This is a genomic window from Pseudoalteromonas sp. SIMBA_162 (assembly GCF_046535955.1).
GTDB lineage: Bacteria > Pseudomonadota > Gammaproteobacteria > Enterobacterales > Alteromonadaceae > Pseudoalteromonas > Pseudoalteromonas marina.
In genome coordinates, this window is the sequence record NZ_JAWJBQ010000001.1 from 115,344 (window position 1) to 230,686 (window position 115,343).

The 115,343-nt window shown below is 39.1% G+C and carries 111 protein-coding genes, 1 pseudogene and 1 riboswitch (2 of these 113 cut by a window edge); of the genes and pseudogenes, 48 read left to right on the forward strand and 64 right to left on the reverse strand.

The features are described 5' to 3' along the window. On the reverse strand, positions 1-471 hold the 5' portion of the coding sequence (locus tag R0J88_RS00480; protein ID WP_008132116.1) for a condensin complex protein MksE. 78 nt of this gene lie to the left of the window's left edge; only the first 471 of its 549 coding nucleotides appear in the window; it begins with the start codon at positions 469-471; its stop codon lies beyond the left edge, outside the window. A gap of 5 nt (positions 472-476) precedes the next feature. Next, positions 477-1,763 (reverse strand): hypothetical protein, encoded by a 1,287-nt coding sequence (locus R0J88_RS00485; RefSeq protein WP_410898727.1) that lies wholly within the window; start codon positions 1,761-1,763, stop codon positions 477-479. 219 nt (positions 1,764-1,982) lie between these two features. Here R0J88_RS00485 and nhaD point away from each other — a divergent pair, with 219 nt between their 5' ends. Both nhaD and lysC read left to right on the forward strand, forming a co-directional pair. Then, entirely contained in the window at positions 1,983-3,230 is a 1,248-nt protein-coding gene (nhaD, locus tag R0J88_RS00490) for a sodium:proton antiporter NhaD (RefSeq protein WP_138739811.1), read from the forward strand. Positions 3,231-3,340: 110 nt separating this feature from the next. Continuing rightward, positions 3,341-3,513, forward strand: a riboswitch (Lysine riboswitch). Between the two features lie 75 nt (positions 3,514-3,588). Next, on the forward strand, positions 3,589-4,968 hold the full coding sequence (gene lysC, locus R0J88_RS00495) for a lysine-sensitive aspartokinase 3 (protein WP_410898728.1): 1,380 nt from the start codon (positions 3,589-3,591) through the stop codon (positions 4,966-4,968). On the opposite strand, the gene R0J88_RS00500 is transcribed toward lysC, so the two are convergent. Next, positions 4,965-5,714 (reverse strand): 4'-phosphopantetheinyl transferase family protein, encoded by a 750-nt coding sequence (locus tag R0J88_RS00500; RefSeq protein WP_410898729.1) that lies wholly within the window; start codon positions 5,712-5,714, stop codon positions 4,965-4,967. The two genes, lysC and R0J88_RS00500, sit on opposite strands and share 4 nt — an antisense overlap. 140 nt (positions 5,715-5,854) lie before the next feature. On the opposite strand from R0J88_RS00500, the gene R0J88_RS00505 reads away from it, so the two are divergent. Beyond that, complete coding sequence (locus R0J88_RS00505; RefSeq protein WP_410898730.1) at positions 5,855-7,177, forward strand: sodium-dependent transporter; 1,323 nt, start codon at positions 5,855-5,857, stop codon at positions 7,175-7,177. A 4-nt stretch (positions 7,178-7,181) separates the two neighbouring features. Here R0J88_RS00505 and R0J88_RS00510 read toward each other — a convergent pair whose 3' ends face one another. From R0J88_RS00510 to R0J88_RS00520, 3 genes are all read right to left on the reverse strand, one after another. Further along, entirely contained in the window at positions 7,182-7,856 is a 675-nt protein-coding gene (locus tag R0J88_RS00510) for an NYN domain-containing protein (RefSeq protein WP_138739808.1), read from the reverse strand. Positions 7,857-7,942: 86 nt separating this feature from the next. After that, complete coding sequence (locus R0J88_RS00515; RefSeq protein WP_410898731.1) at positions 7,943-8,929, reverse strand: 2-hydroxyacid dehydrogenase; 987 nt, start codon at positions 8,927-8,929, stop codon at positions 7,943-7,945. A 95-nt stretch (positions 8,930-9,024) separates the two neighbouring features. Next, positions 9,025-9,576: a glutathione peroxidase gene (locus R0J88_RS00520; RefSeq protein WP_010556305.1), complete on the reverse strand. Its 552-nt coding sequence runs from the start codon at positions 9,574-9,576 to the stop codon at positions 9,025-9,027. 121 nt (positions 9,577-9,697) lie between these two features. On the opposite strand from R0J88_RS00520, the gene R0J88_RS00525 reads away from it, so the two are divergent. Further along, entirely contained in the window at positions 9,698-10,579 is an 882-nt protein-coding gene (locus tag R0J88_RS00525) for an NAD(P)-dependent oxidoreductase (protein WP_410898732.1), read from the forward strand. Between the two features lie 163 nt (positions 10,580-10,742). Here R0J88_RS00525 and sbcB read toward each other — a convergent pair whose 3' ends face one another. Next, a complete protein-coding gene (gene sbcB, locus R0J88_RS00530) occupies positions 10,743-12,188 on the reverse strand; it encodes an exodeoxyribonuclease I (protein WP_410898733.1) in 1,446 nt (481 codons plus the stop codon). Between the two features lie 212 nt (positions 12,189-12,400). Between sbcB and R0J88_RS00535 the strand changes: the two genes are divergently transcribed. The 4 genes from R0J88_RS00535 (at position 12,401) to R0J88_RS00550 (ending at position 17,323) form a co-directional block, all read left to right on the forward strand. Continuing rightward, complete coding sequence (locus R0J88_RS00535) at positions 12,401-15,352, forward strand: COR domain-containing protein (RefSeq protein ID WP_410898734.1); 2,952 nt, start codon at positions 12,401-12,403, stop codon at positions 15,350-15,352. A 178-nt stretch (positions 15,353-15,530) separates the two neighbouring features. After that, entirely contained in the window at positions 15,531-15,935 is a 405-nt protein-coding gene (locus tag R0J88_RS00540; RefSeq protein ID WP_410898735.1) for a hypothetical protein, read from the forward strand. Positions 15,936-16,241: 306 nt separating this feature from the next. Then, positions 16,242-16,649: a hypothetical protein gene (locus R0J88_RS00545; protein ID WP_410898736.1), complete on the forward strand. Its 408-nt coding sequence runs from the start codon at positions 16,242-16,244 to the stop codon at positions 16,647-16,649. A 146-nt stretch (positions 16,650-16,795) separates the two neighbouring features. After that, positions 16,796-17,323 (forward strand): M23 family metallopeptidase, encoded by a 528-nt coding sequence (locus R0J88_RS00550; protein ID WP_410898737.1) that lies wholly within the window; start codon positions 16,796-16,798, stop codon positions 17,321-17,323. A gap of 300 nt (positions 17,324-17,623) precedes the next feature. Here the strand turns inward: R0J88_RS00550 and R0J88_RS00555 are convergent, their stop codons facing one another. After that, on the reverse strand, positions 17,624-18,571 hold the full coding sequence (locus R0J88_RS00555) for a sodium-dependent bicarbonate transport family permease (RefSeq protein ID WP_410898738.1): 948 nt from the start codon (positions 18,569-18,571) through the stop codon (positions 17,624-17,626). Positions 18,572-18,684: 113 nt separating this feature from the next. Here R0J88_RS00555 and R0J88_RS00560 point away from each other — a divergent pair, with 113 nt between their 5' ends. After that, on the forward strand, positions 18,685-19,629 hold the full coding sequence (locus R0J88_RS00560; protein WP_039037822.1) for a LysR substrate-binding domain-containing protein: 945 nt from the start codon (positions 18,685-18,687) through the stop codon (positions 19,627-19,629). Here the strand turns inward: R0J88_RS00560 and R0J88_RS00565 are convergent. The 3 genes from R0J88_RS00565 to R0J88_RS00575 all read right to left on the reverse strand — a co-directional run bounded on the left by R0J88_RS00565 (position 19,626) and on the right by R0J88_RS00575 (position 23,585). Continuing rightward, positions 19,626-20,627, reverse strand: a complete 1,002-nt coding sequence (locus R0J88_RS00565) for a LacI family DNA-binding transcriptional regulator (RefSeq protein WP_058429062.1) — start codon at positions 20,625-20,627, stop codon at positions 19,626-19,628. The genes R0J88_RS00560 and R0J88_RS00565 overlap by 4 nt on opposite strands. Positions 20,628-20,697: 70 nt before the next feature. Continuing rightward, positions 20,698-22,224 carry an MFS transporter gene (locus R0J88_RS00570; RefSeq protein WP_410898739.1) on the reverse strand — a complete coding sequence of 509 codons (1,527 nt, stop codon included), beginning with the start codon at positions 22,222-22,224 and terminating at the stop codon, positions 20,698-20,700. 32 nt (positions 22,225-22,256) lie between these two features. After that, positions 22,257-23,585 carry a GH1 family beta-glucosidase gene (locus R0J88_RS00575; RefSeq protein ID WP_410898740.1) on the reverse strand — a complete coding sequence of 443 codons (1,329 nt, stop codon included), beginning with the start codon at positions 23,583-23,585 and terminating at the stop codon, positions 22,257-22,259. A 224-nt stretch (positions 23,586-23,809) separates the two neighbouring features. Between R0J88_RS00575 and R0J88_RS00580 the strand changes: the two genes are divergently transcribed. Continuing rightward, complete coding sequence (locus R0J88_RS00580) at positions 23,810-26,377, forward strand: glycoside hydrolase family 3 protein (RefSeq protein WP_410898741.1); 2,568 nt, start codon at positions 23,810-23,812, stop codon at positions 26,375-26,377. 52 nt (positions 26,378-26,429) lie between these two features. Here the strand turns inward: R0J88_RS00580 and R0J88_RS00585 are convergent, their stop codons facing one another. The 3 genes from R0J88_RS00585 to R0J88_RS00595 form a co-directional block, all read right to left on the reverse strand. Next, positions 26,430-27,917 carry a tryptophan halogenase family protein gene (locus tag R0J88_RS00585; RefSeq protein ID WP_410898742.1) on the reverse strand — a complete coding sequence of 496 codons (1,488 nt, stop codon included), beginning with the start codon at positions 27,915-27,917 and terminating at the stop codon, positions 26,430-26,432. Next, positions 27,910-29,460: a tryptophan halogenase family protein gene (locus R0J88_RS00590; protein ID WP_410898743.1), complete on the reverse strand. Its 1,551-nt coding sequence runs from the start codon at positions 29,458-29,460 to the stop codon at positions 27,910-27,912. The genes R0J88_RS00585 and R0J88_RS00590 overlap by 8 nt, the downstream gene beginning before the upstream one ends. A 95-nt stretch (positions 29,461-29,555) precedes the next feature. Beyond that, positions 29,556-32,525: a TonB-dependent receptor gene (locus tag R0J88_RS00595; RefSeq protein ID WP_138741171.1), complete on the reverse strand. Its 2,970-nt coding sequence runs from the start codon at positions 32,523-32,525 to the stop codon at positions 29,556-29,558. A gap of 495 nt (positions 32,526-33,020) precedes the next feature. Between R0J88_RS00595 and R0J88_RS00600 the strand changes: the two genes are divergently transcribed. From R0J88_RS00600 to R0J88_RS00625, 6 genes and pseudogenes are all read left to right on the forward strand, one after another. Continuing rightward, the gene (locus tag R0J88_RS00600; RefSeq protein WP_248519452.1) at positions 33,021-33,689 is read left to right on the forward strand and encodes a Crp/Fnr family transcriptional regulator; all 669 of its coding nucleotides are present in this window, start codon (positions 33,021-33,023) and stop codon (positions 33,687-33,689) included. Positions 33,690-33,863: 174 nt separating this feature from the next. After that, positions 33,864-34,264 (forward strand): annotated as a pseudogene (locus tag R0J88_RS00605) (hypothetical protein). A gap of 88 nt (positions 34,265-34,352) precedes the next feature. Further along, positions 34,353-34,856, forward strand: coding sequence for a DUF962 domain-containing protein (locus R0J88_RS00610; protein WP_286889873.1), 504 nt, complete (start codon positions 34,353-34,355; stop codon positions 34,854-34,856). A gap of 45 nt (positions 34,857-34,901) precedes the next feature. Continuing rightward, positions 34,902-35,693, forward strand: coding sequence for an SDR family oxidoreductase (locus R0J88_RS00615; RefSeq protein WP_410898744.1), 792 nt, complete (start codon positions 34,902-34,904; stop codon positions 35,691-35,693). A 101-nt stretch (positions 35,694-35,794) separates the two neighbouring features. Beyond that, complete coding sequence (locus tag R0J88_RS00620) at positions 35,795-36,385, forward strand: DUF2238 domain-containing protein (protein ID WP_410898745.1); 591 nt, start codon at positions 35,795-35,797, stop codon at positions 36,383-36,385. A gap of 22 nt (positions 36,386-36,407) precedes the next feature. After that, entirely contained in the window at positions 36,408-36,860 is a 453-nt protein-coding gene (locus tag R0J88_RS00625) for a GNAT family N-acetyltransferase (RefSeq protein ID WP_410898746.1), read from the forward strand. Between the two features lie 35 nt (positions 36,861-36,895). On the opposite strand, the gene R0J88_RS00630 is transcribed toward R0J88_RS00625, so the two are convergent. The 5 genes from R0J88_RS00630 to R0J88_RS00650 all read right to left on the reverse strand — a co-directional run bounded on the left by R0J88_RS00630 (position 36,896) and on the right by R0J88_RS00650 (position 40,401). Beyond that, positions 36,896-37,291 carry a hypothetical protein gene (locus R0J88_RS00630; protein WP_410898747.1) on the reverse strand — a complete coding sequence of 132 codons (396 nt, stop codon included), beginning with the start codon at positions 37,289-37,291 and terminating at the stop codon, positions 36,896-36,898. A gap of 282 nt (positions 37,292-37,573) precedes the next feature. Next, the gene (locus R0J88_RS00635) at positions 37,574-38,068 is read right to left on the reverse strand and encodes a hypothetical protein (protein ID WP_410898748.1); all 495 of its coding nucleotides are present in this window, start codon (positions 38,066-38,068) and stop codon (positions 37,574-37,576) included. Positions 38,069-38,093: 25 nt separating this feature from the next. Next, on the reverse strand, positions 38,094-38,453 hold the full coding sequence (locus tag R0J88_RS00640; protein WP_410898749.1) for a hypothetical protein: 360 nt from the start codon (positions 38,451-38,453) through the stop codon (positions 38,094-38,096). 461 nt (positions 38,454-38,914) lie between these two features. After that, positions 38,915-39,094, reverse strand: coding sequence for a DUF6435 family protein (locus tag R0J88_RS00645; RefSeq protein WP_010557371.1), 180 nt, complete (start codon positions 39,092-39,094; stop codon positions 38,915-38,917). Between the two features lie 143 nt (positions 39,095-39,237). Further along, on the reverse strand, positions 39,238-40,401 hold the full coding sequence (locus tag R0J88_RS00650; protein WP_410898750.1) for a PQQ-dependent sugar dehydrogenase: 1,164 nt from the start codon (positions 40,399-40,401) through the stop codon (positions 39,238-39,240). Positions 40,402-40,802: 401 nt separating this feature from the next. Here R0J88_RS00650 and R0J88_RS00655 point away from each other — a divergent pair, with 401 nt between their 5' ends. From R0J88_RS00655 to R0J88_RS00665, 3 genes are all read left to right on the forward strand, one after another. Then, a complete protein-coding gene (locus R0J88_RS00655; RefSeq protein ID WP_410898751.1) occupies positions 40,803-41,846 on the forward strand; it encodes a ferredoxin reductase in 1,044 nt (347 codons plus the stop codon). Continuing rightward, complete coding sequence (locus R0J88_RS00660) at positions 41,843-42,895, forward strand: fatty acid desaturase family protein (RefSeq protein WP_008127423.1); 1,053 nt, start codon at positions 41,843-41,845, stop codon at positions 42,893-42,895. The genes R0J88_RS00655 and R0J88_RS00660 overlap by 4 nt, the downstream gene beginning before the upstream one ends. A 202-nt stretch (positions 42,896-43,097) precedes the next feature. Continuing rightward, positions 43,098-44,102 (forward strand): branched-chain amino acid aminotransferase, encoded by a 1,005-nt coding sequence (locus tag R0J88_RS00665; protein ID WP_410898866.1) that lies wholly within the window; start codon positions 43,098-43,100, stop codon positions 44,100-44,102. 79 nt (positions 44,103-44,181) lie between these two features. On the opposite strand, the gene R0J88_RS00670 is transcribed toward R0J88_RS00665, so the two are convergent. Then, complete coding sequence (locus tag R0J88_RS00670; RefSeq protein ID WP_276755525.1) at positions 44,182-44,496, reverse strand: DUF962 domain-containing protein; 315 nt, start codon at positions 44,494-44,496, stop codon at positions 44,182-44,184. Positions 44,497-44,652: 156 nt separating this feature from the next. Between R0J88_RS00670 and R0J88_RS00675 the strand changes: the two genes are divergently transcribed. Continuing rightward, complete coding sequence (locus tag R0J88_RS00675; protein ID WP_410898752.1) at positions 44,653-46,812, forward strand: prolyl oligopeptidase family serine peptidase; 2,160 nt, start codon at positions 44,653-44,655, stop codon at positions 46,810-46,812. A gap of 98 nt (positions 46,813-46,910) precedes the next feature. On the opposite strand, the gene R0J88_RS00680 is transcribed toward R0J88_RS00675, so the two are convergent. Continuing rightward, positions 46,911-48,203, reverse strand: a complete 1,293-nt coding sequence (locus R0J88_RS00680; protein ID WP_410898753.1) for an anti-phage deoxyguanosine triphosphatase — start codon at positions 48,201-48,203, stop codon at positions 46,911-46,913. Positions 48,204-48,372: 169 nt separating this feature from the next. On the opposite strand from R0J88_RS00680, the gene R0J88_RS00685 reads away from it, so the two are divergent. Together R0J88_RS00685 and R0J88_RS00690 are read left to right on the forward strand one after the other, a co-directional pair. Continuing rightward, positions 48,373-49,182, forward strand: coding sequence for a glucosaminidase domain-containing protein (locus R0J88_RS00685; RefSeq protein WP_410898754.1), 810 nt, complete (start codon positions 48,373-48,375; stop codon positions 49,180-49,182). Then, positions 49,175-49,843, forward strand: coding sequence for a DUF2987 domain-containing protein (locus tag R0J88_RS00690; protein WP_410898755.1), 669 nt, complete (start codon positions 49,175-49,177; stop codon positions 49,841-49,843). The genes R0J88_RS00685 and R0J88_RS00690 overlap by 8 nt, the downstream gene beginning before the upstream one ends. 49 nt (positions 49,844-49,892) lie before the next feature. Here R0J88_RS00690 and R0J88_RS00695 read toward each other — a convergent pair whose 3' ends face one another. Genes R0J88_RS00695 through R0J88_RS00705 form a run of 3 tightly spaced genes read right to left on the reverse strand, consistent with a single transcriptional unit; the run spans position 49,893 to position 53,660 of the window. After that, positions 49,893-50,897 (reverse strand): LacI family DNA-binding transcriptional regulator, encoded by a 1,005-nt coding sequence (locus tag R0J88_RS00695; RefSeq protein ID WP_410898756.1) that lies wholly within the window; start codon positions 50,895-50,897, stop codon positions 49,893-49,895. Between the two features lie 43 nt (positions 50,898-50,940). Continuing rightward, positions 50,941-52,278 carry a glycoside-pentoside-hexuronide (GPH):cation symporter gene (locus tag R0J88_RS00700; RefSeq protein WP_410898757.1) on the reverse strand — a complete coding sequence of 446 codons (1,338 nt, stop codon included), beginning with the start codon at positions 52,276-52,278 and terminating at the stop codon, positions 50,941-50,943. Positions 52,279-52,331: 53 nt separating this feature from the next. Continuing rightward, positions 52,332-53,660 (reverse strand): GH1 family beta-glucosidase, encoded by a 1,329-nt coding sequence (locus R0J88_RS00705; protein WP_410898758.1) that lies wholly within the window; start codon positions 53,658-53,660, stop codon positions 52,332-52,334. 258 nt (positions 53,661-53,918) lie between these two features. On the opposite strand from R0J88_RS00705, the gene R0J88_RS00710 reads away from it, so the two are divergent. The 4 genes from R0J88_RS00710 (at position 53,919) to R0J88_RS00725 (ending at position 59,498) form a co-directional block, all read left to right on the forward strand. Next, positions 53,919-55,193 (forward strand): sugar MFS transporter, encoded by a 1,275-nt coding sequence (locus tag R0J88_RS00710; RefSeq protein WP_410898759.1) that lies wholly within the window; start codon positions 53,919-53,921, stop codon positions 55,191-55,193. Continuing rightward, positions 55,193-57,742, forward strand: coding sequence for a glycoside hydrolase family 3 protein (locus R0J88_RS00715; protein ID WP_410898760.1), 2,550 nt, complete (start codon positions 55,193-55,195; stop codon positions 57,740-57,742). The genes R0J88_RS00710 and R0J88_RS00715 overlap by 1 nt, the downstream gene beginning before the upstream one ends. Before the next feature lie 430 nt (positions 57,743-58,172). Then, complete coding sequence (locus R0J88_RS00720; RefSeq protein WP_410898762.1) at positions 58,173-58,928, forward strand: hypothetical protein; 756 nt, start codon at positions 58,173-58,175, stop codon at positions 58,926-58,928. A 90-nt stretch (positions 58,929-59,018) separates the two neighbouring features. Beyond that, the gene (locus tag R0J88_RS00725; RefSeq protein WP_335677016.1) at positions 59,019-59,498 is read left to right on the forward strand and encodes an Imm26 family immunity protein; all 480 of its coding nucleotides are present in this window, start codon (positions 59,019-59,021) and stop codon (positions 59,496-59,498) included. Positions 59,499-59,621: 123 nt separating this feature from the next. Here the strand turns inward: R0J88_RS00725 and R0J88_RS00730 are convergent, their stop codons facing one another. Then, on the reverse strand, positions 59,622-60,785 hold the full coding sequence (locus tag R0J88_RS00730; protein WP_039036831.1) for a GGDEF domain-containing protein: 1,164 nt from the start codon (positions 60,783-60,785) through the stop codon (positions 59,622-59,624). A gap of 140 nt (positions 60,786-60,925) precedes the next feature. Then, positions 60,926-61,816 carry a TIGR01777 family oxidoreductase gene (locus R0J88_RS00735; protein ID WP_138741007.1) on the reverse strand — a complete coding sequence of 297 codons (891 nt, stop codon included), beginning with the start codon at positions 61,814-61,816 and terminating at the stop codon, positions 60,926-60,928. Positions 61,817-61,986: 170 nt separating this feature from the next. On the opposite strand from R0J88_RS00735, the gene R0J88_RS00740 reads away from it, so the two are divergent. Next, the gene (locus R0J88_RS00740; protein ID WP_008127717.1) at positions 61,987-63,021 is read left to right on the forward strand and encodes an AI-2E family transporter; all 1,035 of its coding nucleotides are present in this window, start codon (positions 61,987-61,989) and stop codon (positions 63,019-63,021) included. A 38-nt stretch (positions 63,022-63,059) separates the two neighbouring features. Here the strand turns inward: R0J88_RS00740 and R0J88_RS00745 are convergent, their stop codons facing one another. The 6 genes from R0J88_RS00745 to R0J88_RS00770 form a co-directional block, all read right to left on the reverse strand. Continuing rightward, positions 63,060-64,130, reverse strand: a complete 1,071-nt coding sequence (locus R0J88_RS00745; protein ID WP_410898763.1) for a flavin monoamine oxidase family protein — start codon at positions 64,128-64,130, stop codon at positions 63,060-63,062. Between the two features lie 103 nt (positions 64,131-64,233). Further along, positions 64,234-64,644, reverse strand: coding sequence for a hypothetical protein (locus R0J88_RS00750; protein WP_410898764.1), 411 nt, complete (start codon positions 64,642-64,644; stop codon positions 64,234-64,236). After that, complete coding sequence (locus R0J88_RS00755; protein WP_410898765.1) at positions 64,631-65,968, reverse strand: ATP-binding protein; 1,338 nt, start codon at positions 65,966-65,968, stop codon at positions 64,631-64,633. Before R0J88_RS00755 ends, R0J88_RS00750 begins: the two co-directional genes overlap by 14 nt. Further along, complete coding sequence (locus R0J88_RS00760) at positions 65,962-66,636, reverse strand: response regulator transcription factor (protein WP_305471492.1); 675 nt, start codon at positions 66,634-66,636, stop codon at positions 65,962-65,964. The genes R0J88_RS00755 and R0J88_RS00760 overlap by 7 nt, the downstream gene beginning before the upstream one ends. A gap of 3 nt (positions 66,637-66,639) precedes the next feature. Continuing rightward, positions 66,640-66,900: a PepSY domain-containing protein gene (locus R0J88_RS00765; protein ID WP_010557520.1), complete on the reverse strand. Its 261-nt coding sequence runs from the start codon at positions 66,898-66,900 to the stop codon at positions 66,640-66,642. A 155-nt stretch (positions 66,901-67,055) separates the two neighbouring features. After that, entirely contained in the window at positions 67,056-67,358 is a 303-nt protein-coding gene (locus R0J88_RS00770; RefSeq protein ID WP_008127726.1) for a YciI family protein, read from the reverse strand. A gap of 189 nt (positions 67,359-67,547) precedes the next feature. Here R0J88_RS00770 and R0J88_RS00775 point away from each other — a divergent pair, with 189 nt between their 5' ends. Next, complete coding sequence (locus R0J88_RS00775; RefSeq protein ID WP_410898766.1) at positions 67,548-68,972, forward strand: sodium-dependent transporter; 1,425 nt, start codon at positions 67,548-67,550, stop codon at positions 68,970-68,972. 52 nt (positions 68,973-69,024) lie between these two features. Here the strand turns inward: R0J88_RS00775 and R0J88_RS00780 are convergent, their stop codons facing one another. Together R0J88_RS00780 and ispZ are read right to left on the reverse strand one after the other, a co-directional pair. After that, on the reverse strand, positions 69,025-69,666 hold the full coding sequence (locus tag R0J88_RS00780; protein ID WP_410898767.1) for a CPBP family intramembrane glutamic endopeptidase: 642 nt from the start codon (positions 69,664-69,666) through the stop codon (positions 69,025-69,027). A gap of 61 nt (positions 69,667-69,727) precedes the next feature. Next, complete coding sequence (gene ispZ, locus R0J88_RS00785) at positions 69,728-70,303, reverse strand: septation protein IspZ (RefSeq protein WP_008127733.1); 576 nt, start codon at positions 70,301-70,303, stop codon at positions 69,728-69,730. Positions 70,304-70,474: 171 nt separating this feature from the next. Here ispZ and R0J88_RS00790 point away from each other — a divergent pair, with 171 nt between their 5' ends. Further along, on the forward strand, positions 70,475-70,744 hold the full coding sequence (locus R0J88_RS00790; RefSeq protein WP_410898769.1) for an HU family DNA-binding protein: 270 nt from the start codon (positions 70,475-70,477) through the stop codon (positions 70,742-70,744). 207 nt (positions 70,745-70,951) lie between these two features. Further along, on the forward strand, positions 70,952-71,530 hold the full coding sequence (locus tag R0J88_RS00795) for a type 1 glutamine amidotransferase domain-containing protein (protein ID WP_006792216.1): 579 nt from the start codon (positions 70,952-70,954) through the stop codon (positions 71,528-71,530). 60 nt (positions 71,531-71,590) lie between these two features. Here the strand turns inward: R0J88_RS00795 and trpA are convergent, their stop codons facing one another. Genes trpA through R0J88_RS00825 form a run of 6 tightly spaced genes read right to left on the reverse strand, consistent with a single transcriptional unit; the run spans position 71,591 to position 78,177 of the window. Beyond that, positions 71,591-72,412: a tryptophan synthase subunit alpha gene (gene trpA, locus R0J88_RS00800; RefSeq protein WP_410898770.1), complete on the reverse strand. Its 822-nt coding sequence runs from the start codon at positions 72,410-72,412 to the stop codon at positions 71,591-71,593. Continuing rightward, positions 72,409-73,593, reverse strand: a complete 1,185-nt coding sequence (trpB, locus tag R0J88_RS00805; protein ID WP_006792214.1) for a tryptophan synthase subunit beta — start codon at positions 73,591-73,593, stop codon at positions 72,409-72,411. Before trpB ends, trpA begins: the two co-directional genes overlap by 4 nt. Before the next feature lie 7 nt (positions 73,594-73,600). Further along, a complete protein-coding gene (gene trpCF / locus R0J88_RS00810) occupies positions 73,601-74,965 on the reverse strand; it encodes a bifunctional indole-3-glycerol-phosphate synthase TrpC/phosphoribosylanthranilate isomerase TrpF (RefSeq protein WP_410898771.1) in 1,365 nt (454 codons plus the stop codon). Continuing rightward, positions 74,958-75,995, reverse strand: a complete 1,038-nt coding sequence (gene trpD / locus R0J88_RS00815) for an anthranilate phosphoribosyltransferase (protein ID WP_410898772.1) — start codon at positions 75,993-75,995, stop codon at positions 74,958-74,960. Before trpD ends, trpCF begins: the two co-directional genes overlap by 8 nt. A gap of 9 nt (positions 75,996-76,004) precedes the next feature. After that, positions 76,005-76,607 (reverse strand): aminodeoxychorismate/anthranilate synthase component II, encoded by a 603-nt coding sequence (locus R0J88_RS00820; protein ID WP_410898773.1) that lies wholly within the window; start codon positions 76,605-76,607, stop codon positions 76,005-76,007. Position 76,608: 1 nt separating this feature from the next. Next, positions 76,609-78,177, reverse strand: coding sequence for an anthranilate synthase component 1 (locus R0J88_RS00825; protein WP_410898774.1), 1,569 nt, complete (start codon positions 78,175-78,177; stop codon positions 76,609-76,611). Between the two features lie 446 nt (positions 78,178-78,623). On the opposite strand from R0J88_RS00825, the gene rnm reads away from it, so the two are divergent. From rnm to R0J88_RS00850, 5 genes are all read left to right on the forward strand, one after another. Then, positions 78,624-79,478: an RNase RNM gene (rnm, locus tag R0J88_RS00830; protein ID WP_410898775.1), complete on the forward strand. Its 855-nt coding sequence runs from the start codon at positions 78,624-78,626 to the stop codon at positions 79,476-79,478. After that, positions 79,475-80,095, forward strand: a complete 621-nt coding sequence (locus R0J88_RS00835; RefSeq protein WP_006792208.1) for an L-threonylcarbamoyladenylate synthase — start codon at positions 79,475-79,477, stop codon at positions 80,093-80,095. Before rnm ends, R0J88_RS00835 begins: the two co-directional genes overlap by 4 nt. Positions 80,096-80,101: 6 nt before the next feature. Beyond that, positions 80,102-80,926: a segregation and condensation protein A gene (locus tag R0J88_RS00840; protein ID WP_410898776.1), complete on the forward strand. Its 825-nt coding sequence runs from the start codon at positions 80,102-80,104 to the stop codon at positions 80,924-80,926. A 155-nt stretch (positions 80,927-81,081) separates the two neighbouring features. Continuing rightward, the gene (locus R0J88_RS00845) at positions 81,082-81,633 is read left to right on the forward strand and encodes a cytochrome b (protein WP_410898777.1); all 552 of its coding nucleotides are present in this window, start codon (positions 81,082-81,084) and stop codon (positions 81,631-81,633) included. A 1-nt stretch (position 81,634) separates the two neighbouring features. Then, positions 81,635-82,213 carry a YceI family protein gene (locus R0J88_RS00850; RefSeq protein WP_410898778.1) on the forward strand — a complete coding sequence of 193 codons (579 nt, stop codon included), beginning with the start codon at positions 81,635-81,637 and terminating at the stop codon, positions 82,211-82,213. A 58-nt stretch (positions 82,214-82,271) separates the two neighbouring features. Here R0J88_RS00850 and R0J88_RS00855 read toward each other — a convergent pair whose 3' ends face one another. Both R0J88_RS00855 and R0J88_RS00860 read right to left on the reverse strand, forming a co-directional pair. After that, the gene (locus R0J88_RS00855) at positions 82,272-83,105 is read right to left on the reverse strand and encodes a transporter substrate-binding domain-containing protein (RefSeq protein WP_039036843.1); all 834 of its coding nucleotides are present in this window, start codon (positions 83,103-83,105) and stop codon (positions 82,272-82,274) included. 126 nt (positions 83,106-83,231) lie between these two features. Further along, positions 83,232-83,399: a hypothetical protein gene (locus tag R0J88_RS00860; protein WP_008131463.1), complete on the reverse strand. Its 168-nt coding sequence runs from the start codon at positions 83,397-83,399 to the stop codon at positions 83,232-83,234. Positions 83,400-83,767: 368 nt separating this feature from the next. On the opposite strand from R0J88_RS00860, the gene R0J88_RS00865 reads away from it, so the two are divergent. Further along, the gene (locus R0J88_RS00865; protein ID WP_410898779.1) at positions 83,768-84,319 is read left to right on the forward strand and encodes a hypothetical protein; all 552 of its coding nucleotides are present in this window, start codon (positions 83,768-83,770) and stop codon (positions 84,317-84,319) included. Between the two features lie 40 nt (positions 84,320-84,359). Here the strand turns inward: R0J88_RS00865 and R0J88_RS00870 are convergent, their stop codons facing one another. Continuing rightward, on the reverse strand, positions 84,360-85,160 hold the full coding sequence (locus tag R0J88_RS00870; RefSeq protein ID WP_410898780.1) for a hypothetical protein: 801 nt from the start codon (positions 85,158-85,160) through the stop codon (positions 84,360-84,362). Between the two features lie 184 nt (positions 85,161-85,344). On the opposite strand from R0J88_RS00870, the gene icd reads away from it, so the two are divergent. Beyond that, a complete protein-coding gene (gene icd, locus R0J88_RS00875) occupies positions 85,345-86,613 on the forward strand; it encodes an NADP-dependent isocitrate dehydrogenase (protein WP_410898867.1) in 1,269 nt (422 codons plus the stop codon). Between the two features lie 12 nt (positions 86,614-86,625). Here the strand turns inward: icd and R0J88_RS00880 are convergent, their stop codons facing one another. Together R0J88_RS00880 and R0J88_RS00885 are read right to left on the reverse strand one after the other, a co-directional pair. Beyond that, positions 86,626-87,063 carry a hypothetical protein gene (locus R0J88_RS00880; protein WP_006792199.1) on the reverse strand — a complete coding sequence of 146 codons (438 nt, stop codon included), beginning with the start codon at positions 87,061-87,063 and terminating at the stop codon, positions 86,626-86,628. Positions 87,064-87,582: 519 nt separating this feature from the next. Continuing rightward, complete coding sequence (locus tag R0J88_RS00885; protein ID WP_008131472.1) at positions 87,583-88,530, reverse strand: LysR family transcriptional regulator; 948 nt, start codon at positions 88,528-88,530, stop codon at positions 87,583-87,585. Positions 88,531-88,647: 117 nt separating this feature from the next. Here R0J88_RS00885 and aceK point away from each other — a divergent pair, with 117 nt between their 5' ends. The 3 genes from aceK (at position 88,648) to R0J88_RS00900 (ending at position 91,761) form a co-directional block, all read left to right on the forward strand. Beyond that, on the forward strand, positions 88,648-90,423 hold the full coding sequence (aceK, locus tag R0J88_RS00890) for a bifunctional isocitrate dehydrogenase kinase/phosphatase (protein ID WP_410898781.1): 1,776 nt from the start codon (positions 88,648-88,650) through the stop codon (positions 90,421-90,423). A gap of 54 nt (positions 90,424-90,477) precedes the next feature. Further along, positions 90,478-91,440 (forward strand): zinc-binding dehydrogenase, encoded by a 963-nt coding sequence (locus tag R0J88_RS00895; RefSeq protein WP_410898782.1) that lies wholly within the window; start codon positions 90,478-90,480, stop codon positions 91,438-91,440. 69 nt (positions 91,441-91,509) lie between these two features. Beyond that, positions 91,510-91,761, forward strand: coding sequence for a DUF2999 family protein (locus R0J88_RS00900; protein WP_410898783.1), 252 nt, complete (start codon positions 91,510-91,512; stop codon positions 91,759-91,761). A 75-nt stretch (positions 91,762-91,836) separates the two neighbouring features. Here the strand turns inward: R0J88_RS00900 and R0J88_RS00905 are convergent, their stop codons facing one another. After that, positions 91,837-92,334, reverse strand: coding sequence for a fasciclin domain-containing protein (locus tag R0J88_RS00905; RefSeq protein ID WP_410898785.1), 498 nt, complete (start codon positions 92,332-92,334; stop codon positions 91,837-91,839). Between the two features lie 168 nt (positions 92,335-92,502). Here R0J88_RS00905 and lepB point away from each other — a divergent pair, with 168 nt between their 5' ends. Then, entirely contained in the window at positions 92,503-93,153 is a 651-nt protein-coding gene (gene lepB, locus R0J88_RS00910; RefSeq protein ID WP_410898786.1) for a signal peptidase I, read from the forward strand. A gap of 91 nt (positions 93,154-93,244) precedes the next feature. Here lepB and R0J88_RS00915 read toward each other — a convergent pair whose 3' ends face one another. Continuing rightward, entirely contained in the window at positions 93,245-93,895 is a 651-nt protein-coding gene (locus tag R0J88_RS00915) for a bifunctional 4-hydroxy-2-oxoglutarate aldolase/2-dehydro-3-deoxy-phosphogluconate aldolase (RefSeq protein ID WP_410898787.1), read from the reverse strand. 124 nt (positions 93,896-94,019) lie between these two features. Beyond that, positions 94,020-96,041, reverse strand: coding sequence for a methionine--tRNA ligase (metG, locus tag R0J88_RS00920; RefSeq protein ID WP_410898788.1), 2,022 nt, complete (start codon positions 96,039-96,041; stop codon positions 94,020-94,022). A gap of 187 nt (positions 96,042-96,228) precedes the next feature. Here metG and apbC point away from each other — a divergent pair, with 187 nt between their 5' ends. Next, positions 96,229-97,305, forward strand: coding sequence for an iron-sulfur cluster carrier protein ApbC (gene apbC / locus R0J88_RS00925; RefSeq protein WP_410898789.1), 1,077 nt, complete (start codon positions 96,229-96,231; stop codon positions 97,303-97,305). A gap of 4 nt (positions 97,306-97,309) precedes the next feature. Further along, positions 97,310-97,897: a dCTP deaminase gene (gene dcd / locus R0J88_RS00930; protein ID WP_006792188.1), complete on the forward strand. Its 588-nt coding sequence runs from the start codon at positions 97,310-97,312 to the stop codon at positions 97,895-97,897. Here the strand turns inward: dcd and R0J88_RS00935 are convergent. Together R0J88_RS00935 and R0J88_RS00940 are read right to left on the reverse strand one after the other, a co-directional pair. Next, entirely contained in the window at positions 97,894-98,685 is a 792-nt protein-coding gene (locus R0J88_RS00935) for a CLCA_X family protein (protein ID WP_410898790.1), read from the reverse strand. The two genes, dcd and R0J88_RS00935, sit on opposite strands and share 4 nt — an antisense overlap. Before the next feature lie 20 nt (positions 98,686-98,705). Further along, positions 98,706-99,299, reverse strand: a complete 594-nt coding sequence (locus R0J88_RS00940) for a tRNA-uridine aminocarboxypropyltransferase (protein ID WP_305399084.1) — start codon at positions 99,297-99,299, stop codon at positions 98,706-98,708. A gap of 135 nt (positions 99,300-99,434) precedes the next feature. Between R0J88_RS00940 and R0J88_RS00945 the strand changes: the two genes are divergently transcribed. Both R0J88_RS00945 and R0J88_RS00950 read left to right on the forward strand, forming a co-directional pair. After that, on the forward strand, positions 99,435-99,779 hold the full coding sequence (locus tag R0J88_RS00945) for an Hpt domain-containing protein (RefSeq protein WP_008131485.1): 345 nt from the start codon (positions 99,435-99,437) through the stop codon (positions 99,777-99,779). A gap of 163 nt (positions 99,780-99,942) precedes the next feature. Continuing rightward, positions 99,943-101,160, forward strand: coding sequence for a pyridoxal phosphate-dependent aminotransferase (locus R0J88_RS00950; RefSeq protein WP_010557496.1), 1,218 nt, complete (start codon positions 99,943-99,945; stop codon positions 101,158-101,160). A 55-nt stretch (positions 101,161-101,215) separates the two neighbouring features. Here R0J88_RS00950 and R0J88_RS00955 read toward each other — a convergent pair whose 3' ends face one another. Genes R0J88_RS00955 through R0J88_RS00970 form a run of 4 tightly spaced genes read right to left on the reverse strand, consistent with a single transcriptional unit; the run spans position 101,216 to position 104,125 of the window. Next, a complete protein-coding gene (locus tag R0J88_RS00955) occupies positions 101,216-101,683 on the reverse strand; it encodes a glycine zipper 2TM domain-containing protein (protein ID WP_410898791.1) in 468 nt (155 codons plus the stop codon). A 17-nt stretch (positions 101,684-101,700) separates the two neighbouring features. Then, positions 101,701-102,315, reverse strand: a complete 615-nt coding sequence (gene lpoB, locus R0J88_RS00960) for a penicillin-binding protein activator LpoB (protein ID WP_010557495.1) — start codon at positions 102,313-102,315, stop codon at positions 101,701-101,703. Between the two features lie 11 nt (positions 102,316-102,326). Next, positions 102,327-102,752 carry a YcfL family protein gene (locus R0J88_RS00965; RefSeq protein WP_010557494.1) on the reverse strand — a complete coding sequence of 142 codons (426 nt, stop codon included), beginning with the start codon at positions 102,750-102,752 and terminating at the stop codon, positions 102,327-102,329. Between the two features lie 8 nt (positions 102,753-102,760). After that, positions 102,761-104,125, reverse strand: a complete 1,365-nt coding sequence (locus R0J88_RS00970; protein WP_410898792.1) for a COG3014 family protein — start codon at positions 104,123-104,125, stop codon at positions 102,761-102,763. 309 nt (positions 104,126-104,434) lie between these two features. Here R0J88_RS00970 and R0J88_RS00975 point away from each other — a divergent pair, with 309 nt between their 5' ends. Continuing rightward, positions 104,435-105,304 carry a DMT family transporter gene (locus tag R0J88_RS00975; RefSeq protein ID WP_010557492.1) on the forward strand — a complete coding sequence of 290 codons (870 nt, stop codon included), beginning with the start codon at positions 104,435-104,437 and terminating at the stop codon, positions 105,302-105,304. 8 nt (positions 105,305-105,312) lie between these two features. On the opposite strand, the gene R0J88_RS00980 is transcribed toward R0J88_RS00975, so the two are convergent. From R0J88_RS00980 to R0J88_RS01010, 7 genes are all read right to left on the reverse strand, one after another. Next, a complete protein-coding gene (locus tag R0J88_RS00980) occupies positions 105,313-105,999 on the reverse strand; it encodes a M15 family metallopeptidase (RefSeq protein WP_410898793.1) in 687 nt (228 codons plus the stop codon). Beyond that, on the reverse strand, positions 105,999-107,126 hold the full coding sequence (gene dapE / locus R0J88_RS00985; protein ID WP_371816607.1) for a succinyl-diaminopimelate desuccinylase: 1,128 nt from the start codon (positions 107,124-107,126) through the stop codon (positions 105,999-106,001). The genes R0J88_RS00980 and dapE overlap by 1 nt, the downstream gene beginning before the upstream one ends. After that, on the reverse strand, positions 107,126-107,470 hold the full coding sequence (locus R0J88_RS00990) for an ArsC family reductase (protein ID WP_410898794.1): 345 nt from the start codon (positions 107,468-107,470) through the stop codon (positions 107,126-107,128). Before R0J88_RS00990 ends, dapE begins: the two co-directional genes overlap by 1 nt. A gap of 3 nt (positions 107,471-107,473) precedes the next feature. After that, positions 107,474-107,971: a PTS glucose transporter subunit IIA gene (locus R0J88_RS00995; RefSeq protein ID WP_410898795.1), complete on the reverse strand. Its 498-nt coding sequence runs from the start codon at positions 107,969-107,971 to the stop codon at positions 107,474-107,476. A gap of 3 nt (positions 107,972-107,974) precedes the next feature. After that, positions 107,975-108,361, reverse strand: coding sequence for an ACT domain-containing protein (locus tag R0J88_RS01000; protein ID WP_006792173.1), 387 nt, complete (start codon positions 108,359-108,361; stop codon positions 107,975-107,977). 223 nt (positions 108,362-108,584) lie between these two features. Beyond that, entirely contained in the window at positions 108,585-110,738 is a 2,154-nt protein-coding gene (gene pta, locus R0J88_RS01005; RefSeq protein ID WP_410898796.1) for a phosphate acetyltransferase, read from the reverse strand. A gap of 1 nt (position 110,739) precedes the next feature. Then, the gene (locus R0J88_RS01010; RefSeq protein WP_410898797.1) at positions 110,740-111,954 is read right to left on the reverse strand and encodes an acetate kinase; all 1,215 of its coding nucleotides are present in this window, start codon (positions 111,952-111,954) and stop codon (positions 110,740-110,742) included. A gap of 282 nt (positions 111,955-112,236) precedes the next feature. On the opposite strand from R0J88_RS01010, the gene yfbV reads away from it, so the two are divergent. Beyond that, positions 112,237-112,683, forward strand: a complete 447-nt coding sequence (yfbV, locus tag R0J88_RS01015; RefSeq protein ID WP_006792170.1) for a terminus macrodomain insulation protein YfbV — start codon at positions 112,237-112,239, stop codon at positions 112,681-112,683. A 16-nt stretch (positions 112,684-112,699) separates the two neighbouring features. Here yfbV and rlmA read toward each other — a convergent pair whose 3' ends face one another. From rlmA to xthA, 3 genes are read right to left on the reverse strand one after another with little or no spacing between them, the layout of a single operon-like run. Next, the gene (rlmA, locus tag R0J88_RS01020) at positions 112,700-113,497 is read right to left on the reverse strand and encodes a 23S rRNA (guanine(745)-N(1))-methyltransferase (RefSeq protein ID WP_008131519.1); all 798 of its coding nucleotides are present in this window, start codon (positions 113,495-113,497) and stop codon (positions 112,700-112,702) included. Beyond that, on the reverse strand, positions 113,494-114,141 hold the full coding sequence (locus tag R0J88_RS01025) for an energy-coupling factor ABC transporter permease (protein WP_410898798.1): 648 nt from the start codon (positions 114,139-114,141) through the stop codon (positions 113,494-113,496). Before R0J88_RS01025 ends, rlmA begins: the two co-directional genes overlap by 4 nt. Before the next feature lie 5 nt (positions 114,142-114,146). Next, positions 114,147-114,953, reverse strand: a complete 807-nt coding sequence (gene xthA, locus R0J88_RS01030) for an exodeoxyribonuclease III (RefSeq protein WP_410898799.1) — start codon at positions 114,951-114,953, stop codon at positions 114,147-114,149. A gap of 240 nt (positions 114,954-115,193) precedes the next feature. Between xthA and R0J88_RS01035 the strand changes: the two genes are divergently transcribed. Then, positions 115,194-115,343, forward strand: partial view of a hypothetical protein gene (locus R0J88_RS01035; protein ID WP_008131524.1) — the 5' end (the start) only. The gene runs 282 nt beyond the window's last position; 150 of the gene's 432 nt are visible here — the first part of the coding sequence; its start codon is at positions 115,194-115,196; its stop codon lies off the right edge, out of view.

Consider the following 115,343-nt stretch of genomic DNA (forward strand, 5'->3'; position numbering starts at 1 on the left):
TAGCATAAAGCCGCCTTCTACTTCACGGGCAAGACCTAAACGAACCATACGTAGGTAAACATCTTTTCGTAAATCTGAGCCCGAAAATATCTCAAGCTGATCAAACAAGTGCTTGTTTATTTGCACTAAGGTTTGCATCAGTTCTAAATCGTTTACTTCATCAAACAGGGCGCGCATTGGGTCTTTACCGGTATTGGCAAAGTGCTCAATTAAAATGTAAATAGTGAGTGCGATAGCGCGAGATATTTTACCCATATTTGGCGTACTTTCGTCGCTGGCAAAATAGTAAAAGCCACGGCTATCGTGTTTTATGTCGTGGCCTAATGCGGTAAATAGTGCGCTGTAAGATTCAATGTGTTGGTCGAGTTCTTGCCACATAACGTTGTCTTGTTCGCAAATGTGGTAACCCGCAGTTAATTTTTTATTGATTGCTTGCAGGTGAGTGAGTTCTTCTAGGTTTATATGTGTCATGGTAATTACTTATCTGCCTTAGTATTAGGCTGAGTTGCTGAATCTGATGCCTGAGAATTAAATGGGTAAAGTGAAAAGTGTTGGCCGGCAATTTTAACTCGGGCTTTTTCATCGCTTTGACTAATTTCAATGTCGCTATCACTGACTAATTTTTGATATAAAAAGAGCATTTCGTCGGCGTCTAAGTCGGGATAGCTTTCATCTAAAAATTGCAGCAGCGGCTGTGGTTTTTTACGTTTTTTGTTAAAGCGTTTAGCAAAGCTTGTTTTTACATCGTTGTAGTCAGGAATGTTAGGCGTTACAAATGCGGGTACATCTTGTTGTTCGGGAAGTTGATATTCTTCGTGTTCAAATTCTACCAAGCTTGCCATGTACGCGACAATATGGCGTTGTTGCCCAAGCGAATAACGCTGAGAGTCGGTTACAAAATTAGGTTGTACAGCGCTTAGCATGTTATCTACGCCATTTTTACGCACAAGGCCGAGCACTTTGGCAGCTTGGCGTGTAACTAAGTTATTTCGGCGTAGCTCTTCGCGCAGGGGCATGAGCATATCGGCACTTTTACGTAAACTCTCTCGGCCCATTAGGTTCATTTCGAGTATGCGAGTTCGTAGCTGTTCTAGCATGCGTTTGTCGGTGTATGCTTTACCAGAGCGTTCAATAAATTCGATTTGTTTACTGATTTGCTGCTCTATTATTGTAAAGCAGGCATGAAAATCGCCCCTAATATCGACCATTTCAAGCATGGGCTCTATGTATTCGTCAAAGGCTTCGATTACTGATTTGTAGCGTTTTTGTAGTGATTGCACCGCATTGTTTGATTTAGCTTGTTCAACAATATTTAAAATGGCGTTTTCGTTGTGCGCGTAAAGTTTCATTATTTTACGTACCCGATCATCCATAATACGGCTAAATCGGCGTAAATCGTCAAAGTCTTCCATGCTACCAGCGTTATCTAAACGATTACCTAAACGGGCAAGATCGTCTACTAACACGCTAATTTCTTGTGCTAAGCCCAAATGCTCTTCTTGCAGTAAAAAAGTAGCAAAGTCAGCAATTGCACGGTTAATTTCAAGCTGTGATGATTTAGCCAGTGGAATTAAAATATCTTGATTGAGCAAACGGTTTGTTTCTTTGTAAATGCGCTCGTTGTTCCACGTGGGTTGTTTTTGTTTTATCGCATTTTGCACGTCTTTTAGGCTAAAGTCGGCCATTTTAAAACGTTTAAATAATAGCTCTAAAACTGCCCAATGTTCGCTAAGGGTATTTAGTCGCTTTTTAGCTGGGATCATAAGGTGTTACAACATCCTAGTAATTTATTATTGAGAATTTAGAAGCGTCTCATTATTACGTATTCTAATTAATCTAGCCTGTATATGGTATTCGTTTTTAAGACTATTTAATAATAGTTTTTGTATAGCCGCAGTGCTAACATTCGCGCCGAAAATAGGCACGTCGAGAGGGACTTTGCGTGTGTTCTTTAAAACAATATCAAAGGTTATTTAATACCCATGGTTTCCACGATTATTCTAACCCTGATAGCGATCGGATTTTTATTGATTGTTATAGAAGATATCATCCATGTAAATAAAGCTAAAACCACGCTTTTTTTTGGCACGCTTTGCTGGATCCTCCTGTTTATTTTCCCTTTGCATGGGCAAAGCCCAGAGCAAGTACAAGAACTCCTTAACGAAAATATTTTAGAGATAGCATCGCTGTGGTTGTTTTTAATGGCCGCCATGACCTTTGTTGCTTATTTAAACTCAAAAGGGTTTATCGAAAATATTGTGCACAGAGTAATGCCAACAAGTATTAGCGAACGCAAGCTGATGTTTTTGGTTGGGGTATTTGCCTTTTTGTTTTCGTCGGTTTCAGACAACGTAACGGCTACGTTAATATCGCTTGCTGTAGTTATGTCGTTAAAACTACCGCCTAAAAAGCTTATAAAATATGCCACACTTATTGTGTTTGGTGTTAACTCCGGTGGTGTGTCGTTAATTACCGGTGACGTAACAACCTTAATGATATTTTTAGATGGCAAGGTAACCATTGCTAACTTATTACTGCTTATTGCGCCTGCATTTATGAGCGTTATGCTTTTAGCTGCAATGCTAAGTATTGGCATGAAAGGGGATGTAACCTTTTCAAAGTCTGGAAAAAAACGCATAGAAAAAACCGATATCACCATTGCAGTTATTTTTGTATCTACAGTTATAAGCATACTTGCGCTGAGTGTAATTTACAGTGTACCGCCTTTATTAACTTTTTTATGTGGTTTATCAATCATGTTTTTAGTGGCGCAATTTTTAATGCGCAAAAAAGACATAAACAAAAACATTATCGACTACGTACGCGACATAGAATACGACACCTTACTGTTTTTCGTCGGGGTTTTATTATTGGTAGGTGCATTAAAAGAGATTGGAATGCTAAGTAAGTTTACCGACCTTTACACCGTTATGGCGCCACAGTATGCTAACTACTTAATGGGTATTTTGTCGGCCGGGGTTGATAACGTACCGCTCACTGCTGCTTTACTAAAAGCTAATATAGTAATGAGCCAACAAGATTGGTTATCGTTTACTTATGCAACCGGTGTTGGCGGATCTATGCTAATTATTGGATCGGCTGCGGGTATTATTGCTATGAGTAAAGTAAAAGAGCTAACTTTTATGAGTTACTTACGTTTGTCGCTCTATTTGTTAGTAAGTTATACCGTGGGTTATGCGGGCGCGTATTACATGGGCGGGTTTGTTTAAGTTTTGCTTAACAAACCGCATTAAAACGCTTGACAGCTAGACGTCTAAACGTTAACTTTCAAACCCCACTTTATAGTGGGGTTTTGTTTTATTAACCATTGGTTAATACAACATTCAGAAGAGGTGCGATACTTAGGTATTTAATGGTAGGTGACGAACGCCCATAACCATTAAAGAGGGAAGTACTCGCCGAGAAAACCAACGTTACGTCGATGTTGTTTTTCGGTTTATGGGGCTGAATCCTCAAAACTGTCACCAATCTAGGTGGAGAGCTTCTGGCAGTGGATTTACCTTCAAGCATTCACTTGCCAAGTTCTTCTTGTTTTATCGCGGTTTGGATACCGCAAAAGGAGACTAAATGACTACCCAATCAGTGCCGCAAACAGTATCGGACGTTAAATCAGATTACATCGTTGCCAAATTTGGCGGAACCAGTGTGGCTAACTTTGATGCGATGAGTCGTTGTAGCGAAATTATTGTTGCCGATAAAAGCGTGCGTATTGTCGCTGTGAGCGCCAGTGCCGGCGTAACTAATCATTTGGTTGCACTGTGTAAATCAAGCATTACCCCTAAGCAGCGCCAAGAACACATTGACGGCGTGCTAGCCATTCAACAGGCTATTTTAGATGAGTTATCGCTTGATGCCGATTTAGCCGTAGGTTTTAACGAAACGTTAAAAGCATTCCAAACGCTAGCGCTTGAAACACTGACAACTGATCAGCAGCACGATGAGTTACTTAGCTTTGGTGAGCGTTTATCGTCGTATTTATTTGCGCAAGTGCTGCGTTTAAAAGGGTTAAATGCCGATCGCTTTGATGTACGTCAAGTACTTAAAACAGATAGTCAGTTTGGAAAAGCAACGCCAAATGTAAGCGCAACAGCACAAGCTGCTAAAGAATATTTGATCCCACTGTTAGATGATCAAGTTATTGTAACCCAAGGTTTTGTTGGCAGTGACGAATTTGGACAAACAACAACGCTTGGCCGTGGTGGGTCTGACTACAGTGCCGCTTTACTTGCTGAGGCAATAAACGCCAAAAGCGTACATATTTGGACTGATGTTGTGGGTATTTTTAGTACCGATCCGCGATTATGTGTAAAGGCATCGCCCATTGCTCGCTTAAGCTTTGATGAAGCCGCTGAAATGGCTACCTTTGGTGCAAAGGTATTGCATCCAGCTACTATTTTACCCGCTAGCCGTAGTCATATTAATGTGTTTGTTGGATCAAGCCGCGAGCCTGAACGTGGTGGTACGTGGATAGAGCGTGAAAAATCGCAGCAGCCAGGAATTCGCGCGGTAACCCAACGTAAAAATCAAATTTTGCTCACCCTTAAAAGCCCTGAAATGCTATTGGCTAGTGGCTTTTTAGCCCGTGTATTTACTATTTTAAGCGAGTTTAATATATCGGTTGATTTGGTAACTACGTCTGAAATTAGTGTAGCGATAACGCTTGATAATGCACCTAACGCGTCGCGCCCAGAGCTCGACCAAGCGTGTTTAGATAAGCTTGCTGAATTTTGCCATGTGTCGGTTGAAAACAACTTAACACTGGTGGCACTTATTGGCTCTGAGATTCAACTTCGCCAACACGAAATGAACTTAATGCAGGTATTAAGTGACTTTAATATTCGCTTAATTTGTCATGGAGCAAGTAAACACAACCTATGCTTTTTAGTCGAACAAAGTGAATCTGATAATGTGGTTCAGGCTATTCATAGCCGGTTATTAGAGGCTTAACTAGTAAGCGCCTTATCGGTTAATAAAAAGCACCGCCAGTCGGTGCTTTTTTTATGCACTAAGGTTAAATCAAACGTCTCTGTTTGCGTGTTTACTACTTGGCTACTTGCGGCCAAGCTTACTAAGGTTAATTCGTTAAATACGTTGGGGCTAAGTAATTTGGCAATAGGGCGACTAGTTGCTTTAGCTAATGACTCTTTTAATGTCCAAATTCTAAAAAAGGTATTGGCTTGGCTTTGCGTATTAGGTTGAGACGTAATTAATGTAACTTCGTCTGTGTGGTAAAAATGCTTGGCTAGTTTTTCAAACGGGCGCGTTAAGCTAATTTTTTCAAGGTCGAAGCCAAACGTCTCGCTTTCTAAATTTAAAGCAACCCCAACAAAACCATGAGAGTGCGATATACACGTATTAATAACGCACTCGTTAATATGCAGCTCTAATTTAGCTGTGGATTGGTTAAAGCTTGTGTTAATGGCATTTAATGGCACATTTGAAAATTCAGGGAGGGTAGATTTTACAAGCAATTTTAAAAGTAAACGGCTTGCTACATATTCTTTTTTAGCTATTTGGTTTTTACGGCGGTTAATAACGGTTAATTCAAATTCGCTGAGTAAGCTCGCCAAGTTGTAATTAGCCAAACTAAGTGTATTAGCGTCGAACAACAAAACGGTACTTTTGCCTTTAGGTAAATTGGCAAAATCTGTTGGCGTTATGGTTAAGGCGTTATTAAAAAAATGTGCGGTCATATCAGCTCAAAAAGTAAAAAGTCGTTGTTATTGTGAGCAGTTAACGCGACAAACAAAGGCTGAATACAATTTTATTACTCAGCTGGCATTAAATATGGTTTAATTCACAACAATCAAAATAATAACAGATTTGTAGATGTATGGCACAAATGCGTGATGGGTTTCAAAGCCGACTTGGTTTTGTTTTAGCCGCTGCTGGCGCGGCAGTGGGTTTGGGTAATATTTGGGGATTTCCTACACAAGCTGCTAATCATGGCGGTGGAGCATTTTTACTCGTCTATTTTCTGGTTATCTTTTTATTGGCTTTACCGGCGCTATATACCGAGCTTTATTTAGGCCATAACGCACAAGCAAACCCGGTAAAAGCGCTGGGTGACGCATGGCAAGATAGCAACCGTAAAATAGGCGCAGCTGCGGGCTATATTGGCCTTGCGGGCGCTGTAGTCATGTTGAGCTTTTATTCAATTGTGGCAGGCTGGATGCTGTCGTACGCAATTGAGCCTGTTACAACGTTTGTTGGTTTACACAGTGTGAGCGAGTTTTTACACAGTGACTCGCAAGCCCGTAATTTTGTATTTACACCATTAATGCTTATTTTAACGGCCTGTATTATTTTAAAGGGTGTTAAATCGGGTATCGAAACGTGGTCGCGCCGACTTATGCCTATGCTATTGGTGTTACTTGTTGCGCTAATTGCTTATATAGCCACTTTGGATGGCGCAAGCGAAGGTTTTGCAGCGTATTTAATGCCTAACTTTAGCCAAATACTCGATCCAAATTTAATTATTGCCGCTATGGGACAAGCGTTCTTTTCGTTGTCGTTAGGAGTGGGGTGTATGATGATTTACGGCTCGTATTTACAGCCTGATGCCAATTTGCCAAAACTAACGGCAAGTGTTGCATTACTTGATACGAGCGTTGCATTTTTAGCTGGTTTACTTATTATTCCGGCTATTTATGTTGCACAGCATAATGGCGTTGAGGTATTTAGTGGCGGTAAATTAATAGGTGAAGGACAGCTTATATTTGCTATTTTACCTGAGCTTTTTAATACCATGGGAGAAATAGGGTTACTGGTTGGTTTATTGTTTTTTGTTTTGATGTCGATAGCGTCTGTGACCTCGACTATTTCGTCTACTGAAATTCCGGTTGCGTTTTTAGTTGAAAACCACAATGTAAACCGCACTAAAGCCACGTGGTTGGTAAGCCTAGTGGTTTTAATATGTGCGAGTGCAATTATAGTAAACTTCGATTGGTTATTTGGTTTAGTTATTATGGTGTTTACTCAGTACCAACTCCCGTTAATGGGGTTATTTTATTTTATAACGGTTGGCTGGGTGTTCAAACGAGGTAATAAGTTACACCAAGCTAGCACCGGCGCACATTTTTGGTTTGCCCAGTATATTCGTTTTGTATGCCCAATATTAATGACCTTGGTGTTTGCAAACGTCGCGTTTGGTTAATGACTTAATGCAACGAGACTAAAAAGCCTCCGTCGGGGGCTTTTTGCATTTTAAAATGCTGATCGTGATATTTAAAATATTGATATAGCTTACTTACGCCTAGCTGCTTTTTTGTAATGTTGAATATTCGATGAAGATAGGTACCAACATCCACTGTTTCAGAGAGTCCAGTTTTTGCATGTTGTGTGTTCTCAACGGCTTCTTTCACCAGTGCTAAATGGTAGGTATCAACAGAGGCAATACTTTTATTTTTTACTTTAGGTATGGTGCTTTGTTTACCTAAAATATAAAAATCATCAAAATAGTGTTTAGCGCTCGCTGTATTATTACCAAACCCTATTACTTTTTTACCATTTCGTCTTAAAAAGTGCACTAGCGCAGCAAAGTCAGAATCAGATGACGCTATTGCAAAAGTGTCAATCGGCGAGACATACAATGACTCCATAACCCCGACAGTTAACGCAATATCGGCAGCATTACTTTTAGATTTTACAAGTTTTTCTTGGTACACCATTTCTATAGCAAAGCGCGAGCATATATTCACCCAAGGTTTCAGCTGCACAGCCCCAAAGTTGCCATATGCTTTTTTAACCTCAATATGTTCAAACTTAGCCATTATTTGCTCTATATATTTATGGCTTATATTTTCTGCATCTATGAATAACGCTGTTTTTTCCATTTAAACACCTGCTAAAAAAGCCATTAAATATAACTAATTGATACCACTGCAATGCATATTTTGGCAAGTGTAAATGGCTATAAATGTTAATTTTTAAAAACGGAGTTAGTAAGCGGTTTACTCTGTTCAACCTCAAGAGCATTTGTAATGGTGGTGTTTGCTATTTCGTTGAGCGCTTCTTGAGTAAAAAAGCCTTGATGCCCGGTGATCAGGACATTTTTAAAACCAACTAAACGAGAAAATATATCGTCTTGGTTTATTTCGTCGCTGTGGTTTTTAAAAAACAGTTCGGATTCTTGCTCGTATACATCTAGTCCTAAGTAACCTAGTTTTTGTGTTTTAAGTGCTTGTATGCAGGCTTTGCTGTCGAGTAATGCACCACGTGAGGTGTTGATAAGCATAACGCCGGGCTTCATTTTAGCGAAAGCATGTTCATCGATTAAATGATGGGTTTGATCGTTTAGTGGGCAATGCAGCGAAATAATATCGCTTTGGGTAAGTAACGTGTTTAGGTCGGTAATGGAGTAGTTACCCGGTATTGCATTTGGGTCGCACACTAAAACGTTTGCGCCAAATCCATTGAGTATATTACACAGTGCTAAGCCAATTTTTCCGCACCCAATAATGCCCACTGTTTTGTTGTGCAAGTTAAAGCCAAGTAACCCATTTAGATCAAAGTTGTCTTCGCGCACGCGGTTGTAAGCTTTATGTGTTTTTCGGCTCAGTGTAAGCATAAGCGCAATACAATGCTCAGCTACGGCTTCGGGACTGTATGCTGGTACACGCAAAACATGAATGTTATGTGCTTTTGCCGCATCTAAATCAACATTATTAAAACCGGCACAGCGCAGTAATATAGTATTTACACCTTGGGCTGCTAATAGCTTTATAACTTGAGCATTAACTGTATCGTTTACAAATACACACACTGAATTGTAATTGCTTGCTAACACCGCAGTTTGCTCGTTAAGCGACTGCTCAAAATAGGTTATTGCTAAGTTATTATGAGTTGCAATACTCTGTTCAAAAAAAGGTTTTTCGTACTTTTGTGCGCTAAAAAAAGCAATGTTCATGGTGTGGCTCCAACAATTTGGTGCGTTTAAAATAGTTAACCTGTTTAAATTAAACTACGTTACTGCCATGTGCTCAAGTAGCGATTACTTTTTATTTACAGCGCTGTGCGCCTATTTAAAGCAGACATAATGGGTGTTGCTTTTATGTCACTTGGTTCAACGGCTTTCTGTAGGTGTGTTTCGATAACCTGTTTAAGTGTTTCAGGTTTAGTACGCGGTGCATAGCGTGCGACTAATTGCCCCTGTGAGTTAATTAAAAACTTTGTGAAATTCCATTTCACTGCACGGTTTTGTGAAATACCGCGGGTATGGCATTTTAAATAGCTAAATAAAGGGTGAGCGTCTGGGCCATTTACCATAACTTTACCAAATACTTTAAACGAAACACCAAACTGCATTTGGTAAAAATCTCTGATAGCTAAATTATCAAGTGGCTCGTTTTGTCCAAATTGGTTACATGGGAATGCAAGTACCGTAAAGCCACGATCCTTGTACTCTTGGTATAGCTTTTCGAGAGCATTTAATTGCATTGAAAAACTACATTTACTGGCTGTATTGACAATGAGTACGGTTTTGCCTTTTAACTCGCTTAAAGAAAAATTCTCACTGTTATAAAGTGGTGCATTAAACTGATAAATACTATCCATTGGTTACCTACTTAATTTCCAATTGGTGGAAATTTTACAAAGACTTTCATTCGCTTTTTTGTTGGCCGGTTGACATAATCGGGACCTAGTTTCTAAGTTAGCAGTTAAATAGGTCATTTTTATGTCAATGAAAGTCGCATTTATAGGTTTAGGCGTAATGGGTTACCCAATGGCGGGGCATTTAGCCAATAAAGGGCATAGCGTATGTGTATTTAATCGTACGCAATCAAAGGCGCAAAGTTGGGCTGAACAGTACAAAGGAAGCGTTGCAGATACCCCACGCAAAGCTGCTCAAGGCGCTGATATTGTGTTTATGTGTGTGGGTAACGACGACGATTTACGTTCTGTAGTTTATGGCGACGACGGTGTTTTGGCGGGTATGTTACCGCATACCATATTAGTTGATCACACAACAACCTCTGCAGAAGTTGCCCGTGAAGTAGCTGCAAAAGCGGCGCTGCAAAATATTGACTTTATCGATGCGCCAGTGTCCGGCGGACAAGCCGGAGCAGAAAATGGCGTTTTAACGGTAATGGCTGGTGGCAATGAAGCTGTATTTGCAAAAGTACAGCCTGTAATGGCGGCGTTTAGCCGTTTTAGCCAATTGTTAGGTGGCGTAGGCTCGGGCCAGCTTTGTAAAATGGTTAATCAAATTTGTATTGCCGGTGTTGTACAGGGTTTAGCCGAGGGCTTACATTTTGCTAAGCAAGCAGGGCTTGATGGCGAAAAAGTAATTGAAACCATTTCTAAAGGTGCTGCAGGGTCGTGGCAAATGGAAAACCGTTACAAAACAATGTGGGCAGGTGAGTACGAGTTTGGCTTTGCGGTAGATTGGATGCGTAAAGATTTAGGTATCGCACTTGATGAAGCTAAAAACAATGGTGCGACGTTGCCAATGACTGCAACGGTCGACCAATACTACGCTGATGTACAAGCACTTGGTGGCGGCCGATACGATACTTCAAGCCTACTTGCACGAATAGAGGCGCTGCATAAAAAATAACTATGTATGTGTTTTAAATTAAATAGGTTTCGCGTTTAACGTGTAGACGCTAAGCTTGCTTGCGTGATGGGCGAAGCCCATAATAATTTAAACAAAAACGCGACGATTGAGTAATTAAAGCGTCGCGTTTTTATATGCGCTGACCAATACGCTTAAAGGAAAATTACATGCTTTGCGCGTAGTTATAAAGCGCTTTTAAAATGGTCAGGTTTTTTTCGCTGTCGTCGTGTTCATGGGCCAAGTTTTCAAGGGTGATCATAAAATCTTGTGCGCTAATTGAGGGTTGATCCTCCCCGTGCATTAACTTGTTTTGACAATACTGGCGCCATTGATCAAGTTCTTGCTGGTTGAGTGTTTCTGGCCAGTTTCGCGCGCGGTATCTAAACAGTAATGTATTGAACTTTTTATCTTCAAAATCTAAATTTAAACCCGCTAGCTCGTCTGGCTTAGCATCGCGAATAATCGCAAATTTAGCTTTATCGGCATGGCTGGTAAAACCATCGTAAAGTAAGTAATCAACGTTAGTGGTCGCGCTGTAATCGCCTTGCTCGTTAAACACTTCAGTGACTTTATCGCGAAGGTCGGTATTTGCTTTTAAAATAGCTAAATTAGCGAGGCACTGCTCGCGGTCAATGCCTAAACGGGCTGCGTTTTCAGGCAATAATGTTTTTGCAGGCGCTAAAATAGGGCACTTGTTTAAATGCACCAGTTTTAAGCCAACAGGTAAATCGCCCTCGGCTAAATCTACGCGTTTGGTGTATAAACGTTTACGTAATTCTTCTACATTTAAATCAAGTAACACTTGCGGACTTTGGGTTAAATCAAAGCAAATAACCGCGTTTTTATTTACCGGATGAAAGCTCATAGGCGCCACCCACGTTGTACACCCTTGCGTTGCAGGAATACGCGATGAAGTATGTACCAGCGGCGTCATGTTAAATACATCAACCAACTCGCCAAGCGCTTTTTTATTCCGCAGCCCAAAAAAGAAGTTATAGAGCTTAGGCTGTTTTTCTTTTATTAGCTTAGCCAGTGCAATAGTGGCAGTTACATCGCTTAGCGCATCGTGCGCAGCGGCGTGTTCAATACCATTAGCTACTGTTAAATGTTCTAACTTGAAACTTGGGCTACCGTCTTCTTTTAACGGCCATTCAATACCTTCAGGGCGAAGCGCATAACACGCACGGACCAAATCAATAATATCCCAGCGGCTATTATTGTTTTTATATTCACGCTCGTACGGGTCGTAAAAGTTACGATAAAAGCTATAACGGCTTACTTCGTCATCAAACCGAATACTGTTATAACCTGCCACACAGGTGTTTGGCGAACTAAATTCGGCATGAATTTTTGCTATAAACTCAGCCTCAACCAAGCCTTTTTTCATCGCCACTTGTGGCGTTATACCCGTAATTAAACATGCTTCAGGGTGGGGCAAGTAATCCGCTTGCGGCTTACAATATTCAATAAGCGGCTCGCCAATAATGTTTAAATCAAGATCGGTACGAATACCCGCAAACTGGCTCGGCTTATCCTTTTGAGGGCTCGCCCCCCAAGTTTCATAATCGTGCCAATAGATTGTTGCTTGATTTTGCTCTTGATATGCCATAGTAAACCCTGAGTAGTTAACTTAAAAGCGCCTAAATATGCGCCAAGTTACTAAAATAATGAATTATTTAGATTATGGCATATGGACGAGGGAGTTTATAGGTTTGGGTGATAAATCAGTATATGGATAAGTCCTAGGCAAGACGTGACCCAATAGTTTCTTTTTACTGGTTCTGATATATTCAAAATACAAGAACTAGGGACAGCAAAGATATGACCGCTAAATCAAGTACTAGAAAAAGTTTACCAAAAAGTAAAAAAGAGTTTTTACCTTTGGTACAAAATTTATTTCAGTTAAGCGATTCTGAAAAAGCCTATAATCATGAGTTCACAAATTTTCCAATTGACGATAAGGGCGGTGCTTTTTCGGTTAATAATAAAGGTGAACTTACAGGCTTGATATTAAAAACTACTGAAAAACCTAACTTAGACTGGGATTTAATATCAAAATGTAAATTTTTAGAGGTTTTACATTTAGAGGGTTTTAAACTTGAGCATGTTCCAGACGAAGTTTTTGCAATAACAGGACTAACCAATTTAAAGCTCATTAATCTCCAACTCAAAGAAATACCAGAAAATATTTGTAATTTAACGTTATTAGAATCTTTAGATGTTTCTAATAATGAAATATTCGAATTACCAAAAACTACACTAAATCTAATAAATTTAAAAAGAGTAACCTTAGATGATAATAAGTTTACTCTTTTTCCTGAAGTGATTTTCAACTTTTTTAACCTAAGGGGGTTAAGTTTATGTAACAATAGTATTGAATTAATCCCTTCCGGTATCGCATGTCTGAAAAAACTCACCTTACTGGATATAAGCTTTAATCGCTTATCAGCATTACCAACTGAAATTTTTGAACTAAAAAGGTTAGTTATTTTAGCGGCTAATAATAATAGTATAAATGCTATACCTGAGGCGATTGGATATTCTGATGAGTTAGAGTTTTTAAATTTTTCAAGTAATAGGATTAAAAAGGTACCTGATAGTTTACTAAAATTAGAACGTCTGTTTATGTTTGATATTGAAGATAACTTAGTGTCTATACCAGATCTTTCTTTTCATAAACTTGAACCTAGTGAAAAAATACAAACTTTATTAGCTATCCAAAGTAGTAAATCCTCCCAATTGAAACAGGCAAAGGTTTTAGTTGTTGGTGATGAGAGGGTTGGAAAAACATCTATTATCAATAGGATGCTTGGTAATCCACATAATGAGAACCAAACGTCTACACAGGGAATCGATATATCGAGTTTAGACTTTAACGAATACAAAGCTCATATCTGGGATTTTGCAGGTCAAGAACTTACTCATCAAACCCATCAGTTTTTTTTGACCGAACGAAGTCTATACCTTTATGTAATAGATGCCCAAAAAGAAGATAACCAAGCCAGAGATTTACACTGGTTTAATACAATAAAAAGCTATAGTGAAAATTCCCCGATAATTGTAGTCGTGAATCATTGCGACCAAAATTTAAACTATCAATTTGATCTTCAGAGGTATCAAAATACTTATCAAGTGGTAGATGTAATTTATACAAGTGCTTGTAATTTGAACTCTTTATCCGATGACGTTAAGCATAAAATAGGCGATTCAATAGATAAGTTAAATAAATCTATTTCAAGGCAGCTTCCAAAACTTCCAGGTATTGAAAGGCAGATACCTGAGAGTTGGCACATTGTAAAAAGTGCAATGGAAACTTTTAAAGAGACACAAAATGTTATTGAAAAAAATATTTATGAGGATGAGTGTGAAAAAGCCGGTGTATTGGGCTCTCCTTTGCAAACTGCATTACTTAAAATTTTAAACAGTATAGGAACTGTTATTGCTTACCCAGATGATTTTAGGTTAAAACTTACGCAGATATTGAAGCCTGAATGGGTGACAAACGCAGTTTATAAAATAGTCCGAAGCCCCGCCAAAAACCCGGGGCTATATACCGAGGAAGCTATAAGTGAAATTTTAAAAGATGGTTATTCACACCCTCAACAGCAATGGCTTATTGATTTATTAATTAAGTTCGAGTTAGGATTTCGTGTCTCAAATTTTGATTTGTTAATACCTATGAGGCTCCCTTCTGTAATGCCTGAATTTGACAAAAGTCGTTATCAGCAAGGATTAAATATAAGGTTTAATTATCATAGGGTTGGTTTATTAAAATCAAACGTACTACCTCAACTTATAGTTCGCATGCATCCATATGTTGACGAAAACACAACTAAGTATTGGAGGCATGGGCTATTTTTGGCCCACGGTGGCTGTCAAGGTGTAATTATTTCGGATGAGCCTAATCAATGTATCGATGTTTATTTATCAACAAGAGATGAAGATGCTAGAGCATTATTGCAATGGCTGCGATCAAATTTACAAAAGATAGAACATTCACAAATACAAGCAAATGAGAGTGAGGCACTTCCTTATAAAGAAGAAATTACGATTTATGATGAAAATTACATTTCTCCCATCGGTTATGTCAATTATGAAAAAGTTGAACGTGCTCAAAAAAAGGGCAAAAAGACAATTGAGGTTGAAGTTCAGTATCCTGAAACTGGGAAAGTCGATGATATTGATATTGAGGTAGCTCCACTTCTCGGATTATATAAGGCACCTGAGCTTTCATATAATATTAAGGGCTTAACAGATGTCATTGTAAACATTCTTCTAAGACTTACTGACTTTCGCTCTAAAATAATCAATGAAGAAGAAGATGATATAAATGACAGGCTAAGAGAATCTCTTATTTCTAGTGGTTACTCTGTAAAAGATCAGTCAAGGGGTGGTTTTAGTGGTAGTGCTATGGGGGTAGGTGAACGCGATTTAGTCATGATGAATCAATTTGGCCAACAAGCTACACTTATAGAAGCTATGTGCTTGAACAGTGTAGTAAAAAAGACAATTAACACTCACTATGACAAGCTTATTAATAACTATAATACACAAGGTAATTCATTTGACTTTTTAATCACCTATGCAAAGGTTAAGAATACTAATAGTTTTTGGGATAAATATCAGCAAAATTTCAATAACATCCGAGATTTCAGTAGTATGCACACAGATAAGTCAGTACTTAAAGTAGGGCACAGCTATATTGAGATGAATGGAAGTACGGAAGGTCGAAAAATAGTTCATATTGTAATTAACTTTGGTGTTAAACCATAGATATTTGAATTGTGTTGCGTAAAGCGAGCATCAGCTTTATGCAATGCATTAGACTAAAGTCTATAGGTTAGATTTCTTCACTTATTAGGTTTGTTTTTATCGTTTGTCGGTTTGATGGGAATTCTCTAAAGTTCAGTTGTCGGCAACAAGCACGACTTAACCAAACAGGATTATGACCATGAAAACTTTTATCAAAACTATCGCTCTTAGCTCTCTACTTACTTGTTCAGCTGCTGCAATGGCTGATCAAAGTGATTACAAATTAATGGTTATCGAAACTGCAACAGCGCCACAGCCACTTGAGCAATCTTTTAACAGCTGTGCACTTAATGTTAAGTCAAAAAACTATGCACAAGCTGAAGAAGTTTGTACTAAAGCAATTGCGCTTTTAAAGGATGCTGACGCACCACGTTTTAAAGTACGCCAGCTTACTTCATACGCACTAAGTAACCGTGGTGTTGCGCGTTTGAAATCGAATAACGAAACAGCAGCTTTAGCCGATTTGTACGAAGCTAACGAAATGTCTAACAGCACTATGGTATCGCACAACTTAAATCGCGCTAAAGAAGAGCTTTCTTTATAAGCTTTTAGCAAGCACATTTTAAAAAAAAGCCCCAGCTAGGTTTAACCTGCTGGGGCTTTTTTGTATCAGCATTATTGTAGTTTGTACGATTACGTGCTTATTGCTAAGAGTAATTGCATTACCCATAGTTTATTAAATGTAAGTACCTAAAAAGTTGGTATATTTATAATGATGTTAGACTAAAGTCTATAGGTTAATTTTATTCACTTATTGAGTTTGTTTTTATCGTTTGTGAGGTTTGAGCTTTTACTCTAAAGTTCAGTTGTCGGCAACAAGCACGACTCACTTAATTAGGAAAGGCAAACCATGAAACGTACACTTTTAAAAACCATCGCTCTTGGCTCATTATTAACTTGCTCTGCAGCTGTAATGGCTGATTCAAGTGACTACAAATTAATGGTTATTGAAGCGCAAACTGCGCCATTGGCACTTGAAGAGTCATTTAATAGCTGCGCACTTAACGTTAAATCTAAAAACTACGCACAGGCTGAAGCTATTTGTACTAAAGCAATTGCACTTTTAAAAGATGCAGACGCACCACGATTTAAAGTACGCCAGCTTACCTCATTCGCGTTAAGCAACCGCGGTGTAGCGCGTTTAAAAGCGAACAACGAAACGGCTGGTCTTGCTGATTTATACGAAGCTAAATCAATGTCTAACAGTACAATGGTGTCGCACAATTTAACACGTGCTAAAGAAGAGCTTTCTTTATAGTAAGTATTACCATAGTGAAAAAGCCGATGTGAGAGTGATCTTGCATCGGCTTTTTTGTGTTTACTGTTTTTTAAAGTGCTCATTATCTATTCATCATTGCGGGTCAATAATACATTTAATTGTTTAACTCAAAGCAGAATCCTATTTTGAAGCCCATAAAAATATTACTACTCAGCTTGGTCGCTATTATATTAACCATAGTGCTAGCCCTGTTCGTTTTACCTGAAAAAATCATTAATCCCGTATTAGGGGCAACACCTAAAGATTGGAATCATGCTACTTTTTGGTATGAGCCATGGGGGAAGTCCGGTGTTCATAAAGGCATTGATATATTTGGTAAAAAAAATACGCATGTTGTTGCACCGGTTAATGGGGTTGTTGTGTTTAGCGGTGAGCTTAAAAGAGGCGGTAAGGTAGTTGCTATACTCGGGCCTAAATGGCGGGTGCACTATGTAGCGCATTTAAATAGTTACAGTGTAAGTGAAGGTGACATTGTGAAGTTAAATGAAAATATTGGCTTACTGGGTAACACAGGAAATGCAGCGGGTAAGCCACCTCATGTTCATTATTCAATTGTGTCTTTATTTCCACTACCTTGGCTTGCAACAAGTGAAAGCCAAGGTTGGAAAAGAATGTTTTATATCAACCCACATACAAAACTGATTAGCCGGTAATGGTCAGTGACTAGGGTCTGTTGATCTTTGCGGATTGAAATTTATTCAAACTAGGCGCTATTTAATCGAGGCGCGAGGTTTGTAACCTAGTGGGCTAAGTAAAAACTGAGTTACAAAGAGTAAATAGCCCCTAGGAAGAACCTCTAGGGCAACGCCTGTTTGGCATTAATGCTACGTTATCGCCAATTTATGGGGAATAACCACACTACATAGGCTCTGCCTTGCCTAAATACCAAACAGACTGCTGCAAATTTAACCTTGAAAGGTCAACAGACCCTAATAAATAATACAAATTTTTAGTTATTGAATAGCTACAGCAAGCTGATGATAAAGGCCAATACCTACGATTACATTGAACGGAAAAGTAACACCCAGCGAGCTAAGCATGGCAAGGCCTATATCGGCTTTAGGAATAGCGGCTTTGATTGCTGCAGGTGCTGCAATGTAAGAGGCACTGGCTACTAAGCTACCTAGTATAACCACTGAACCAAGTTCTAATCCTAATAAAGTACCTACGCCCACACCTACTGTGCCCAAACATAGCGGGGTAATAATAGCAAAAGTGGCTAATTTCCAATGTTGCCAAGGGAAAGGGCGCAGTGTTTGTGCAGCTACTAATCCCATTTCTAGTAAAAATAAAGCGAGGACTACTTTAAAACTGCTTGTTAATAAGCTGGTAACCTGGCTGCCTTGCGATGTGCCGTACATCATGCCAATAATTACACCACCCACTAATAAAATAACACTTTTGTTTGTGAGGGTTTCGTGCCAAAGCGCTTTTAATGAGAGTGCATTTGTTTGGCCTGGGTCTTTATCGAGCTTGCGATAAAGTAATAAGCCAACAATAATAGCGGGAAGCTCTAGCATAACTAAATAGAGCGTTACCTCAGCGCCAACGGCTAAATTTGCAGATTCGGCATACGCTAACGCAACTGCGAACGTACCTGCACTCACCGAACCATAATGCGCTGCAATACTTGCGCTGTTAGCCACCGATAATTTAATAACGTATTTTAAAATGGGGTATAGCATTAGCGGAATAAGTGCACCTAAGAGCATCACTGTGCCCATTTCTGGTAGCAGTTGCCAGCTTAAATTGCCGTGAAGTACCATGCCGCCTTTTAAACCAATAGTTAGCATGAGTAATAAGCTTAGTGTTTCGTAGGTTGCTTTAGGAATGGTTAAATCAGAGCGTAATATTCCCGCTACTAATCCTAAAATAAAAAACATAACAACTATATCAGGCACAACATTTCCTTTTAAATATGAAATTAAGTGGCGCTATTGTATTTAAAACTTTGTATAGTAAATAATAAAATAAATACTAGTTAGGTATAAATAATTATCTATAGGTGGTGGTTGTGGATTTACGACATATTTCATTTAGGTTGCTCGAAGTGTTTATGAGCGTAGTAAAAACAGGCTCAATTAGTGAAACCGCGAGGCGATTGCACTTAACTCAGCCTACTGTATCGCTGCAAATTAAACGCTTACAAGAAGCCGTAGCTGAGCCGTTAATGGTTATGCAGCATCAAAAAATGCATGTGACCGAAGCTGGACTTGAGCTTTATAAAACCTGTCAGCAAGTATTTGGACACTTTGAAGATTACCAAGACTTTTTAACAGAACTAAATGGTGGTGAGCGAGGTAGGTGTAAAATAGCCATGGTCAATACCGCACAATATATTTTGCCCAAATTATTAGGACCCTATAGTAATTTACACCCGCATGTAGAGCTTCCACTAGAAATTGGTAACCGTGCAGAAGTGCTAAACCGATTTGAGCGTGGTGAAGACGATATTTACGTATTCAGCCATCCTCCATCGCTTGAACATGCGCAAGCTGCACGTTTTTTACATAATCCGCTTGAGTTTATTGTGCCGGTTAATCATCCGCTTGCACAATTAGAGTCAGTAAAGCTCAGCGACTTAATGCAATACCGATTTTTATTACGTGAAAATGGCTCGGCAACGCGCATGTTATTTGAAAGCGAACTACAAAGCCGTGGTTTAGTACTGAGTGATTCAGTGCAAATGGCTAGCAATGAAGCAATTAGAGTTGCGGTATCTTCGGGTATGGGAATAGCCGTTTTATCTCGCCATGTACTCGAAAAAGACGATGCAAGCTTTAAGGTATTAACTGTTACCGATACTCATTTAGCTAGCCATTGGTATTTTGTTATGCGAACCGACAGGCATATATCGCATGCTGCACGAAACTTTTTAAAATTTGCACAGCAACATTTAGAGCAATACCTCGATTCGCAGTGGGTACGAAACGAGTTAGATAATTTGCAACTAAATTAATTTATATCCGGGGTTGAGTCTCTTAAAATTAGCTTAGGCTCAAACACCTGAGTAACCGTTATGCCGCTTTTTTTATAAATATCTTTAAGCACTAAATTTGCTGCTGCACGGCCCATTTCGGGTACTGGGTTATCTATTGTGGTAAGCGTAGGGTAAAGGTAATTGGTAAAAATAACGTTATCAAACCCAATTATTGCTAAATCTTTAGGTATATTAAAGCCATGCTCGCGAGCGTATTTCATTGCACCCGATGCCATTTCGTCATTGGCGCACACAAGAGCCGTAATTTGTGCTTTATTTTGAATAAAATGACGCAGGCCATCGCTGCCACCGGTTTCTTTAAAGTCGCCCACATAATACAAGCTTTCGTCAAAGGTGAGGCCATATTCTGCAAGCGCCTTTTTGTGGCCTTTTAAACGATCTGAGGCGTCTTCTTTAAATTGTGGACCGGCAATATAAGCAATACGTTTATGCCCTTTATTGATCATAGCTTTTGTTGCAAGGTAGCCACCCATAACATTATCGAGACTAATGCAGTTTTGCTCTATTTCTTTAACGTAGCGACTCATTAAATAAATAGGGGTTTTACCTTTACTGAGCTCAATTAAATACTCGTTAGATACCGCTTCTACGTGAGCAATAATGGCGTCGCAATTACGGCTAATTAAAAATTCAAAACCGTTTTTTTCTTTTTTTTCATCACTGTGGCCGGGCGTAATAATTACGTGTTTACCAGCTATGCGCAATTGCTCTTCAATGGCCGACATCATTTGTCCAAAAAACGGGCCGTCTAACTCAGACACTAAAATGCCTACACTGTTAGTGCGGCTTGATGCTAAAGAGCGTGCAATAGAGCTTGGCTGATAGCCGAGCTCTTTCATCGCCTCTAATACCTTTTTTTTAGTTTTTTTACTTACGTAGTCGTTGTCGTTAAGCACCCTAGAAACAGTTGATAAAGACACTCCTGCCATTTCTGATACTTGATAAATAGTCGCCATTTATATCCTAGCTTGTACGCATTTGTTTTAAATAAAATTTATAAAACATAAATTGTGATTAAATGTTAATTTACACATTACTGCGCCTAATTGCTAAATCTTCTGTTATTTTTTGGGTTATTGCAGGTGTAAGCGGATAAATAAGCATCAACGCGGCGCCTAAAAATGCAAAAGCAGCAGGGATCCAGCTCATTAACAACTGCATAGCGGGAAGGGTTTGGTTAATTGTAAGCTCATCCATACCGTTATACCCATAGCTTGCAAGTACCACTAATACGAGTGCCCCAGCAAAACCACCTCCCGTTTTTTGTACAAAGGTGCCTGCAGAATAAATAAGCCCGGTTGCGCGGCGTTTATTTTTCCACTCGGAGTAGTCGGCAGAATCTCCCAGCATGCTAAAAAACAAAGTAGGCATCATAGCGGCAAAAAACTCAGCCGCGCAGCCAAACGTAAATACAGCGACAATATTATTGCTAGGCACCCAATAAAATGCAGTGGTTAATAAGCCGCTTAGCAACAACGATGCAATAAATAAATTGCGTTTGCCCATAATTTCAGCCAGCTTGCCTGTAGCAAGTGCACCAAATATAGATACTATTAATAAGGCAATAAAATATTGCCCTGCCATGAGTTCATCAGCAACGTGGTACTTAAAATAATAGGCAATAACACCATATTTTATTCCGTTAAACATCATGGTTAAAAAGCCAATACCCAATAAAACGAGCCACGGTTTATTTGTTAGTAAATCGACCATATCGCGCTGCGAACCGGTTAGGTTTTGTTTGTTTTTATTAAGTAGTTTTTTTATAACAACAGTCATTGCCGCCATAACTAAAGCAAAAAATAATCCGCTGTATAAATCGCGATAGTAAAAAAACAGCGTTGTTGATAACAAAGGTAATATTATAAATGGTAGGTTTTTAGTTAAATCAAACAGTTCTGATTTTAAACACCCTTGCTCTGAAGCTGGGGCTATTACACGCTCTTTAGTGCTTACAAAGGTAATAACCATAAGCGCAATAAGTAAACTTGCGAACAAATACATAGTGAGCTGATAGCCCTTGGCGTTATCACCGCCTCCAAAGTAAGCGACTAAATCGGGTAAAAAACCCATCACTAATAACCCGCCGGTAAACGCGCCTGCAAATCTGAATCCTGATAGCTTTGTGCGCTCGGTGTCATCGGGGGTCATTACGCCCATAAGTGCAGAGTAGGGTACGTTACTGACTGTATAAGCAAGTGTTAAACCAATATAAGTAACGTAGGCATAAATAAGTTTATTGGTTTCGCTAAAGTCAGGTGTGGTAAAGCACAGCACCATAAACAAACCTAAAAAGGGCGCGGAGTAGAGTATCCACGGCCTAAATTTTCCAAAGCGTGACTGCGTTCTATCGGCAATCATGCCCATAATTATATCGGTTACACCATCAGATAATCTAACCACTAAAAACAGCATGGCGGCCGCTGCAGCCGATATGCCAAAGGTGTCGGTATAAAATACCGCTAAATAGGCCAATGCGCCACGCCATACTAAATTAGCACCCGCGTCACCCATGGCATAACCGACTTTTTCGTATAAAGGGAGTTTGTTCACAGTGTGTGTTCTTATTGTTATAAGCCGATAATTTATCGGCTTGTTATGAGTTTAGTGTACGCTTTACCACTGGCTTTAACAGTTCGTTTTTGTGTGTTGTAGTCTACGTGTACTATACCAAAGCGTTTTAAATACCCTTCTGCCCATTCAAAATTATCCATTAGGCTCCACGCAAAGTAACCATCTACCTTAACACCTTGTGCTGTTGCATTATGTAGGGCATTTAAATGCTCTTGGTAATATTCAATACGATCGTTGTCTTTCACTTCACCGTCTTTAAATTCATCAGCCATGGCTGCGCCATTTTCGGTAATATAAATAGGTGGTAGGGTGTATTTTTCGTTTAACGATACAAGTAACTCTGTAAGCGCTTTAGGGTAAATTTCCCAGCCAATATCGGTCATTGGGGCTTTGTGTGGCAGCTCATGATAAAAGTCTGTTTCGCTTGCTTGATAATGCATACGGGTATAAAAATTCACACCTAAATAATCAAGTGGCTGTGCAATAATGTCCATATCGCCTGGTAAAGTATCAGGGCGCTGGGCTTTAGGTAATTGGTTAATAATATCAGGGTATTGACCTTGCATTATTGGCTGCATATACCATTGATTTATGTAGTCATCAGCAAATGCAGTGGCGTTTAAATCTTCTTCGCATTGGGTAACTGGGTAACAAGGCGTAAAGTTAAGCACAATACCGTTGAGTGAATTAGGGCTATTTTTAGCAAGCACTTGCATCGCTAATCCGTGGCCAAGTAGTAAATGATGCGCAGCTTTTCGCCCGTATTCTCGCCCAACAATACCAGGTGCATGTACGCCAATTTCGTAGCCTAAATAAGAGCTACAAAATGGCTCGTTTAGTGTTGCGTAAGAATGTACTCGCTCACCAAAGGCTTGAGTAATTAAGTCTGCGTAATGTGCAAATTCGTAAGCTGTGTTTCGGTTAAGCCAGCCGCCTTCGTCTTCAATATGTTGTGGTAAATCCCAGTGGTACAAAGTAACAAATGCTTTGATATTACGACGTTTTAGCTCATCTAAAATATCGGTGTAAAACTTAACGCCTTTAGGGTTTAAATGGCCTTTTTTGGTCATTACACGGGGCCAAGAAATAGAAAGCCTGTAGGCGTCTACACCTAGCGACTCAATTAAGTCTATATCGTCTTGCCAACGAGTGTAGTGCTCGCAGGCTACATCACCATTCGAATTATCAGCAATTTTACCCTCTTTACTACAAAAGGTATCCCAAATGCAGGGGAGACGATCTGCTGCGCCACCCTCAATTTGAAAAGACGCTGTGGCCACACCGTAAGTAAAGTGTTTGGCTAAAAGTGGTGAGCCACTAGGTAAAGATAATTGTTTCATTAAGCGAAAACCCCTGCTTTATTTTTAGTAAATTTGCTTTTATAAAGTTAAAGTTGGAAGCGCTTCCATAATTAATTTGATTAATCGCTGGGTATAGTATTTAATAACTTTCAGGAAGCGCTTCCATATTTAGGTTAGTGGCTATTGTTTAACAGGTCAATAGTTATATTTAAATAAGCAAATTACATTATAAAAACACACCCAGACAACACAGGGCCATAACAATGAAAAAAAGCTTAAACACAAAAGCATTAAAAATTATTTCCCTTTTAGTGGGAGGAATATGTGTTTTAACAGCCTGTAATAAACAGCAAACGCAAGTTAGTAACAATCATACTAACGTCTCGGAGCATGAGCAGGGTGATATAACACTTTGGCCAACTCTTAAAAACAAAGTACAAAAAAGTGCCGAGATTGAAAATACAATTGCTGGTTATTTAAAGTCGATGACGCTTGAGCAAAAAGTAGCGCAAATGATCCAACCAGAAATTCGCGATATAACCGTTGAAGATATGCGCAAATATGGGTTTGGATCTTATTTAAATGGTGGAGGCTCTTTTCCTGATGCTAATAAGCATGCTACTCCTGCTGACTGGATAGCGCTTGCAGAGAGTATGTATCAAGCATCGGTTGATGATACGCTTGATGGCAGTAAAATCCCTACCATGTGGGGCACCGATGCCGTACATGGGCACAATAACGTCATTGGTGCGACATTATTTCCACATAATATTGGTTTGGGTGCTGCTAATAACCCTGCGCTTATAGAGCAAATTGCAGCGGCAACAGCGGTAGAAGTAATGGCTACAGGGATTGATTGGGTGTTTGCACCTACCGTAGCTGTAGTGCGCGATGATCGCTGGGGCAGAACCTACGAAGGCTATTCAGAAGACCCTGCAATTGTTCGCAAGTATTCAGCCGCTATTGTAAATGGCTTACAAGGTAGAGCCGATGGCGACTTTTTAAGTGATAAACGCGTAATTAGCACTGTTAAGCACTTTTTAGGTGATGGCGGTACAGTGGATGGCGACGATCAAGGTAATAATATTGATACCGAAAAAGATTTATACAATATACATGCGCAAGGTTATATAGGTGGCTTAACGGCAGGTAGTCAGTCTGTTATGGCGTCGTTTAATAGCTGGCATGGCAAAAAAAATCATGGCAATAAATACTTACTTACCGATGTACTCAAAACCAAAATGGGTTTTGATGGCTTTGTTGTAGGAGATTGGAACGGCCACGGGCAAGTTGCCGGCTGTACTAACGAAAGCTGCCCACAAGCAGTCAATGCGGGGCTTGATATTTTTATGGTGCCTACAGATGCTTGGAAACCACTTTATAACAATACAATAGCGCAAGTAAAAGCAGGTACTATTCCTATGGCTAGAATAGATGATGCCGTTGCGCGTATTTTGCGTGTTAAATTACGTGCAGGTTTATTTGAAAAACCAAGCCCTGCCAAGCGTAAATTCTCAGGTAAATTAGCGCTAATTGGTGCGCCAGCACATCGTGATATTGCCCGCCAAGCGGTGCAAGAGTCTTTAGTACTGCTTAAAAACAATAACCATATATTACCGATTAACCCATCAAGCAATTTACTTATAGCAGGCGATGCGGCCAATAATATTGGTAAACAATCGGGCGGTTGGAGCATTACGTGGCAGGGCACTAACAATAAAAATGAAGACTTTCCTGGAGCCACTTCTATATATGCCGGATTAAAAGCGCAAATAGAGGCTGCTGGCGGTAACGCTATCTTAAGCCCAAATGGCATGTTTGATACTAAACCCGATGTAGCCATTGTTGTATTTGGCGAAGAGCCATACGCAGAAGGGCATGGCGATAAAGACAACCTTGAGTTTGAACGTAATAATAAACGCTCTCTTAAAATATTAAAAACATTAAAGCAGCAAAATATACCAGTTGTTTCTGTGTTTATATCGGGCAGACCCATGTGGGTTAATAGCGAGCTTAATGCATCTGATGCGTTTGTAGCTGCATGGCTTCCTGGCACTGAAGGCCAAGGTATTGCTGATGTATTACTAAGCGATAAACAAGGGCAAGTACAACATGACTTTAAAGGTAAGTTATCGTTCTCGTGGCCTAAATCGCCACTGCAAACGGCTGTAAATAAGGGCGATGCTGATTACTCACCATTATTACCCTATGGCTTTGGTTTAACGTACAAAGATGAAAGTACGCTTGGCAATAATCTAAATGAAGACTCAGGCGTTGATATTAGTAACCTTGCGCCGCTGTCTATATTTAATGGCAGCTTTAAAACACCGTGGCGTTTGTTTTTAAACTCTAATAACCAGCAGCATCAAGTTGCTAGTAATAGTGTAAAGCTTGGCGGCATTACTTATCGTACTGAAGATAAGACCATTCAAGAAGATGCGATGACGTTTAATTTTACAGGCTCTAGTACAAGCTATATCGAAATTAACAGTAACTTTACTGAAGACAAAGTAGCTTATAGTGAGGCCAATTCAGCGCTTAGTTTTAGCTATAAAATAAATACAATGCCAACAGAGCAAGTGCAACTAGGTATGAAATGCGAGCAAGGCTGTGGTGGCGAGCTTAATATTACCAATGAGCTTAAAAATTCAGCCTTAAATACATGGCAAACAATGAGTGTAGATTTAACCTGTTTTACTAAAAAGGGCGTTGATTTTGCCAGAGTAACCAGCCCATTTATTATTAAAACGGCAGGAGAGCTTAGCGTTTCAGTTGCAGATATTGGCTTTGAACCACAAAACGCTAAAAGTGCCAAGATTAAGTGTGAATAATAAAGCGTAAAAATTGTTGTGTGTACCCAAAGCCCTTTTTTAAGGGCTTTTTTCATGCAGGGCAATAGTGTTTTAAAAATTCATGATGCGGCGGTAATTGGCTAACGCGCTGTTCTATTTGCTGTTTAATACCGTGTAAAAAACGGGCGAGTTCTTCATCGCTCATCATGCTGGCTATTAAATGGTGCTGTTCAGGCACAATACCTTGACCAAGCATAACTTGCACCCACGAATCGACTCTAAAAATATCACCATCGTCTAAAAATACACGGCCAGTTTGTTTAAACAAATCAATTTTATGCTGAAGTGTTTTCGGCACTTCCATGGCGCTACAGTGTTGCCAAAATTCGCTGTCATCGCGATTAGTTACTTTGTAATGCAGCACAATAAAGTCGCGAATATTTTCAATTTCGCTTTTAAGTTGTTTGTTGTATTCGTCAATGGCGTGATTGGTTATGCCATTAAACGGAAATAAACGCATAAAACGAATAATACCCGACATAATTAAATGAATGCTGGTGGACTCAAGTGGTTCAACAAAACCGCTTGCAAGACCAAGCGCAAGGCAGTTTTTGTTCCAGCCTTTTAAGCGCCGCCCAGTTTTAAATTTAATAACACGGGGTTCAGTAAGCGCTTCACCTTCAATGTTATTTAGCAATAACGCTTTAGCTTGTTCGTCATCCATATATTGGCTGCAATACACTAACCCATTGCCTACACGATTTTGCAGCGGTATACGCCATTGCCAACCACTTTTATGGGCAATAGAGCGGGTAAGTGGCAATACGGTATCGCTTGTTGATTTTGTTTGTACTGCAATGGCGCTATTGCATGGTAATAAGTGCGACCAATCATCGTAGCCCGTATGCAATGCTTGCTCAATTAATAAGCCTCTAAAGCCGGTGCAATCTATAAAAAAGTCGCCGTTTATTTGCTCGCCACTATTTAAAAGTAATGATTCTATGTGGCCTGTATTAGCGCTTTTTACTACTTTTTGTATTTTACCTTCAACACGCTTTACACCTAATGGCTCTGAAAATTCACGTAAAAACTGCGCGTAGCGGGTAGCATCCATATGGTAGGCGTAGTTAATAGGGTTTTGTTGGTTAAACGCAAATTTACCGGCTTTAGCCGCTTGCAGCTCGTAACAGTAATCGCCAAAAGGGTTGTTTATTCCTAAAGTTTTGCCTTGTAGCCAAAAGTGATGAAACTCACCCGCCCAACATTCTTTGCCTGTTGCGCCAAATGAGTGAATATAACGCGTGTTTTCATCGCCCCAGTTTTCAAAGCTAATACCTAATTTAAAGCTTGCTTGAGTGGCTTTCATAAAAGCTTGCTCGTTTATACCTAGCAATTTATGAAACGTACGAATAGGCGGAATTGTTGCCTCGCCAACGCCTACAGTGCCAATATCGTCAGATTCAACAAGGGTAACGTGTATATTTTTGCCAATTAATTTTGCAAGTGCAGCCGCAGCCATCCAGCCTGCAGTGCCGCCTCCCGCTATTACTACATTTTTAACAGCATTTGTTTTAGTCATTATGTGGCTGCCTATTATTAGATAAAAGATCATTTAAAAGCGCGCGGTTACTCGGTAAGCCTTTTAAGTATTGCGCAATTTTTTCACGGTTTTGTTGATAAAAATAATCGCCAGCTTGAGCGCTGGTAAACGCATTGTGTGCTTGAGGTGTTTGTGTATTAAAGCCCATGCCGTATAAAACATACTGATAACTATTTGATGAAAATACTTCTTCGTTTTCAATAAAGTCAAAGCGGCTAGGGGGCTGAAATTGCCAAAGTTTAAGTAAGTTTTGTAGGCGCTCTGGTGCAGTTGTTAAATCCCGAATATTTTGCCAGTAAGGGTTATCGTCGCGTTCGCTTAAAACATAATGGAGTTTTAAAAATTCGACAACACGTTGCCAGCGCGTGCTAAAACGGTCGTTAAAGCGATTTGCAAGTTGGCTCATATGCGTGCGGTTTTGTGGTAGTTGCTCGCTCAGCATACTAATTGAAAGTTCAACCATGGCAAGTGCAGAGGCTTCAAGTGGCTCTAAAAATCCAGCCGACATACCCACGGCAACACAGTTTTTAATCCAAAACTTTTGTCTGTACCCTGGGCTGAATTTTAATACACGGTAGTTAAGCTGCTCAGCTTGTTGCTCGCTGGTACTTTTAGCTATGTAGCTTTTTAAAGTATCAGTTGCGCTTTCATCGCTTTGGTATTTACTACTAAATACATAACCTGTGCCACGGCGTGTGGGTAGGGCTATATCCCAAATCCAGCCGTTACTTTGCGCAGTAGAGAGCGTTGCAGAGGCAATTGGCTGATTGATGTGTGCATTAGGTACTTGCGCTGCAACAGCGCTGTTGTTAAATAAAATATGATCTTGCGCTATAAACTCACTATTAAAATGCTCACCAATTAAACGCGCACGAGAGCCTGAGCAATCTAAAAATAAATCACCTGTTATATCGCCATTTTTATTTGTTTTTAATGAGGCAATATAGCCATGCTCGTCATTAATAACGTGGGTTACATCGTCAGTAATATGTGTAACATGTAAGTTTTTAACACAGTGGTTTTTTAAAAACTCGGCAAATTTACCTGCATCTAAATGATAGCCATAGTTGGTGACTGCTGCGTATTCGGGTGTTTGTAATTGTTTTGGTGCAAGTGCTGCTTGGCATACAAAACTTTGCATATTAACAACGTCAGCAAACTTTTGGTTAGGTGCAATACGTTGCCAATTTGCGTGTAAATTGGTTTGCTCGTAGCCTTGAGGGTCCATAAAAGGGTGGTAGTAGTTTTCTCCCTTATTTAGGTTGCGCCAATTTATAAATTTAGAACCTTGCTTAAAGGTGGCATCGCACTGGGTTATAAAATCAATTTCTTTAATGCCAATACGCTGTAACGTATTACGCATTGAAGGCCACGTGCCTTCGCCTACACCTAGTATTGGTACGTTTGCTGACTCAATTAACGTGACACTCAAATGTGGATGCTCAGCAGCTAATAAACCCGCACTTAGCCAGCCGGCTGTACCACCACCTAAAATGACTATTTTTTTTATTGGTTTGGTCATGAGTTAAAACCCTAAACTTGATAACACGTAAACTATATCGTTTTAAATACAAAAAAGCCGCTAGTAATAACTAACGGCTTTGCTTGGTATTACCTTTAGAAGTTGTAACGCATACCAATATTGTAGCGTGCGCCTAGTTGTTGTAAGTTCCATAATTGCACTGATGTACGGCCATGTTCGCGGCTGTTTTGCTCAGTAATATTTATACCTTCAACAAAAAACGAAAGCTGTTCGCTGTAGTTGTACGCAACGTTAAAGTCGATTTGATAATACTCTTCAGTAAAACCAGGTTCGTTAACGTAACGCGCTGCACTATTTAAAAACTTATCCCGCCAGTTATAGGCAACACGGGCTTGAAAGTCATCGTTTTCGTACATGGCAATAAAGTTGGCTGTATCGCTTAGCCCTACCAGTGCAAACTGCGTTGTAGAAGGGTTAGCATTTACATCAAAGTCTATATCACCATTAACGGTAGTGTAGTTTGCTTGAACGCCAAAACCGCTTTCACCAAAAAAGTGTTGAAATGCAATTTCAAAACCATCTATGGTGGCGCTTTTATTATTGGTTGGTACTTGTGCAGTAAAATCGAGTAGTGGGTCATCGCTGTTAGCAATAACATCGTACGCCGCTTCAAATTCTTCGTAAGTCATAGAATCAAAATCTACCCCATTTTCGGTAGCCGCAACCATTTGGAATAAGTTTGAATCTGTAACAGCAAGCCCACGGGCTTCAAGCTCTGCAATGGCAGCTTGCGCGCGAGGGCCCGCAGTTGCATCGCGTAAACCATAGTAATTTTGTGTCATTGGCGTTAAACCAATAAAGTTTTCGATATCTTTTGTGTAGTAACCTACCGATACATAACTTGTTTCTGCAAAATACCATTCTGCCGATACATCAATGTTATCTGACTCAAGCGGCACTAAACCAGGATTACCTGTTGACGCTGTTGCTGGTGACGAACCAGGCAATAAGGTTGGCGCTCCCGGTACACCGACAGTAGCGGCAGAACTTAAGTTGTCATACGTTGGACGGGCGATCGTTGTACTGTAAGAAAAGCGCGCTTTTACGTTTTCGATTACTTCTATGTCAAAATCTAAGCTGGGTAAAAAATGATCGTAACTAGATTTTAGTGTGAAATCTTGCTTATCTGAGCCAAAGCGTACGTTAAAATCGTTGTTGCCTTCCCAAGCAATGGCATTTGGCAGGTCGATATTAGCAGTTGAAGTAATATCAGTTGACTCGTGACGTGCGCCAACAACGATGTTGTAAGGCATGTCATTAAAATAACCAGTATAAGTGAACTGAACAAAGGCCGCAGTAATATCTTCTTCTATGGTGCGGTTTGTAGCAAAAGCGCCATCGGCTGCGAAGTTAAATCCATATTGCTCGCCTGCCCAATAACCTATTTGTGAAGCGCTGCCCGTATAGCCTTGATTAAATGAACCAGACGTATCGTAATCGTCAAACTCAGCTAAAAAGTTGGTAGGATTTAAATAACCGTCAGGTAATTCACCAGGGTTTTCAACTCCCCAATTTCCCATCGTGTTACGAGTAAGTGACTGAAGTGAATGGCTTTCCATAGAGCGAGATTCTACGCCAAAGTCAATTACACCGTTTTCCAGCTCATATTTACCATGAAGCCTAAATTCGTTCACTTCAGATTCTTGGCTTGCAAAATTAGAGTCTAATATCGAGGTACCTACATCTGCAGGGTCGAGCGTATTGTTACAGTTTAAGTTAGCGCGTCGACAGTCGTTAAAATCTATACTCATAGAAGGAAGTTCGCGGCTAAAGTCTACTTCTTGTGCATTAATAACATTTGCACCAAGGCCTGCATTAACCCAGCTGCCGTATGGTGCGTCAGGTTTACTTGTGGCTTTTGAATTGTGCGCATCAAACATAAAGCTCAACTCAGAGTTAAAGTAATACTCTACATTTAAACCGATTGAATCATTTTTATTTACTTGATTTAACTCTTGAAATGCTAAACCTAAATCACGCGTTTGTAGATCGCGGCGCTCTTCACGGTAATAGACAGGTGTTTTAACGGTGTTGTCATCAAAGGTTAGCGCACTTTTGTAATTGTCCATCCAAAGAGACTGCTCAGCGCGTGCTTCAAATAAATCTTGTTTAGAGTAGGTGTAATCAAGTGTGGCTGTTAAATCATCAATTGGGCTGTACTGAAATGTTAATTGCGCATTTGTACGCGTACGCTCTCTGTCGGCTATGGTATAACGTAAATCTGATGGCATTGAATAAAGCTGGCCAATCTCTGGTGCGTTAGTTAAAACAATATCGTCAGCTGCTTGAGGAATAGTGCCGTCAAAAGCCGATGTATTCCACTGATTTACAAATGCACCTGTTGATGAGCTATCGCGCTGTTGCATGCTTGCCGTTAACGATGCGCCAAATTTAGCGTCGCTGTCGGTCCAGCTAATAATACCCGAAAGCTCAGGTGTAATGTCATCGCCTACGCGATTAGTTGTATCGTGAAGTGCTTTAACACCAATACTTGAAATAAATCCAGGGTTGTCGAGTGGGCGGGCAGTGTTAATGTTAATAGTTGCACCAATACCACCAGAGGCAATACTTGCTTTACCTGTTTTATAAACTTCAACTGATTTAACGCTATCAGATGCCAAATTAGCAAAATCAAATGCACGAGAATTGGGAGTGCCGCCACCTGCAGGAAGAGAAGCTGCCGGCATAGTACGACCATTTAGGGTTACCATATTGTAATCGGGGCCAAAACCACGAACAGTCACTTTAGACCCTTCACCGTTTGAGCGATCAATCGACACACCGGTAATACGCTGTAGCGATTCGGCTAAATTGGTATCGGGAAATTTACCAATATCTTCAGCAGAAATGGCGTCTACCACACCTGCGGCATCACGTTTTAATCGAGTTGATTCTTTAATGCTACTTTTAAAGCCGGTGACCTGAATTACTTCAACGTCTTGATTTGCTTCTTCTTGTGCAAGCAACGGTAAAGATACAGATGCGCTTAAAATCAAAGATAGGCTGGTTGCTATCTTTGTTTTTCTTACAATATGGTTAGCCATTCGGTTTCCCTCGTACTTTTATCATTATTATTAACAGCTTGTATGAGGCTGTTATTGTGTAAATGTTAACATTGTCAAATGTGTGGAAGCGCTTCCAGAAAAGAAAATTAAAAATCGCCTATGTGGAAGCGCTTCCAGAAATGCTAGACCAATTTCATAGAAGGATCAACTAATGTTTTAATAAAATGAAATATATTTGTTCGAAAAATGTAATTTATACTGTGAGTGAAGGGGTTGGTTAAACTGCATTAAAATTATGCCTAATTAATATGCTTTAAAAGTCTTGCTAGTAATTGAATCTCGCAACATGTAATGATTAGACCCTTGATATATCTGAGTGGATTGTCATAAATTCGAGTTATTGTGCAAGTAAATTAACAAATAATGTTAAGTTGAAATACAGTTAAAAACGGAGCAATCAAATTTAATGAATTATTTGAAATTAGCAAATATCGTTGGGTTCCAAAAAGTGAGTACGATTGTTAAAGAGGTACCATGAAAGCGCATCAGCAAGCAGTAATAGAGCAAGGGCAATGGTTTAAAAATCGTAGCCCCAAGCTAAAAATGTTTTTATTAGCTCACGGTAAAATACTCACTTTGAAAGCCCAACAAGCGCTATTTTTACGTGGCGATGTGCATGATGGAATATACGTTGTTTTAAGTGGCGTTATGCGAATTAGTGGCGTAAATAGTAATGGTAAAGAGGCCGTTTTGAGTTTCATCGATGCATCGTTATGGTTTGGTGAAGTAACGTTATTTGATAAAGGCTTAAGAACCCATGACGTTTACGCACAAACTGACGCTCAGTTATTTTATGTACCACAACGTTCATTAGAGCAACTATTAAGTAAACACCCTGAATATTGGCAGGAGTTTGGCTTATTATTGGCACAAAAATTACGGCTTATGTTTTCTTCAATGGAAGATCATGCATTGCACAGTGCAGAGCAAAAGGTATGTAACAGATTATTAATGCTGAGTGAGCAAACCAATTTTTCAGCGCCATTGGCATTGTCTCAGCAACAATTAGCGGATATGACCTATTTAACACGGCAAACCATAAATCAAATACTACAAAAACTGGTTAAAAAAAATGCCATTAGTTTGGGGTATCAGTGCATTACAGTGTTGGATGTAAGTAAACTGCAGGCGCTTGCTAGTTAACTCAAGCGCTGCACAATAAACCTTCAGTTAAAATTTAAATTTTTGGCCAAATAAAAAAAATCCTCAATTGTTTAACCAGATTTTTGGTTGACTAGCTTTAACTTAGTTTATTTTCACCATTTTTTGGAACCAAAATTGCTACAGATACTACTTTGCAGCAATGGATTTAAGCTAATGATGATAACTTCTTATATAAATCAACATAGTAGCTATGTAAGTGACACTAATGCGGCATTAATAAATAAGAGTGCGGCAACAGATGTCCCCATCCAACAAACCACCCAACAACCGAAAGAGTTTAATGAGCCAAAGGTTGCTAATAACTTTTTACAAAATGCCCAAGAGGCATTGGTTTACCAACGTTTAGGTATCGATAAAGACAAAATAGCAGAGATAAAAGCATTAATAGAAGCGTTATCTGAGAAGTTACAAAAGCAAGGCGCTGACAGTGATTCAATTAACAAAAGATGGACGAACTACAAAAAATGCTCGAACAGGAGTATCAAAATGGACGTGAACGCATGGATACCCAACCAGAACAAGAAAAGGGAAGTATTATTTCGGCGTTAGCTTAAATTTGTAAATGTCGGGTAGGTGACATTGTTGTTGCACGTTTATTTGTTATGTTTAGTGTTTAGCTAAATATTTATTGAGGAATACACCATGCAAACACTTCAACAACAACTTGGCAAATATGGTTTATATCACCGCTCTAAGCGCAATGTGCTTACTCATTTTTTTGGTATCCCACTTATTGTATTTGCCGTTTTATGTTTACTTGCCCGCATTGAAATACCCCTTGGTGGCGTTGTTATTAATGGTGCACAAATATTTGTTTTAGCCTCGGTAATTTATTACGTCATGTTAAGTCTATCGCTGGGTTTAATTATGGCTATATTGTTTACTGCATTGCTGTTTGCAGCTGAGCCTATAGCAGCTATGACATTTTGGCCTTGGTTAAGTATTGGCGTGGGGGTATTTGTGTTTGGTTGGGTGTTGCAATTTATTGGTCATTATTATGAAGGCAAAAAGCCCGCGTTTGTTGATGATTTAATTGGCTTAATTATTGGCCCATTGTATGTAACTGTAGAATTACTATTTTTAATGGGTTTTTATAAACAGCTCGAAATAGAAGTGAACAATATTGCAGGGCCAACTAAGGCGTAAATTCACTTACTCAAATCAAAAGCTTCATTGAGCAAAGAGGTGCCTATGAATTTTAATAATAAAACAGTGTGGGTTACAGGCGCATCGTCAGGCATTGGCAAGGAGCTTGCGGTTCAATTTGCAAAGCTAGGCGCACGCGTCATTTTATCTGCCCGCAATGTTGAAAAGCTCACCGAAGTAAAAGCAACGCTTAAAGGTGATGGGCATTTAATTATACCGCTTGATTTGTCAGCGCCTGAGGCTGTTTTGACTCAGGTTACTGATTTACTGCACACTTTACCTCCTATCGATATTTTAATTAATAACGGCGGGGTGTCGCAGCGCAGTTTATTTTTAGAAAACGACTTTAATGTATACCGCCAGCTTATGGAGGTTAATTATTTTGGTTTAATAGCACTGACAAAAGCGATATTACCTTCAATGGTTGCAAGAAAAAGCGGTTCAATCGTGGCTATTAGCAGTGTGGCGGGAAAGGTTGGTTCAAAGTTTAGAACGGGTTATTCAGGCTCAAAATATGCGGTAGTGGGCTTTATGGATTGCCTACGAGCAGAAGTAGCAGAGCATAATATTCATTGTTTAACGATTTGCCCAGGATCGATTAAAACAGCGATTGCACATAACTCGTTGAACGAGCAGGGCGTCGCACAAAATAAACCCGAAGAATCAATTGAAAACGGCATGGCTGTATCCTGTGCAGCTGAAAAAATGATTAAAGCGATTGCTAACAAAAAAGACGAGGTTATTGTTGGGCAAGGATTAAGTGGTTGGGCACCAACGATAAAACGATTTTTTCCTACTTTATTTAATCGATTAACTGCTAAAACTAACTACAGATAATTGCACTTTTACTATTAATTAAGCTAAATAACAGGCGGTGGTTTTATTAATATTGAAAAGGTAGACTGTATTAAAATTAAATAAATAAGGTAAGGATACTCGTGAAATTTGTATGGCTAAGCCTTTTTTTTGGTGTGTTAATTTGGTCTGGTATTAACCCTAAAGATCAATTCACTTGGTTACTTGAAGTTATTCCCGCAATGATTGGTTTAGCACTTATAGCAAGCACTTATAAATACTTTAAATTAACCTCTTTATTGTACTTTTTTATTTTAGTGCATTGTATTGTGCTGATGATAGGTGGTCATTATACCTACGCAGAAGTACCTTTATTTGATAATTTATTTGGCAGCGAACGCAATAACTATGACAAAGTAGGGCACTTTTTTCAGGGATTTGTACCCGCTTTGCTAGCGCGCGAAATACTGCTACGAAAGCAAGTTGTAAATGGCCGAGGTTGGTTAACTTTATTTGTTATATCTATCAGTTTGGCGTTTAGTGCATTTTACGAATTAATAGAGTGGTGGGTAGCAGTACTGACCGGTGAAAACGCTGAGGCATTTTTAGGGACGCAAGGGTATGTGTGGGATACACAGTCTGATATGGCATTAGCGTTATTTGGTGCTATTTGCTCGTTATTGCTGCTTTCAAAACTACACGATACACAGTTAAAGTATGTAAAAAACTATTAAATACTTCACTGGATAGTTAAAAATGACTCAACAACCTCACAACTACTCAATTAGTACAGACAAGTCTAAGCTTAACTTTAACGTTATTTATAACTTTATTGCTAATAGTTACTGGGCAAAAGGCATACCTAAAAGTGTGATGCAAAAAGCGATTGATAATTCAATGTGCTTTGGCGTGTATAGCCCTAATAACGAGCAAGTTGGTTTTGCACGGGTAGTTACCGACAACGCTACTTTTGCCTACTTGGCAGATGTATTTATTACCCCGCACCTACAAGGGGGTGGCCTAAGCAAATTACTCATTAAAACAGTAGTAGAACACCCTGAGCTACAAGGGCTAAGGCGTTTTTTATTAGCCACATCGGATGCGCATGGCTTGTATGCGCAATATGGGTTTAAACCGATAGATAACCCAGGGCTACTAATGCAAATAAACCCTGCAAATGTGTATGAGGGAAATACTCGAGAGGTATAGTAAAGGGGGGAAGAGCAATGTTTATTTTAAACTCCTTACAGGCCCCAAACTCTTAAAGCTGCTGTATGAATTTCATTTAAAAGTAATAACCCTGCAATACTACCAAATAGCACCCACTTTTTAGATTTTTCAACTTCCTTGGAGCGTCTGTAAGTAACATAGCCAATAAAGGTTACTAGTACAATAACGGCTATTAATGATAATTGATTCTCTTGGTTAAACTTAAAATTCCCCTCAATTATATGATGAGAGAAAAATGAAATAACCCAAAGCGTGAACAAAACAGTAAGACCAATTACATAATTAATAATCTTAAATGTATTAATTGAAGTACCACAAACAGGACAAACATAACTTCGTTCCCTAGCGTTGGGTGTTTTAATCCTTACGGTAATTGTTGAATTACATTTTTTACAAACTAACAGAGACATAAACTCGATTCTATTTAGGGCTTATAACAAGACTGTAGAGTAGCTCCAACAGCCAAACTCAATTAAAAAAGGTTCCTGTAATTAACTCTAAATGTTTTTAAAGCATTGGGTAATGCTATTTGGAACCCATAAAACAGGCTGTTTTTTTAAAATGAGTAATTCTAGAGCTTCAACGCCCGCATAAGCAGCTATTAATAATGGGCTAAAATTATTGAGCGCTGCGACAATAGCCCATTGTTAATTGTCCGAGCGAGTTTACGAGCCTTGGTGCTCTTGCTAAGGCTACTTTGCCAAATATTCTAATATCTCTTGGTTTGGATTTTTAGATAGAGTAGCAAAACTTAAGGAATTAATACTTCCATACTTTTTGGCTGCATCGTGGCTTAATTTGGTATCTTTGCTTGCCCCAAGATCCAACAATTTTTTAACTGCAATAGGATCAGAGTACAAAATTGCAGCATGTAAAGCTGTAAAACCGATACTATCTCTTTGCTCAATGTCAGCCCCACAATTAACCATTGTGCTCAGAACATAATGAAACTTTGTATTTAAAATCTCGCGGCCTGCTACAACTGCACCTAATAGTGAATTAGGCTCAGCATCATTTTCTGGAATGTCAGGACAAGACTCTAACCATAACTCACTTAATGAGCCTTTTATTGTGCCTTTCTGGCCAATGTAATGTAGGTGATATCCGAATTCTTGATTAAGGAATGAGTAAAAGAGAACACCCAAAACACTTACAGGGAACAAGACAATAATGATAAGTTTTTTCACTGCACTTTCCTTGTTTAACAGCTTGTTAGGTTTTAAATACATAATGCCTAAAAATGCTAGCTTGAAAAATAGCTGCTCCGCCCAATACTATTGCAGCCTCGAAGCTGGTAAGGAGTAGTAAGATTATTGATAAAGTCAAAGCTAACAACGGGTAATAGATGAAACCTGTTTTAGATGTTTTACATAAATACCAATGAATGGGCATACCGATTAGAAGCCAGCCACCAAATGATAATACTAAATATGAGCCAATAAAAAATATAAATAGAGCGGCATAATCACTGGCTGAATGATTTGGGAAACCAACCTCATAAAAGTAATATGCGGTAATTAAAAACAATCCCCACCCAATACTTTTTAAAATAGCTTTATCCCAACTTCCCATTTAAATGAATCTTCCTTAAAACCTAACAACTTTATCAGAGGACACTTTCCTCTTTTTATGAGCAATGTATGTCCTCTTGTTTATTTTTAATATTAATAACAAATCCTGTAACACATTACGAGTATTAACTTTAAGTCGGATGGGGTTGTCCATAACACTTTTAACAACAGGCAGAAAAGGGGAAAGTGTCCTCACTTTCTGACTTAGGAGGAAAAATGCCATCGCTTTAGTAAATGCAGTAATTAAAAATTTAAAATGAAAATCAAAAGCTTTTTTAAACCATTTTACTACCTCTAAAAAATGGCAACGGTAATATAAGTAACTACTTTAAATACAATTGTTCGTGTAAGACTATTATAAAGGTAGGTTTTTTGCGGGAGGTAGCTGTAAAAAGGAGGTGATGAATAATTGCTAAACGCGCCTACCTGCTTTTGAAACGGGCAAACACGTTTAATACGAATTCACTTGGCTTTTTTAGCCTCAAGCGCTTCTATCTCACTCCAGATTTTTTCGGCTTCTTCGCTTAACATGGCGTAGCTTTTAATGTCGCCTTTACGCTGAGCTTGCATGCCTTGCTCTAATTTGGCGTCGTACTCTTTGCGTAACTTTTTTGTAGGGTCTGATTTGAATATCGAAAACATGGGACTCGCTTAATTTTATAAAAGTGATAGCACTACCATACGCTACAAATAGCTAAAAAGTTCTTTTTGCAGTAAGGCGCTTACCTTGTTAAATTAAAACAAGGTAAGTAAATTATTTACTATGCTGCGGTTACTAAACAGTTTTATAGCTCAGGCTCTAGGCGTTTAATACCTTGGCCATCTAGGCCTAAGTAAATGTAGCCATCATCCCCTTGCGCTAAGCTTCTTACGCGGCCAATGCCCTCTAATATTTTTTCTTGGCTTTTTAGTGTATCGTTTTCAAGCGTAAGTGCGCTTAAAAACGAAAACTTCATAGACGATAACAACACTTTACCTTTTAATTTAGGGTATTTGTCGCTGGTGACGAATAGCATATCTGATGGTGCTATAGATGGAGTCCATTGTGATGTTGGCGATTGCATACCGTCTTTTGTTTGCAGGTCTGTAAATGACGTGCCGCTATAATTTACGCCATAGCTAACTACTGGCCATCCGTAGTTTAATCCTGATTTTATTAAATTAAGTTCGTCGCCGCCTCGGGGGCCATGCTCATGAGCCCAAAGACGATTATTTTCAGCGTCAAACCACATACCTTGCGGGTTTCGATGTCCGTAAGACCAAACAGCGTGTTTAGCGTCGGTTTGTTTTACAAAGGGATTATCTGTTGGAATACGGCCATCTAAATGAAGACGATAAATTTTGCCCCCATCACGGCTAAGATCTTGCGGGTTTAGGTCGCGCGAGCCACGATCCCCGATCGAAAAATAAACATAACCTTGTTTATCAAATACAATACGACTGCCGTAGTGCTGACCTTTTGTACTGTTATGCTCACCTTTGTATAAAACTTGCGGCTCTAATAGCTGAGTATGGTCATCACTTAATTTTGCGCGCATTAATGCAGTGTTACTACCACTGCCTTTGCCTTCAGTGCTTGAGTAGGTAAGGTAAAGCCATTGACTATTTTTATTATCGGTATGCAGTGCTAAATCAAGTAAACCGCCTTGGCCGTTAGCATCTATATCGGGCAATCCTTTTACTTGAATAAGCGTTGAGGTGTTTTTACGTAATAAAAATAGTTTTCCACTTCGCTCCGTAATTAATAAATCACCATTTGATAGTGCTTCGATTGCCCAAGGAATACTTACACCTTCTGCAACGTCTACTGCTTTTACATTAAGCGGCAAACTCGGCAGCTTTTTAAAATCAACTGCATTTACTGACATTGTAGGCAGCGTCAATAAAGCGGCTGTTAGCACGGCACCCTTAAAAGAATGTGTATATTTTTTTGATTTTATATTGAGCATGTTATTTTCCAAAAATAATCAAATTAGGTTTACGTTAGCACGAGCTGTAAAAATTTGCTAAGCGTTGCGATAAGTGAAAATTCTTTAATTTTAGCTAGTTACATATATCACTCACACAGTATTAGAAATAGTTAGCTCACTCAGTAAAGTATTTTTTATATTTTATTTAGTTTTGAAATACGTTTATAAATTGAGTTTAGTTTGTTTTTTGTTCGTAGTTTTTAAAAAAAATAATGGAATAAACACTCTATTAGGGTTGAAAACTTGAATTTTCAGCGTACACTTGTGCGCTGAAGTTTGAGCGTACACTTGTATGCTCAAATAGTTAGGGTTCTGATTTGTGCTAACACCCAGTTCGTGCAAACCATTGAGCAATAAACCAATATAGAGATTTTATTACAATGTTTACGCAGGCATTAAACCAATTTTCAACGTGGTTTTTACACCATCAAACGTTTGCAGGCTACATAGAGCCAATAATGCAAGTGTTTAAACCTGCTTGGCGTGCAGGGCAATTTAGAGCGCAACTAATGAGTTCAGACTCATTAAATGGTGAATTTTTGAGTTTGCAGCTAAAACCGAGCAAACAATGGCCCGCACATACCGCAGGGCAGCATGTTAGTTTGACCATTGAAATGAATGGACGATTATTAACGCGCGTTTTTACAGTTGCTTCAAGCGTTAAATATTTCAACGAAACGGGATTTATACGTTTGTTAATTAAAACAAGCGAACAAGGACGATTTACCGGTTTATTAAATAACAAAGCAAAAGCGGGAACATGGTGCAACATATCTGCTGCAACGGGTGAGTTTGTATTTAAAAATACACATACTCCTGCCACATTAATAGCTGGTGGATCTGGTATAACGCCGATGCTAGCAATGCTTGACGATTATTTAGCGCAAACAACTAAAGCAATAAATTTAGTGTATTACGCAAAATCGGGCGAACATCAATGTGTTGATGAGTTGCGTGAATTAGCCACACAATTTAGTCATTTTTCATTTTTATTATTAACTCGTGAGCAGTCGAGCGACATTACTAGCAATATTAAACATTGGGACAATCCAGATATATATTGCTGTGGGCCGCTAGGATTTATGCAAACGGTACAAGCGTTTGCTCAAAAACATGATCTTAATTATTACCAAGAGGCATTTGGTTTAGCGTTACCCAAAGTAAACAGTGAAGATCAGTTTACTGTAAAGGTGAACAGCCAAGCCCATATAGTTGAAGGAAATGATGTACTACTTAGCCAGTTTGAAGTTAAAAAATTACCGGTAAAGCGTGGCTGCGGAATTGGTATTTGCCATCAGTGCCAATGTATTAAAAAGTCGGGAATAGTACGTAATTTAAAAACAGGTGAAATGTCAGACAACGGTGAGCAATTAATCCAACTTTGTATAAGCCAACCTGTGAGTGACTTGGAGTTACAATTATGAAAAACATAAACTTTGATCAGCTTGCAAGCGATTTAGATACTATAAAAATGAATACGCTTGCTAAAGTAGGACAAAAAGATGCTGACTACATTCGCTCTGTCGTTCGAAAGCAAAGACTATGTGAATGGAGTGGGCGAATACTATTAATGCTTGGATTTATTCAGCCTTTACTTTGGGTTGCCGGTGTTTTGTTACTCGCCTTGGCTAAAATTCTCGATAATATGGAAATTGGCCACAATGTTATGCATGGTCAATACGATTGGATGAACGACAAACAGCTTAATTCTCAGCAATACGAATGGGACATAGCCTGCGATGGCCAAAGCTGGCATCGGGTTCACAATTTTGAGCACCACACTTACACTAACATTATTGGAAAAGACCGTGATTTTGGCTACGGGTTGTTACGTTTGAGTGATGATTTTAAGTGGCGTTTTAAAAATGTGTGGCAGTTTTTTACTTACATAAATTTAAGTGTCTTGTTTCAGTGGGGTGTGTCATACCATGAGCTGGCAGCAGAGCGTGTTTTTATAGGTAAAAAGAAAGAAAATCGTGAAGGGGGTGTATCGCATGCTACTTTAAAGCAGCGTTTTTTTAGTAAAGGTGCTCGCCAGTTAATTAAAGATTATGTGATCTTCCCATTACTTGCAGGTCCACTGTTTTTATGGGTGTTAGCGGGTAATTTAGTGGCAAATTTGCTTCGTAACTTATGGACATCGACAATTATATTTTGTGGTCACTTTACCGAAGAAACCGAAACATTTAAAGAACAAGACTGCGTAAACGAAACCCAAGGCCAGTGGTATTATCGTCAAGTATTGGGCTCGTCTAATATTAAAGGGGCAAACTGGTTTCATATTTTAACGGGCCATTTGAGTTGCCAGATTGAGCACCACTTATTTCCTGATATGCCGTCGTCGCGATATCAAGAGGTGGCACCTCAGGTACAGGCCGTTATGCAAAAGCACGGGATTGATTACCACACTGGCGGATTTTTTAAACAATACGGCTCGGTGTTAAAGCGAATTATTAGATACTCATTTAAATAGTGATAGGGTGCATTAAGCGCCTTAAAAGCTAAAACATAAACCGGCATTTGTAAGCGCATATGCCGGTTTTTTACTGTTGTGTTTAATAAACATACAGTACGTGTGGTTTTTTCTTATTGTTAATTAAAAATCCGTTACTTTAGCTATGGTTAATTGATGCGTGATTGTCATACAATGGAGAAAAATAGACCACACAAGAGAGATTAAAATGGCCGCATTTGGTACTGTGTTTATGCCACAGATGATTCAAGCTCGTTTTTCAGATAATCAATGGGGCGAAACCTCAGTTGTTCCATGCGATAAGCTTGAGTTTCATGCTGGAGCACACGTTCTTCATTATTCAAGCACTTGTTTTGAGGGCTTAAAAGCATTTCGTCATGAAGATGGGTCTGTATATATTTTTAGAATGGATGCAAACATAGCACGTATGCAGCAAAGCTCTGCACTTTTAAGCTTACCAAGTTTTGATGGCGATATGCTTAAAACGATGATTATTGATATTGTTCGCCAATATGCCGATGAAACCCCATTACCGCCTGGCTCTATGTATATTCGCCCAACACATATAGGCACAGAAGCGGCAATTGGTAAAGCGGCAGCCCCTTCAATGAGCTCATTGTTGTACACTTTACTTTCACCCGTAGGTGATTATTTTGCTGGTGGTGCTACGGCATTACGTGTGTTACTTGAAGAAGATGGTATGCGCTGCGCACCGCATATGGGCATGGTTAAAAGCGGCGGTAACTACGCCAGTGCACTTGGCCCAATTAGCGCTGCACGTAAACAGTATCAAGCAGATCAAATATTATTTTGCCCAGGTGGTGATGTACAAGAAACGGGCGCTGCAAACTTTATTTTGATTGATGGCAACGAAATTATAACCAAAGCGCTCGACTCAACCTTTTTACACGGCGTAACGCGTAATAGTATTTTAACGATTGCTAAAGATTTAGGCATGACTGTAAGCGAACGTAATTTTACAGTGACTGAACTTTTAGAGCGTGCTGCAAAACCAGGCACAGAGGCTGCGCTTTCAGGTACTGCTGCGGTATTAACGGCAGTGGGAATGTTTATTCATAACGATAAAGAATATAAAGTAGGCACAGGAGAGCCTGGGCCAACAACTGCACGTTTGCGCCAAGCATTGAACGACATTCAATGGGGTAAAAGCGAAGACAAACATGGATGGTTAACTAAAGTGGTATAGCGTTAAATACCCACATTACTCGCACCAAAAAGCCACCTAATTAAGGTGGCTTTTTGGTGCGAGTAACTTTATTAATTTATTAAAATTTTATTTTTCCAGTTAGTATATCTTTAAACATAACCCAGTCTCCCCACAAACTATAAAATGGGTGTTTAAACGTAGCTGGTCGGTTTTTTTCAAAAAAGAAATGCCCAACCCACGCAAAGCCATAGCCAATAACGGGTAGCAGCCACAATAGCGCAAATTTTTGACTTAATAATGCGGTAATAATGACCATAAGCACTAATAGGCTACCTATAAAATGCAAACGTCTGCAGGTTACGTTGCGATGCTCCTTTAAATAATAAGGGTAAAAAGCTTTAAAACTGTTGAAAGTGGGTTCTTGTTTTTCCATAAATCACGCTTTATTTTTATTATATGTTTTTACTATTAAAGCGTAAGTTTACACTTGTTTACAGCGATAAATGGCACTTAACGTATCTTAATAGACATAAGCTTAAAAAACTCATAAGTTATTCCTACTACTTAATCAATAAAAAGAACACAAATTATGTTACTTAAACGTACTCTTGCATGTGCTGTATTATTGGCACTCAGTGGCTGTTCAGAGCCAACCAATACGTCAGATCAAAAAGAAGTAAAATCATCTATGAATCAAGTTAACTCAGTCGTGTATCCTGAAACCAAAAAAGGTGATGTAGTTGATACCTATTTTGGAGAAAACGTTGCCGATCCTTATCGTTGGTTAGAAGACGATATGAGTGCAGAGACTGCTGATTGGGTAAAAGCGCAAAATACGGCTACTTTTTCATACTTAGAACAAATCCCTTACAGAAACAAGCTCAAAGAGCGCCTTGAAAAGCTGATGAATTACGAAAAAATAGGTGCGCCATTTGAAGAGGGCGGCTACACCTACTTTTACAAAAACGATGGCTTACAAAATCAATATGTTTTATACCGCAGCAAAGGCGATGAAGCGCCAGAGGTATTTTTAGATCCTAATAAATTTAGCGACGACGGTACAACGTCTATGTCGGGTTTATCGTTTTCTAAAGATGGTAGTTTATTAGCGTATCAAGTTTCGGAGGGTGGCAGTGATTGGCGTAAAATTATCGTTATTAATACAACGACTAAAGAGCAAGTAGAGCAAGCTTTAGTTGATGTGAAATTTAGTGGTATTGATTGGTTAGGTAATGAAGGATTTTACTACTCAAGCTACGATAAACCAAAAGGCAGTGAACTATCGGCTAAAACAGATCAACATAAAGTGTATTATCATGCTTTGGGTACATCGCAGGATGACGATCGTGTTGTATTTGGCGACAGCGAGGCGCAAAAGCATCGTTACGTTGGCGCCGATGTAACAGATGATGGTAAGTACTTGCTAATTTCTGCCAGTGTTTCAACGTCTGGAAACAAGCTGTTTATAAAAGACTTAAGTAAAGAAAACAGTGATTTTATTACTGTTGTAGGTAACGCAGATTCAGATACATCTGTGATTGATAACGATGGCGATACGCTCTACTTAGTTACAAATTTAAACGCACCAAACAAAAAAGTGGTTACGGTTAATGCAAATGACCCGGCGCCTGAAAATTGGGTCGATTTTATTCCAGAGACCGATAACGTACTTAACCTAAGCAAAGGCGGGAATACCTTTTTTGCTAATTACATGGTGGATGCAATTTCGCAGGTTAAGCAATACAACAAGCAAGGTGAGTTAATACGTGAAATTAACTTACCCGGCGTAGGGAGTGCACGTGGTTTTCGTGGTAAAAAAGATCAATCAACGCTTTATTACTCGTTTACTAACTATAAAACTCCGGGGACTACTTTTTCGTTTGATGTAAGCTCAGGCGAGTCAAAGGTTTATCGTGAATCGGCAATCGATTTCAACAGTAATGATTACACCTCTGAGCAAGTTTTTTATACCTCAAAAGACGGTACAAAAGTGCCGATGATCATCACTTACAAAACGGGTATAAAATTAGATGGTTCAAACCCGACTATTTTATACGGTTACGGTGGTTTTAATGTAAGTTTAACGCCAAGTTTTAGCCCTATTAATGCGCTTTGGCTTGAGCAAGGTGGGGTGTATGCCGTTGCTAATATTCGTGGTGGCGGTGAATACGGTAAAGACTGGCACAACGCTGGTACAAAAATGCAAAAACAAAACGTGTTTGACGACTTTATTGCCGCTGCAGAGTACTTACAAGATAAAAAGTACACTTCTAAAAAGCGTTTAGCACTGCGCGGTGGTTCAAACGGTGGTTTATTAGTCGGTGCGGTTATGACGCAGCGACCTGACTTATTTCAAGTTGCATTACCAGCGGTAGGCGTACTTGATATGCTGCGTTACCATACATTTACAGCGGGCGCTGGTTGGGCATACGACTACGGTACTAGTGAGCAAAGTAAAGAAATGTTTGAATATATAAAAGCTTACTCGCCATTGCATAACGTTAAAGCGGGCGTTGAATATCCAGCCACTATGGTAACAACCGGTGATCACGATGATCGTGTGGTGCCATCTCATTCATTTAAATTTGCTGCTGAATTACAAGCTAAGCAGGCTGGAAATAACCCTACACTTATTCGTATTGAAACAAATGCGGGTCATGGTGCGGGCACACCAACCAGCAAAGTTATAGATTTATACGCAGATATGTTTGGTTTTACGCTATATAACATGGGTGTAAAAGAGCTATAAAACGCGTTAACGTTACCTTGTTTTAAAGTACAAAAGCCGAGTAAATTTACTCGGCTTTTTTATTAACTTTATTTTGGAGTCAAAAACCTACTTATTAACTACTGCGCAGGCAAAAATAATCGCTGATAGGTTTTATATGCGTATTCATCACTCATACCACTTAAATAGTCACAAATAATTCGCATGCCTTGGTTATGTTTTTGAGCCTCAATATATTGCGCTTGCGTTGTTTCGGGTAACAAACGAAGCGGATCGCTTGCAAACGCTGTAAACAATTCAATAAGTAGGTTTTGCCCTTTAAACTCAATCTGTTGCATTTCAGGGTCGCGAATTAAGCGTTGAAATACAAAGTGCTTGAGTATATGTAGTACGTTTTCATACTCTGGGTGCAACTTAGCAGTGTATTTTAAAATAGGGCATTCAAATGCTTCGTTTTGTATGTCTAAATGAATGTGAATAATGAAGGTGTTTACCAGCTCACCTATGGCGTCTTTTCGTTCAAAATCATTTTTTGAAAATAGTCGAGATGTTAACGTTTCAAGTAAGGTATTCAGCCACTCAAAATTAAGCGTTTGCAAGTGAGGAAGTGCGTGCGTTTGCCAGTCATCTAATGTCAAAACACGGGTTGCAATGGCGTCTTCTAAATCGTGTACGGCGTATGCTATATCGTCGGCATGTTCCATTATGGCGCTGTCGAGGGATTTATAAAGTGTTTTAGCGCGGTGTTTATCTATTGTTGCGTGAGTATTTAATAACGTTCTGTCGTTTTGGCTTAATGGTTCAACAATCCAGTTAAATATGTGTGCGTCGTCTTGGTATAACCCTTTTGCAGGGCGCCAATCATCGGCTTTGATAAAAGCACGTGAGTTACGCGTATCGGGTATGGTGTGCCACAACTCGTTTATAAATGCTGGGTATTTAATAAACCCGAGTAATGTACGGCGTGTAAGGTTCATACCATAACCATTACTGTAGGGCTCTAGCTTAGCAACTATTCGTAAAGTTTGAGCGTTTCCTTCAAAGCCACCATGGTCTCGCATCATATAGTTAAGAGCAATTTCACCTCCGTGGCCAAATGGTGGGTGGCCAATATCGTGAGCCAAACAGAGTGTTTCGAGTAAACCGGTTGATGGAAAATGGTTAAAATCACTATGTTGTGTCTTTAAGTGCCTTAAAATACCAGTGCCAATTTGTGACACCTCTAAAGAATGAGTAAGGCGGGTACGATAAAAGTCGTTTAGGCCAATCCCCATAATTTGTGTTTTAGCTTGTAAGCGCCTAAACGCAGCGGCATGAATAATTCTTGAGCGGTCAACCTGCCAAGGTGAACGGTTGTCGTTAGGTCTGTGTTTATATTGCTCTATTATTCTACTTTGCCAAACTTTGTCCATACTGCTCAATCACCATTAAACCTGTTTAGTGTTTAGTATACCCATGCACTTATAAATTGCGAATGAACATATTTTTGTAATTCGCGTTTATATAGTGGCTTAGGTATAATAAGGATTCGTATGCGTGTGTAGGTACCATGCATAAATAGTTGTTTGAATGAGACGATACATGCTTAAGATTATCTTTCAGTTTTTGTTATCCATCCTTTTTATATGGGCACTTGCTTACCCGTTTATACAAAGTGATGAAACCGATAGCGCAGATCAAACCACCAGTGAACAACCTAAAAAAGTGAAGAAAAAAGAAAAGCCGCTACACAATGTAACGTTGCCTAAATTTTCTGAATTTACCGATGTAAAAGAGAAAAAACGCGCATTTTTTGATTTTATTCGCCCTCATGTTGAGGCTGAAAATAAAAAAATATTACAACAACGTGCCAAGCTAGAAATAGCCCGTATGATGCTTGAAAACAACCTATCGCTTGAAGAGAAACAAAACAAAGATATTGTAAAAATCCTTAAACAATATGGCTTACCTGAAACGGTTAACACACTTGTGCTAACTCAGGCTTTGCGCCGTGTTGATATTATTCCTAAAGAAATGGCATTAATGCAAGCTGCAAATGAGTCAGCTTGGGGGACCTCTCGGTTTGCGCGAATTGGTCTGAATTTTTTTGGTCAGTGGTGTTACTCAAAAGGTTGCGGCATGGTGCCAAAGCGTCGTAACACTGGCGCAGCACACGAAGTCGCTGCATTTCAATCGGTGCGTGCTGCGGTAAGCTCTTATTTTAGAAATATAAATACTCATGGCGCTTACAAAGAGTTACGGGGCATACGTGAAAACCTGCGCCGTGAAAAAAAGCCAGTATTAGCAACCAAACTAACTCATGGTTTGATGTCTTACTCTGAGCGAGGTGAGGCATATATAGAAGAATTAAATACGATGATCAGGCAAAACAGAACTTACTTTGATGAATAAATATATGACAGGTTGTTTTTACGCGAGTTTACTTTTTTTGTTGAGCTTAAGCGCATTTAACGCCAACGCCAGAGAGTTTGTAATGTCGTACGATGGGTTTTATGATCGTTTAAAAGTAGTTAATAAAGGGGATTTTCAATATGCCCGTGTCAACTTTTACATAAGCGACATTGCTACTAATGAGGCATGCGCAATAAAAAACGGAACCATTTTAACAGAGAATAACGAGTATCCGCTTAACTTCACAGATAGCGCACAGCTGTTGTTGCCTTTTGATAAGCAACTTGATTCAGATAAAGCCGTTATTGTTATCGAGCCACAAAACCCTGAACATGATTGTCAGTTAAAGCTACAAATAGAAGCTAACGAGTTTGACGATTTAGCCTTTTCAAAACATGCATTATATACCATTAATGATGAGTTGGATGAATTGCTAACTGATTTGTCTGGTTTTTTTGTTAGTAAATTAATGTGGTTTTTATTACCTGAACAAAAAGGTGTGGCGGTTACCTTTAAAAACCCAATAAGCATTAATGATGAAAACGTAACCTGTGAGGAATCGATTTGTTATTTTGATGTTGACGATAATTGGGAAGAGGATGAGCAGTCGTTTGGTGATATTAGTAATGTACTAAAAGTAACCCCATGGATTGCAAAGTAACAGTAAACGTTGCAATGAACTATTAAAAAAAGCGGCATTAGCCGCTTTTTTAAATTTTAAGAGGAGCAGAGGAGTCGCGCTGCATTAGCGTAGGCTCAAAAAAACGGTTTATTTCGATATTTTTGGTTTGGTATACATCTTTTAGAACAAGCTTTGCAGCCATTTCACCCATTTTAGCAACCGGGTTATCAATTGTTGTTAGTGTAGGGTAGAGGTAGTTTGCAAATATTACATTATCAAAACCAACAATTGATAAATCGTTAGGCAAATGGTAGCCGTGTTCACGGGCATACTTCATCGCACCCGACGCCATTTCGTCGTTGGCACATACTAAGGCGGTAAAACTTAGGTTTTTATTCATCAGATGCTCAAGCGCTGAGCTTCCACCGGTTTCGTTAAAGTCACCTTCAAAAAAGAGCGATGGGTCAAAAGTGATATTGGCTTCTTCAAGGGCTTGTTTATGGCCTGCCAAACGATTTGCAGCATCGGCTTTAAACTGAGGGCCTGCAATATAGGCAATTTCAGTATGGCCTTGTTCTAGTACTGATTTAGTTGCTAAATATCCGCCTAGCTTGTTATCTAGGCTAATGCAGTTGTTTTTGAGTTCTTGCACGTAGCGGCTCATTAAATAAACCGGCGTTGCGCCTTTACTGAGCGATATTAAGTAGTCATCAGTCACTGCTTCAACATGCAAAATTATGGCGTCGCAGCGCCTGCTAATTAAAAAGTCGATGCCTTCTTTTTCTTTATCTTCTTCACTGTGGCCGGTTGTAATAATAACGTGTTTACCGGCAGCCCTAAGTTCAGACTCAATCCCGGCCATCATTTGGGCGAAGAAAGGACCATGTAATTCAGATACTAAAATACCCACACTGTTAGTGCAGTTTGATGCTAAAGATTGGGCTATTGAGTTAGGTTTGTAACCCAATGTTTGCATTGCATCGAGTACTTTTTTAGTTGTTTTATCACTTACTTTTGTGTTTTTGTTCATTACCCGAGAGACGGTAGCTAACGATACACCTGCAAGCTCTGATACTTGATAAATTGTTGCCATGTTACTTATTGACTCGCTTTCACCCTTAACTTAATCAGCTAAATCATACCTTAGTGTTGTTGACTGTGGTTAGCTTTGATTGAATATTTTCAACAACCTGGTTAGTTAATGTATATTTTTTCATTGTGTATGCTACAAAAAGTGAACCCAGGGCTGGTAATACAGTAAACGACAGTAAAATTCCCTGCTGAGTACTCATTGTTTGCGTCACATCAGCCTGATAACTGTAAAATGATAATAACCAACCTGCAATAGCACCTCCAACAGCAACACCCATCTTAATAAAAAATATAACACCGGAGTAAACTAAGCCCGTAATACGTAATCCCGTTAGCTCGTGACCATAATCTATGGTGTCAGCCATTTTTGCCCATAGGAGTGGGGTCGCCATATCTAAAAAGAATTTCCATAGAATAAAAGCAGCAAACGCGAGAACCAGTTGTTCACTGCCAATAAAGTAGCTAAACCCACAAATAGTTGCAGCGATAAGTTGTAAGCTAATGTAAGCCTTTATTTTGCAAAAACGCGCAGCTAGAGGCTGTGCGACGGCGCAACCTATCATACTAGCAACTACACCTAGGGTCATAAATAGAGTAATTAAATCTTCCCGGCCGAGGTAGTATTTGACGTAATATACCGCCAGAGTTAGCCTAAGCACTTGGCCAGTCAGCAAGAAAAATGCAGCAATACACAAGGTACGCCATTGATCGTTTTTTACTAGGGCTTGAATACTTTTAGCAAAAGGGATGTTTTGTTCTTTGGGTTGTTGAATACGTTCTTTAGTGCCTAAAAAGCAGAGTAAAAACAGCACAAGGCCTAAAATACTCATGGCGGTCATGGTTAGCTGGTAACCTTTAGCGTTATCGCCCTGGCCAAAGTATTCAACCATTGGCATGGTGCATCCAGCAACAATAACACCACCAAGCATCCCAAATACAAAACGGTACGATTGAATAGTAACGCGTTCTTTTGCGTCTGCGGTTAACACGCCACCGAGTGCGCAATAAGGTATATTAATGGCAGTGTAAGCAACCATCAGTAAGGTATAGGTGCTAAAGGCATAGATTATTTTGTCAGTGCCTTCTAAGTCGGGTGTAGTAAACGCTAAAATACTAATAATGGCAAAAGGGAGCGCAAGCCATAGTAGATAAGGGCGAAAATGTCCCCAGCGAGTATGTGTTTTATCAGCTAGGTTGCCCATTAGGGGGTCGGTTACGGCGTCAAAAATGCGAACAGCTAAAAACATAGTACCAACAACGGCGGGGGATAAGCCCACCACGTCGGTATAGTAAAGCATTAGGAACATCATTACCGTTTGGAAAATAATATTACTGGCGGTGTCGCCTAATCCGTAGGCTATTTTTTCTTTTACACTAACCATGGTTGCTTTATCTCGCTTTATGTTTTTTTAATTGCGTTAATAAATACGTTTTATTATCTATTTGAGATTAATGCTTTATAGGCTAGGCCACTATTTTTTATAGTACGTTGCTGTGTGCTGTAATCTACATAAACTATACCAAATCTTTTTAAGTAACCTTCTGCCCATTCAAAGTTATCCATTAGGCTCCAGGCAAAATAGCCGTCTATTCTAACGCCTTGCTCTGTTGCATTGTGAACGGCATTTAGGTGACTGTTGTAGTAGTCTAGTCGATCTACATCATTGATTTCACCATTATTATAGCTGTCGGGCATAGCTGCGCCATTTTCAGTAATAAAAATAGGCGGTAGGGTATAGGTATTGTTAAGTGTGACTAATAACTCTGTAAACGACTTAGGGTAAATTTCCCAGCCCATATCGGTTAGCGGGCCAGTAGGCTCTACTGGCTCATATATTTCAGTAGGGTGCGCTTTATAAAATTGACGGGTGTAAAAGTTAATACCTAAATAATCAATTGATTGCGAAATAATAGCCATGTCACCATCGTGAATATCTGGCAGATGTGCTGACGGTAATTGTTCAATAATTGCTGGGTATGTACCATCCATGATGGGTTTCATGTACCACTGGTTTAAGTAGTCATCTGCAAACGCTGTTGCAGCAATGTCATCAGCGTCTTCAGAGATGCTATAACAGGGAGTAAAGTTAAGCACGATACCGTTTAAAGTCGTCGGTGAGTTTTGCTTTAATACGGTCATGGCAAGCCCATGTGCTAATAACAAATGGTGGGCGGCTTTGCGCCCGTATTGTTTACCCACTTTACCTGGCGCATGAATGCCAATTTCGTAACCTAAAAAAGCACTGCAAAAGGGTTCGTTTAAGGTAGCGTATGAATGGACTCGGTCGCCGAATGCAAAGGTAATTAAATCAACATAGTGAGCAAACGCATAAGCTGTTTCTCGATTTAACCAACCCCCTTCGTCTTCAAGGTGTTGAGGTAAATCCCAGTGGTATAACGTGACAAACGCTTTGATATTGCGCTTTTTCAGTTCATCTAAGATGTCGGTGTAAAACTTTACGCCTTCAGGGTTAAGCTCACCACTTTTTGTAATAACACGAGGCCAAGAAATAGAAAGTCTGTAAGCATCTACTCCTAATGATTCGATTAAATCTATGTCTTGTTTCCAATTATTGTAATGGTCGCATGCAACATGCCCATTTGAGTTATCAGCTATTTTACCTGGAGTATCACAAAAGGTATCCCAGATACACGGCAGACGGTGAGTTGAGCCACCTTCTATTTGGAAAGACGCTGTTGCTACACCATAAATAAACTCTTTTGTTAATAGAGGTGAACAAGTTGGTAAAGATATTTTAGTCATTAGTTACAAACCTTTTAAAACCTAAATTGCACTTTTAGCGCCGATATTTACTGCCTCGTAGCTTACTCTCGACTTGATAAAAAAATAAAAATTGTTGAATTATGTTACGTGTTCGTATTTAATTAGCTGTGAAAGCGCTTACATTTTTAAGATTAATGTTAATTAACCTTCAGGTCAACTCTTTAATAGCATGGCTTAGCCGCCAATTTATTAACAATACAGAGAAGGTTAACGATAATAATAAATTGCGGAGAGCACATGGCTAGTTCAGCACCAACAACGACACACACACAATCGCAAAACACAGGCGATAATAATTATGGATTTGCACTTACATCGTTAACAACGCTATTTTTTATGTGGGGTTTTATTACCTGCCTAAATGATATTCTAATCCCGCATTTAAAAGCGGTATTCGATTTAACATACGTGCAGGCTATGCTTGTGCAGTTTTGTTTTTTTGGTGCTTACTTTTTAATGTCTATACCCAGCGGGCTTATTGTGAAAAAGCTGGGTTATAAAAACGGCATTGTTGTCGGGTTACTAATTGCTGCAGTTGGGTGTGTATTATTCTATCCAGCGGCACAAATGCATAACTATCCTGTATTTTTGTTTGCGCTGTTTGTTTTAGCAAGCGGAATTACTTTATTACAGGTATCTGCAAACCCATACGTAAGCTTATTAGGTCCTGAAAAAACAGCGTCTTCTCGTTTGACATTAACACAGGCATTTAATGCGCTTGGTACCACGGTTGCACCGTCTTTTGGTGCATTATTAATACTAGGCTCAGCGTCGGATGCTTTTTTAACACCGGCGCAAAATGCCGAATCAGTTCAACTTCCTTACTTGCTGCTTGCTGCAATGCTAATTGTATTAGCTGGTGTGTTTGCATGGCTTAAGCTTCCTGACATTATGAGCGAGCAAAAAGAAGCTGCCGAGAAATCAGACACTATTGAAGGGAGTGCATGGCAGTATCGCCACCTTGTTTTGGGTGCAGTAGGCATATTTATGTATGTGGGCGCGGAAGTTGCGATTGGTAGTTTTTTAGTTAGCTTTTTAGCGCAAGAAAATATTGCTGGATTAAAAGAACATGTCGCGGCTCATTACATTACATATTATTTTGGCGGTGCAATGGTTGGGCGTTTTATTGGCGCGGCTGTAATGCAAAAACTTCCCGCCGGTAAAGTGCTTGGTTTTAATGCAACCATGGCTATTGTTCTAGTTGTTATTGCTATGAGCACATCTGGTCAGTTAGCAATGTGGTCAATATTATTAGTTGGATTATTTAACTCCATTATGTTTCCTACTATTTTTAGCCTTGCACTAAATGGCTTAGGCAAGCACACAGCGCAAGGTTCGGGCATTTTGTGTTTGGCAATTGTAGGCGGTGCAATTGTGCCGCTTTTACAAGGTGCACTTGCTGATAGTGTTGGGGTTCAACTTTCGTATGCTTTACCAATTTTATGTTATCTATTCATCGTATTTTACGGCTTAAGTGGCAGCAAACCCGTTCAAGCTAAGGAGACTTTATAATGAACACACGTTTTACGCTCAATAAAATTGCATTAGCAACATTGGTTGCTTCAGTGACCACATTAACAGCTTGTTCAAACGACAATACTAATCAAGCTGATAGTGCTAAAGCGCACGCTAGTGCTGAACAAATATGGCCCAAGCTCAACATTGCGGTTAAAAAGGATGCAGAGATAGAAGCGCAAATAGCGAGTTATTTAAACTCAATGACACTTGAGCAAAAAGTAGCGCAAATGATTCAGCCTGAAATACGTGATATTACCGTTGAAGATATGCGTAAATACGGTTTTGGTTCTTACTTAAATGGTGGAGGGGCGTTTCCTAATGGAGATAAACATGCCACACCACAAGATTGGGTTGCCCTTGCTGAAAAAATGTATCAAGCGTCTGTTGATGATTCAATAGACGGTAGCAAAATCCCTACTATGTGGGGAACAGATGCAGTGCATGGTCATAATAATGTGATTGGTGCTACATTATTTCCACATAATATTGGTTTGGGTGCGGCTAATAATCCTGAACTAATTGAACAAATTGCTGCTGTTACCGCGGTAGAAGTTATGGCTACAGGTATTGATTGGGTGTTTGCGCCTACCGTTGCAGTTGTGCGTGACGATCGCTGGGGTAGAACCTATGAGGGATATTCTGAAGACCCTGAAATAGTGCGTGAGTATTCAGCAGCTATTGTAAATGGCTTACAAGGTAAAGCCGATGAAGACTTTTTAAGTGATAAACGTGTAATTAGTACTGTTAAGCACTTTTTAGGTGATGGCGGCACTGTTGATGGTGACGATCAAGGTAACAATATCGACAGTGAGCAATCGTTATTTGATATTCATGCACAAGGTTATGTAGGTGGATTATCGGCTGGTAGTCAGTCTGTAATGGCGTCGTTTAACAGTTGGAACGGTGTTAAAAATCACGGTAATAAATATTTACTGACCGATGTATTAAAAACACGCATGGGTTTTGACGGGTTTGTTGTTGGTGACTGGAATGGACATGGACAAATAAAGGGCTGTACCAACGAAAGCTGCCCACAAGCTATTAATGCAGGGCTAGATATATTTATGGTGCCAACGGGCGCTTGGAAACCACTATATGAAAATACCATAGCGCAAGTTAAATCTGGCGAAATTAGCATGGCGCGTATTGACGATGCTGTTGCACGTGTATTGCGTGTAAAACTACGCGCGGGTTTATTCGATAAGCCAAGTCCAGCAAACCGTTTATATTCAGGTAAAACAGAATTAATTGGCGCACAAGATCACCGTGAAGTAGCACGACAAGCAGTACGTGAGTCACTCGTACTTCTTAAAAATAAAAATGGCTTATTGCCGCTTTCGCCAAATCAACATGTACTTATTACCGGTGACGGTGCCGATAATATCGGTAAACAGTCTGGTGGGTGGAGTATTACTTGGCAGGGCACTAACAATAAAAATGCTGACTTCCCAGGAGCCACGTCAATTTATAAAGGCTTAGAAGAGCAAGTTACTGCCGCAGGCGGTAAAGTTACACTCAGTGATGATGGCTCTTTTGAGCAAAAACCCGATGTAGCCGTTGTTGTATTTGGTGAAGAACCTTACGCGGAGGGTCATGGTGACAGAGATAACCTTGAATTTGAGCGCGGCAATAAAAAATCGTTAGCGCTGTTAAAGTCATTAAAAGCGCAAGGAATAAACGTTGTTTCTGTATTTATTTCTGGTCGCCCAATGTGGGTAAACAGTGAACTTAATGCGTCTGATGCATTTGTAGCAGCATGGTTACCTGGTACTGAAGGCGGTGGTGTTGCCGATGTGCTACTAAAAGCAGCCGACGGTAGTGTTAACCATGATTTTAAAGGCAAACTTTCTTTTTCATGGCCTAAAACGGCAGTTCAAACAACGGTTAATAAGGGAGATGAAGATTACTCGCCGTTATTACCGTATGGCTTTGGTTTAACCTATGGCGATAAAAATATACTTGCGGATAATTTAGATGAAAATTCGCAATTAGATAATTCATCACTAACGAGTATGGATATTTTAGTGGGAGCACCGGTTGCGCCATGGCGCTTATTGCTCAAATCAGGTGATGAATTGTTAGATGTGTCGAGCAGTACCCATGAGTTTGGCGCTATAAAATACCGAACTGAAGATAAGGTTGTACAAGAAGATGCTCGTCAGTTTAATTTCAACGGTAGTGAAAAAGCGAGCGCAGAAATAGTAACGAGTTTTGCTGAAGATACTATTACTTATGTTGAAGCAAATGGCGTAATTAGTTTTGACATAAAGCTTAACCAAGCGCTTGGTAATGAACTTTCACTTGCAATGTGTTCGGGTGAATGTGGTGAAAGTATTAACCTAGCTAACGTTGTTGATAGTAGTTTACTTAGTAAATGGCAGTCAGTATCGATTGACCTTAAATGCTTTGCTGATAAAGGCGTAAATTTTGCGAGTTTAACAAGCCCATTTAGTTTGCACAGCTCAGGTAAAGCCTCTGTGTCGGTATCAGATATCAAATTTGTACCAAACAAAGCAGATGAAGCAACGCTTAAGTGCAAGTAAGGGTACGCTAAATTAAATAGATAGATTGTTGTGTGTAGTAAAGCCCTTCATTTGAAGGGCTTTTTTTATGAATCAAAATACACAGATAGTATTATTTAGTAATTAAGTGTAGTAGCACATATCTGATCTGACAGTATAAGCAAATAGGTTTAGACTTTATCTGACAGGCAGCTATGAGCGATTAGCCGACACTGAAAAAGCTAGATTTATCCCTAACTCTTTGAGTAGGAGTCTAATTTTGTCCAATAACATTATTAAACGCCGTTTTGGTGCAAAATAACCAGCGTAATTCTCAGCCATTATAATTACTTGTTTACAAAAGTAATTATTGGTGAAATTATCAAGGTATGTAATATAAGCCGTTTTGGTGTGTTGTAAACCACCAAAGCGGTGTTCAATAAGCTGTTAAAGCTCTAGGAGAGAATCGAGAATGAAGACGTTTTTTAGCTGGTCAGGAAAAAAGAGTCATGCAATGGCGATGGCTTTTTCTGATTGGTTGCCTTGTGTGATTCAGGCAGTCGACCCTTGGGTGTCTTCAGAAGATATTGATCGTGGATCTATTTGGTTAAATGAAATATTTGAGCAATTAAAAGACACTAACTTTGGGTTGGTTTTCGTAACCAAAGAAAACCAAGATAAACCTTGGCTCTTATTTGAGTCAGGAGCACTATCCAAAGGGTTAACTGAAAATAGAGTCTGCACAGTCCTGATAGACTTGCAAGTACGCGATATTGACTCTGGCTCACCAATAAAGCACCTAAATCACACCGCTCTTGAGAAATCAGAAGTTTTTAAACTGCTTAAAACTATAAATAAGCATCTTGAGCAGGGCAAAGTGCAAGAAAATCGGCTAGAAACTTCCTTTGATGCGTTGTGGCCTTCACTTGAAACAAAAATTCAGGATGTACTAGATTCTCAGCCAGTGGATGACGAACCTGCACGAGATGATAAGGATGTTTTAAATGATATTTTGGAAAACGTCCTAATTATTAACAAGCGCGTATCCAGATTTTCACACAAAGGTTCCGGCAGACATATTGAAAAGCATCATGCAGAAGCTTTATTCAAGAGGCTGTTGAAGATGGATATGGATCGAGGTGATATTGAAGAGGCGATGGAAGATGTTGTTCCAAGCTTTTGGGTCAAGAACCAGTTAGATGAAATCTTTGGGCCAGATGAAGAGTAAGTGCCATTTAAGCTTTAACAAGGCGCTGCTGTCGGACAAATTTTACGCTGCGCTCCAAATTTTCCGCAGAGTGCGGCGTTAGGTGACTGAGTGGCATTACCTGAAACAAACATGGAAGTACAAAAACCTTATCGAAAAAAGCTAAGAGAAGGGGATATATTTAGGCTCAAGTATCCTGATGATAGGTATGTCTTTGGTCAGATCGTTTCTTTGACTGCGAAAGCAGGTGGTTTTGAAAACTGCATAAAAGTCTACGTATTTGATGCAGTGTTTAACGAACCTGAGAAGGTAATCGATTTGACTTCTAATGAATTGATGTTTGCTCCATTGTTTATCAATCGCTTGGGTTTTTCTCGTGGATATATGCCGATTGTTGATAACAAGCCTGTAGTGCAAACATCCACAAAATACTGTTACTTTGATGTGCCATTCAAAAAATATCTCAATGCTGAAGGAGATGAAATTTCCAATGCCAAGGGGTTAGTGGGGACATGGGGTTTAAGTAATTACCTGGTACTTGATGATTTGGTTAGTGAAAAACTCGGTATTCCCGTGATTGAGGCTACTTAAACGTCACCTAACAAGTTAATAAGGTTACGACCGTCCGTTCATGGCACAAATCGGCTATTCACTGTCAGATTTAATCCAACTGTACAAATCGAATCTGGCAGATCAAGTTAAGACTTTTTCAAATTAAGCTTGCAAAAGTAAGCTTTTTTCATCGTAGGTTACCACTTTGTCACGGCCAGTTTCTTTAGCAAGGTAGAGTCGTTTATCGGCGTTCGCTAGTAACTCTTTTATAGTCTGCTCGCCGTTTATTGTGCTACTGACGCCTGCACTCACCGATAAATTTATATCGTGCCCCTCGTAATAAAATGGATAACTGCTTATGCTTTCGCGTAGTTCTTCGGCATTATTTCTGGCATCACTTAATGAGCAGTTGGGCAACAAAATGGCAAATTCTTCGCCGCCGATCCTGGCTGATATCTCTTCATTTAAAAATTGTGATTTTACATGCTGAGCGATCCACTTTATGGCTTGATCGCCTGCCTCATGGCCATAGGTATCGTTAACGCGTTTGAAAAAATCAATATCGAGCAAAATAAGTGAAATATTTTTGTTTTGGTAAAGTGGTAAACTTAACGCGTTTTTTCCTTTTATAAAAAAACCACGGCGGTTAAATAGTTGACTCAAAACATCGGTATTAGCAATGCTGGCAAGCGTATGTTCTGTATTAGATGCTAATAAGTAAGGGAGTAATAATGCACTGCAAGTGGCTAAAATTAAATGACTACTTAAAATAAGCTCTAATGGTTCTAAATAGGTTGTCTCGCTTAGGCTTAAAATAGGTAAAGCAAGCAGCACTGTTTGAACAAACATAAGCAAACTATGGATTAAAAAGCAGGTAATTAATGCCTTTTTTTGTAAGGTTGCAACAAAACTCATAGTGCTAATGATGTAAGCAGAAAATAAGTATAACCCTGCAATAATAAAGCTCGTTACCATTTGTGCCGCGGAGTAAGGATACACAGATAATAAAATTACAGCGGTAAAAAGTAGCAAATAGTAAATAGGGCGTAAGTTTAAAGGTTTGCTGTATTTGTATTTATGTAGTCCCAGAATAATTAAAAATGGGCTGAGTATTATAAAAATATTCGCTAAATAACTCGTAATAAAAGGAAAATTAAGTATTAGTTTTAAACATGCGAGTAGTTCAGCAAATGAAAATGCAATGCACGCTAAACCAAAAATTAAAAAAGCAGATTGTTTTTTGTAATTATGAACAGATAAAAAAAACAACCCTATTAGTAGGTTAAGTATAAAAGAGAGACCAATCACAGTAGGCAGGTGTAGCATTCATTTTCGCTTTTATTAGGAAATTGTGTCTGACTAAATTAAGTATTATGTATTAATCATGAAAGGTCAATATGGGTAAATAGTACTAGTTACCCATATTGTAACTGAATACAGTATACGCAGAAGATAATTAACGCCAGCTAAACCAAGCTGTCCAAGGCCGATTTAAGGTTCTCGTAATGAAAACGATAGTTATGCTTTTGTGCTTTGGTTGGCACTACAAATTGCCCGGTAGTAAGTAAGTCAGACATTTCACCCATTAATACTTTCAATACAAATGCAGGCATGGGCATAAAAGCAGGACGCGATAATGCATTACCCAAGCGTTTACTAAACTCTGAGTTACTAACTGGGTTTGGTGCTACGGCGTTAATTGGCCCCGAAATTTCAGGGTGTTTCATAATATATAAAATAAGCTGTGTCATATCGTCTATATGTATCCACGACATACCTTGCTCGCCGTCACCAATTGGCCCGCCTAAACACAATTTAAATGCGGGAAGCATCTTGCTTAATGCGCCACCTTTTTTGGCTAATACAATACCGGTTCGTAATAGGCAGACTCGTGTTTTTTCAGACTCTGCTTTTAATGCTGCGTCTTCCCAGTCTTTGCAAAGCTGATGGCTAAACTCATTGTGGGGATCTGTAAAGTTTTCATCTATGCGCTTGTTGCTTTGGCGTCCATAGTAGCCAATAGCACTGCCTGATATAAACGTGTGTGGAGGGTTAGTACTTGCTGCAATAGCGTGGCTAATTTTTTCTGTTAGATTAATGCGGCTGTCACGTATAATTTGCTTCTGTTTATCGCTCCAACGTTTATTAACGATTGGCTCACCGGCTAAATTAATAACAACGTCAACGGTATTAAAATCAACAGCGCTTATGTCAGTGACTGCTTTAATTTTATGACCCAATAATACATTTGCTTTTGTGGCATTACGGCTAAGCACGGTAACCGTGTTGTGGTGCTCTAAAAAAGGGCATAAATGTTGGCCAATTAGCCCAGTAGCACCTGTAACAAATATATGCATATTGAATCCTCAAATTATAATTGTAGCAAGTGTTTTTAATTTATACTCACTAGCATGTAGTTTCTATCCTTAATACGAAGTAACAAGGGTTATGATCACTTTGTAATTATTTCATTTCATTAGGTTTTGCCTTACACTGTGGCCTTATTACAAATAAAAGGATGAATAAAGTGGCAGGTTTAACGGGTGTAAATAAAAGCTTAATTGTTTTTGCTGCTTTAGTAGTGGTATTGGCAGGGATCAAATCAGCAAGTGTCATTGTTATTCCTTTCATATTAGCAGCATTTATTGCCATTATTTGTAATCCACTAATTAAATTTTTTGCACGTTATAAAATTCCTAAAGGCATTGCAGTGATGCTTGTGGTGCTAATTATTGTTGGGCTTGGAGTTAGCTTAGGTGGCTTAGTTGGCCAGTCCATTAATGATTTTTCACAGCAGCTTCCTGAATATAAAGCCCAACTCAAAGAAGAGTTTATTTGGCTTGTAGACCTCGCCTCCCAGTACAATATTTTAATTAATAAAGAACAACTCATTTCGATGTTCGACCCAGGCAAAATGGTTGATGTAGCAACTAACATGCTGACAGGGCTTGGTGGCGTAATGGCAAACATGTTTTTAATAATCTTAACGGTTATTTTTATGCTGTTTGAAGGCCCTCTGCTAAGCAATAAAATACACATGGCTCTTGAAGATCCCGACAGTAAAATGAAGCAAATTGACCGATTTTTAGAATCAATTAATTCTTACTTGGCTATAAAAACACTCGTTAGTTTAGCTACCGGTATTATCGTGTCTGTTTACTTGTGGGTTCTAAATGTTGACTACTTTATATTATGGGGAGTTTTAGCATTTATGTTTAATTACATTCCGAATATTGGGTCAATTATTGCGGCTGTGCCTGCCGTGTTACTTGCCTTAATAACTCAAGGTCCTCTAATTGCCGGTATGGTAGCGGCGGGTTACTTAACAATAAACACGGTAATGGGCAACATTGTAGAGCCTAAATTTTTAGGTAAAGGGCTTGGCCTATCAACCCTTGTTGTATTTTTATCTTTAATATTTTGGGGGTGGCTACTTGGTACAGTAGGTATGCTTTTATCTGTTCCATTAACAATGATTGTTAAAATAGGCCTTGAAACAAGCATAGAAGGTAAATGGGTTGCTACATTATTAGGCAGTGGTGAAGATAGCGCGATGCGTTAACCTTCAGCATTTATAGCCAACATAACCCATTTGAATTGCTATATAGCACTTAATGCGTCATCAACAGCGTTAAGTGCTCCCTCTAAATAACCTGCTTCTTTTTTCGCGAATTCACTTCCTACTAAGTGAAAATTTAAACCTCTTAGCTCACTTGTTAGTTCACCTAAATGGAAATCAGGGTGTTGTGAGGGTTGTGTTTTATCGTCGTTATTGGCAACAAATTCATCCTCAGCCCAATCTTTTATAAAACAATGTGTAGGGTTTCTAGCGGCTTCGCCGTAAAAATAGATTAGCTGGTTAATACAAGCTTCTATTAATTGTGCTTTGGTAACTTTACTGCGAGTGGCGTATGGCACGCCGATAAAGCCAAATAAGGCAGCATGCTTATTGTGTTCTGCACTTGCATCATGTATTTCAACCATGGGTCCGACTCGGCTAAAGCATTGCCCAGATAGATTGCGTTCTCGCCAAAAGGCGTAATCGAATGTGGCCACAAATTTAGCCTGTCCTGCCATCCAAGTGGGCGTAGTAGTCAAACGATTTATAAGCCTCTCACTTGCCCAAAAATTAGGTGTTAGATGTTGGGTGATCATTCGTGGAGGCAGGGCAGTGAGCACGGTGTTTGTTTCAAACTGCTGCATTTGACCATTGCTATTAACTGTTAACTGCCAGTTATCATTACTTTTTTTGAGATCTGTTACGCAATGATTTAACAATATATGCTTTGAAGGTAGCTGTTTATAGAGTGCCTTGATTAAGGTACTCATGCCATGTTTTAGCCTAAACAATTGCATTTCGCCAGCGCCTGCAATTTGTTGAACTGCCTGATTAGACGCTTGGTATAACACGTCACCATGATTGTATTGCTCAAATATCGATAAGTTGAGCGATTTGACCAATGATTGAATTTTTGGCTGATGAGGAAAAATCCACGTCGGACCAAGATCAAACCCAACATTTTCATTTTTTATTGAATTTTCACAATAAATACGCCCACCTAAACGTGGTTTGGCCTCTAATAATAAAAACGCAATATTACGTTCATGCAATTTTGTTGCTGCATAAAGCCCTGCAAGTCCGCCACCAATAATTATTATAGGCTTGGCCATTAGTTACCTTTTTGAGTTTAACAATCTACTAGTAGGTAGTTTGTTTTGTGTGCGCACTATTGTCAAGTGAGTATGCGAGCTAGTCGTATTATTTACACGTGCTTTAAAAAGGTTGTTTTAAGGATTCTGTAAACTGATTTACTAACTGAATTTCACAGTGCTTGTAGCTGATAGCGGCTGCTTTTGCATTAGGAAGTTTTAATATGTAGCGCCACTGACAGGCGCTTTCAATGTACTTCTCATTATTTTTTATACTGCGCATAAATAACTGCAGCACTTGGGTATTACCCGTTGCTTCTTCAGATTGGACTAGTTCGTACTTGCGTTTTTGTATCCAAGTCCCTTGCTCTTGTTTGGCTTTATCGAGCTGGGTGTCAAGGCATTGGATGTAACGCTTAGATTCATTCATAGTTGGCTTATCAACCAATTGGCACACAGCACTAGAATAAGCACTGCCACTTATTATAAGGAGAAAAAACGAAAACAAGTTTGCATACGTATTATTTTTTATCATGGTAATTAAACTCTAATATAAATTGTGCGCCGCCTAGCTTGTCGGCTTCAGTGATTGTCAGTGTGCCATGGTAAGATGTAACCAAGTCCGAGACAATGGCCATGCCAACACCATGCCCACTTTGGTATGTATCTAAGCGTGTACCGCGTTTAAGTAATGATTCGCGCTTATCTTCTGGCACACCCGGGCCATCATCACTTATACCTATACATAATGTTTTACTTTGCACCACTTGTACCGTTACTTGAGAACGACACGCTTTACAGGCGTTATCAATTAAGTTGCCTAGTAACTCCATTAAATCGGTTTGGTCACCTAAAAAGTAGTCTTTATCAGAAACTATACAATCAAAAATAATATCTTTGTCGCGATAAACTTTAGCCATTGCACTTAGTATTGAGTCGATAACTGGTTTTATAGGCGTTTGTTTTTTCCACGTATCTGATGCGCCAGTAGCTGCACGCTTTAATTGGTGTTCGATCATCACATTTATACGGTCTAACTGTTCTTGTGCGTCAGCATCATTTGCAAGCGGGCTTGATTTAAGAACAGCAAGTGGGGTTTTAAGTGCGTGCGCTAAATCGCTGAGCGATGCTCTGTAGCGTTCTTTTTGTCGTTGCTGAGATTCAAGTAACAAGTTTAAGTCGGCTTTTATGGTTTGTAGTTCAATCGGATAAAGGCCTTTAATTTCTTGTATATCACCACATTCAATGGCTTTTATTTCTTTATCTAAGCGCTGTAGTGGGCGGGCGCTCCAAATAAAACCGATAGCCATTAAAATTGTTATGGCAATACCCATAACAAACATCCACTCAACAAGTGTTTGTTTAAACCCATCCATTAAACGAAGTAGAGCGTCGTTACGCTTTACTAAAATGAACCGAGCCTGCTCGGACTGATCAATATTATTTAATATTACGGTTAAACTAAGCTGCCAATAAACCGTATTTTTGTATTCTACGCGCCTAAAATCAGCGGCACCGGCTTTAGTTTCTATTTGTTGAGGTACAAAGTCGACATTCACCGCTGACTCCGAATGCCAAATTGGCTCTTCATCTCGGTAAATCATTGCGTAAGTGTCAGAGTTTAATCTGTTAAGCTCAGGCGCTAATATAGTGCTTGGCATAATTATGCCATGTTCAGTGAAGTCTACCTCAGATATGAGAGAATAGAGTTGAGCTTCTAGCGTTTTCTCTGTGGCATCGACCAAAGAGGCATAATAGGCTTTGCCAATTGAGTAAAACAAAATAGGCAGTGCCACCAATAAAACAAAGACAAGGATAAATCCTTGCCTTATTTTTAGTGATACTTGCGGTCCTACCACTGACTTTTTAGCCTGTAACCACGGCCACGTAACGTTTCAACTGGGTTGAGGGTGCCTTCTGGGTCTAACTTTTTACGTAGGCGTAAAACAAATACTTCAATTACATTCGAATCAAGGTCGAAATCCTGATCGTAAATATGCTCGGTAAGCTCTGACTTAGAAATAACCTTTTGTGGGTTTACCATTAAGTATTCAAGTACTTTATACTCATAAGCCGTTAAGCTTAACTCTTTGTCGTTAACCCAAACTTGTTGCGAACGGGTGTGTATTTTTATAGGTCCTGCTGTCATTTCAGGGTTAGCCTTACCAGCACTGCGGCGAATAAGTGCGTTACAACGCGCTGCTAATTCTTCAACATGAAATGGCTTCGTTAAATAGTCGTCTGCACCAGCATCTAGCCCTTCAACTTTATCTTGCCAGCGGTCACGGGCTGTTAAAATTAAAATTGGAATTGTCACACCTTGGGCACGTGCTTTGTTAATTAACTCAATTCCGTCAATTTTAGGTAAGCCTAAATCAACAACAGCCATATCCAAAGGGTATTCAGTAATATGAAATAAACCAGCTTCACCATCGTGACATAGATCCACGCTGTAGCGTTCTTTCTCTAATGCATTTCGTAGGTTGTCTGCTAAATGTAGATCGTCTTCAATAACTAAAATTCGCATTTTTTAATCCTTTTTCACTTCGCCGGTTTTTTTATTAATATGTAAATCAACGACGTGGCCGTCAGATTTGAGTATTCGTACGGTATAAAACTCTGGTTTTTCAGTTATCTTTAGCGTTTTACCGCCAATGCTTTGTTTTGCAAGTATTACCGCTTTCTTTTTATCCACCGGTTGATTAACCTTTTTAGTGGGCGTAGCCGAAGCTTGGCTGTTGCTAGCAAAGCTAACACAAGCAATAAAAATGAGGCTTAACAATACGCGCATAACAGAAACTCCTAGACCAGATAACCTTAGTTTAATTAACTAAGTTACTAAAATTCAAGTAAAAACGTTAAATCCGTAATTACATTAATAATTTTAATTAAAAACGTGTGAACAAATCCTGAATTACAGGTTGGCTTGTAACAACACGCTGTTATTTATACTGGAAACACTTTTTTGAATGGTTTAACAATTGTATTTACGTATACGCCACCTGAAACGTAAGGATCATCAGTTGCCCATTCACGCGCAGCTTCTAGCGAATCAAACTCTGCAATAATAACTGAGCCAGTAAAACCGGCATCTTGAGGGTCTTCATTATCAACCGCAGGGAAAGGGCCGGCGGTAAGTAGCCTGTTTTGTGCATCAAGCTCTTTTAAGCGTTCTAAGTGCGCTGGACGTGCAGCTTTTCGTAATTCAAGGCTGTTTTCAACGTCTGTTGAGTAAATCATGTACAACATAATAGATTCTCACTTAAGTTGTTAAATTTAATTATGCAAATAGTACCACAGAGCTCAAATTTGGCTAACTAAAAGCGTATACACTTAGGTTTACAGTTGGATTTTATTTTTAACGCTAATTGCTTGAAAACCGCTGTATAACACTGGTAGAGTCGCTCAGATACTCAAAATAATAAAAAGGTTTTATACATGAGCGATAATAGAGAGCGATTTAGCTCCCGTCTCGGATTTATACTGGCTGCAGCTGGTTCTGCTGTTGGTATTGGTAATTTAGTGGGTTTTCCCGTTTCTGCGACTAAAAATGGTGGCGGCGCATTTTTATTAATTTATGCTCTATTTGTCGTGTTTATTTGTTTACCCGTGATGATGGCAGAAATGGCCATGGGCCGAAATGCTCAAAAAGATCCGCTCGGTTCATACAAACTTTTAGCAAATAACGATAAAAAATGGAAGATTGCAGGCTTTTTAGCCGTATTAACTCCATTTATGATTGCCGTTTTTTACATGGTAATTACAGTTTGGATTTTTGGATACCTAATACAAGCAGGTATGGGTAACTTAGATGCATTAGCTGACCCAAGCCACTTTGGCACGTTTATAAATAGCTACACAGTATTCGCTTATATGGCAGTAGTGGTGGTTATTGTTAACCTCATTCTACTCGGCGGTGTAAAACAGGGTATAGAAAAAGCGGCTAAAGTATTAATGCCAGCATTGTTGGTGATGCTGTTGGCTTTGGTAGCGTATGTTTTAACGCTAGATAACGCATTGGCAGGTGTTGAGTATTACGTTATTCCTGACTTTTCAAAAATGAGTGCAAGCGTACTCAATGGCGCATTGAGCCAAGCGTTTTTCTCGTTATCGCTAGGTATGGGTATTTTAATGACTTATGCGTCTTATATCTCGAAGAAAGACGATATTGTAAGCAGTGCAAAAATGGTGGCAATAACAGACTCATTGGTTGCGTTTGTTGCAGGCCTTATGGTTTTACCCGCTATATTTAGTTTTGACCCAAACACAAATCCAGAATCGTTATCAGACTCGTCGGTATCAATGATTTTTGTTTTCCTACCTAAGATATTATTAGCATTACAAAATGATATTGGTTATGTAGGGGCATCGGCTGTAGCGTTTGCATTCTTTTTGTTAGTATTTTTTGCAGCAATCACTTCATTGGTTTCTATTGTAGAGGTGCCTACTGCATCATTAAGTGATCGTAAAGGTATCAGCCGTAAGAAGGCATTGGGTATACTAACGCTTAGCACAGGCGTGTTAACGATTATATGCACAATGTCGTTTGGTATGGTTGATAGTTTAACGTCGTTTACCAGCTATGGCGGTGCCAGTAAGAGCTTTTTTGATATTGTAATTGATGTATTTTACGACACTATATTACCTTTAAATGGCCTAATGGTGTGTTTGTTTGTAATGTATCGCTGGAAAAAGGCGCGTTTAACACAGGAACTAAGCCAAGGTTCACCTAGCTACGAAGGCAGCATGATGGAGAAATACGTTAATTTTTCTCTTTCAACGTTTATTCCGTTCATTTTAGCCGTGATATTTATAAACACGGTTGCTACCAAGTTCTTTGGTTTAAAGTTATTTGGCTTTTAAAATGTAAAGTATAAAAAAGCCGCGCTTGTCGCGGCTTTTTTTTGCCTAACATTTAGCTTAAAGCACCTGAGTCTAAATAACTCCCAACACCTAGAGTAAACATCCAAATTCCCCACAAGCTATGCTCAATAACACACACAAACGTTGAGCGGCTTTGTGCATAAGTATACGAAAATAACAATCCACCTAAAAAAGCTAAGCCTACTGCAATCAAGTTAGCATAAACAATATGTGCTAATGCAAACACGGTGGCACTGACAATTATACGCATACTTTTTTTAGGCATAATGTGTTTATAACGATGAAAAAAATAGGTTCTGAAAATAAGCTCTTGAGGAATAACCGATAATACAGGGTATAGCAGTAATAAAAGTAGCCAATCATTAAAAGAGTTACGAGGCAGGGAAAACCAGTTTTCTTGATGGATGATCCCGTAAAACATACCAGAGAAAACGGCGCCTAATAAAAAGAAACTAAACAGACGATTTTTTACAGCAGAAAACTGTCCAAGGCTGGTAAGCCTGAAGCGTTTAAAGTGCGGGTCGCTTAACAAAAGCATGCAACATACGCTCATTAATATTATAAGCGCAGGGAAAAGCCAATTTGCTAAATGGCTGCGTAAGCTAAAGCCTACTAGCGGTAAAAAAATAAATATGAGGGTAAATTCAAACCAGCGGTATTGATTAGCGTTCAAGGTCGTCTCAGGCTGTTTTTTTATAAACTAACAAGCTAAGACGACATTTTTATGACGAAAACTAGTTTACAGCTTCGTCATCATCAGGGAGGTATTTATAAAGGGCAATAATTGTGGCAAAAATGCTTACAAATGTAATAGCCATCAAGCCAAAGACTTTAAAGTTTACCCAAAAGTCGAGTGAAAAGTTATACGCTATGTATATGTTAAGTGCTGCAATACCGGCGGTAATAGCTACCCACATTAAGTTTAATTTATCCCATAATGGCTCTGGCACGGTTATTTTTTTATCTGTGTCATTTGCGTTTTCTAAAATAGCGGTTAGTGCCTTTTTTACTAAGTTTTTATTGAGTATGTAACGACTCACAAGCAGCATAATGCTGAAACCCGCGTATATAATAGTGGCTTTCCACTTTACAAATTGCTCATCATGAAACACAAGCGTTAAGGTGCCAAACACTGCGGCAATAGAAAAGAAGATCCACTGGCGGGTCGGTACTTTCCCATGTTTGTAATAGCTAAATATGACTTGAATAAGCGATGTTGCAATTAATAAAGCCGTTGCCCAGTAAATATCTACAAGCTTAAACACTGCAAAAAACAGTATAAGTGGAATGTATTCAATTAATGCGTGCATATACTACCTAAATTATACAAAAATAAATTACAGCGTTTTTACCACATAACACTTGGTAACTACAAGGTTGACTTAAAGCCCTGTAAGCCTTAGCCTGCGTGGCTTTATTTATTCATCATTATATTCCCACGCTAAACGCATTCATTGTTTACGTGTATTTAGGAGCCTTATATGAACAAAACTCAACTTGTTGCCGAAATGGCAAAACACAGTGAACTTACTAAAAAAGATTCACAAGCCGCTCTTACAAGTATTCAAAAAGTGATTACTAAATCGTTATCTGAAGGTGATCAGGTGCAAATTAATGGATTTGGTACGTTTGCACTTAGCTATTATCCGGCACGCACTGGGCGCAATCCACAAACGGGTGAGACAATCGAAATAGAAGGGGCTAACAAGGCCGTTTTTAAACCAGCTAAAGCACTTAAAGATCGCCTTTAATACTTCACTTCTACTTACCTTTTTATTTGTACTATCTAGAACAACGCTCTTTTAACGCCATGTAGATTATTCATTAATTATAAATAATTTACATGGCGTTACACCCTAAATTAAAATTTAGTATATTTTTCAATTATTTAAATTTGGCATCCGTCCTGCTTATTGTTTAATGAGTTAAACACTTAATTAATTTATAAGGAGAGCCAAATGAATACATTACAATCGCGTACGCCCCTAAAAGGTAAAAAAATTGCCATTTTAGCCACTGACGGTTTTGAACAAAGTGAATTGTTTTCTCCTCGTGATGCATTATTAAATGCGGGTGCAGAAATAGAGATAGTCTCTATCAAAGAAGGTCAGATTACTGGGTGGAATGAAGATAAATGGGGCGAAAAAGTATCAGTAGATAAACTCGTCACCAATACAAACTCAGCTGATTACGATGCATTAATGTTACCCGGTGGGTTATTTAATCCAGACAGCCTTCGTCAAGACAAACACGCAAAAGCCTTTATAGACGGCTTTTTTGGTGCAGAAAAAAACAAACCAGTTGCTGCAATTTGCCATGCACCATGGTTGTTGGCAGAAATTAACAAGTTACGTGACCGCACAATTACTTCTTTCCCAAGTATTAAAAGCGATTTAATGAATGCAGGCGCAAACTGGGTAAATGAAGAAGTGTGTGTAGACAGAGGTTTAGTAACCAGCCGCAGCCCAGAAGATTTAGATGCTTTTAACGCTAAATTTATTGAAGAAGTGCTAGAAGGGAAGCATAAAGCACACTAAATTTTAATAATGAAAAAGGGCATTTAAATGCCCTTTTTACGTGTTTAAATCTAAGTTTACTTAAAGCTCTGTAGCGGCTTTCATGTTGCTAACAAACGTTTTTAGTTGTGCTGTCATTGCATCTAAATCATCAAGATTGGCTTCAATAATCTTTACCACCGCAGAGCCTGAAATTGCCCCGGCTGCACCTGCATTTAATGCTGATTTCACATCGTCTGGCGTTGAAATACCAAAGCCTAGTAGAGCAGGGGCTGCATGGTACTCTTTTAATTTATTTACAATATTACCAGCGGGCATTTGTGCTTTGGTATCAGTACCTGTTACGCCTGCACGTGAAAGCAAATAAGTATAACCGCGTCCATATGAGGCACACTGGCGAAGAGTGTCGTCATCTGCATTAGGTGTTGCAATAAATATTGGGTCAACCCCATTATCCATTGCAGCCTTTCTAAACATTTTAGACTCATGCAAAGGAACATCCGCTACCAAAATAGAGTCCACCCCTACGGCTTTTGCATCTTTGTAAAACGCTTCTAAGCCACGTTTAAACACTAAGTTTGAATATAACAATAAACCAATTGGAATATCTGCATTGTATTCACGAATTTCTTTAATTATGTCAAAGCAATCTTGGGTGTTAATATTCACATCAAGCGCACGAATATTAGCGGCTTGGATAACAGGGCCATCGGCTATTGGATCTGAAAAGGGGATACCCAGCTCTAGTCCGTCAGCACCACCATCAATTAAGCTTTTAATGATAGCAATACTCTGCTCTTTACCTGGATCGCCAATAGTCACAAAGGGAACAAACGCACCTTGTTTTTTCTCATTAAGTGCACTAAACATGGCGCCATAACGGTCCGTCTTAACTTGGCTCATAGCTGGCCTCCTTCAGATAATACTTTGTGTACATGTGCTAAATCTTTATCGCCACGGCCACTTAAATTAATTACGATTACACTGTCTTGCGTCTGCTCTTCTGCATATTTTAGCGCGTAGGCTAAAGCATGGCTTGACTCCAGAGCCGGAATAATACCTTCGTTTTTAGCTAATGACTGAAATGCATCAAGTGCCTCAGTGTCACTGATACCTACATATTGTGCACGGCCAGTTTCATGTAAAAATGCATGCTGTGGGCCTACCGCAGGGTAATCTAGACCCGCTGATACAGAGTATGACTCTTCAATTTGGCCATCATCGTTTTGCATAATGTAAGTGTAAGTACCGTGTAGTATACCTTTAGTACCCTTACAAATAGTGGCACCGTGTTCATGGGTGTCTAAGCCTTTACCCGCTGGCTCTACACCAATTAGTTTTACGCTAGGCTCGTCAATAAAATCGGTAAACATACCTATAGCATTTGACCCACCACCCACGCAGGCAATAACAGCGTCTGGTAAGCGTCCTTCAGCTTCAAGCACTTGTTGCTTGGCTTCTTCACCAATTACTTTTTGGTATTCGCGAACAATTGTTGGGAATGGGTGAGGGCCCGCCGCAGTTCCTAGTAAGTAGTGCGCTTCTTGGTAGTTAGCTGACCAGTCACGTAGCGCTTCGTTTACGGCATCTTTTAATGTGCCAGAACCCGCTGTAACAGGAATGACTTCTGCGCCCATTAATTTCATTCTAAATACATTAGGTTGTTGGCGTTCAACGTCTTTCGCGCCCATGTATATACGGCATTTTAAACCTAAAAGTGCGCATGCTAAAGCTGTAGCGACACCATGCTGACCTGCGCCGGTTTCAGCAATTACTTCTTTTTTACCCATACGTTTTGTTAATAACGCTTGGCCAAGCACCTGGTTTGTTTTGTGTGCACCACCATGAAGTAGATCTTCACGCTTTAAGTAAAGTTTAACCTTTGGGTTTTTAACTAAATTACGCGTTAAAGTAAGAGGCGTAGGGCGACCCGCATACTCGTTTAATAATTTGCTAAGTTCTGCCTGAAACTCAGGATCTTTTTGCGCTTTGTTAAATTCGTTTTCTAACTGCTTAAGTGCAGGGACAAGCAACTCGGGTACAAACATACCGCCAAACTCGCCAAAATAAGCTGGATTTTGCATTTTAACCTCAATAATTTCTGATACTTGTAAAAGCATGATGTAATTTGTTTGGGCACTTTTTGCCCGGAGCATCTTCAACCCCAGAATTTAAGTCAAGGCCTAAGGCACCTTGATAAAGCGCATCTTTAATATTGTCTGGATTTAAGCCACCAGCTAGCATAAACGGTGTTGTTGCATCGCGAAGAAGCGACCAATCAAATACTTTTCCTGTTCCACCAGCTTGTTTATCACTGTGAGTGTCGTACAAGTGGCGGTCAACTCCATTTACAGGAGTAGGTAGCTCATCTTTAATTGCTTGTGCTTTCCAAATTTCGCAATTGCTAGGTAATTGTGTACGCAACGCTTTAATGTAATCGTCACTTTCTTGGCCATGTAATTGAACTGCCGCTAATTTTAACACACTTGCGGCGTGAGCAACTTTCTCTGTTGACTCATTAACAAAAACACCCACAAACTTGAGGGGGGCTGATTGCGTTATGGCTTGGGCGCAATCTAAATCAACACAACGTGGAGACTTAGAATGAAAAATTAAACCGCCATATATAGCGCCCGCATTATACGCAGCTTGCGCATCTTGGCTGCGAGTAAGTCCACATACTTTATTTTCCCCAAAAATAACCCGGCGACATGCTTGTTCTAAATCAGCTTCGGCCATCAGTGAGCTACCAATTAAAAAGCCATCGCACAGCGGTGCTAAGCGTTTAACGTCTTGATGGGTATAGATACCTGACTCAGAAATAACGACTTTATCTTCAGGGATTAATTTACGTAGTTTTTCAGTAGTAGCTAAATCGGTACTCAAGTCACGTAAATCACGGTTATTAATACCAATAATTTTAGCATTTAGGTCAAGTGCTCTGTGTACTTCCTCTTCGTTACTTACCTCGGTTAGCACCGCCATATTAAGTGAATCAGCGACCTTATGCAGTGCTGTGTATTCTTCATCATTAAGTACCGAAAGCATAAGTAAGATAGCATCGCCACCATAAATACGAGCCATATAAACCTGATACTCATCTATGAAAAAGTCTTTACAAATAAGTGGCTGATCAACTTGGCTACGTACAAACTCTAGGTAGTCAAAGCTACCTTGAAAGTATTTAGTATCGGTGAGTACGCTCATGCAGCTTGCATATTTTTTGTAAGCTGCAGTGATTTCAGTTAAATCAAAAGGTTCTCTTATTAACCCCTTAGAAGGGGACGCTTTTTTACATTCTAAAATAAATTGCGTACCGGGTGCCGCTAATGCTTTATAAAAATCACGGCTGGTTGGCACCGCTTGATCTTTAAAACTTTCAAGCGGACGAGCGGCTTTTCGTTCAATTAATTCTTGCTTTTTATCAGCAACAATTTTGTCTAATACATTAGCCATGACTTACCTCAATAATTGCATTTAATGTGTCCATGGCTTTGCCTGAACTTAAAAGTGAGTGTACTTGTTGCGCGCCATCTTTAAGTGAATCGGCTTTACCTGTTAGATATAAAAGAGCAGCAACATTTACCACAATAGCGGCGTTGTGCGCATCAGTGCCTTTTCCTTGTAAAATAGCAACGCTTGCATCTGCGTTATATTGTGGGCCTTCACCTGCTAGTTGTTCAAGTGAATAGTTTGCAAGGCCAAAATCGCTTGGGTTGAGCGTGTACTGGCTTATTTCACCATTATTAAGCTCAACTACGTTGGTTGGGCCATGAAGGGCAATTTCGTCAGTGCCAGAACCGTGTACGATCATTGCGCGTTGTGTGCCTAATGTTTTAAGCGTTTGCGCCATAGGCATACATAGGGACTCGTCGTAGACCCCCAATAATTGCACATCAGGTGCCGCAGGGTTAGCAAGGGGGCCTAAAATATTAAAAATAGTTCGTGTTTTAAGTGCAGTACGCACGCCCATCGCATGGCGCACACCGCTGTGGTAATGAGGTGCAAACAAAAATGTAAAGTGTGTTTGCTCAAGGCATTTTGCTGCTTGTTCTGGGCTCATATCTATATTAATACCAAGCGCTTTGAGTAAGTCGGCAGAGCCTGAGTTACTCGACACACTGCGGTTGCCGTGTTTTACCATGTTAATACCCGCGGCAGCTGCGACAATAGCGGCTGTAGTACTGATATTAATAGTATTTGACCCATCGCCACCGGTGCCACAACTATCTGCAAGTTGTGAGCACGTAGTATTAAAAGCCACTGCATTTTCACGCATAGATGCCGCAGCTCCCGCTATTTCATCACTCACTTCACCTTTCATTTTAAGACTAATAAGCAAAGCTGTTAGCTCTATATCGCTCATGTTACCTTGCATAATTTCATTAAATAGCGCTTTTGATTGGCTATAACTGAGTGATTGCTTAATCGTAAGTTGCTCAATTGCGTGTTGAACATTAAGTACGTTGGTTAAATGTGTACTCATAACGTCCTCTTAATTATTATTTGTTAGGTAAGCAACACTTTGTTGCAGCAACATAGCCCCGTTGGGCGTTAGTATTGATTCAGGGTGAAACTGATAACCCAGAGCACCGTCATCATGGTGATAAATAGCCATAGGAATATCTTGGTATTGTGCTATTACCTCTATGCTATCAGGTACTTGCGTAGCCATTAATGAGTGGTAACGTGCCACCGGCATTGTATCGCCCATATTTTTAAACACAGGGTGTGTGCTTAGATCAATAATTGATGACTTACCATGTACGGTTTCACCCGCATGTCCGATTACCCCGCCATAACTTTGTGTTAACGCTTGTTGACCTAAACAAATACCCAGCATAGGGAAATGGCCTTTACACAGCGCAATAAGATCCATAAGGCAACCAGCATCGCTTGGTGTGCCTGGGCCTGGTGAAAGTACAAGTAATACTTGGCCTTGCTCTTGGCGCATTTTATTAAAAATAGTATCGGCGCTTATGTTATTTCTATACACAACAAGCTCACCACCGAGCATAGTTAGTTCGTCTACCAAGTTGTAACTAAACGAGTCAAAGTTATCTAAAAAGTAAATTTTGATTGGCTGTGATGCACTCATGTTATACCGCCTCGAAAGTTGATTTTATGGCGGTAATAACCGCTTGAGCTTTAGCGCGAGTTTCGTTAGCTTCAGATTGCGGGTCTGAGTCAAATACAACCCCGGCACCGGCTTGCACATAAGCCATGTTGTTTTTAACAAAGGCAGAGCGAATAACAATACAGCTGTCCATTGCGCCATCACCGGTTAAATAACCTACTGCGCCACCGTAACTGCCACGTCGTTTTCCTTCTGTTTGGCGAACTAATTCTGCAGCGCGAACTTTAGGTGCGCCTACTAAGGTACCCATGTTCATGCATGCTTGGTAAGCGTGAAGTGCATCAAGTTCTGGTTTTAACGTACCAACAACACGTGAAACTAAATGCATAACTTGCGAATAACGGTCTACTTTCAATAGCTCTTTGGCATGACGTGTACCTGCAACACTAATGCGAGCCACATCGTTACGGGCTAAGTCAACAAGCATTAGGTGTTCTGCACGTTCTTTTTGATCGTTTCTAAGTTCAAGCTCAATACGGCTATCTAAATCGGGATTTATTTGCCCATTAGCAAATTTACCACGAGGGCGCGTTCCTGCAATTGGGTACACTTCTACCTGCTGGTTATTAATATCGTATTTAAGGGCCGATTCGGGTGATGCGCCAAATAAAGCAAAGTCTTCATCGCGCATATAAAACATATAAGGGCTTGGGTTTTGTTGTTTTAATTGGCTATACGCATGTAAAGCATTAGGGCAAGGCAGCGAGAAAGTACGAGAAGGAACAACCTGAAAAATATCACCGTCTACAATGTTCTTTTTAAGTTTTACAACCTGCTGACAGTAGGTGCTGTCGCTTATGTCTACGCTCACCTCACATTCGCCTTTGTTTAATGGGGCGCTGTATTGGGCTGCGTTATCGCAAAGGCTATTTAACTGCTCTAGCTGTTTGCCTACTTCAAAGCAGTTTGCGTGTACGTCAGGGCCGTTAAACACGTTACCGATAAGTTCGGTGGTCTGTTTTTGGTGGTCTATTACAACTAATGTCTCAGCTAAATAAAATACATAATCAGGACAGCTGTTCTCGCCATCGGGAACGTCACTTAGCTGTTCAAAGTTTGCAACCATGTCGTAGGCAAATACACCGCCTAAAAATAGAGAGAAAGGGTTGTCGGTGGTGCTTTTGATTGAGTTAATACAGGTTCGTAGGGCACTAAATGCATTATCGGCCACTAGTTTACTGGCTTCGTCAATGTCGTTACTTGTACTCAAGTAATTTAGGGTTAGGCTTGTATCGTTTAATTCTGCGTTACAGTTTTTAACATGAGCTTGTAAGTAACTTAACAGCTGTTGGCCATTGTTTGACTGAGCTGTAATCGTGACTTTTTTGCCTTGGCAAACAATGCGCAATGCGCAATCGACTAAAATTAAACTTTTTACACTGTCTTTAGAATCAATTTCAGCCGATTCAAGTAGCAGTGAGTTAGGTTTATCAAGTGCTGCGTAGAGCGCAAGTGGACTACTGATGTAGTCGCGTGTTTGCGTAATACTCGTTACTTCACCCGGTGTAGTTGTTATATGACTAAAAATCAAACCTCATTCCCTCAAAAAATTAAACCCCGCAATGCTGTGCAATGCGGGGTTTGAATAACGATATCTAAATTACAAACAGATCATTACCGTCCCGCTATACCAGGCGCCACCACCAATGATGTGTAAGAGTAATACCGCTATTCATGTTTTCTGCCTCAAATTTATTATGTATTTATTAAAATTTAGTTATAAAAAAACCCGCATATTTGCGGGTTTTGAAATTTTGTCAGACACGACAATTCATCACCCGATAATTACGAGTGCCACCACCAAATTGTGTTTAGGTTTGAGTTGTTCATTGTTTTTAATTCTTTATGTGTCTTAAAGTGGCTACAGTAAAACGTATCTAGTGCTTTTGTGTCAAGTGTTTATTTAAAACAATTTAATGAAAAAACTTGTTATACTTGCATAAATACCTTCAAACCTTAATTTTAAGCAGTTTTCTTTTGATAAAATATGATTTACATAGCCACACAACACATTCAGACGGACATTTAACGGTTGAAGAATTATTAAACCGTGCAGTAGATAAAAATATTGATGTGTTTGCTATTACCGATCATGACACTGTGGCAGCTATTAAACCGGCTCAATCATTTATTCAGTCAGAGAATCTTCCGCTGTCATTAATTACAGGCACTGAAATATCGACAAAGTGGGAAAGCTTTGAGATCCACATTGTCGGGTTAAACATAAATATTGATAACGAAGAGCTCGATGCTTTATTAACTGCTCAGCAGCAAAAGCGAGAGGAACGGGCAACACAAATAGGCTTTCGCCTTGAAAAAAATGGCTTTGAAGGCATTTACGACCAAGCTAAAGAACTTGCTGTAAATGGACAAATTACACGTGCCCATTTTGCACGTGCATTAATGCAACGTGGAGTCGCTAAAAATTTCCCTGGAGTATTTAAAAAGTATTTAGGGCGAGGTAAAACGGGGTACGTACCAAGCTGTTGGTGTGATATGCAAACCGCTATTAAAGCAATACATGCAGCAGGAGGGGTTGCAGTGCTTGCCCATCCAAGTAGTTACAGAATGTCTAATAAGTGGTTGCGTAAACTGTTAGTTGAATTTAAAAATGCAGGGGGAGATGCAATGGAAGTAGCGCAACCTCAGCAAGCACCTAGTGAACGTCAATTTTTAGGTGAACTCAGCAGAGACTACGAATTATTATGTTCACAAGGCTCAGATTTTCATTTTCCGACAAGCTATTTAGAGCTTGGTAAAAATTTATACTTACCTAAAGATTGCCAAGGTGTTTGGCAAGTTTGGGAAGGACAAGAAGGGGCATTAACATGAGTCAATTATTTCATATTCATCCAGATAACCCACAAGCAAGGTTAATAACTCAAGCTGTTGATATAATAAAACAAGGTGGTGTTGTTGTTTACCCTACCGACTCTGGCTATGCAATTGGCTGTAATATTGGTAATAAGCAAGCCAAAGAGCGTATAGAGCGTATTCGTGGCATTGATAAAAACGACAATTTTACACTTGTATGTCGTGATTTATCAGAGTTATCTACTTATGCACGCGTTGATAATCAATTATTCCGACTGATTAAAAATAATACGCCGGGACCTTATACCTTTATTTTTAAAGGCACAAAGGAAGTACCTAAGCGTTTATTAAACGATAAGAAAAAAACGATTGGCATACGTGTTATTGAGCACCCAATAGCATGTGCACTGTTAGCCGAGTTGGGCGAGCCACTAATGTCATGTTCGCTTATCTTACCCGGACAAGAATTTACAGAGTCGGACCCAGACGAGATTTTAGATAGGCTTGATAAGCACGTAGATCTTATTATTCACGGTGGATACTTACCAGAGCAGGCAACAACCGTTATTGATTTGTCCGAGGACGATGTAAAAATACTGCGTGTTGGCTGTGGTGATGTGAGCCCGTTTGAGTAATTAAACGTGGCTTCAACGACTAAACTTCCACCAGTAATTGATGAGCCAGTGCAGCAAAATCTGCCACTGGCTTTTTTGCATGGAAAGGCCGTTGTTGATAAACCTGAAGACTTATATATTCCACCCGACGCACTTGAAGTTATTTTAGAAACCTTTGAGGGGCCGCTTGATTTACTTCTTTATTTAATAAAAAAACATAAGCTTGACGTACTTGAACTTTCAATATTTAGTATTACAGAACAATATGTTAGCTATGTTGAAATGATGAGCGAATTTCAATTAGAGCTTGCAGGTGAGTATTTAGTCATGGCGGCATTGTTAGCGCAAATAAAATCACGGCTGCTTCTTCCTGTTCACGAAGAGCTCGAAGAAGAGGAAGACCCTCGTGCTGAACTAATTAAACGCCTACAAGAATACGAGCAGTTTAAAAAAGCAGCTGAAAATTTGGATGATATTCCTCGTGTTGGCCGTGATATTTTCGTTGCTCATGCGGTAATGCCCATTAACGACGATAAAAGCAAAAACCTACCCGAATTAGAACTCAAAGATTTAATGCTTGCCTTAAGTGAAGTTATGGCGAGAGCTAAAACCTTTGAGCATCATCAAATAACAGCAGAGGTGTTATCAACCCGCGAGCGCATGAGTCAAATATTACACCAGCTTTCCAAAGCAAAGAGTGCAATTGTGTTTAACGAACTGTTTAAAGCATCAGAAGGTCGCAGCGGAGTTGTCGTAAGCTTTATAGCTATACTTGAGCTTATCAAGGAAGGGCTTATTACTTGCCTGCAAGTTAATGAAGAGAGCTTAATATACGTAAGCCTCAGTGAATAGCCGTTTCGAGTAAAACTTAAACACCCTCTTTACCCACTAAATTCCCTTATGTAAACCACTTATGTGCATATACGCACACAAGCTGTTTGCACATGCTATTTTACTGTGCACTTCTTTTCTATATCTTGTCGTTATCAAAACACAGGATTTTAATTATGTTTAAAAACACCTCACTCTCATATGGGTTAGTTGCAATTATATTGCATTGGTTAATGGCGTTTACCGTTATTGGCTTATTTGGTTTGGGTTTATACATGGTTGAACTTACCTACTATGACAGTTGGTACAAAGGTTCTCTTGATTTACATAAAAGCATCGGAATTACGCTTGCAGCTATTTTGATTTTTAGAATTTTATGGCGTGTTTTTTCTAAACAGCCAAAACCGCTAGGTACAAATACTAAAGTCAATCAACTAGCACATACTGCCCACATAGCTATGTACATTTTATTAGCTGTGATTGTGGTAGCTGGTTATTTGATCTCAACTGCAGATGGAAGGCCCATTGAAGTTTTTACCCTGTTTAATGTGTCTGCTCTCGACTTTGTTTTTGATGATCAAGCTGATATAGCAGGAAAAGTTCATTACTACGGTGCATGTATATTAATTGGTTTTGTTGTTTTACATGCATTGGGTGCACTAAAGCACCATTTTATAGATAAAGATAAAACTTTAATAAGAATGATTACCCCATTGAAGGAAGATTAATATGAACAAACTATTACTAAATACAGCTGTATCGGCGGCTCTCGTTTTATCAGCATCGGCTGTAAATGCTGCTGAATATGTTATTGATACAAAAGGGGCGCATGCTTTTGTGAACTTTAAGATAAAACATTTGGGTTACAGCTGGCTACATGGACGTTTTAATACGTTTGACGGTGAATTCAGTTATGATGCAGAAAAACCTAATGCTTCGCAAATAATGGTAAATATAGATACAACCAGTCTTGATTCTAACCATGCAGAGCGAGATAAGCACTTACGTGGTAAAGATTTTTTAAATGTTGATAAATACCCAACGGCTACATTTAAAAGTACTAACATTACATTTAACAACGATGATTCAGGCAAAGTAACTGGTGACTTTACATTACATGGTGTGACAAAAAGTATTACCTTTGAAATAGATAAAATAGGTGAGGGTCAAGACCCGTGGGGTGGTTACCGCGTTGGATTTGAAGGCGAAACAAGCCTTAAATTAAGTGACTATGGCATTAACTATAATTTAGGACCTGCGTCGACGCATGTTGATATTGGGTTATTTATTGAAGGTATTCGTAAATAAGCAGGGTTGTAATTATACAACTAACTTTGAAAGCGCCACATTACGTGGCGTTTTTTTCTTAGTTCATTCTTGTTTTTAGCAATGGCTTTAAATGCTCGGGCAACCACTTTGATAAGGCATTTATGTATGCATCAGTTTGTTTGATTACTTTAAGGTGTTTGTTTAGCAAAGCAATATTTTTAATCCCTTGCTCGGTTTTAGTGCAACCTATAAAACCATAGCTTAACGCAGGTGCTTCAGTTAATGGTCTTTGGGTTAAGTTATCCTGAAAGTTCATAGATTTAGCTAAATAAAAATGTTCACTTGGGTAGCCAAGTAAAATATCAATGCGTTTTAAGTTAAGCATATAGGTAAGACTAGCTAAGCTATCTCGGGTAGGGCGAATAACAATGTCAACATCGGGCGTTGAATTAATTATACTATCAATAGCTTCCCCATAAGAGCGGCTCAAAGACACGCCTAATGTTAGCTTTTTCTCTTGTAGTAAATCATACAAAGACACCTCAGCGTCGTTTTTAAGCGATAGCGCATTTGCTAGCTTTTTATGAAGTGCAACAGAGGGAGATAAACCAACAGTAGAGCTTTCTTGTGTAAATACCATTTGTTGCTTTCTGTTTTCGTTTTTATAAAGAGAAAGTACGCACGCGTCATTCGTTTTATCAGAAAGGGTTTGAATTAGCTTACTTGCAGGCACCACAACACGATTGAATTTGATATGAGGTAGTTGGTCTTCGAGTAATTTTATGATTGTTTCGTCGCGGCCTTGGCCCTGATACTTACCATTTAATATATAGTAAGGTGCAAAGTCGTTGGTTAACCAGTTAATTGTTTGAGCATGACAAACTGAAGTTAGAGAGCAACAAAATAAAAGAGTGAAAAGTACACGTAACATTGCAGTAACCAACGAATGTAATTGGATTATTGTTTTAACACTTAAGTATTAAAAAGTAAAATGCCAGCAACAAGGGCTGGCATAATATTACGTGTTATCGCGCATGGGATTGCGATATAGCTTTGCTTAGCTAACTTTTAGCCACTTAACAAATTGACGCGCATCGCTAGCTTTTTGAAACAATGCGTTTTTTAAACCTTGTGTATCACTAAAGATAACACGATGTTTATTAACTGAAATTGATTGCACAGGATGTGCTATTTGGATCATAGATCCGTTATATTTATAAGACATAATAAAACTCACTTTATTCTTGTAATTTATTCTGCGCTATTTTTTATAGCAGATTGCAGTCAATAAATTAACGATGTTGTGTTTAGCTTCATTACAGTGTTGACGATCTTTATGACACTTTTACGATGATTGTAAAATTCATCTCGGTATTATTTAAGGGGTACTCGCCGTACAATAACTTAGCTTTCAAATATACGTTGTGCGGGGCTTACTGGATCAGGGTAAATAGGTTAACCGCAGTGGTTTCTTAAAACCAGAGAGGGAATGTAACCTAAATAAATTATGCTCGCAAGTTATTTGTATAGTTTTTGTAGTGTAGACTTTATCAACTGGGTTAAATACTTTGAATTACACCAAAAGGGAATCGTATGCATTACATAATAGTAAGTGATATTTACGGAAAAACACCGGCTTTACATGACTTTTGTAAAACATTAAACACTCAGTTCACCCTTGTTGAACCTTACAGTGGGAAAGAGCAAGCTATTGAAAGTGAAGAACTTAACTATAAACATTTTATAAAAGCATGTGGCCACAACGTGTATACGGCAATGCTGCATAAACAATTTGATAGACTCACAGAGCCAACAATTTGCATTGCCTTTAGTGCAGGGGCTAGTGCCGCATGGCGAGCCCAGTTATTAACAAGCAATCCACATCTTAAAAAAGTGGTTGGTTTTTATCCATCACAAATACGAAACTACTTAGATTTAGACGCAAGTGTACCCTGTGAGTTTATTTTTCCTTACGATGAGGTGCACTTTGATGTGACTGCTGTTATTAATGAGCTTAATAAAAAACAAAACGTAATTTGCAAACCAACAGATTATTGTCATGGATTTATGAATAAGCGTTCTTTAAATTATAATGAACAGGCTTATCAATACTTTTGTAACTATTTAACTTCAAATGATTTTTAGCATCTTGGTGATAGACGCCTAACTTTAAAATCAATACAGCTCAAAGTGTGTTTATTAATTTTTTAGTCACGTTTGGAAAGTCAGTGCGGTTTTTATACTCTGCATATAAAGAAGTAAAAATACTACTACGTGAGAGTTTATCTAGGTCTTTGATAAACGTTTTAGCACTTGAACGCGCTGTTCTACAGCATAGTTGATAGGCTTTTATTATCTCAGCAAGGGTTTGACCTTGCTGGTGAAGTGCTAAATCGGCTTCAACAAAAAATGCAGCGCCTGTCCAATACACACGTTGCTGTGCACCTTGATTCCACATATCAGCAGAAAGCTCACTTAAGGGCTGCGACTTGGTTTTGCTTTGTAGTCTGGCTCTATTAAACCCAGCATCTAATCGTTGAACAAATTGCGCTTGGGTTATTACACCGCTGTCTCGCATAATTACGTTTTGCATATAACTAGCAAACCCTTCACTTAACCAAAAAGCAGAGTAGGGGAAAAGCGGCAAATATAAATGCGATAGCTCGTGATATAGGGTCCAGTCTTTAGTAAATGCATTTAAACTTGCAAATCTATCAATATGAAGTTCAACCCCATCGGGATTGCTTCGCTTTACCGTTGCCCATGGTACAGGCTCAAATGCAAAATATTGCGGCTTTAAATAAATAGGCAAGGTAGTTTGCTTTAAAGGTCCAAGCGTATTTTTAGTTTTTTTTACACTCTGATCAATCCAGGTAGAGACAACTTGTTGGCCATTTTTAGACAGCGAGTCTAGCTCGTGTATGTCAACCTCAAGAGCGTAGATGTTTAAAGAGTATAAAAATAACAACGTCCACAATAATTTCATTAAAACCCCTCTATATTTAAAAACTAATACGAACCGTACATGCTATAAGACCATCCTTTTAACTACATAAGCACATCGTATTTGTTATTTTTTAAACTGATACCAACTATAAAAAGGCAATTAAAGACATGCCTTAATTAACATGGTTTAATCGACCATATACATTGATTTATAGGCTTTAATGATGCAATACCAACATATAAAAATGCCAGAGCAAGGGCAACATATAACGGTAGATGAGCAAGGGCAGTGGGTTATTCCTTCAGAGCCTGTTATTGCCTATATTAATGGAGATGGAGTTGGGCAAGATGTTATGCCCGTTATGAGAAATATTGTAGATTGCGCTATTAAACACTGTTACAAAAACAAGCGAAAAATACATTGGATGCAAGTGTTTAATGGTGAGCAAGCAGCCAAGCTTTACGACGGTGATTGGTTTCCACAAGAAACAATACAGGCAGTAAGAGCCTGTAAAATAGCAATAAAAGGGCCATTAACTACGCCTTTGGGCGGAGGATTCCGCTCTTTAAATGTTGCTTTACGTCAAGAAATGGATTTATTTGTAAATATGCGCACTATCAAAGGGTTTAGTGCTTTGCCTTCTCCTTTAAAAAATCCTTTTTTAACCAACATTACGGTTCTTCGTGATAGTAGCGAAGATGTATATTCGGGCATTGAGTGGCAAGCAGGCAGCATTGAAAGTGAAAAAATGCTCGACTTTTTATGTGAAGAAATGGGGGTAACGCGCCTTAGGTTTTCACAAGATTGCGGCATAGGTATAAAAAATATATCCAAAGAAGGCTCTGAACGATTAACACGTTTTGCTCTTAATTTTGCCCTTAATAATAATCGAGATTCTGTCACTTTTGTTCATAAAGGCAATGTGCTTAAGTTTACTGATGGTGCATTTAAACGTTGGGGCTTTGCACTCGCCAAAAAGGAATTTAATGCTATTGAACACGAAAATGGCCGCTGGCTGAAAATTGAGCGTACTGGGCAGGCGCCTCTAATAATTAAAGAAGTCATTGCCGATAACATGCTGCAACAATGTTTAATGAACCCTGAGCAGTTTGATGTAGTGGCAACTACGAATCAAAATGGGGACTTTTTAGCCGATATGCTCAGCGCTCAAGTGGGCGGTGTAGGTATTATGCCTGCTGCAAACTTGAATAATGATGTGGCTTTTTTTGAACCTACTCATGGTACATTTGAGCGAATTGCAGGGCAAAACAAAGCGAATCCAAGCAGTAGTATTTTGAGCGCAGTACTCATGCTTAAATTTATGAAATGGGATGAGGCGGCATTAACTATTGAAAATGCTTTAGAAAACACATTAGCAAGTGGGTATGTTACTTTTGATTTAACCCAGCAAGGCATTGATACTTCAAAAACTCATAACTCGACAACCTTAAGCTGCACAGACTTTGCAGATAAAGTTATCGAGCACTTTTAAACACATTCATTATTAAGCTGCTGAGGCAGTTTTAACTGTGTGCACGCATGGGCGATTAGTTAACTGTGCGGCACGATGGTAGATGTCGTGTGCATTTGGTTCATCGCATTGTGTACCACTAAGCGTATCCATTAAAGCAACAACAATGATTGCAGGAACCTGGCAGCAATATTCATCAAGTACCGCTTCAGTTGTTTGCGCATCCACATGACAGTGCGGATGGTTTTGCAGTTGGTAAGCGTTCAATAGTGTTTGTACTTCGAGTACATCGTTTGGTTGGTGTTTAGTTTTACGACAAGTACACCCAAACTCATCAACTAATGTCGCCAGTGTTTGGTAAACATCTGTTGTTTGTAATGTTGCTTTAGAACATAACTGCTCTTCAATGAACTGATGTAAGTTAGCGTCGATGAATAACCCGTCTTGGCGTGTGAAAGAAGCTGTTGTCATAATAAATACTCTTAGTTTGTTGGCTTAACTTCACTCTAGCGCTAACTCTATTATTAATGAAATTGTTGTTTTCAATAACTGATATTGATTAGATCAATATTAAGTTTTATTCATTTAATTTACGCTAAATTTATTGGCTTCTTTTTTATTTAATTTGGTGCAAAAAATAAATAAATGCACAAAAGTGGTACAAGTTTCAGCAGAGGGAATATGGGATTCTTGGTTAAGGTGTTGAATTAATTTAAAATAAAAAACATGGTATCGGCTTTGCAAATTACTAATGAGTAAGGTTACTCCCCTTACTAAGACTTATACGACTCCAAAGCAAAACATCGAGACACTCACTTTATTAAAGTGAGTGTCTCGATGTTTTATTTATTGAAAAATTAGTTTTTAAACGTTGTGTTTTTCTTACCTCTCACCGAGGCCGTCATTTTTAGTATGTATTTACTAGTAAATTGAATGTGTGCATTTAGATTTTTCAGTATTTTTTGAAAAACGTAATGGATATTTTAAAATTTACCTATCTGCTACTGTTTTAGCGAACTCAAGCATTTCGCGGCGTAACCATTGATGCGCTGGCGCATGGTGAAGCAGTGGGCTCCATATCATTTTTACCTCAATAGGCACTATTTGAAACGGGGGTGGACTTATTACTAAGTTAGTATGTGTTGTTAATAGCTTAGCTTGCCTACGTGGTAATGTCGCCACTAGTTGCTCTGATTGACAAAGTAAACTGGCAATCATGTAGTGGCGGGTAAATACCCTAATTTTACGTGTTTGCTCTAACTGCCAGAGTGCTTCATCTACCCAGCCTAATTTTTGTTTACCTGACTTATTAGTTACTGCGGCTTCAGGGCCCCAACCAGCCCGGTTTACCCAAATATGTTCTTTTTTGAGGTAATCATCGAGTGTGGCGTTTTGTAAAAAAGTATTCTTGGGGTGTGTTAAACAGCAGTAGTTATCGCGCCATACTGTGGCTTGGTGAAACGATCGCGGTAATCCGTTAAAGCGATTAATAGCAAGGTCTATGGTGCCTTTTTCCATGTCTTGTAAGTTAACATCGCTTGGACTTAAAACGTCAAAATTAATACCCGGATTTTTATTTAATTGCGCTGTTATAAATGGTGCAATTAACGTTGACTCTAAATAGTCGTTTGCCATTATTCTAAAGGTTATTTCAGCCGTAGCGGGGTTGAATTGCTCACTAGGTTGAGTAATTGCTTCAGCCATTTTTAATAATGATTCTATTTCGGGTTTAAGCAGGAGTGCTTTAGCTGTTGGGGTCATTGACCCTGCAGCGCGAACAAGAAGCGGATCTTCAAATAAATCGCGTAATCGCTTTAATGCATTACTCATTGCCGGTTGTGTTAGCGCTAATTTATTGGCGGCTTTAGACACACTTTTTTCGTCTATAAGCACGTTTAAATAGACGAGAAGGTTGAGATCGACGTTACGTATATTCATTAGATCAATCTTATTTATTTGCTGTATTAATTATCTAAATTAAAGCCTGCTTGCTAAGGTGTAAACAATTAATAAAAAATAACCGCCATAACGGGTAAAAATATAAGTGTTGTTAACATGCCAAATACGTTAATCGATGATTCAAATAATGCTCTTCAAAAGGTGATTGCAACTAAGCTTGCACGTGCTGTATTTGCAGGGTTTGATGCGATGTTTGCTGAGTTTTTAAATATAACACTTGGTGCACAAAGTCGGTTTGAGCAGCGCCAATATCATGATGTACAACGTGCAATGCGCGATCGGTTACAAGTTTATGAGCGCCAAGTAAAAAATGTGAGTGAAGCGGTTAAAATAATTGCTTATCAAGAACTAGACTGCCCACACACATGGCAACTAGCTAAAAACATTTATGGGGATATGGTTGAGCACCATGAGAATAAACCCATTGCGCATACATTCTTTAATTCAACATTTGGTGCTATTTGGGACGATAAAAAAATTCGTACAGTGCATTTATTCGTATTAAAAGCCAAATACCGAAGTGAACCACGCTCATTTGAAAGTTTAGTAAGTAGAATATCGCTTCAAAATGGGTTTGAAACCGCAATTTCACAGCTTATTACTACGCAAATGTTTAGAGTTCCATTTTGCCAATTAAATGCCGATTTAAAGCGTTTAAAGCAAACCCTAATGCAAGGTGCTAAGCATCAATGTAAGCAGGTCTATGAACTGATAAATTTAAACGACGGGTTTATTGAATACGCAAACTCGTTATTTTTTAGAAATAAAGCCTGTTATTTGATTGGCCGTTGTATCGCTAAAAATGGCGATAATATGCCGTTTGCTATTGCCATTTTAAACACCGAAAAAGGCTTAAAAATAGATGCGGTTATGATGGGCGCCGATCAATTAAGTTTACTATTTGGCTTTGCTCGTACTTATTTTATGGTAGATACAGACCAACCCGCGCGTTATGTTGATTACCTCAGTGTACTTATGCCGCATAAAAAGCGTTTTGAATTATTTAACGCTATTGGCTTTATTAAACACGCTAAAACCGAGTTTTACCGCTACAAGGTCGACACCACTAAAAATAGCCCCGCAAGTTTTAAATATATAAACGCACCTGGTACACCTGGCATGGTTATGCTGGTATTTACTATTGAAGGCTCAGATTACGTATATAAAGTAATAAAAGATAAATTTAGTGCACCAAAAACCGCAACTAAAGCACAAGTAAAAGAAAAATATAACTTTGTAAAGCAAGCCGACCGAGTAGGGCGATTGGTAGATACCCACGAATTTAGGTATTTAGCGTTTGATTTAAGCCGCTTTAGTGAAGAACTATTAACGCAGATGAAAACACATATTGGCAGCAGTTTAGTTATATCGGGCAAGGCACTTATTTTAAAACATGTGTATGTTGAACGAAAAATGACACCCCTTAATTTATATATTAACCACTGCGATAAACACGCATTGGACCATGTGATGCTTGATTATGGAAAAGCAATTAAAGATTTAGCTGGGGCGAATATATTTCCAGGTGACATGCTAATGAAAAACTTTGGCGTTACTCGCTGGGGGCGTGTTGTGTTTTACGACTTTGATGAGATTTGCCCACTAACTCAGTGTAATTTTAGAGATGTACCTCAAACACAAAATGCATTAGAGGAGTTAAGTAGTCATTCTTATTTTGATATTGATGAAAACGATATATTTCCCAGCCAATTTAAGGTTTTTTTTAGCGCAAATGCTCATGCATTTGAGTGTTTTAACACCCACCACAGTGACTTATTTACAACAACCTATTGGCAACAGTGCCAGCAGCAAATACAAAATGGTTTTTTACCTGATGTTTACCCTTACAAGCAAAGCTGGCGGTTTAAATAGAAATAATTACCCCCATGTTTAAAGTACAACTTTAGTTAAAGCAAAGGAGTGGTAATGAAATATATTTCCCATGAAAGCGGAAACCTAGCCTTTAGTAATACCCGTAAACCGCAGCTAAAAAATCATGAAGTGCTTGTTAAAGTGGCTGCAATTGGCGTGAATCGTGCTGATTGTATGCAACGCCAAGGTAAGTACCCAGCCCCAAAAGGCGACAGCCCAATTTTAGGTTTAGAGTGTGCAGGCACTGTGGTAGAGCTGGGTAAGGAAGTTGATAAAAGCTGGCTCGATAAACGCATTTTTACACTGTGTGCAGGTGGCGCTTATAGCGAATATGTTGCCGTAGATGCTAAACAATTAATGGAACTACCCGATGATGTAACTATGGTTGAAGGTGCAGCCATAAGCGAGGTGTATTTAACTGCTTTTGGTGCATTATTTGAGCTTGGCAAACTTCAACATGGGCAAACGGCATTGATACATGCAGGGGCCAGTGGCGTAGGTGGTGCCGCTATCCAAATGGCAAAAAGTGCAGGAGCAACTGTTGTGATAACCGCAGGTTCTGATGAAAAATGCCAACACGCTAAGTCGCTGGGAGCAGATCATATAATTAACTACAAAAACACAGACTTTGTAGATTACATGCAAAGCCATAATTTAACCGCTAATGTAATTGTTGACCCCGTTGCAGGCAGTTATTTAAACAAAAATGCCCGAGTTGCTGCCATGGATTGCCAAATAATTATGCTTGCCTTTTTAGATGGGCGTTTTGCTGAGGTTGATTTTGCAGCCCTGTTACGTAAAAGGATTTCGTTTCATGCTTCAACCCTTCGTAACCGCAGTATTGATTTTAAACGCCAACTAAGAGATGACTTAGTAGAACGCTTTTACAACGACATAGCATCTAAAAACTATGACTTTAATGTGTACAAAACGTTGCCATGGACACAGGCTCAAGAGGCACATGCAATATTAGAGCGCAACGAAAACGCGGGTAAAGTCGTATTGCTTGTAGAATAACGCTTTATTTTACACGTTATGCCCATATAATTCAGTCATACACACGTTATTATAAAACCAAGGTTAAAAATGAATCCAATAATTGCAATTTTAAAAGAACATAATGTAAGTGATGACAAAGTAAAAGCGTTATTCGATGCGTTTACACAAAACCCAATGATGGCTATGGCGCTTGTACAGGAGCTTGGCATACCGCCTGAAAAGCTTCAGCAATTAATGGCTGTTGTTATGACACAACCTCACTTAATCAAAGAGGCTACCGATGAGTTAGGTTTAGACTTTGAAAAAGTAAAAGAAGCGAAAGAAAAGCTTAATCAGTAATAAGGTCTAAGTATTCGTTAAAAAGAAGCATAAGCTTAAGTTTATGCTTCTTTTTTTGTACATAAATTTTGCTGCTTATTCTTTTGGAAGAAGAACAGTGTCAATTACATGGATTACGCCATTACTTGCTTTAACATCTGGCATCATCACGTTAGCGTCGTTTACCATCACACCCATGTTTGTTTTAATCATTACCGACTGCCCCTGGAGTGTTTTGGCACTATTTAACTTAGCCACCTCTTTTGCCATTATTTTTCCAGCGACAACATGGTAGGTTAACACTGCCGTTAACTTCTCTTTGTTTTCTGGCTTTAGCAGCATCTCAACGGTACCGTCAGGTAACTTTGAGAAAGCGGCATCAGTTGGTGCAAAAATAGTGAATGGCCCTTTGCCTTTTAGAGTATCAACTAAACCGGCTGCTTTTACGGCTGCAACAAGTGTTGTGAACGAGCCATTTTCAACCGCAACATCAACCACATCTTTATTCATGCCATGATGGTTGGCTTGCGCAGAAAATGAAAAACCTATGCTTGCGGCGGTAATTAAAATTGCGGTGGTTATCTTCTTAAACATGTTAGTTTCCTTTAAGTTAATATTTGCTAAATTCCTAAGATGCTACGCTGCTGAAAATTTAATCGATCAAAAACGTTTTTTGGTCAAACATCTTTTGTTACATCCTTTTTTGAACTGCCAAAGCGCTGTTAGGTCATACCATTACTTGATCAATTAAAGGGAGCAGTTATGAAAGTGCTTTATAAATTTTGGAAAAATAATCGTTCACTCATTGTATTCATTGCCTTGATGAGTGTGTTTAGAAGCGCAGTAGCCGACTGGTACGAAGTGCCTACGAGCTCAATGAAACCTACAATTGAGCAAGGAGATAGAATTTTAACCGACAAAATGGCGTACGACTTACGAGTGCCTTTTACGCATATTTCTTTGCTTAAAATTAACGAACCACAGACAGGGGACATTATTGTATTCGACTCACAAGCGGCAGATAACCGGTTAATTAAACGTGTTATTGGTGTGCCTGGTGATACCGTTTCTTTGGTAAATAACGAATTAATTATTAATGGCAAAAAGCTTAACTACGAACATGTGCAAAATAATATCGATTCGGTTGATAAAGTAGAGATATTAAACGGTAAGAAGCACACTATCAGGGTGGCAAATGTACCATCCCAATTAGCTGGCTTTGAAATGATCACCATTCCAGATGATTACTATTTGGCAATGGGAGATAACCGTGACAATAGCGCAGACTCTCGCGTAATTGGTTTAATCCCTCGTGGTGAACTACTCGGAAAAGCAAATAAGGTCATTGTTTCGCTTGATTACGATAATTACTACATACCAAGAAAAGAGCGTGTTCTGCTCTCTTTAAACTAAGTGCATTTTGATTTGTTTGAACAGAGTATTAAGTATTTGATGTAATTTAAGTATTGAACAATACCTAGTGATTACAGCAAATTAAAGACCTTTAATCAGTGGGTATGTCAGTTAAATAGTCATGAACTAACTGGGTAAGAGCTTGCTTGTCAGCGTGGCTAGTAATCACTTTTGAAAAATCACTACTAATGGCTACACCGCAAGCTCCTGCGTCAAACCACTGAGTAATGTTATTTAAATTTATCCCGCCAACGGGCATTAAATTGGCGCTATCAAATGGGCCTTTTAATGCCTTAAAATAGTCAATTCCCATGCTACCTGCTGGAAATACCTTAATAATATCCGCATTATACTCAATCGCGTTAGCGATATCTGTTGGCGTTAAAGCCCCCATTAAAACAGGTAAATTATGCTGATGGGCAACTGACACAATACGCTTATCAGTATTAGGGGTTACTATAAACTGTGCACCTGCATTAATGGCTCGTTGAGCTAGTTTAGTATTTGTGATGGTGCCTGCACCCACCAAAATATGTTGATGACGAATACGTGCATTTTTAATTTCTTGCTCAAACCCTGGTGTATTAGAGGTGATTTCAAGCACTTTTATACCAGCCTCAACTAAGCAATCGACAAGTGGTGCAACATCTGATTGCTTTTTTAATCGAATAATAGCCACTATTTTGTGCTTTAAAATTTTGTTGCGAGTTACAGTCTTTTCTTGAGAAACCGTGCTAGGCATTGTATTACTTTTTTATTATTTATTGGTCGATGTTACAAAAAATCGATAAAAGTCGCAAATAGGATAAAATAACATATAAAAAAACCGCTGAGAGTCAGCGGTTATTTTATTCATATGTGTAAATTTACATTACACGCATTCCAGGTTCTGATCCGTCGTCAGGATTAAGAATATAAATTTCTTTTCCGCCAGGGCCTGCTGCAAGTACCATACCCTCAGACATACCAAAACGCATTTTACGCGGTTTAAGGTTTGCAACCATTACTGTTAGCTTACCTTCAATATCTTCAGGAGCGTAAGCTGATTTAATGCCTGCGAATACTTGACGCGTTTCGCCGCCTAAATCAAGGGTTAGCTTCAGTAGTTTGTCGGCGCCTTTTACATGCTCTGCTTTTGCAATTTTAGCAACACGAAGGTCTACCTTTGCAAAATCGTCAAACTCAATTTCTTCGCTAATAGGTTCTTTTGCAAGAGGGCTATTTGGGTCAATTGTTACTTTCGGCTCTAGGCTTTCTTTAGATTCTTCAACCATTTTGTTTACTTTGTCCATTTCTACGCGTTGCATTAACGGTTTAAATTTATTGATTGAGTGGCTTACTAGTGGCGTCTGTACTGCATCCCAAGCAAGATCATCGTTTAAAAACGTTTCTACGTTTTGGGCCATAGCCGGTAGTACTGGTTTTAAATAGGTAATTAAAACACGGAACAAGTTAAGACCAAGCGAACACACATCGTGAGCTTCTTGTTGCTTAGTTTCGTCTTTAATTAATACCCATGGTGCTGCGCCATCAATAAATTGGTTTGCTTTGTCGGCAAGGGCCATAATTTCACGAATTGCGCGACTGTATTCACGGTTCTCAAAATGGGTGGTAATACTTGGCGCAGCAGCTTGGAACTCTTCGAGAAGCTCTGGTTGCATAATGGTTGCGCTTAATTTTCCATCAAACTTTTTGGTAATAAAGCCTGCGCAACGGCTCGCTATATTAACGACTTTACCAACCAGATCTGAATTAACACGTTGTGCAAAGTCTTCTAGGTTTAAATCAAGATCGATAATACCGCTGTTTAATTTTGCAGCGTAATAGTAACGTAAGTATTCTGGATTTAGGTTGTCTAGGTAGGTACGCGCTTTAATAAACGTGCCCTTTGACTTAGACATTTTTTCGCCATTTACAGTAACGAACCCGTGTGCAAATACGTTAGTTGGTTTTCTAAATTTAGCGCCTTCTAGCATGGCTGGCCAAAATAAGCTGTGGAAGTAAATAATGTCTTTACCAATAAAGTGGTAAAGTTCTGCTTCTGAGCCTTCAGCCCAAAATGCGTCAAAATCAATCCCTTTTTTATCACACAGGTTTTTAAAGCTGGCCATGTAACCAATTGGCGCATCTAGCCATACGTAAAAGTATTTACCTGGGGCATTTGGAATTTCGAAACCAAAGTAAGGCGCATCACGGCTGATATCCCACTGTTGTAAGCCGTCAGTAAACCATTCGTCTAGCTTGTTAGCCATTTCTTGTTGAATAGTACCTGAGTGTAGCCATTCTTTAAGCATGCCTTCAAATGCTGGTAGGTCAAAAAAGTAATGCTCAGAATCTTTTAGAATAGGCTCGGCACCTGACATAACAGAGCGCGGGTTTATTAATTCGGTTGGGCTGTAAGTTGCACCACACGAATCACAGCTATCGCCATTTTGATCTTCAGACTTACACGTTGGGCAAGTACCGGTTACAAAGCGATCAGGTAAAAATATGCCTTTTTCTGGATCAAACAATTGCGAAATAGTGTGCTTTTTTATATGGCCCGCATCGTTTAAACGGTTGTATATTAATTCACTAAATTCTTTGTTTTCTTGGCTATGCGTGCTGTGGTAATTATCAAACTTAATGTTGAAATCAGCAAAGTCGCGTTGGCGTTCAATGCTCACATTTTTTACCATTTCTTCAGGTGTGATCCCTTGCTTCTGTGCATTAAGCATAATTGGTGTGCCGTGGGCATCGTCTGCGCAAACATAATACGTTTCATGGCCTTGAAGTTTTTGAAAACGTGACCAAATATCAGTTTGAATATATTCCAATAAATGACCTAAGTGGGTTGGGCCATTTGCATAAGGTAATGCGCTGGTAATCAGGATCTTTCGCTGTGCCATAATCATTCCGAATTGAGGATAAAATACCGTTTTTACTATTTAAACGGCTGTTATCATTAATTTATCTATAAACAGGTGGCTATGCGCGCACACTGCTTATGGATTTTTATTAATTGACTGGTGTTAATGACCTGAATGTTACATAATTCCGAGGCACTTTTCATCAAAGAAACGCTATTTAATTGCTATGTTTGGACTGTCGAAACTTTTCTCTTCTAAATCGGTGCAAAAACAACCGATTATTGCTGCTTTAGCGGCTTATCGTAGTGCGGCCTTTGCCGTAGGAATTGACGAAAGCTTTATTGAGTCAATTTCTGAAAACGACGATAAATCAATACAAATTAGTCTTACTTTACCTTTTGCTGCGCAATCAGAAATCCCCCTTGTAGAGCAGCATGTCAGTGATGTTTTAAATATTGAAATTTCAATAAAGGCTAAGGTTGATATCCAAGAGCCTGCAAAGTTTAAAGGAATTAAACATATTGTACTTATTGCTTCAGGTAAAGGTGGGGTAGGTAAATCGACTACAGCTGTTAATTTAGCGGGTGCATTAAAAGCTGAGGGAGCAAAAGTTGGTATTTTAGACGCTGATATTTATGGTCCTTCAATACCAATGTTGTTGGGCCTTGTTGGTGCTGAGCCAAAAACAAAAGATAACAAACAATTACTACCGTTTGATGCCAATGGCATTAAAGCCCAATCTATCGGCTTTTTAGTACCCAGTGATGACGCAACAGTATGGCGAGGCCCAATGGCATCGGGTGCACTTAGTCAATTACTGAACGAGACTGATTGGGGCGAGCTCGATTATTTAATTGTAGATATGCCCCCAGGTACAGGTGATATACAACTTACCATGAGTCAAAAAGTACCTGCCAGTGGGACTGTTATTGTAACTACGCCTCAAGATTTAGCACTCGCTGATGCCCAAAAAGGCATCGCAATGTTTAATAAAGTAAATGTGCCAGTACTTGGTTTAATAGAAAATATGAGCCATTACGTTTGCAGCCACTGCGGTGAGGCAAACCATGTATTTGGCAAAGAAGGCGCACAAAAACTAGCCCACAAGCATGGCGTTCCGGTACTTAGCCATATTCCCCTTGCCATTGATATTAGAGAGTACTCTGAGCAAGGAAAACTTATTGCTAGCGATAACGATGCGGCAATAAGCAAAACATACAGCGCAGCAGCTAGGCTTATAGCCAGCACGCTATATTATCAACAGCATCACAACAGCATAGAAATTGTGATTACAGAAGATTAAAAGCATGAGACTTTCAGACACACATATTAAAGAACACCTAAAAGATGGCCGAATAGTTATAGAGCCTGCTCCGAGTAGTGAGATGATATCGGGTGTGACAGCAGATTTACGTCTTGGTAATAAATTTAGAACGTTCAATGCCCATAATGCAGCCTACGTTGATTTAAGTGGTCCAAAGGATCAACTCAATAAAGCCATGGAATCAATCATGAGTGAGGAAATTGAGCTTGCAGACGGTGAAGCGTTTTTTTTACATCCAGGTGAACTCGCACTTGCAATCACTTATGAAAAAGTAACGCTACCTGCCGATATTGTAGGGTGGTTGGATGGGCGCTCATCGCTTGCGCGTTTAGGTTTGATGGTGCATGTAACAGCACACCGAATTGATCCCGGCTGGAGCGGTAATATTGTATTAGAGTTTTACAACTCAGGAAAATTACCCTTAGCGCTGCGCCCAATGATGAAAATTGGCGCTATGAGTTTCGAAATGCTTTCAGGGCCTTGTGAAAACCCGTATAACATTCGTAAAGATGCTAAATACAAAGACCAGAGTAGCGCAGTTGCAAGTCGCATAAGTGATGAAAACAGCTAAACCTTATCGGGTAAATTATGAAGCGCATAACCCAATAGTTGAAAATAGTGGTTAAGCGCTTTATTTGCCTTGGCGGTATGTTGTGCTGGTGGGTATATTAAATTACTGGATTGCAAACCGTCCACCAAAAAACTGTTTTTTATATTTGGGTGTGCATATATACAGGCTTCAAAACAGCGAGCTGCAATTTCTTCAGGCATACTCATATAATTCATATTATGGGCTTGGTCGTGTTTAATACATGCTTGCACAAATTCATTGGCATTTTCGCCACTTGCATCTAAAAATACTTCTTTATAAAAGCTGTTCAGTGCGTCATTGAGTGGGTGCATTAAATTTGGTGTATTTGAAAGCCAAAGCTTTGAAGCAAATCCATAGCGTGGTTTTACTTTAAATAAATGTTCACTAATGTGGTGATCGAATGCATGAAACCACTCATGCGCGAGCGCACCACCGCCCGCATTTTTAGCAAGTGCTAATGTTTGACTGCCTGCATTGTAATGCGCTTGCACACCTTTTTGACCACCGTGCCCAAATGCAAAATTTAACTTTCCGCGCAGACCAATTGCTTTAGGTGGTAAGTGCAGTATTTGCGCAAGGTCGGCCAGCGCATCGTAAATTAAATTAGCGCTAATATAGCGCTCTTCTTTGGTTACCCATTTACCAACCACCATTGATCTGAACCCAAACGTGGTTCTTATATCGCTAAAATCAACTTGGTCATCAAAGCGATAGTCGGGGCCTTGACGAGTAAATCCTCGTTTTAATCTATTTGGGTAATGTCGCATCTGTTTATCAAAAGCTAAATTTAATTTAAGTAACGTGCTTTTACGTGCTCAGGCATATGTTGGGTTTGTTTATTAATTAATTCTTCTAATAAAGTAAACAAAGGCTCTGGGTTTAAATGTTCTATTAAGCTTAAGCTATGAGCAACGGCTTCAAGTGTAGAGAGGCTATCGGCACGGGGTGCTTTACGTATTGTATAACGATTTTTAGGTAGTTTATTAAAACTCACTGTTCTAAATTGATTGAGTGCAGGGGTGAGTTGCAAAATTTTATAGGCTTTTTTCCATGTGCCATCGATCACAATTAAATGAGTGATGTGCTTATGTTTTGTGGAGCTTGGTTCATCTAGGCAGGTGGCGTTTTCGTTTGGGTAAAGCAGTACTGTTGATTCTTTTGGCAAACTATTTAACATACTAAAGTCAGCACTGTTTTCACCTTTGATTATTTCGCAATCAGTTAGACTTAAGTCGAGTAATTTAGCCGTGTTTTTTGCTATTTTTTCTTCGCTGGGGTGTTGTAGAATAATAACTTTAACTTTGTTAGTTATTGTTTCAATAGCGCTGCATACACAGGTATTAAGTGCAAAATTACAATGAGTACAAAGAATGCGTGCCATTTTAAAAACTTTCTCTCTATTATTAACTTGTAAATTATACATTTATGAAAGCAATTAAGTTGGTTTTTTTTCATTTATCAATATACAGTAGTTATATCAAATACAATGAACATGGATAGTTGAAGGAATTAAATAATGACAGACATTACCATAGATACATCAGCGTTAGAGAATATGAAATCTTTATTGGGCGAGCAGTTTGCTGATACGCTTGATTTTTGTTGTGCCGAGTTTGAACGTCTGGGCTCTGAAGTTATGGCAACCATTGGTAAAGATAAAGAGGCAGCGATTCGTCATTCTCATAGTTTAAAATCAAATGCCGCGCAGTTTGGTGCGTCTAGTTTAGCTGATGTTTCGCGCACCATAGAGTTAAGCTTAGTTGATGATGACTTAGCTAAAGCGATGGATGCTTGTGCCAACTTAATGCCACAGGTAGAAGGCTCTCAAACAAAATTTAAACAATGGTTAGATGCACAATAGTTAACGTGAATTAATTTCAGTTTTAAGCTGTTAAATTTACTGGTGTTATATATTTACTCGGTTAGTCTAGTAGGCAACCGGGTTTTTATTGTTGAGATAAAATAGACCTTACTTATAAAACTCAAATTACAAAGGTCATCAGGCGCCAGCTAGTAGAGGTAAAATGTCAGATATAAAAAAGAGTCATAAATTAGAAGGCGTATGTTATGACATTCGTGGACCTGTTTTAGCTCAAGCTAAAAAAATGGAAGACGATGGTCAAAAAGTCTTAAAATTAAACATCGGTAATCCAGCTGCATTTGGTTTTGATATGCCTGAAGATATGCATCGCGATATTATCCGTAACCTGTATTCTGCCCAAGGTTATTGTGACTCTAAAGGACTTTACTCAGCCAGAGTAGCTGTGTACCAACATTATCAACAACGTGGGTTAAACAACTTAGACGTTGATAACATTTATATTGGTAATGGGGTAAGTGAACTAATCCAAATGATCACTCAAGCTTTGCTTAACAACGACGATGAAGTGCTTATCCCCGCGCCAGATTATCCGTTGTGGACTGCGTCAGTTAAGTTAGCGGGCGGTAATCCCGTTCATTATTTATGTGATGAAGAGCAAGATTGGTTTCCTGATATAGATGACATAAAAAGTAAAATCACCTCTAAAACCAAAGCCTTGGTATTAATTAACCCGAACAATCCCACTGGTGCGGTATACAGTGATGACCTGCTTAAGCAATTAATAGATATTGCGCGAGAGCACAAGTTACTGTTGTTAAGCGACGAAATTTACGAAAAGATTTTATACGATGGAGTTAGCCACACTTCAATTGCTTCATTGTGTGATGATGTGCCAATGATTACTTTTAATGGTTTAGCTAAAACTTACCGTGCTGCTGGGCTAAGAATGGGGTGGATGGTTTTAAGTGGTAAAACATCAGCCATGGACGACTTAAGTAAAGGGTTAGATATACTCTCGTCAATGCGTTTATGCGCTAATGTACCTGCCCAATATGCAATTCAGCAGGCATTGGGTGGTGTGCAATCAATTGATAACTTAATTAATCCGGGCGGGCGATTATACGAACAACGTGATATTGCATGGCGCGGTTTAAACGCGATTGAAGGGATTAGCTGTAAAAAGCCAAAAGGCGCTTTATATGCGTTTGCTAAGGTTGATACTGCACACTTTAATGTAAAAGACGATGAGCAAATGATGTTTGATTTGCTCAAGGCCGAAAAAATATTGTTAGTGCATGGGCGTGCGTTTAATTGGCCAGAGCCTGATCACTTTAGGTTAGTGTTTTTACCTAATAAGGATGACTTAACTGACGCCATGCAAAAAATGCAGCGTTTCTTTAAAGATTATCGCCAGTTATAAAACTTTATAAAAAAAACGAGCCTGTTGGCTCGTTTTTGTTTTTAAAGGCGTATTATTAATATGCTTTATCTACTCTTACGGTATTATCGCCTAAATAAACTAACCTCACATTATCGCCTTTTTGAAATCGCATACCTTGGTCTAGGTCTTGAACTACCATAAACTGATCGCCATTTTCTACCTGAATTAGTAATTCAACTAACTGAGTTTGTTTGTAATAGCTACCTTGCTGACTATTGTTAGCAACGCTACCACCGATAACTGAGCCTAAAATTGTGGCTATAGCACGACCGCTGCCGCCACCAAATTGATTACCAATAACACCACCAACAAGTGCGCCCCCAAACGTTTTCCAGCCGTTCTTTTTGTCTTGTATTAGTTCTTGCTCGGTGATGTTTCGTACAGATTTAATGTCACCAAACAACACTTTTTGAACTGCTACGGCTTTATTTCGCTCGTATTTAGCAAAAGTGGGTGCACTTAATGTAAGTAAAGCGCACATAATTACAGCAATTGCTTTCATAACTTACTCCTACCGGCTTACCAGCCAAAGGTTGATTTTTCTTTGGTTTTGCGAATTTCAGTTTCGTCCGCCCATTCAATAAGTCCGCTTTTCATATCCATTAAACGCATTGTGAATTTATAATATACGTCTGATTTATCTGCATTTGTTTTAACAATGCTTGATAAGTTGCCATACAACATATATTGCGCACCAATTTGTTGTCCAAATGCAACCGCTGTTGCTGGGTTCACTAATGCATCTTCGTTTTGAAAGGTTAGCTGTTCACGTACAGCTTCAACACGTGTCATGTCTACAAAGCGAAACTTACCGCTGCGTAGCATTTGCGTAGAGATAGAATCAGTGATTGATTCTGTATCAATATGCTCACTGGTTTTGTTTTTAATACGTTCCACAAACACAACAGGACGGTTATTTTGAGTCATGCTTCCCACCACTGGCGAGCTTAGTAATGAGTCGGTCATTTGGCTCGCGACTTTTTGTAAATCGGTAGAACCAAAATTTATATCAGTTGTTTCAACTGCTTGAGCGTCACCATAGCTAACTACGGCTTTGTTAGCACAGCCGCTTAAGATCAATGCACTGAGCCCGACCAATGCGTAAGTGGATGCTGTTTTAAATGTCGTGTTCATAATAGTTTCCTTTAATCTTTAAATTCTTGAGATTCAGTTGATACTTTTCTAACTGCTAGTGAAAATGTAACAGCATCAGAGCTAGGCGCTAAACCTGGTAATTGTGTATTAGCAAAACCAAATAAAGTTAATGGCTGCCACGGTGAATGATTTCCTTTAATCAAAAATCCATCTTTATCAAACCATTTAAATTGATACTGTAAATATTGTGACTTTTTATATTGACTAGATAGGGTAACCACCACATCAGTTAACTGATTTGTTTGACGCGTTTTAACGTCGGTAATGGCGAGTTTTTCACCTAAATCAGGGTTATCCACTCTAAGTTGATCATTAAAATTTCCTTTATTTTGTTCAACCGCTATACCTGATGTAACAGGCTGTGTTGCACAAGCACTTAACAGTAAAACGGCACACATTGGCACTATGTATTTCATGGTGTCTCCTAGAGTTGAACTACATGGTAGTTAAAATATTTATTAATAGAGGTTAGGTAAATTAAAGTTAACCCTTGCTTACTAACGGTAAAACTAATAGGCGGTTGATTGCCTATATTTAATATATGTTCACCTGCCGTCAGACTTTGACGCGCTACAGCAATTTGATTTGGTAATGTAAGCCAGCTTCGGGTGTCGGCTTGCTCTGACGCTAAATTATATATATTGGCTAAAATGTTGCCTACATCTCCTGCGCTGCGCGCAAGCTCAGCGCGAACTTTTTCTTTAGTTATGAGCCGTAATACTTGGCGTGTAATTTTGCCTGGTATTTCTTGTTCAAGAGTTTTAGCGGCTAGGGCTTCTAAATAAACTAATGGCGCTAATGCTACTTTTTGTCCAGCAATATTCACATTTTGTATAGGGCTAATGTAAGCACTGTCTTTATATACGGGCATAGCAAGGCTATAAAAACGAACATCACCTCTACTTGTATCAATCGGTAGCCTTAATTTAAATTCAGTTTGTTTGGGCACGAAACCTTGCTCAAGTAATACGATTACCTCACCATGGTTAGGCTTTAAAGTGCTAAGTTCGCCAAAACGTTGTGTGTATTCGTCAAATTCTTGCTGAAACCCTTGTTTTTTAGCTAGGCGAATTACATCTTGCTGTAAATATTTATTATTTGGTTGAATAGCTAACGCTTTTTTGTAGTCTATGTAGGCGTCGTCGAACTGTTTTGCACTTTGGTAAAGCAAAGCCGATAAGTAAAAAGTGTATGCGTTTTGAAAGCCGTTTTTAACGTCTCTTGTCACATTATTCATACTTGGATAATGCTGCTGCGCTTCGTTTTTTTCTGAATCTATTTCTGCTTCATTCTCGCTAAGCGCATCAGCTTGTACTTTATTAGCTCGGCGAATTTCGACCAGTGCGCCTTCAACATCATTTTTATACACGTAGTTAAGCGCTTTATAACTATGAAGCATGCTCATCTCGTAAGCAGGTGGTACATAGGTAATTGCCGAGTCATTCGTAAATAATGCATTACTTTGTTCAAGCCCGGCACTTAGTTGAATCTTTGCTGCTTGGCGTTTAGTTTGCATTTGAACATATACGTTTTCGAATTTGCTTTGAGCGTTATCAGCTGAATTAGTAAGGTCGTTGATACGCGCTTGCTCAAGTTGGTTAAGCAAGTAACTACTGTGTATAGTGCTATTGTCTGCAATTAACGATTTAGCTTGTTGTGGGTTATTATTTTCAATAGCATTTCGCACTGGCGTCATTTGTGTGGCGTAATCGTTAAACAGGTCGTTAAACCCTATAGAGCTACAACCACTTAAAATAAAACAAACGCTTAAAATTATACTTCTGCGCACACAGCACTCCTTTTAATCTACTTAAGCAGGTTAACACACTCACTTTAAACAAGAGTGTGAAACATTGTAAAAAAACGTAGAGCCATATCATCGTTAAGGTAAATATGCATGTTCTATGTGAATAAGGCGTGAATTTAGTAATGTGTGAAATAGACAGCGAAAAGTTAAGGTCTTATTAAGTTGAAAGTTTTTGCACACTTTGCCTTATGCTGTATAAATAACTTACTTTTATAGCAGTTTAAGTTATTTAACTACTCACCCATAAAAAAAGATTATTTAACAACCATATTTAGGTTAAAAAGGATTATTTTGAAAGCAGCTATATATACATTTATTGCTTTAATAGCATTTGCCGCCAATTCTTTATTTTGCCGAATGGCATTAGCTGAGGGGTATATAGATCCCTATAACTTTACCATCATTCGTTTATTAAGCGGTGCTGCATGTTTAGGTATTATCATGAGCGTTTATACTTATAATCTAAAACGTAATGGGTCATTTAATGATGCTATTTTAAGTGATACAGGGAGTTGGCGAAGTAGCATTAGTTTACTTGTTTATGCACTTAGTTTTTCGGTGGCCTACGTTGAGTTAGATACCGGAACAGGCGCTCTGATTTTATTTTCAGCCGTGCAACTTACGATGATTGGTTGGGGTATATATAAAAAAGAACAATTAAGCGCCGTGCAGTGGGCTGCATTTTTGATTGCTGTTACGGGGTTTGCTTATTTGATGTTGCCCTCAGCGGCGGTGCCCTCGCTAATAGGAGCGGGATTGATGGCCATAAGCGGTGTTGCTTGGGGTATTTACAGTATACGTGGCAAAGTATGTGTATCGCCTTTACGAACGACAGGGTTTAATTTTATTAGAAGTTTAGTAGCGCTCCCCATCTTATTACTTGTTAGTATGAGCTACTTTAACGCACTTACCATAGAAGGCATTTTACTCGCGAGCGCTTCTGGCGCTTTAGCCTCTGGCATTGGCTATAGTATTTGGTACGTTGCAATGCCATTACTTAAAAGCACGCAAGCTGCGGTTGTACAGTTGTGTGTGCCGGTAGTTGCAGCGTTTGCAGGTGTTATTTTTTTACAAGAACAATTAACGGTTGAATTTGTTATCGCCAGCTCAGTTATATTAACAGCGGTACTCATATTTATTTTAAATAAAAAGAAGGAGTAGTCCTTCTTTTATGGTGGGCTAACGTTGGTCACAAAGCGCTTATAAAGTGAAGGTAAGTGCGCCAATACGGCACTTTTACCAAGTAGTTCACTGTTTTCTATACATTTTCGTAAAGCACTTTCAGTTAGTTGAATACTAAGCAATTGTGATTGCTTAATGTGACTAATATGCCAAAGTTCAGGAGCTACCCCGTTTAAATCTTCGCGATAAGGCCGATAAAAACCAAATTTCTCAAGGTGAATACTGAGCCATTCACTCAATGGTGAAAAGGGACCGTTTTTCTCATATTCATGAGGAGATAACTGCAGTTGATAATCGTCACTAACACTGGCTTTGTCATATACATCCAAATCAGTACCAAAATGGTGCCTGCTTGCCCCAGGTAAAGCTGAATAACGCATAATTGCAATACACTTATCAATGTCACTTAAGTTCGTTAAATCAACAACCTTTTGTTGTGAATTATAAACAGGCCTTTGTCCTGAAAATTTGTTATTCCAAATGAGCGCCTGACGTTCAAAATCCCTAAAGCTTGATGCAATAGTTAAGTCAAACCCAGCTTGTTTAGCTGCATTTTGTAGCGCTATAAAATCAGTAGTGATAGCGCTATGCAAACGATGGCTTTGTATTTTAGTTAAATGTGTATCACTTTGCCCTGTGACACACGCTAACGTGGGTACTTCTAAATCAGTCATTAGGTTAACAATTGCTCAAGTATTTGCTCGTAAATGTCGGTGAGTTTAATTAAGTCATCTGTACTTACGCACTCATCCACTTTGTGAATGGTGGCATTACGAGGCCCAAGCTCAATGACTTTAGCACCGGTTTGAGCTATGAAGCGACCATCAGAGGTTCCCCCCGTGGTTTCTAAATTGGTTGCTAATCCTGTCACAGACTCAATAGCATTAACGGTTGCGTCAACGAGTGGACCATGTTCTGTAATAAATGGGAGACCATTTACAATCCAGTTTAACTCGTAGTTTAAGTTGTGTTTTTGTAAAATGTCGATTACACGCTGTTGTAATTGTTGATGTGTGACTTCGGTGCTAAATCTAAAATTAAATTGCACATCTAGCTCACCAGGGATCACATTACCTGCACCTGTGCCGCCGTTAATATTTGATATTTGAAAGCTGGTTGCCGGAAAAAAATCATTCCCTTTATCCCACTGGGTTTGGCTAAGCTCTGTTAATGCTTCAGTGGCTAGATGAATAGGGTTTTGAGCCAGGTGAGGGTAGGCAACATGTCCTTGAATACCTTTAACTTTTACGAATCCGGTAAGCGAGCCGCGTCGGCCATTCTTAACTACATCACCTAAGACATCCCGAGATGAAGGTTCGCCAACCAAACACATATCAATTTTTTCACCGCGAGATTCTAGTGTATCAATAACTCGGGTGGTTCCATTTATAAATGGTCCTTCTTCATCAGAAGTGATCAAAAAAGAAATTGATCCTTTGTGGTTCGGGTATTTAGTTACAAAACGCTCAGTAGCTACAATCATGGCAGCAAGCGAGCCTTTCATGTCGGCAGCTCCTCGACCATGCAATAAACCATTTTCTACCAGCCCTGAAAATGGTGGGTGCTGCCAGTTTTTTGCCGGACCCGTAGGCACTACATCTGTGTGTCCTGCGAAACAAAAATGCGGCGACTGGTCGCCTTTACGCGCCCAAGTATTTAATGTATCAGTAAAAAATAGTGACTCTATATTAAAGCCGATCGCTTCAAGACGTTCGTTCATCATTTGTTGACAGCCGGCATCTTCTGGGGTGACAGATTCACGCTGTATCAAGGCTTGTGCAAGTGCAATTACTTCATTCATTATTTAAAAATCTCATCGTATTGCGCGACCTTAAAGCCTAAATAAAAGTCAGTACCGTTAACTAATACTGGTCGCTTTATCATAGCGGGCTGCTGAACTAATAATTGAATAGCATTTTGCTTAGTCAAATTTTGTTTTTGCTCGTCACTTAGAGCTCTGTATGTAGTTCCACGTTTATTGACTAATTGTTCCCAATCTAATTTATCAGCAAATTCAGCGACCATTTGTTCATTAACACCCTCTTTGCGGTAATCGTGAAAGATAAACTCAATATTATTATCTGTAAGGTATTTTTTAGCTTTTTTAATTGTGTCGCAGTTACTAATTCCGTAAAGAGTGATCATAAGTTACTTCTTTTTAATAATAGTTAATAAGGTGTCTTCAGCTGCTTTTACATGCAGGTGTGAATAATGAAATGTGCCCAGGTTGTGACCATTAAGTAATATTAAACTTCCTAGCATAGGGGAGTCTAATTCTCTTAGGTCAAAATAAGCAAGTCGTTGGCCTTTGAGTACTTGGCTGCCATTTAACTGTGCTATATGGGTATGCGTAATTGCTGCAGAGGCAGGTAAGGTTAAATTAATGAGTATTTTTAAACCATTTTTAGCCTGCAAAATAAATTCAGTTCCTGCGTTTTTAACCTGCAGTAAAACCCCATCAAAGGGGGCTAAAATTTTATGACTGGTTGCTTGCACCATAACACCGGGGCCAAGAGTACCAAAACTGAACAAAGCCTCTGGGTGATTACTTAATTCTAATACCTTTCCCGTAAAAGGACTGGTGATATTAATAGCATCACGGGGGATTTTATTTTGTGCAATAAGCTCTATTGGTTGTGCTTTCATAAATTAGTTTGTCACCACATTATAGCCATCTTTTTTTAGTGCTGTGATTGCCTGGGCCGCTGTTTGTTTTTTTACAAGTATGTAGTCAGTATCGTAAGTTGAAATAGAAAAGATAGATATTTGTGCTTTAGCTAACACGCCAGAAATATTAGCCATAATTCCTGTTAACGAAAACCCTAAAGGGCCAATAACTTCCAATGCTTGCCAATCAGATTCTGTATCCAGGCTGTGTAATTCAAAACTACTGGGGCATACAATTGATAGTTCGTCATGGGTTTTAGAGATAAAAAACAACGGAAGTTTTAACAAAGCAGCAGGGATATCAGCATCAATATCTAAACTATGTATAGACAAAATAGTGCTGTGTAATTGTAATGTTTGTTTTGACATTAAAAACCTGCGGTACAGCAAAGACGATTTATTAATAGTATAGATTATTAAAGATAAATTAAAGTGGTAACTCACCGTACCTAAGCTGCAAAATATGAGCTACTTATACTTACCCACAATTTCTGTGGATAACTATGGGGGTTGAGAGGTATAAATAGCCTAACTAACTAATTTATAATTAGAAATTAGCTAGGCTATAAAAAACACATGTTAATTAAAGCCTTTAATTAAGTGCTTCGACCTGCGCTGCTTGTATAGCGGTAAGTGCGATTGTGTACACAATGTCATCAACTAATGCACCACGGCTTAAATCGTTGACTGGTTTACGCATACCTTGAAGCATTGGCCCAATACTGATGAGGTCTGCGCTTCTTTGCACGGCTTTATAGGTTGTATTACCGGTATTTAAATCAGGGAAAATAAACACCGTTGCTTTACCTGCTACGGGGCTATTTGGTGCTTTTTTAAGCGCGACGTTTTCCATAATTGCTGCATCGTACTGAAGGGGACCATCAATAATCAAATCGGGACGTTTTTGTTGAGCTATTTTGGTTGCCTCTCGCACTTTTTCAACGTCGGCTCCTGTACCAGATGTACCTGTACTGTAGCTGATCATGGCAACACGCGGCTCTATACCAAAAGCTGCAGCTGAGTCAGCTGACTGAATCGCAATATCAGCAAGTTGCTCAGCATTTGGATCTGGGTTAATTGCACAGTCTCCGTAAACGAGTACCTGATCAGGCAGCAACATAAAAAATACCGACGATACAAGCGATGAGCCCGGGGCCGTTTTGATGAGTTGTAATGGCGGTCTAATTGTATTGGCGGTTGTGTTAACTGCTCCTGAAACAAGTCCGTCAACTTTGCCTTGTTCAAGCATCATAGTACCCAGTACTACGTTATCAAGTAATTGTTCTTGCGCTACAACATCGGTGAGACCTTTGCTTTTTCGGATTTCGACCATAGGCTCGACATAATCATTAATGATGCTGCTTGGTTCTACAATACTTACATTTTCGTTGAGCTCTATACCTTGTTGCTCAGCAATACGCATTATTTCTTCGCGATCACCTAATAAAATGGTTTTTGCTATACCGCGTTGCCCACAGATAGCAGCTGCTTTAATAGTTCTAGGTTCGTTGCCTTCAGGTAAAACAACCGTTTTGCCTGCTTTACGAGCTTTATCTGTAAGTAAGTATCTGAAAGCTGGTGGCGAGAGTTTACGTGTTTTCCCCACATTTTTTGCCAGTGAGTTCAGCCAATCTGAGTCAATATATTCAGCATTGTGGCTTTTCACTTTTTCTATACGCTGGTCATCATCGCTTGGCACTTCCATATTAAAGTTATGAAGTAACAACGATGTTCGCCATGTATCGGCCTCTGTTGCTAAAATTGGTAGTCCCGTTTGCATTGCTTGTTCGCACAGCGCCATAATACGCTGTTCTGGCATAAAACCACCGGTGAGTAATATTGCCCCAATTTTAGTACCATTCATTGCCGATAAACACGCAGCTACTAAAATATCAGAACGATCGCCAGGAGTAACTAATAATGCACCAGGTGTAAAGTGGTTTAAAATATTAGACACTGTCCGTGCACAAAATGTGATACGACGCAGGCGTCGATGCAGCATGTCACCTTCGTTAATAATTGTGGCTTTTAAATATGCACTTAGGTCTTTCACTCGTGGTGCGACCAAATCAAAATCCCATGGTATTGCACCAAGTAACATAAATGGATTTTTTCTAAAAATTGGCAGTGATGCTAAGCGGTTCAGTTCGTTATCTACTTCATCAGGTTTGTAGGAGTCAACTAAATCGGCGCGTGCTCTGCCTTCTTCATCAATAGGGGCATTTACTTTATTAAAAATACAGCCTAATACACGCGGGTGGTCAATACCACCATAATTACCAGCTGCAATCTCAAGACGATCTTCCAGCTGGGTAATATTATCGTTACCAGGCGTTAATACAAATACAATATCGGCACCGAGTGTTTGCGCTATTTCACGGTTAACGCGCCCTGCATAAGGTTGTTTACGAGTCGGAACCATGCCTTCAATAATGGCAACTTCATCGTCGTTAATTTTACTTTCAAAGCGCTCAACAATTTCTTCTAATAAGTCGTCGCCCTTTACATCACCAATCATTTGCTCTGCGTAATCCAATGCAAACGGTGTTGGTGGGTCAAGAGGGGAGCCTTGCTTTATTATTTGTGTCGATTTTTCTGGACCGGTTTCGCCAGAGCGCGGTTGAGCAATAGGTTTGAAGAAATTAACTTTTACCGCCTTTTGCTCAAGCGCACGCACAAGCCCGACGGAAACAGATGTTAAACCAACTCCCGTAGAAATCGGTATCAACATAATACGGTGTGCCATATTATAGCTCCTTAACAATATTTGCAGAGTCGAGGGCGATAACCCATTCTTCATTCGTTGGCATGACGACAGTTTTGATACGAGATTGCTCAGTGCTAATTACACCTTGTTGACCAAAACGAGCATCTAAATTTGCTTGCGTGTCACATTCCATACCTAAAAATCCAAGTTGAGTGATCACTTTTTTACGAATGATATCTGAGTTTTCTCCAATACCGCCGGTGAAAATAAGCGCATCAAGACGCTGTAAAGGCACCATGTACGACGCAATTTGCTTAGATAAACGATAGCAAAACATATCGAGTGCTAATGTTGCTTGTTGATTTCCCGCTGTAGCAGCTTCTTCAATAGTACGACAATCGTTTGAAAGCTCACTAATGCCTAACAAACCACTTTTTTGATTGAGTAAGTCATCTATTTGTTGCGCACTATAATCAAGTTGTGTTGTTAAAAAGTTAAATAAACCTGGATCAATATCGCCACTGCGAGTACCCATTACTAACCCTTCAAGTGGCGTAAGGCCCATACTTGTATCGACACTCTTACCATTTTTAATCGCACATACAGAGCAGCCATTCCCCAAATGAGCACTAATAAAATTACTTTTTTCAATAGGTTGGTTAAGTAGTTTTGCTGTTTGCCCGGCAACATAAAAATGGCTCGTACCATGAAAGCCATAACGTCTAACACCAAACTCGGTATATAAATTGTAAGGTAGCGCATAAAGGTATGCGACCTTATCCATAGTTTGGTGAAAAGCCGTATCGAATACTGCAATTTGAGGTAAGCCTTTAAACGAGTCTTGCGCTGAAGATATACCCAGCAAGTTGGCATGACCATGAAGCGGTGCAAGTGTTGCAGCCTGAGTTATGCTTTCAATAACTTGATCATTAATTAATACTGATTTGGTAAAGTGCTCGCCACCGTGAACAACACGATGACCAACAGCAATTAGCTGTTCATCTAGTTTGTGATCTTTTATTAACGTCACTAACGTATTAATAGCCTCAGCGTGAGCTTGCTCTGGTGCTAAATCAATAAGTGTTTTATCACCTTTGTATTTATACTTTACCGACGGAGTTGCTGCACCTAGTCGCTCTGCTAAGCCCGATATAATTTCATGGCCGGTGTTTGCATCAATAATGGCAAACTTTAAACTTGAGCTACCACAGTTTAATACTAAAACATGTTGTGACTTAGGAGCGGGTGTTGGCATAGATATAATTTCCATAAATAAAGTTTAGTAAGTGAACATTAATTATTTACTGTTACACTCAGGTCTCAATTAAAAGGCTAAAGATATTATAAACAAGGTCGTTAGACCCATGAATAAGTTTTATATTTTAAACTATTTGATGTATTTAGTTTAGTATTTTGCACAATTTAACAGCATAATTAAGCACTTTTACTGATTAAGTGAAACCCGCCGTATTTGTGTTACACTTTGTAAAATACGAGCTAATTTATATATTGAATTTAGTAATTGTGAGGAGTCATGATGCAAAAAAGTGTGATGTCACAAGTTCAAATTGGTAGACAGTACGCAAAACAATGGCCAATGCGAAAAGAGTTAGCTCCATTGTTTAGTGAGTTTAGGGTAATTAGAGCAACAGAACTTGCCATTACTGTTATGCCGATTCTTGCTATGTTGACATTATTTTTTCAACTCAACTACCTTGGCCCTGATTTTTTACCACAAGCGATTGCCAGTGCATTGTTTTTCTTATCTTTACCTCTACAAGGTTTATTGTGGTTGGGTAAACGAGCACAAACCCCATTAGACCCAGCCATGCTAAGTTGGTACAAAGAGCTTCATACAAAAATGGTTGCTAATGGTTATCAAGCTAAGTTAAGTGAAAAAAAGCCCCGGTATTTGGAGCTTGCAACTTTACTTAAAGATATGTTTGAAAAAATGGATAAAGCGTTCACTAAAGAACAGTTTTAATAAACGCTTCTACTAATCACGCTTTTTGAAATTGCGTTATATAAAACGACAAGGTGACATGGTGTTCACCTTTCTCTTCTAGTGTTTCCCAGTGCTCAGGTCTAAATTTCCACGCAAACGGTGTCATCATTATCAGGTTTCTAACATCGTTAATACTCAGTGTTACCTGTTGAGTGATCAAATCTTGGTGAGTTTCTGTAAAACCTTCAGGCACATCTACTTTCGTATGCTCGCTTACTGATTGGTAAATATAAGCTTTTAACTCTTTTAAATGCCATGGCCCTGGGCTGGCCACGACAAGCGTAGCATTAGGTTTAGCGAGTCTATCAAGCTCTTTAGTAAATAAAGGTGCAAATACACTTATAAGAATATCAGCAAACCCTTCTTTAAAAGGGGCTTGACTGATTGAGGCAACGCTAAAGCTGCAGTTGGGGTAACGTTTAGCGGCGTATTTTATAGCTGACTTTGAAATATCTACACCATAAACTTGCGCCTGAGTATTATTAGCAATAGCGTGGGTGTAAAACCCTTCACCGCACCCTAAGTCAATAATATTATTACCTTTTATAGTACTTGTTATATCGCTAAGTGCTTGTTGTAAGAATGCATAAAAACCTTGCTCTAAAAATGTGCGCCTTGCTTGCACCATTTCAAGCGAGTCACCAGGTTGTTTAGAGTTTTTGTTTTGAACAGGCAGTAAGTTAACGTAGCCTTCTTTGGCAAAATCAAAACTGTGGTTGCTTTCACAGCGCAGTGTATTTTGAGTTTTTGTTAGCGATTTGCTACATAAAGGGCATTGATATTCAAGACTCATGAGTCTAGGTAATCCTTGTCGTAAAAAGTTTTAACCCAGTGGGGACGGTATGTAATTAAAATGGTGATGGCCATTCCGTTCAACATGGCTTCTGGAAACCAAATTATAGCACTTAAATAAACGTAATTGTCGGCAAGTTCTTGCCAATTATACTGACCTAAAGAGAAATAAAAGAGGGCACCTAAAGATATCTTTATGCATGCTATAAACCCAGCTGTTATGAAGGCACAAACAAATATATAAACAAAAAAATGTTTTGGTAAATAGTGATAGCACACAACGAAACTTAAATAACTCAATAATATGGGAATAAAAGCGCCAATAAGTATTTGTACAGGTAAAAGGTTAAAACTAACCTGCCCAAATGAAAACAACAAGGCACTTGCCAGTAGGCTACTCAAAATGGCTAGCCGCCAGCCCAATATTAAGGTGGCTGCAGTAATACCAAGTATGTGCAGGTCAAGGCCAGTTAAAATACCGGCTTTAATACGCCACAGTAGTGCAAATACAAGCGCACAGGCTAATACACCTGTTTGCCTAGCAGACGTTTTATAAAGCGATTTATAGGTGTTTTTATCGAAACTAAAAATCGCAATAGCAAGTACAAGGGCCCACATCAGCCCTTGTATTTCAGTGTTTAACATTATAGCTACTTGAACGTTGACCAAATTGGCGCATGATCTGATGGTTTATCAATTGCACGCAGCTCATAGTCAATTCCTGAGTCAATACAACGCTCAGCAAGTGATTGAGTTGCAAGCACAACATCAATTCGCAGACCGCGATTATCTAAAAAGCCTTTAGAGCGGTAATCAAACCATGAGTATTGATCGTTAACATCAGGATAGAGTTCTCTGAAGGTATCTTTAAATCCCCAATCTAAAAGTGTTGATAGCCATTGACGTTCCTCTGGTTGGAAAGAGCACTTACCTGTTTTTAGCCAGCGTTTAGCGTTGACCTCACCAATACCTATGTCTAAATCTGTAGGTGATATATTTATGTCGCCCATAACAACTACATCCTGATCGGGAGTGAGGTTTGTATCTAGATGTGTCATCAAATCTTTATAAAATTGACGTTTATAGGGGAATTTAGTTTCGTGATTGATGTTATCGCCTTGCGGGAAATAACCATTCATAATGGTAATGTCGCGGCCGTTTTCTTGTTCAATAGTGACGCTGATCATGCGTTTTTGCGACTCTACTGTGTCGGTAGCAAACCCTTTTAAGACCGATTTCGGCTCTTTTTTGCATAACATAGCTACGCCGTAATGTGCTTTTTGACCGTGAAAGTAGACGTGGTACCCCATTTTTTGAACATCGTCTAATGGAAACGCTTCATCATGAACTTTAATCTCTTGCAAGCCAATTACGTCTGGTTGATGTTTATCAATAACAGCTTGTAATTGGTGAAGACGAGCACGCAGACCATTGATATTGAAAGAAATCACTTTCATTCGATTTACCTTTATATTTGTTCTCATTTTGATAGCAAATTGTATCAGTAATTTAGCTTACATAACATGTCTGAAATGACAAAATAGCTGCGCAAATGTTGATCAAATGGTGGTGAAAGTTTAAACATTGTTAATGTTGTATTAATTTATAAAATAAATAAAAAATTCAATTGATCTGCAAAAAATTGGCTATATAATGCGCGCAAATTCATTGGCAAACTCGTTCACATAGGATCTCTCATGAAAGCACAATTATTTTTAGCGGCAACATTATTAGCATCTTCTTCTGTTTCAGCTCAAAGTAACACTTACTTTAGCCAAGACAGCTCTATTGAGTCTAAGCTGTGTGTATTAAGCGCAAACGAAGGTTTTTCTGCAGCACGTAAATTA

Coding starts and splice junctions, on each gene's coding strand:
- R0J88_RS00485 (WP_410898727.1), bottom strand. CDS start 1,763: ATGATCCCAGCTAAAAAGCGACTAAATACCCTTAGCGAACATTGGGCA.
- nhaD (WP_138739811.1), top strand. CDS start 1,983: ATGGTTTCCACGATTATTCTAACCCTGATAGCGATCGGATTTTTATTG.
- lysC (WP_410898728.1), top strand. CDS start 3,589: ATGACTACCCAATCAGTGCCGCAAACAGTATCGGACGTTAAATCAGAT.
- R0J88_RS00500 (WP_410898729.1), bottom strand. CDS start 5,714: ATGACCGCACATTTTTTTAATAACGCCTTAACCATAACGCCAACAGAT.
- R0J88_RS00505 (WP_410898730.1), top strand. CDS start 5,855: ATGGCACAAATGCGTGATGGGTTTCAAAGCCGACTTGGTTTTGTTTTA.
- R0J88_RS00510 (WP_138739808.1), bottom strand. CDS start 7,856: ATGGAAAAAACAGCGTTATTCATAGATGCAGAAAATATAAGCCATAAA.
- R0J88_RS00515 (WP_410898731.1), bottom strand. CDS start 8,929: ATGAACATTGCTTTTTTTAGCGCACAAAAGTACGAAAAACCTTTTTTT.
- R0J88_RS00520 (WP_010556305.1), bottom strand. CDS start 9,576: ATGGATAGTATTTATCAGTTTAATGCACCACTTTATAACAGTGAGAAT.
- R0J88_RS00525 (WP_410898732.1), top strand. CDS start 9,698: ATGTCAATGAAAGTCGCATTTATAGGTTTAGGCGTAATGGGTTACCCA.
- sbcB (WP_410898733.1), bottom strand. CDS start 12,188: ATGGCATATCAAGAGCAAAATCAAGCAACAATCTATTGGCACGATTAT.
- R0J88_RS00535 (WP_410898734.1), top strand. CDS start 12,401: ATGACCGCTAAATCAAGTACTAGAAAAAGTTTACCAAAAAGTAAAAAA.
- R0J88_RS00540 (WP_410898735.1), top strand. CDS start 15,531: ATGAAAACTTTTATCAAAACTATCGCTCTTAGCTCTCTACTTACTTGT.
- R0J88_RS00545 (WP_410898736.1), top strand. CDS start 16,242: ATGAAACGTACACTTTTAAAAACCATCGCTCTTGGCTCATTATTAACT.
- R0J88_RS00565 (WP_058429062.1), bottom strand. CDS start 20,627: ATGGCGACTATTTATCAAGTATCAGAAATGGCAGGAGTGTCTTTATCA.
- R0J88_RS00575 (WP_410898740.1), bottom strand. CDS start 23,585: ATGAAACAATTATCTTTACCTAGTGGCTCACCACTTTTAGCCAAACAC.
- R0J88_RS00580 (WP_410898741.1), top strand. CDS start 23,810: ATGAAAAAAAGCTTAAACACAAAAGCATTAAAAATTATTTCCCTTTTA.
- R0J88_RS00585 (WP_410898742.1), bottom strand. CDS start 27,917: ATGACTAAAACAAATGCTGTTAAAAATGTAGTAATAGCGGGAGGCGGC.
- R0J88_RS00590 (WP_410898743.1), bottom strand. CDS start 29,460: ATGACCAAACCAATAAAAAAAATAGTCATTTTAGGTGGTGGTACAGCC.
- R0J88_RS00595 (WP_138741171.1), bottom strand. CDS start 32,525: ATGGCTAACCATATTGTAAGAAAAACAAAGATAGCAACCAGCCTATCT.
- R0J88_RS00600 (WP_248519452.1), top strand. CDS start 33,021: ATGAAAGCGCATCAGCAAGCAGTAATAGAGCAAGGGCAATGGTTTAAA.
- R0J88_RS00610 (WP_286889873.1), top strand. CDS start 34,353: ATGCAAACACTTCAACAACAACTTGGCAAATATGGTTTATATCACCGC.
- R0J88_RS00615 (WP_410898744.1), top strand. CDS start 34,902: ATGAATTTTAATAATAAAACAGTGTGGGTTACAGGCGCATCGTCAGGC.
- R0J88_RS00625 (WP_410898746.1), top strand. CDS start 36,408: ATGACTCAACAACCTCACAACTACTCAATTAGTACAGACAAGTCTAAG.
- R0J88_RS00630 (WP_410898747.1), bottom strand. CDS start 37,291: ATGTCTCTGTTAGTTTGTAAAAAATGTAATTCAACAATTACCGTAAGG.
- R0J88_RS00640 (WP_410898749.1), bottom strand. CDS start 38,453: ATGGGAAGTTGGGATAAAGCTATTTTAAAAAGTATTGGGTGGGGATTG.
- R0J88_RS00645 (WP_010557371.1), bottom strand. CDS start 39,094: ATGTTTTCGATATTCAAATCAGACCCTACAAAAAAGTTACGCAAAGAG.
- R0J88_RS00650 (WP_410898750.1), bottom strand. CDS start 40,401: ATGCTCAATATAAAATCAAAAAAATATACACATTCTTTTAAGGGTGCC.
- R0J88_RS00655 (WP_410898751.1), top strand. CDS start 40,803: ATGTTTACGCAGGCATTAAACCAATTTTCAACGTGGTTTTTACACCAT.
- R0J88_RS00660 (WP_008127423.1), top strand. CDS start 41,843: ATGAAAAACATAAACTTTGATCAGCTTGCAAGCGATTTAGATACTATA.
- R0J88_RS00670 (WP_276755525.1), bottom strand. CDS start 44,496: ATGGAAAAACAAGAACCCACTTTCAACAGTTTTAAAGCTTTTTACCCT.
- R0J88_RS00675 (WP_410898752.1), top strand. CDS start 44,653: ATGTTACTTAAACGTACTCTTGCATGTGCTGTATTATTGGCACTCAGT.
- R0J88_RS00680 (WP_410898753.1), bottom strand. CDS start 48,203: ATGGACAAAGTTTGGCAAAGTAGAATAATAGAGCAATATAAACACAGA.
- R0J88_RS00685 (WP_410898754.1), top strand. CDS start 48,373: ATGCTTAAGATTATCTTTCAGTTTTTGTTATCCATCCTTTTTATATGG.
- R0J88_RS00690 (WP_410898755.1), top strand. CDS start 49,175: ATGAATAAATATATGACAGGTTGTTTTTACGCGAGTTTACTTTTTTTG.
- R0J88_RS00695 (WP_410898756.1), bottom strand. CDS start 50,897: ATGGCAACAATTTATCAAGTATCAGAGCTTGCAGGTGTATCGTTAGCT.
- R0J88_RS00700 (WP_410898757.1), bottom strand. CDS start 52,278: ATGGTTAGTGTAAAAGAAAAAATAGCCTACGGATTAGGCGACACCGCC.
- R0J88_RS00705 (WP_410898758.1), bottom strand. CDS start 53,660: ATGACTAAAATATCTTTACCAACTTGTTCACCTCTATTAACAAAAGAG.
- R0J88_RS00710 (WP_410898759.1), top strand. CDS start 53,919: ATGGCTAGTTCAGCACCAACAACGACACACACACAATCGCAAAACACA.
- R0J88_RS00715 (WP_410898760.1), top strand. CDS start 55,193: ATGAACACACGTTTTACGCTCAATAAAATTGCATTAGCAACATTGGTT.
- R0J88_RS00720 (WP_410898762.1), top strand. CDS start 58,173: ATGAAGACGTTTTTTAGCTGGTCAGGAAAAAAGAGTCATGCAATGGCG.
- R0J88_RS00730 (WP_039036831.1), bottom strand. CDS start 60,785: ATGCTACACCTGCCTACTGTGATTGGTCTCTCTTTTATACTTAACCTA.
- R0J88_RS00735 (WP_138741007.1), bottom strand. CDS start 61,816: ATGCATATATTTGTTACAGGTGCTACTGGGCTAATTGGCCAACATTTA.
- R0J88_RS00745 (WP_410898763.1), bottom strand. CDS start 64,130: ATGGCCAAGCCTATAATAATTATTGGTGGCGGACTTGCAGGGCTTTAT.
- R0J88_RS00750 (WP_410898764.1), bottom strand. CDS start 64,644: ATGATAAAAAATAATACGTATGCAAACTTGTTTTCGTTTTTTCTCCTT.
- R0J88_RS00760 (WP_305471492.1), bottom strand. CDS start 66,636: ATGCGAATTTTAGTTATTGAAGACGATCTACATTTAGCAGACAACCTA.
- R0J88_RS00765 (WP_010557520.1), bottom strand. CDS start 66,900: ATGCGCGTATTGTTAAGCCTCATTTTTATTGCTTGTGTTAGCTTTGCT.
- R0J88_RS00770 (WP_008127726.1), bottom strand. CDS start 67,358: ATGTTGTACATGATTTACTCAACAGACGTTGAAAACAGCCTTGAATTA.
- R0J88_RS00775 (WP_410898766.1), top strand. CDS start 67,548: ATGAGCGATAATAGAGAGCGATTTAGCTCCCGTCTCGGATTTATACTG.
- ispZ (WP_008127733.1), bottom strand. CDS start 70,303: ATGCACGCATTAATTGAATACATTCCACTTATACTGTTTTTTGCAGTG.
- R0J88_RS00790 (WP_410898769.1), top strand. CDS start 70,475: ATGAACAAAACTCAACTTGTTGCCGAAATGGCAAAACACAGTGAACTT.
- R0J88_RS00795 (WP_006792216.1), top strand. CDS start 70,952: ATGAATACATTACAATCGCGTACGCCCCTAAAAGGTAAAAAAATTGCC.
- trpA (WP_410898770.1), bottom strand. CDS start 72,412: ATGAGCCAAGTTAAGACGGACCGTTATGGCGCCATGTTTAGTGCACTT.
- trpB (WP_006792214.1), bottom strand. CDS start 73,593: ATGCAAAATCCAGCTTATTTTGGCGAGTTTGGCGGTATGTTTGTACCC.
- trpCF (WP_410898771.1), bottom strand. CDS start 74,965: ATGGCTAATGTATTAGACAAAATTGTTGCTGATAAAAAGCAAGAATTA.
- trpD (WP_410898772.1), bottom strand. CDS start 75,995: ATGAGTACACATTTAACCAACGTACTTAATGTTCAACACGCAATTGAG.
- R0J88_RS00820 (WP_410898773.1), bottom strand. CDS start 76,607: ATGAGTGCATCACAGCCAATCAAAATTTACTTTTTAGATAACTTTGAC.
- R0J88_RS00835 (WP_006792208.1), top strand. CDS start 79,475: ATGAGTCAATTATTTCATATTCATCCAGATAACCCACAAGCAAGGTTA.
- R0J88_RS00845 (WP_410898777.1), top strand. CDS start 81,082: ATGTTTAAAAACACCTCACTCTCATATGGGTTAGTTGCAATTATATTG.
- R0J88_RS00850 (WP_410898778.1), top strand. CDS start 81,635: ATGAACAAACTATTACTAAATACAGCTGTATCGGCGGCTCTCGTTTTA.
- R0J88_RS00855 (WP_039036843.1), bottom strand. CDS start 83,105: ATGTTACGTGTACTTTTCACTCTTTTATTTTGTTGCTCTCTAACTTCA.
- R0J88_RS00860 (WP_008131463.1), bottom strand. CDS start 83,399: ATGTCTTATAAATATAACGGATCTATGATCCAAATAGCACATCCTGTG.
- R0J88_RS00865 (WP_410898779.1), top strand. CDS start 83,768: ATGCATTACATAATAGTAAGTGATATTTACGGAAAAACACCGGCTTTA.
- R0J88_RS00870 (WP_410898780.1), bottom strand. CDS start 85,160: ATGAAATTATTGTGGACGTTGTTATTTTTATACTCTTTAAACATCTAC.
- icd (WP_410898867.1), top strand. CDS start 85,345: ATGCAATACCAACATATAAAAATGCCAGAGCAAGGGCAACATATAACG.
- R0J88_RS00880 (WP_006792199.1), bottom strand. CDS start 87,063: ATGACAACAGCTTCTTTCACACGCCAAGACGGGTTATTCATCGACGCT.
- R0J88_RS00885 (WP_008131472.1), bottom strand. CDS start 88,530: ATGAATATACGTAACGTCGATCTCAACCTTCTCGTCTATTTAAACGTG.
- aceK (WP_410898781.1), top strand. CDS start 88,648: ATGCCAAATACGTTAATCGATGATTCAAATAATGCTCTTCAAAAGGTG.
- R0J88_RS00895 (WP_410898782.1), top strand. CDS start 90,478: ATGAAATATATTTCCCATGAAAGCGGAAACCTAGCCTTTAGTAATACC.
- R0J88_RS00900 (WP_410898783.1), top strand. CDS start 91,510: ATGAATCCAATAATTGCAATTTTAAAAGAACATAATGTAAGTGATGAC.
- R0J88_RS00905 (WP_410898785.1), bottom strand. CDS start 92,334: ATGTTTAAGAAGATAACCACCGCAATTTTAATTACCGCCGCAAGCATA.
- lepB (WP_410898786.1), top strand. CDS start 92,503: ATGAAAGTGCTTTATAAATTTTGGAAAAATAATCGTTCACTCATTGTA.
- R0J88_RS00915 (WP_410898787.1), bottom strand. CDS start 93,895: ATGCCTAGCACGGTTTCTCAAGAAAAGACTGTAACTCGCAACAAAATT.
- metG (WP_410898788.1), bottom strand. CDS start 96,041: ATGGCACAGCGAAAGATCCTGATTACCAGCGCATTACCTTATGCAAAT.
- apbC (WP_410898789.1), top strand. CDS start 96,229: ATGTTTGGACTGTCGAAACTTTTCTCTTCTAAATCGGTGCAAAAACAA.
- dcd (WP_006792188.1), top strand. CDS start 97,310: ATGAGACTTTCAGACACACATATTAAAGAACACCTAAAAGATGGCCGA.
- R0J88_RS00935 (WP_410898790.1), bottom strand. CDS start 98,685: ATGCGACATTACCCAAATAGATTAAAACGAGGATTTACTCGTCAAGGC.
- R0J88_RS00940 (WP_305399084.1), bottom strand. CDS start 99,299: ATGGCACGCATTCTTTGTACTCATTGTAATTTTGCACTTAATACCTGT.
- R0J88_RS00945 (WP_008131485.1), top strand. CDS start 99,435: ATGACAGACATTACCATAGATACATCAGCGTTAGAGAATATGAAATCT.
- R0J88_RS00950 (WP_010557496.1), top strand. CDS start 99,943: ATGTCAGATATAAAAAAGAGTCATAAATTAGAAGGCGTATGTTATGAC.
- R0J88_RS00955 (WP_410898791.1), bottom strand. CDS start 101,683: ATGAAAGCAATTGCTGTAATTATGTGCGCTTTACTTACATTAAGTGCA.
- lpoB (WP_010557495.1), bottom strand. CDS start 102,315: ATGAACACGACATTTAAAACAGCATCCACTTACGCATTGGTCGGGCTC.
- R0J88_RS00965 (WP_010557494.1), bottom strand. CDS start 102,752: ATGAAATACATAGTGCCAATGTGTGCCGTTTTACTGTTAAGTGCTTGT.
- R0J88_RS00980 (WP_410898793.1), bottom strand. CDS start 105,999: ATGACTGATTTAGAAGTACCCACGTTAGCGTGTGTCACAGGGCAAAGT.
- dapE (WP_371816607.1), bottom strand. CDS start 107,126: ATGAATGAAGTAATTGCACTTGCACAAGCCTTGATACAGCGTGAATCT.
- R0J88_RS00990 (WP_410898794.1), bottom strand. CDS start 107,470: ATGATCACTCTTTACGGAATTAGTAACTGCGACACAATTAAAAAAGCT.
- R0J88_RS00995 (WP_410898795.1), bottom strand. CDS start 107,971: ATGAAAGCACAACCAATAGAGCTTATTGCACAAAATAAAATCCCCCGT.
- R0J88_RS01000 (WP_006792173.1), bottom strand. CDS start 108,361: ATGTCAAAACAAACATTACAATTACACAGCACTATTTTGTCTATACAT.
- pta (WP_410898796.1), bottom strand. CDS start 110,738: ATGGCACACCGTATTATGTTGATACCGATTTCTACGGGAGTTGGTTTA.
- R0J88_RS01010 (WP_410898797.1), bottom strand. CDS start 111,954: ATGCCAACACCCGCTCCTAAGTCACAACATGTTTTAGTATTAAACTGT.
- yfbV (WP_006792170.1), top strand. CDS start 112,237: ATGCAAAAAAGTGTGATGTCACAAGTTCAAATTGGTAGACAGTACGCA.
- rlmA (WP_008131519.1), bottom strand. CDS start 113,497: ATGAGTCTTGAATATCAATGCCCTTTATGTAGCAAATCGCTAACAAAA.
- R0J88_RS01025 (WP_410898798.1), bottom strand. CDS start 114,141: ATGTTAAACACTGAAATACAAGGGCTGATGTGGGCCCTTGTACTTGCT.
- xthA (WP_410898799.1), bottom strand. CDS start 114,953: ATGAAAGTGATTTCTTTCAATATCAATGGTCTGCGTGCTCGTCTTCAC.